Origin of the sequence: Domibacillus sp. 8LH (assembly GCF_038806185.1) — a bacterium.
Taxonomy (GTDB): Bacteria; Bacillota; Bacilli; order Bacillales; family Domibacillaceae; genus Domibacillus; species Domibacillus indicus_A.
On the sequence record NZ_JAVJNG010000003.1, the window covers coordinates 113619 to 228961 of the forward strand.

A 115343-nucleotide genomic window follows, 5' to 3' on the forward strand; every position below is an offset into this window, starting at 1 on the left:
CTTGGCGAATGTCCAGCAGCTAAAAGAAAATTATCCGCCTCTTGGCGTACACGGCTATGAGCTGTCCGCAGAAGCTCTTGAACAGCTGCGCACCGAGCTTTCTCCGCTTTCATACACAGAGCTTGAGAAAGTGGATGGTCTTTCAAATGAGCGCGCTGATTTAATTTTGCCGGCTATTGAAGTCTTTTATCAGCTGACTATACATACAAAAGCGAAAAGAATGCTGGTCAGCTCCCGGGGGCTTCGTGATGGAATCATGCTGGAGCGGGCGAAAAACAGCAATTGGGGCACAGCAGAAGATGTAAAACGAAACGGCGTGAAAAGGCTGTTAACTGTTTATGGCCATGATGAAAATCATCACTACCAAATGATGAAGCTGACTCAAAATATGCTTCGCGGTTTTGAACAGGAACAGATTTTAAAGGTCACGAACAAAGAGCGTTTTATGATTGAACAAGCGGCGGCTTTGTTTTATCTCGGTGAATACATATCATCCAATGCAAAAAGCCGGCATACCTTTTATCTTCTGCTTAACTCCATGTTTGACGGCTTTACCCATCGAGAGAAAGCATATATTTCTTTGGTCGCTTCCTTTACAAATAATTCGACACTCAAGCAATATTTAGAGCAGTTCGACGGCTGGTTCACCAAAGAGGACATCCAAAAAATGCGGGAGTACGGTGCCCTGCTTAAGCTTTGTTTTAGCTTAAACAGCTCAAAGCGAAGCATTGTCAGCGATCTAGGTGTGAAAAGAAAACATGAGCATATTGTTATTACGGTTTATTGCGAAGGAAGCGAGCTCGCTGAACGCTACCAAAGCGATAAACAAAAACGCCATTTAGAAAAAGCCTTGCAGACAGACATTCAGATAGAATTTAAACAAATTAAAGAAAACTGAAATGGGGGAGTCCGATGAGCAGGCAGACAGCCATTGATTTAGCAAATCCAAGATACTACAACAATCGAGAATTAAGCTGGCTTAACTTTAACAAACGTGTGTTGGAAGAATCATCGGATTTAAACAATCCTTTGCTGGAACGCATGAAATTTTTGGCGATCTTCAGTTCAAACTTAGATGAATTTTTTATGGTTCGGGTAGCTGGCTTAAAAGATCAAGTAAAAGCAGGCTTTAATAAGCCTGAGAACAAAGCGGGCCTGACCCCCAAGCAGCAGCTGAACCGGATCAGCATTAAAGCGCATGAGCTCGTGGAAACACAAAACAGGATACTAAGAGAGGAAATTCTTCCCGCTCTTAAAGAAGAAGGATTTTTGTTGAAAAAGCCGGCTGAGCTGGTGGATGAACAACAGCGTTTTTTACTTGATTACTTCGACAACGAAGTGTTTCCTGTTTTAACACCGATGGCCATTGACGCTTACCGCCCGTTTCCAATGCTGTTAAATAAATCACTTAATTTAGTTGTGATGCTGCAAAATGATGAACCGGAAGCGGAAATGGACCGCGTAGCCATTGTGCAGGTGCCGGGAGTGCTGGAACGTACAATCGAAGTGCCATCGGAGGAAGGCGGCACATTCGTTTTGCTTGAAGACGTATTAGAATATTTTATTGATCGTGTCTTTCAAGGGTATGTTGTGAAGAATGTGAATACCTTCCGGATTACACGCAATGCAGATATGGAAATTCACGAAGAAGGCGCCCGCGATTTGCTTCTTGAAATTGAAAAAGAATTAAAAAAGCGAAAATGGGGAGCTGCTGTCCGGCTTGAAATTAAATCTCAGGATTTAGATCAGGATGTACTAGACTACCTGCTTGAAGAGCTCGAAATTCATTTTAAAGATGTTTATGAAATAGACGGCCCGATTGATTTAACTTTCTTGTTTCCTTTTACGAAAAAGCTGAGCACGCTTCGTGAAGGGCTGACATATGAAACGTTTATTCCGCAGCTGCCGATCGATTTGTCTTCCCGAGAAAATATTTTTGAAAAAGTATTGCAGCAGGATATTCTTTTTTATCACCCGTACGAATCATTCGAACCGGTAGTGGATTTTATCTCGCAGGCGGCAGATGATCCTACCGTTTTAGCGATTAAAATGACGCTTTACCGGGTCAGCGGCGATTCACCGATTATTGAGTCGCTTAAACGGGCAGCGGAAAAAGGAAAACAAGTTACCGTTCTCGTTGAATTAAAAGCGCGATTCGACGAAGAAAACAATGTTCAATGGGCCAAAGAGCTGGAAAAAGCGGGCTGTCATGTGATCTATGGCATGCACAATTTGAAAACGCATAGTAAAATTACGCTTGTTGTTCGGAAACGAGCAGGCCAAATTGAACGGTTCGTTCATCTCGGCACAGGCAATTACAATGATGCAACAGCAAAGCTTTACACGGACCATGGCTTAATTACATCTAAAAAAGAGTTTGGCGTAGATGCGACGAATTTCTTCAATTATTTAAGCGGGTACATGAACAAACCAAAATATAATCACTTAGTGATCGCTCCATTTGATATTCAAGACGCATTTATAAAACTCATTGATGAGGAAATTGACAATCACAAAAAGTATGGAAACGGCCGGATTATTGCCAAGATGAATTCTTTAACAGATAAACGGTTAATTATGAAGCTGTACGAAGCATCCAACGCAGGGGTGCAAATTGACTGCATCATCCGTGGAATTTGCTGTATGCGCCCGGGGATTCCCGGCGTAAGTGAAAACATACGGGTAATCAGCATTGTGGGCCGCTTTTTAGAGCACAGCCGGATTTACTATTTCCATCATAACGGTGAACGGAATATTTACCTTTCTTCAGCAGATATGATGACACGCAATATGATTAAGCGAGTGGAAATTTTATTCCCGATCTTAGACCATACATTAAAAAACAGGCTGACGGACTTTTTGCATTTGCAGCTGTCGGATACAGCAAAAGCACGTTATCAGGACAATGAAGGAAACTACCATTATGTAGCCAGTGACAAAGATGAGATATATGTTGACAGCCAGCTTGAATGTTTACAGGCTGTTTATCAGCTAAGGGAAGACGAAGAATAAAACAAAAAAGGAAATCCACTTGTATTGCGGATTTCCTTTTTATTATATATTTATGAATGACTATTCATTCACAAGGGAGGAAAACACATGAAAAACCAGACGGTCGTCATAACGGGCGGATCAAGCGGTATGGGAAAATATATGGCCCGGCGTTTTTTTGAGGAAGGAGCCAATGTAGTCATTTGCGGACGAAACGAAGCAAAATTAAGGGCGGCTAAAAATGAAATAAGCGGAGAAAACGACCGGCTTTTAACAGTGGCTATGGATGTACGCTGTCCTGAAGAAGCTGTGCAGCTGATGGAAAAGGCGGATCAGGCGTTTGGCTCGATCCATGTGCTCATTAATAATGCTGCCGGTAATTTTATTTGTCCCACAGAAAAGCTGACGCCAAATGGATGGCAGGCTGTTATAGACATTGTGTTAAACGGAACCTTTTATTGTTCACACGCTGCAGGAAACTATTGGATTACACGAAAAAGCAACGGTTTAATCATTAACATGGCTGCTGCTTATGCATGGAATGCAGGAGCCAAAGTTGCACATTCGGCTGCTGCCAAGGCAGGTGTACTGTCTCTCACACGTACTCTTGCAGTTGAATGGGGCTATCAGTATGGAATACGTGTTAATGCGATCGCTCCCGGTCCAATTGAGCGGACAGGAGGGGCTGAAAAACTATGGGAGTCATCAGAAGCAGCCCGGCGGACGCTGAACAGCGTACCGCTGGGCCGGCTTGGGACGCCCGAGGAAGTCGCTTCTCTTGCCCTTTTTTTGTGTTCGAAAGACGCTGCTTATATAAATGGCGAATGTATTACAATAGATGGCGGACAGTGGTTAAATCGCTTTCCTTTTTAAAAGCGGCGATAGGGCTGCTTTTTTTTGGAATCGCTTCCTTGTTTGTTGACAACATGTATATACAGGTGGTAAAGTCTTATTAAGATGTATATACAAGATTAGGAGGGCTGTAACAATGGGTGCATATTCAAAACAAGCGGAGCAGATTGTAGAGGCAGTCGGCGGACGTGATAATATTAGTGCAGTTACACATTGTGTAACACGGCTGCGTTTTGCGTTAAAAGATGACAGCAAAGTCGATACAGCAAAACTCGAACAAATTGATGTAGTCAAAGGATCTTTCGCAGCCAACGGACAGTATCAGGTTGTTATTGGCCAGGGTACCGTCAACAAAGTGTATCAGGATTTAGTTGACCAAACCGGTATTGGAGAATCTTCTAAAGATGATGTAAAAAGAGCATCAGAATCCAATTTAAATCCGCTGCAGCGGGCGATTAAAACATTGGCTGATATTTTTATACCCATTTTACCGGCCATTGTAACAGCCGGCTTGCTGCTTGGACTGAATAATATTTTAACCGGTCCCGGCATTTTCTTTGAGGAATCGTTAATCGAGCGTTATCCTCAGTGGGCGGACATTGCAAACGTTATCAACTTGATTGCGAATACAGCGTTTACCTTCCTGCCTGCCTTGATCGGATGGTCAGCCGTGAAGCGGTTTGGCGGCAGTCCACTTTTAGGGATTGTGCTGGGATTAATTCTCGTTCATCCCGATTTATTGAACGCCTGGGCATACGGTGAAGCAGAAAAAGCAGGAGAAATTCCAACCTGGAATATTTTGGGGCTGACGGTTGAAAAAATCGGCTACCAGGGACAGGTCCTGCCTGTTTTATTTGCCTCCTATTTACTGGCAAAAATTGAAGTTTTCTTAACAAAAAGAGTTCCTGAAGGCATTCAGCTGCTCGTTGTAGCACCGGTTGCTCTTCTTATTACCGGATTTGCCGCTTTTATTTTAATCGGTCCGGTTATGTTTATCGTTGGAAATGCCATCACAGATGCGGTTATTTATATTTTTGACACCGTACCGCTTTTAGGCGGTTTAATTTACGGCGGCCTGTACAGCGTGCTTGTTATCACAGGAATGCACCACACCTTCTTAGCTGTTGATTTGCAGCTGGTCGGCTCTCAGCTTGGCGGCACGTTTTTATGGCCGATGCTTGCTCTTTCTAACATTGCACAGGGTGCTGCTGCTTTAGCGATTGGGCTTTCAGCAAAGGAAGACCGTTTAAAAGGTCTTTCTTACACATCAGCACTGTCTGCGTTTCTCGGTGTAACAGAGCCGGCTATATTCGGGGTAAATCTCCGCTTCCGGTATGCTTTTATCGCTGCTATGATCAGCTCCGCCATTGCCGGTATGTTTATCTCGGTAAATGGTGTTCTCGCTAGTACGATTGGCGTCGGAGGCATTCCAGGCTTTCTCGTTATCAGTAAAGGAATGACATCCTTTTTGATCGGCATGGTCATTGTAATCGTTCTGCCAATCATTCTCACATTTATTTTTTCACGATTTGCGAAACAAAAATAAAGGGCGCTTTTGCCCTTTTTTCTATTAGGAGGCTTACGTTATGAATGAACAATGGTGGAAACAAAGTGTTGTATATCAAATTTATCCGAAAAGCTTTAATGATACGAACGGCAGCGGAGTCGGCGACTTGCGGGGCATTATTGAAAAGCTGGATTATTTAAAAGACCTCGGGGTGGATGTGCTGTGGCTGACACCCATTTATGCGTCTCCACAAAAAGACAACGGCTATGACATTAGCGATTATTATGCGGTAAACCCGGAATACGGAACAATGGCTGACGTGGAAGAGCTGCTCGAGCAAGCCCATAATCGGGAGATCAAAATTGTCATGGACCTCGTTGTTAACCACACTTCTACCGAGCATAACTGGTTTCAGCAGTCGAGAGAAGCTGACGGCCGCTTCCGGGACTATTATATTTGGAAAGACGGAGTAAACGGAGGTCCGCCAAACAACTGGAAGTCAAAATTTGGCGGATCAGCATGGGCTTATGATGAAAAGCGCGGCCAGTATTATCTGCATTTATTTGATCGTACGCAGGCCGATTTAAATTGGGAAAACGAACAAGTTCGCCGTGATCTATATGAAATGATGCATTTTTGGCTTCAAAAAGGGATCGACGGCTTCCGTCTTGATGTCATTAATCTTATTTCCAAAGATCAATCTTTCCCAGATGATTTCGAAGGAGACGGGCGGCGCTTTTACACAGATGGCCCGCGGGTTCACGAGTTTTTACGTGAGATGAATGATAACGTGTTTTCTCAATATGATCTGTTAACGGTAGGTGAAATGTCTTCTACAACCATTGAACACTGCATTCGTTATTCTCATCCGGATTCGCATGAATTGGCGATGACCTTTAATTTCCATCATTTAAAAGCGGATTATCCTGGAGGAGAAAAATGGACAGCCGCTCCGTTTGATTTTTTGTGGCTGAAAGGGATTATGTCAGACTGGCAGCAGGAAATGGATAAAGGCGGAGGCTGGAATGCCTTGTTCTGGTGTAACCATGACCAGCCGCGTATTGTAAGCCGGTATGGAAATGACGGAGAATACCGGGTGAAGTCAGCGAAGATGCTGGCAAACGCCATTCATTTTATGAAAGGAACCCCTTATATTTACCAAGGCGAAGAAATTGGAATGACAAATCCTCATTTTGAACGGATTGAGCAGTATCGTGATGTGGAGTCTTTGAATATGTACAATGAAATGCACGCCCAGGGAATGGCAGAAGAAGACATCATGACGATTATAAAGCAAAAATCACGTGATAACAGCCGGACGCCTGTTCAGTGGAACAGCGGAAAAAATGCCGGCTTCACAAGCGGCACTCCATGGATTGAAACGGCTGAAAACTATAAAGAAATTAATGTGGAAGCCGCACAACAAGACCAAGACTCTATTTTTTATCATTACAAAACACTGATTGAGCTCCGGAAAAAGGAAAAGGTGATGCGTGAAGGAAGCTACCGGCTGCTTATGAGCGACCACCCTGAGCTGTTTGTATATATGAGAGAATACAAGGGAGAAGCATGGATCGTCATCAATAATTTTTATGGCCGCCCCGTGCCATTCGTTGTACCTGAAGAATTGAAAGGCAAGCGTTCATCGCTTGTTCTGTCAAATGAGAAAGAAGCTCCTGCGCATCTCTCAAACCGGACATTAACGCCTTATGAAAGCACCGTGTACCGTCTGTTTAACTAATCCATTTTATGTTATAGTGGAGGGAATGACAGTATGCAGGTGAACCAAGATGAAAATCAATAAATACAAGTATATTTATGAAGAGCTGGTTGAGAAAATAAAAACGGGTGTTTTTCAGCCGGGTGAGCTTATTCCGTCAGAGAATGACCTGGCCGCCAGCTATGAAACATCCAGGGAAACGATTCGAAAAGCGCTGACACTTCTTTCGCAAAATGGTTTTATTCAAAAGCTGCGCGGCAAAGGCTCCGTCGTTCTTGACACGAGCCGTGCAAGCTTTCCGTTTTCGGGGCTTGTCAGCTTTAAAGAGCTGGCAGAAGGGCTTAACGCAGCCATTCATACAGATGTAGAAGAGCTTGCATTAATTCGTCCTGAGCCATATTTGCAGCATCAGCTTCAATGCAGTCCAAAGGAAGAGATATGGAAAGTGACCCGGACGCGTGTTTTTGATGGGGAACGTGTTATTTTGGACAAGGATTTTTTATTGAAAAAGCATGTTCCCTCTCTGACAGAAGAGATATGCGGACAATCGATTTATGCTTACATTGAAGAAGAACTCGGTTTAACGATCAGTTTTGCTAAAAAGGAAATAACCGTTGAGCCCTGCACAGAAGAAGACACTGCCCTTCTTGACATGAATGGTTGTTCACATATTGCTGTGGTGCGCAACTACGTTTATTTAGATAATGCGAGCCTTTTTCAGTATACGGAGTCAAGACACCGGCCGGATAAATTTCGATTCGTCGATTTTGCCCGCCGGCATATGATGTAGCCTGGCGCGTTTCTGTGCCGGGCTTCTTTGAATTAACAGCATAATAAACAAAAGTCATGTATAATAATAAACGATTGGACGGAATGGGGGGTTTTCATGGATGCATTGGAAATTATGAGTCATCTGGATCGTGTTGTACCATATTACCAGCCGATCTTCAGCGCTGATGAACATAAAATTATTGGGTATGAAGTGTTAGGCCGTTACATAGAAGGAGAGACGGTCCATAGTCTCGGACACTTTTTCCATGATGAAGATACACCGGATGACTACCGTTGTGAAGTAGAAGATGTCATTATACGAAAAGCACTCGATGCTTTTTTGAAAGCCGGCAGAACCGAAATGCTGTTTGTAAACCGGCGGGCAGCCGGACTGCTTGAGGATTACGGCGAATCTTTTCTGGCTATTTTAGACGAATATACCGAAAAAGGATTAAGGTATGAGCAGATTGTGCTGGAGATCTCGGAAGCGGATTACAGCAAATCGCTTGATAATGTTCTTCGCTACTATAAAACACTCGGGATTCGGCTTGCCGTTGATCATATAGGGGAAGTGGACGTGGACGGAGATATTCGCCGTTTTGCCGGCTCATCACCTGATATTTTAAAAATAAGCCTGCAGGCCCTTCGAAAAGACGCCAGTGACCAGACCTATAAAAATATCGTTTATTCCCTTTCAATGTTTGCCCGTAAAATTGGTGCCTCGCTCCTGTTTGAAACCGTGGAAGCAGAGTATCAGCTTCAGTATGCCTGGAAAAACGGCGGGCGTTATTATCAAGGCTTTTACTTATCGGAGCCTACGCCCGATTTTGCCCAGCCTGACGGGCAAAAAGAAATGCTAAGGGAAAAATGCAGCCGGTTTATTACGTATGAAAAACAGGCGCTCAGCAGCGTATATGCGCTGGCGGACCAGCTGGAAAGCGGACTGAGTGCTATCATTTCCAGATCGAAATCAGCCCCGAAAGAAAAGCTCCTCGAAGATATCGCCAGGGAGTTTAATGAAATGTGTTTCCGGTTATATATATGTGATGAGAACGGTTTTGAATTAACACCAAACTACTTTAAAAGGGATGGCCAATGGATTTTTCAGCCGGAATATTTAAACAAGAATTGGAGCTGGCGCCCTTATTTTCTTGAAAACATTGTCCGGATGAATAAAAACGGCGGCGGTTTAATCTCTGATTTGTATAATGATCTTGAAACAGGAGAAACCATCCGAACATTTTCCTACCCGGTGAATGAGCACGAATATTTATTTTTTGATATTCCATATGCTTATTTATACGACCAGGATGGATTGCTCTATTAACGTATGAAGCTGGAGGAATCCGGGCACAATGGAAGTATCCTGGCATAAAAGGGGATGCTTATGGAAGCTTGGATTCTATTATCAGCTGCTGTTCTGCTTGGCGGCCTGCTTTGGACTGCCAGATTGATGAAACGGTCCGGCGCTTTTGGCATTCGGGATACAGCCAATTCTAAGCCGGTTCGCCAGCATCCATATGGGTTGAATCCGGTCATTTGGCTATTTATCGCGATGTTTGTCATATTTCTTGGAATTATTGCAATTGTATGGCTGCAGGGGCGCTGATTTTGGCGTCTTTTTTATTTGTAGATTGTGAAAAAAGAGGGCAAAAATATTGGATTAAAGCAGGGATGTATGGTATATTTCTTGTGCTTACTAAATGGTTAACGAAAGAAAGGGGTCGACAATATATGTCACAATTAGTTGGAATCGTACAGCGCCTTAAATCACTGCAGGAAGGCGGAGAGCAGGGAGAAGTACAGCAGCGCTTGTTTGAATTAAACGGTAAAACACTCTGCCAGGTAAAATATTTCCCAAATAAAGACACGTTCGAACTTGAAGTGTATGATAAGGACGGAAAAGGAAGTAAGTATCCTTTTGATGATATTGATATGACAGCAATCGAAATTTTTGAACTTCTTCAAGAAGCGAAGCAGGAAGCACAAGGGTAACAGCAGGCGGCCAGGGCCGGATCTTTTTGAAGAAGAACGGCTCGTTTCTCTAGTAGAGGCTACAGGCATTTTGCTATAATGGAAGGTAAGTAAAGCGCTTACAAAACAGAAAGGAAGAACACCGATGATCTCCTTCAGAAACAAAGACGTTCTGCAGACAAATATTATGGATTACATTATTCCGGGAGAGAAAGTGGCATTTGTCCAGCGGGGAAACAGTCTGGAGCATGCATTGCTGATTCTGACGAAAAGTGGTTACACGGCTATTCCGGTTTTGGATACCAAATACCGTCTTGAAGGGCTGATTAGCATTCCTATGATTACGGAAGCGCTTCTCGGTCTTGAACGTATTGAGTTTGAGCGACTTGATGAGCTGAAAGTGGAGGATGTGATGGCCGTTGATAAACCGAGATTAACGGTTCATGATCACTTCCGAAAAGCGCTTGGACAGCTTATTAATCATCCTTTTTTATGTGTAACTGATGAAGAAGGTCATTTTGAGGGTATATTAACGAGACGGGTCATTTTAAAGCAGCTGAATTATTATGTTGATGGATTAAATTAAAGATCCGCCAGGCGGCGGATCTTTTTTATTGAATTTGGGGTGAAAGGGTTGAAACCAAAACAAACAAAGCGTCCTCTCGTTTTGGCGGCGGTGATGCTGGCCATGTTTATGGGAGCGATCGAAGCAACAATTGTTTCAACGGCTATGCCGGATATTGTAGCGGAGCTTGGTGGTTTTTCGCTGTATAGCTGGGTGTTCTCTGCTTATTTGCTTATGAACGCAGCGACTGTTTTAATTTATGGAAAGCTATCGGATATCTTTGGCCGGCGGCCGGTTTTATTTGCGGGTATGACGATTTTTTTGGCCGGTTCTATTCTTTGCGGACTGGCCGGCTCAATGGAGCAGATGATTCTTTTTCGCTTTATTCAAGGAGTGGGGGCCGGTGCAGTAATGCCCATTGCCACGACCATTGTCGGCGATATTTATTCCAAGGAAGAGCGGGCACATATTCAAGGCTATCTGTCGAGTGTGTGGGGCATTTCGGCCGTTTCCGGGCCGGCCCTTGGCGGCCTGCTTGTAGAATATGTATCGTGGCGCTGGGTATTTTGGATTAACATACCTCTTGGTGTTGTTTCGATGATCATGCTTGGCCTTTTCCTGCATGAGAAAGTAGAAAAGAAAAAGCCGGATATCGACTATATCGGAACGGTGCTTTTTTTAGTAGGAATTTCAACGTTTATGTACTGGTTGGTTGAAGCAGGCAACACAGCTCATACAGGTCCGCTGCTGGTGCTTGGAGCCGTTTCATTTTGTCTTTTTGCTTTGCACGAACGGCGTACGCCGTCTCCTATTGTGCCTTTTCATTTATGGAAGGTGCGTCCAATCTTAATTGCCAACCTTGTATCGTTAACGACCGGTATTATGCTCATCGGCATTTCATCTTTTTTGCCGACTTATGTACAGGGTGTGATGGGGAAAAGTGCTACGATCGCCGGGTTCACGCTGACCGCTATGTCAATCGGCTGGCCGATTGCCTCCTCTTTATCCGGCCGCCTTCTTCATTCCATTGGCTACCGTGCTACAACTCTAATTGGCGGGGCAGCACTGTTAGCCGGCGGCTTAATGTTTATGTTCATGACACCGGATTTAGGCCCCTGGTGGGCAGCCGCTTCTTCTTTCGTCACAGGAGTGGGAATGGGTTTGACCTCGACTGCTTTTATTATTTCGATACAAAACGCGGTCGATTGGCATGAAAGAGGAGCTGCGACGGCAGCCAATATGTTTATGAGAAATATCGGCAATGCTATAGGGGCAGCGCTGCTTGGCGGTGTACTAAACAGCCAGTTGTCCGCTTATTTGGCAGGCAAAAGCGGAGCAGATAATCTGAGCGTTAACTCCGTGAATGAGCTCCTCGGCGGAGAAGGAGATATACCGGCTTCCGCCCGCGCTATTTTAGGAGAAGGGCTGACTTCTTCCCTGCACGCGGTTTATTTTGTCGTTTTCCTATTTGCGGTCCTTTCATTTATTCTGCTTTTGTTTTTAAAGAAAGGAGAGTGACGGGATGTCTGTTTCAGAATTTCGCCTGCTGACCGTTCTTGCAGAGGAAATGAATATGAGAAAAGCAGCAGAGCGGCTTTTTGTTTCTCAGCCGGCTCTTTCCCAGCGCCTGCAGACAGTCGAAAAAGAGTGGGGGGTTAAAATTTTTAACCGTTCTACAAAAGGGCTTTCTTTAACGCCGGCAGGTGAGAGGATTGTGGAATACGCAAAAGAAACCCTGGAGAAAAGAGAGCGTCTCCTGGAAGAGCTGCAGCTGCTTGAGCCGCAGGTACATGGAACATTGAAAATCGCCTGCGCTACCATCGTCGGTCAAAACTGGCTGCCAAAAGTACTAAAGCTGTACGTAGAACGCTATCCCAACGCCAAAATTCAGCTGATTACCGGCTGGAGCAGCGAAATTGTCAAAGCGCTTTATGAAGGGGATGTACATGTTGGCATTATACGTGGAACGCCGGAATGGAAAGGGCGAAAAATTCACTTGTTTGAAGATCCGCTTTATTTAGTCGATAAAGATATTCAGAATGTGGAAGATGTGCTTTCCACCGACAAACCGTTTATTCAATTCAAAAGTGACTCAAGCTACTATCAGGAAATACAAGAATGGTGGCACAGTCGTTTTCAAATGGCGCCAAAGCGCTCAATTGTGGTAGACCAAATCGAAACATGCCGGCAGATGGCGTTTAATGGACTTGGGTACGCGATTTTGCCAGCTATTACATTAGCGAATCATGAACACGATCTTTTTCAAATTCCGCTTCTTGACCGTGAAGGGGCACCGATTCAGCGCGATACGTGGCTTCTTGGCTATGATGCCGCTTTCGAACTTCGTCAAGTGCAGGCATTTGTCGAAACAGTGGAGCTTTTTATGGCACAATCAGAAGAAAATCGCTTGTGAAAGTGGCGCTGCTTTGATACAGTAATAGCAGAAAAAACAGATTGACCAGGAGGAATACATACTTATGAAAATGATGGATGCACACGAAATTATTGCTTTTATCGGAAACAGCAAAAAATCAACACCGGTAAAAGTGTACGTAAACGGAGACGTAGAAGGCATTAACTTTGGCGAATCAGCAAAAGTATTTGGCGAAGGCAAATCTGTTGTTGTGTTCGGTGAATGGGCAGAAGTGTCTGAGGCACTTGAGCAAAATAAGGATAAAATCACTGATTACGTAGTGGAAAATGACCGCCGCAACTCTGCGATTCCGCTTTTAGATATGAAAAACATTAAAGCACGTATTGAGCCGGGTGTTGTGATCCGCGATCAAGTTGAAATCGGCGACAATGCCGTTATTATGATGGGTGCTTCTATTAATATTGGAGCAGTAGTTGGCGAAGGAACGATGATCGACATGAATGCGGTTCTTGGCGGGCGTGCGACAACGGGTAAAAACTGCCATGTTGGTGCAGGCGCTGTGTTAGCGGGTGTGATTGAGCCGCCTTCTGCTTCACCGGTTATTTTAGAAGACAACGTTTTAATCGGGGCAAATGCGGTTGTGCTTGAAGGCTGCCGTATTGGCGAAGGTTCTGTCGTGGCTGCAGGCGCGATCGTTACAGAAGATATCCCGCCTTACTCTGTTGCAGTTGGAGCACCAGCACGCGTGATTAAACAGATCGATGATAAAACAAAATCAAAAACAGAAATCATGCAGGAACTCCGCAAACTATAAAAGCGGTAATCATAAGGACGCGTGGGCAGCTGCTCGCGCGTTCTTTTTCTAAAAAGGGGGAAAAGAAATGAGCCAATTTACAGCTATTCGACGTGATTTGCACCAAATTCCAGAGCTCGGATTTCAAGAATTCAAAACGCAGGCTTATTTGCTGGAGTATTTAAAATCACTTCCGCAGGAGCGGATGGAAATTCAAACATGGCGGACAGGCATTCTTGTAAAAATAAACGGGTCTAACCCATCTAAAACAATCGGATGGCGGTCAGATATCGATGGCCTGCCTATTACCGAGCAGACCGGCCTTTCATTTGCTTCAACACACGAAGGGCGTATGCACGCATGCGGCCATGATCTGCATATGAGCATTGCACTTGGCGTGGTTACTCATTTTGCTTCTCATCCGATTGATGACGATTTAGTTTTCATTTTTCAGCCGGCAGAAGAAGGACCAGGAGGAGCCGAGCCGATGATGGAATCGAAAGAGTTCCGCGCATGGCTGCCGGATGAAATTTATGCACTTCATATTGCGCCGGAGCATCCGGCGGGCACAATTTCCACGAAGCCAGGCCTTTTATTTGCGAATACGTCAGAGCTGTTTATTGATATTCGCGGCAAAGGCGGCCATGCTGCTTACCCGCACGAAACAAAGGATATGGTTGTAGCGGCCTCTTACTTTGTTACACAGCTCCAGTCTATCGTTTCCCGAAACGTTGACCCGCTTGATAGTGCTGTGGTGACGGTAGGGAAAATGACGGCCGGCACTGTGCAAAACGTGATCGCCGACCATGCAAGGCTGGAAGGCACCATCCGCACGCTTTCACCAGAAGCAATGGTAAAAGCAAAGGCACGGGTTCAGTCTCTTTTAAAAGGGATAGAAACGGCGTTTGACTGCGAAACAGAAATCGACTGCGGCAGCGGCTATTATCAAGTGTATAATGATCCGGAAGTGACGGGCCGCTTTATTCAATTTGCAATGCAGCAGCCAGATATCCAATTCGTGCAGGCACGAGAAGCCATGACAGGAGAAGACTTTGGCTTTATGCTGAAAGAAATTCCAGGTCTTATGTTTTGGCTTGGTGTCGGATCGGAGTATGGCCTTCATCACGCAAAATTAAACCCGGATGAGACGGCGATCCAAACGGCAATCTCATTTATCAGCGGTTACTTTGAGCAGCTGGGCAGCCGCTGAGCATTTTTAAAGGACCAACCATCTTACAAAGCGCTCCATTTAAGTGAGCCGGCTTTGCCCTCCAAACTGAAAACGAAACCACAAAAACCCCTTTAATCTGTAATGCTCACCAGGGCTTGATACACCGTTAGGCCCTGATGTGTCTATACTATTAGAAAAGGGGTGTGGACGGATGAAATTAAAAGAGCAAATGCCAGAGCTTAATGGTGCAACAAAGTGGCTGAACGGGAAAGTGTCTACAAGTGAGTTAATTGGCGAAAAGCCAACCCTCATTCATTTTTGGTCGGTAAGCTGTCACTTATGCAAAGAAGCCATGCCAAACATCAACAAATTCCGTGATGGTTACAAGGATACATTAAATGTTCTGGCTGTACACATGCCTCTTTCGGAGGATGATCTGGACTTGGAAGAGATTAAAGCGGCAGCAGCAGAACATGGAATCACACAGCCGATTTTTGTTGACAGTGAACATACACTTACAGAAGCATTTAACAATCAATATGTTCCTGCTTATTATGTTTTCGATAAAGAAGGCCGGCTGCGTCACTTTCAAGCAGGAGGAAGCGGGCTGAAAATGCTTGAGAAGCGTTTAAATCGTGTTCTCGGTGAAACGTCCAAAACAAAATAAAGCAGGTGACCGGCGCCAGCCGGTTTTTCTTTGTTTCTTTTCGTAAGAAAGAGTGAGTGTATGGCGAGGGCAGGAAAATAAGAAAGGAAGCAATTAAAGGCCTTTCGTGGTAAACTGTCAGAGCAAAACCTTTTATTTAACGTTGACAGCGGGGGAAGAATCATGAAAAAGGAATTTGTTGTTATTGGACTCGGTCGATTCGGAAGCAGCATTTGCCGGGAGCTGAGTGAACAAGGAATGGAAGTAATGGCGATCGATAAAGACGAGGATCGTGTAAATGAGTTTACTTCGATTGCTTCTCATGCTGTTGTCGCAGATACGACAGATGAATCGGTTTTAAAAAGCCTAGGCATTCGAAATTTTGATCATGTGATTGTCGCTATTGGAGATGATATTCAGTCCAGTATTTTAACGACGCTGATGTTAAAAGAAGTGGGCGTTAAAAAAGTTACGGCCAAGGCACAAAATGATTATCATGAAAAAGTGCTGATTAAGATCGGCGCAGACCAGGTTGTCCACCCGGAACGTGATATGGGACGGCGGATTGCCAATAATATCGTCTCAAACAACGTATTAGATTATTTAGAGCTTTCCGATGAGCATTCCATCGCCGAAATTATTGCCAATGAATCGCTTGCCGGCAATACATTGATTGACCTTGATATTCGGGCTCTTTACGGGATTAATATCGTAGCAATTAAACGGGGAAAAGAAATTATCGTGTCGCCACAGGCGAATGAGCCTATTCATTTAGGCGACATTTTAATTATTATCGGTGCGGATAGAGACATTGACCGATTCCAGAGAAAAATGAATCACTGAAAAAAACCCTCCACTCAAAGTGGAGGGTTTTTTGGCGAAACAAGCACAAAACGGAGGATGTGTGCCTGATCTTCAAATGAGATGCGGCGGATCCTGCTTTTTCGTCCAGGAGCACCGTGATCATGCAGAAACAAATAAACACGCCCCTGCTGGATTTCATATCCTGTCAGCACGACCCAATGATACGCAAACAAAGGCTTGGCAAAAAAGCGGAGGGTGAAATACTTGTCAAATTTTGCGGCAACGGGCCGGCCGTGATCGAGCTCGTGAATCACTTCATCAATCCGGTTTGAGGAACTAACACGCCAGTCGTTGCCGAGTAGTTTTTTTAATCTCCGAACCATTAAAAAGCGGGATAAACCTATTTTTGTAGCACCAAGCTTTTTATATAAATCGTTTGCTGTACACGAATATCCCCAATAATCTAAAATAACCGAAACTGTGACGGGTCCGCAGGCGGATGAACGATAGTTCTTTTTAATATTTTCTGCATACTGGGACTGGCTCTTTACCTGAATGATAGCAGACACCTCCGAAAAAACGCGCTCCTAAAAGCAGGAGCGCGTTTTCTTTTGTTACACTTCCATAATGATCGGCAGGATCATCGGGCGGCGTTTTGTCCGCTCGTAAAGGAAAGGTGAAAGAGTATCGGTAATTTCATTTTTAATATCAGACCATTGAGTGGTGCTGTTATTGAGAAGCTGCTTTACATGGCGATTCAGCATCGATTGTGCTTCGTAAATAAGATCGCCCGACTCACGCATATACACAAATCCGCGCGAAATAATATCAGGGCCTGCTTCGATTTTATTTTTTTCTTTGTTGATGCTTACGACTACAATCACAAGGCCTTCTTCTGAAAGAATGCGGCGGTCACGAAGCACGATGTTGCCGATGTCGCCAATGCCGCTTCCGTCAATATAAACGGAGCCGGATTGAATGCGTCCAGCCACGTGCGCTTCGTCCTTTGACAGGGCCAATACGTCGCCGTTATCCATAATAAAGCAGTTTTCCGGCGGAACACCGCAGTCGATCGCGTGCTGGCAGTGCATTTTCTGCATCCGGTATTCACCGTGAATCGGCATGAAAAATTTAGGCTTAATCAAGCGAAGCATCAATTTCTGCTCTTCCTGGCTTCCGTGCCCGGATGTATGGATCTCATTTAATGGGCCGTGAATAACGTCTGCTCCTGCCCGGGACAAAGCATCAATAATTCGATTGACACTTACATTGTTGCCGGGAATCGGCGAGGAAGAAAAAACGACCGTATCATTCGGCTGAATTTGAATTTGACGGTGAGATCCGTTGGCGATGCGTGACAGTGCCGCCATAGGTTCACCCTGACTGCCTGTGCACAAAATTGTTACTTTGTTCGCCGGTAATTTATTTAACTGGTGAGTGTCGACAAACGTGTCTTTCGGACAGCGGATATAGCCGAGCTGTTGTCCGATATTAATCGCATTTTCCATGCTGCGCCCAAACACACCGACTTTTCGGCCGTCTTCAACAGCTGCATCAACGACCTGCTGGAGGCGGTGGATGTTCGAAGCAAAAGTAGCGAAAATAATGCGTCCCTGTACTTTTCGAAACACATTATGAATGCTTTCCCCAACTTTCCGTTCAGACATCGTGAAATTAGGCACTTCACTGTTTGTACTATCAGACAGGAGGCAAAGAACGCCTTCCTTGCCGATTTCCGCCATCTTCGTTAAGTTGGCCGGCTCTCCTACAGGAGTGAAGTCAAATTTAAAGTCACCTGTGTGCACGATATTGCCTTGCGGTGTTTTGACTACAACACCATAAGAGTCTGGAATACTATGGGTTGTCCGGAAAAAGGATACGGATGTTTTCCGGAACTTGATAATGTCATCCTCGCCGATTTCATGAAGACGGGCGCGGCGCAAAAGGCCGTGTTCATCTAGTTTATTGCGCAGAAGACCAAGTGCAAGCTTCCCGCCGTACACCGGTACATTTACGACCCGGAGCAGGTAAGGGATACCGCCGATGTGGTCTTCGTGGCCGTGTGTAACAAACAAGCCTTTAATTTTATCGGCATTTTTTTGAAGATAGGAATAATCTGGAATCACATAATCGATTCCAAGAAGCTCATCTTCAGGGAACTTAATCCCTGCATCAATTAAAATAATTTCGTCCTGAAATTGGACGGCATAAGTGTTTTTGCCGATTTCGCCCAAACCGCCGAGGGCGAAAACTGCAGTTTGATCATTTTTTACAAATTTCATGCTTTACAGCTGCTCCACTTTAAAGTCGAGAGACTTTTTCTCATACTCAAGGTGGTTGTCAGTTACCTTTTGAACAAACTCAATATTATATGGGCGGCTTTTTAATGCGTGGCGTACTTCACGTTCTGTTTGCGCTTCCGCATATAAGGTTTTTGTTTTTTCCCGAACGGGCACTTCAGAACGGTCTTCCTGGTAATACACTTTGAAAATCATGATTTTCTCTCCTTTATTCCGGTTTAATATATACAAACCGCCATAAAAGCGGTTCTTCTCGTTTTTAATGCTGCGTCTTATTAAGTGGTCTTGGTTTTTATTATATAGAAAGAACGATGTTTTGACACGAAAGAACATCTTTTTGTTTCATACATAAAGACAGCCCTTCGTAACGGAAGGGCTTAACCATTCTAAATTATGCGATTGATTTTCTTCTAAGCAGATCTTTCCACTGTTTTGCGAGCTTTTTTTTCAGCTTCTTCAACATTGTGGATCACTCCTCACTGCCATTTTATCATATGGCTGTCGGAATGAAAAGAGATCGACATATTCTATTAGACTGCTCAGCGTTCGATTGCCTGTGCGTTCTCTTCAATCTGAAAAGGCGCTTTTTCATTGATATAATCATAAAACATAACGCCGTTTAAGTGATCTATTTCATGCTGCATACAAATAGCAGGAAGTCCCTTTAAACGCAGCTTTACTTCTTCCCCTTCCAATGTAACCGCTTTTACTGTCACTCTTGCATAGCGGTGTACATAACCCGGAACGTTACGATCAACGGATAAGCACCCTTCACCGCTTGTTAAATAAGCTTTTTCAACAGAATGGCTGACAATTTTCGGGTTAAACAGCGCATAGCTGAGCTGGTTTCCATTCTCATCATTTACATGGACAGCAATCATCCGTTTTGAAACACCAATTTGCGGTGCAGCCAAACCAATACCGGGGCGCAGCCCGTATTTTTCGGCTATTTCGGGATCCTGGCTGTTTTTTACGTATTCAATCAGTGAAGCGAGAATAGCTTTGTCTTCTTCAGAAGCAGGAAGCGACACTTCTTTCGCTTTTTCCCGAAGAACCGGATCGCCTTCCCGCACGATGTCATTCATTTTAATCATATGGTTTCATTCCTTTTTCGCTTTTAGTGTATTTATCTTATCAAAAACTGTGCAAAATGTTAATGAAGCGATTTTTTGTTTTACGCTTTGGAAACCGGGAATAGGGGAAAGGGGTAAAAAATGTAATGTATAACAGCTTAAAAAAGCGCTTTCTTTTTATAGTACAGATTAAACAGAAACACTAGTACAGAGCGCGTGAAAGCAGTGGTTTAAAGGATAATTATAAAAATTCTTTTTGAATTGACGTATGAACACGGTTATTATACACTATTAACCGAAGCTTTTAATTGTATTAGTGATTTATAAAAAATAACTGGTACAGGTCATTATAAATGAAAACAGCCGCATGACAAATAAAGAAAGGAAAGGTGACAACCATGAGTCCAAAGAAAACTCAGTTCGATCCGCAAAAAACGCTTGAGTCGATTGAAACGCAATTTGAAATGGTTCAAGTTTTGAATGAAGAAGGAAAAATTGTAAACGAAAGTGCAGCACCAAAGCTTTCAGATGAAGAACTTCAAGAATTGATGACACGTATGGTATACACACGCGTACTTGACCAGCGTTCTATTTCATTAAACCGTCAAGGACGTCTTGGCTTCTACGCACCAACAGCTGGACAAGAAGCATCGCAAATTGCTTCCCAGTATGCTCTTGAAAAAGAAGATTGGATTTTGCCAGGATACCGTGATGTTCCGCAAATCGTATGGCATGGCCTTCCATTATGGAAAGCATTCTTGTTCTCGCGCGGTCACTACGTAGGCAACCAGGCACCTGAAGGCGTAAATGTTTTGTCTCCACAAATCATTATCGGTGCACAATACGTGCAAAACGCCGGCGTGGCTCTAGGACTTAAAAAACGCGGTAAAAAAGCAGTAGCTGTTACATATACAGGCGACGGCGGATCATCACAAGGTGATTTCTACGAAGGAATCAACTTTGCCGGTGCATTCAATGCTCCAGCGATCTTTATCGTTCAAAATAACCAATTCGCGATTTCAACTCCGCGTGAAAAACAAACAGCAGCGAAAACAATCGCTCAAAAAGGGATTGCAGCAGGTATTCCATCTGTTCTTGTTGATGGTATGGATCCACTTGCGGTGTATGCAGCTGTTAAAGATGCGCGTGAGCGTGCAATCAACGGCGAAGGTCCAACATTGATCGAAACACTTTGCTACCGTTACGGTCCACATACAATGGCCGGTGATGACCCGACTCGCTACCGTACATCTGACCTTGATACAGAGTGGGAGAAAAAAGATCCACTTGTTCGCTTCCGCAAATACTTAGAAGCAAAAGGTCTATGGAACGAAGAAAAAGAAACAGAAGTAATTGAACGCGCGAAAGAAGAAATCAAAGACGCGATCAAAAAAGCGGATGAAACGCCAAAACAAAAAGTAACAGACCTTATGAAAAATATGTATGAAGAAATGCCAGCAAACTTAAAAGAACAATATGCAATCTACACTGAAAAGGAGTCGAAGTAAGCCATGGCACAAATGACAATGATTCAAGCGATTACGGATGCCTTGCGCGTAGAGCTTAAAAATGACGAAAACGTCCTTGTTTTCGGCGAAGACGTCGGCGTTAACGGCGGCGTATTCCGTGCAACAGAAGGCCTTCAAAAAGAATTCGGGGAAGATCGCGTTTTCGATACGCCGCTTGCAGAATCTGGAATCGGTGGTTTAGCTGTCGGTCTTGCTTTAGAAGGGTTCCGCCCAGTACCAGAGCTTCAGTTTTTCGGATTTGTTTACGAAGTAATGGATTCTATCAACGGACAACTTGCACGTATGCGTTACCGTTCAGGCGGAACTTATTCTGCTCCTGTAACGTTCCGTTCTCCATTTGGCGGCGGCGTTCACACACCAGAACTTCATGCGGACAGCTTAGAAGGATTGGTAGCACAGCAGCCTGGTTTAAAAGTAGTTATTCCTTCTACTCCTTACGAAGCAAAAGGACTTTTGATCTCTGCTATCCGTGACAACGATCCGGTTATTTTCTTAGAGCACATGAAATTGTACCGTTCATTCCGTGAAGAGGTGCCAGAAGAAGAATACACAATTCCTCTTGGAAAAGCAGCAGTAAAACGTGAAGGTACAGACCTTTCAATCATTACGTACGGCGCAATGGTTCATGAATCTCTTAAAGCAGCAGAAGCGCTTGAAAAAGAAGGACATTCTGTTGAAGTAATCGATCTTCGTACGATCCAGCCGCTTGATATCGAAACAATCATCGCTTCAGTTGAGAAAACAGGACGCGCTATCGTTGTTCAAGAAGCGCAAAAACAAGGCGGTATTGCAGCGAACGTTGTAGCAGAAATCAACGATCGTGCAATTTTAAGCCTGGAAGCTCCTGTTCTGCGCGTAGCAGCACCGGATACTGTATTCCCATTCTCACAAGCCGAGGGTGTATGGCTTCCAAACCATAAAGATGTTATCGAAACAGCGAAAAAAGTTCTTCAATTTTAATCATACTTAATTCATGAAAAGGAGGCAGTGCCTCCTTTTCAAAATTCAATTATTAGGAGGCTGAATGCATTGGCATTTGAATTTAAATTACCAGACATCGGTGAAGGTATTCACGAAGGTGAAATCGTCAAGTGGTTTGTAAAGCCAGGTGACAAAGTAGCGGAAGATGACGTACTTTGCGAAGTACAAAACGATAAAGCAGTTGTTGAAATCCCATCACCAGTTGCAGGTACAGTAGAAGAAGTACTAGTTGAAGAGGGCACTACAGCAATCGTTGGCGATACATTAATCAAATTTGACGCTCCCGGATACGAAGATTTGAAATTCAAAGGCGACGATCACGGCGACGAAGGCGAAGCAAAAACAGAAGCGCAAGTTCAGTCTTCTTTAGAAGGCGGTCAAAACATTGATAAAGCACCTGTTGAAGAAGCGCCGAAAGAGTCTACAGGTCCTATTCACACAGGCCCGGCTCAAACACAGGAAGAAGTAGACCCGAACCGCCGCATCATTGCAATGCCATCTGTACGTAAATACGCACGTGAGAAAAATGTAAACATCGCTCAAGTAGCAGGCAGCGGTAAAAACGGCCGTATTGTGAAAGAAGATATTGATGCATTTGTGAACGGCGGTGCGAACACTTCTGCACAAGCTGAAGCAGCTGTACAACAAGAAGCTCCAGCAGCGAAAGAAGAGTCAAAACCAGCAGCGGCAGCAGCGATTCCAGAAGGCGAGTTCCCAGAAACACGCGAAAAAATGAGCGGCATCCGCAAAGCAATTGCCAAAGCGATGGTCAACTCAAAACATACAGCACCACACGTTACTCTAATGGACGAAATAGAAGTAACCGAGTTGTGGGCACACCGCAAAAAGTTCAAAGATATTGCGGCGGAAAAAGGCGTGAAATTAACGTTCCTTCCATACGTTGTAAAAGCTTTGACAAGTGCGCTTCGTGAATTCCCTGCGCTTAACACATCCATCGATGATACAACAAGCGAAATTGTTCATAAGCACTATTACAACATCGGTATCGCAGCTGATACTGAAAAAGGCTTGATGGTACCAGTTGTGAAAAATGCAGACCGTAAATCAATGTTTGCGATCTCTAACGAAATCAATGAACTTGCTGTAAAAGCACGTGACGGCAAATTGGCTCCTGCAGAAATGAAAGGCGCATCTTGCACAATCACCAATATCGGTTCTGCCGGCGGACAATGGTTTACACCAGTTATCAACCATCCAGAAGTAGCAATTTTGGGTATTGGACGCATTGCTGAAAAACCAATTGTAAAAAATGGTGAAATTGTAGCGGCACCTGTGTTAGCATTATCATTGAGCTTTGATCATCGTATGATTGACGGAGCGACTGCACAAAATGCGTTGAATCACATTAAACGGTTGTTAAACAACCCAGAACTTTTACTAATGGAGGCGTAAGAGATGGTAGTAGGAGATTTCCCAATTGAAACAGACACTATAGTAATTGGTTCAGGCCCTGGCGGTTATGTAGCGGCAATCCGCGCAGCACAGCTTGGACAAAAAGTAACGATCGTTGAAAAAGAAAATCTTGGAGGCGTCTGCTTAAACGTAGGCTGTATTCCTTCTAAAGCTCTTTTAACAGCAGCTCACCGTTTCGAGCAGGCGAAACACTCTGACGATATCGGTATCATTGCTGAAGCTGTTTCTGTAAACTTCGACAAAGTACAAGAGTGGAAAGCTGGCGTCGTGAACAAGCTTACAGGCGGCGTTGAAGGCCTTCTAAAAGGGAACAAAGTGGAAATCGTTCGCGGTGAAGCTTATTTCAACGATGCGAACACGCTTCGTGTTATGGGTGAAGATTCTGCACAAACGTATACATTTAAAAATGCGATCATTGCTACTGGATCACGCCCAATTGAAATTCCAAACTTTAAATTTTCAAACCGCGTTATTGATTCAACAGGCGCATTATCACTAAAAGAAATCCCTAAAAAAATGGTTGTTGTCGGCGGCGGCTACATCGGCTCTGAGCTTTCAACAGCATATGCGGATTTTGGAACAGAAGTAACAATCCTTGAAGGCGCTCCTGAAATTCTTGGCGGCTTTGAAAAACAAATGTCTGCTATCGTTAAACGCAACATGAAGAAAAAAGGCATCGAAATCGTAACGAGTGCGATGGCTAAATCAGCTGTAGAAACAGAAAACGGCGTAAAAGTAACATACGAAGCAGGCGGAAAAGAAGAAACAATTGAAGCGGATTACGTACTTGTTACAGTAGGCCGTCGTCCGAACACGGATGAAATGGGTCTTGAAGGCGTTGGCGTGAAAGTAGCAGAGCGCGGCTTGGTAGAAGTTGACAAACAGTGCCGTACAAGTGTAGAAAACATTTACGCAATTGGTGATATCATTTCGGGACCTCCTTTAGCCCACAAAGCATCTTACGAAGGTAAGATTGCTGCTGAGGCGATTGCAGGAGAAAAATCTGAAGTGGATTACCTTGCGATTCCAGCGGTTTGCTTTACAGAGCCAGAACTTGCAACAGTTGGATACAGTGAAGCACAAGCAAAAGAAGAAAACATTGAAATCGTATCTGCGAAATTCCCATTTGCAGCGAATGGCCGTGCGCTTGCGCTTAACAGCACAGACGGCTTCGTAAAAGTGGTATCACGCAAAGAAGACGGACTGATCATCGGCGCGCAAATCGCTGGTTCAGGCGCTTCTGACATGGTAGCGGAGCTTGGTCTTGCGATTGAAGCAGGTATGACACTTGAAGATGTAGCGATGACAATCCATGCTCACCCTACGCTTGCCGAAATGACAATGGAAGCAGCAGAAGTAGCACTTGGAACACCAATTCACATCGTAAAATAATCGAATGATTACATTGAAACCCCTGGTTTCCTTATTTTAGGAAACCGGGGGTTTTTTGTCCCGTTTTTAAATATGTTATACAATTAGAGCTTGAAATTTAAAATGTGTTATATTATTATTAACTCAAGAAACATAAATCGCTTTCAAAAACAAAAACAGGAGGTTATAAAACATGGGAACAATCATCTGCAAGTCTTGCCAAGCAACAATTGAGCATTTCGAAGAAGAAAAGGTGACAGTTTTATACTCTCATTGTGGCTGTGATCATGAAACTGAAAGTGACGACTGAACGGATAGCTAAAATGAGCCGCGCCAAGTGGATATAAATTTAATAAACATAAATCGCTTTCAAAAACAAAAACAGGGGGTTATAAAACATGGGAACAATCATCTGCAAGTCATGCAATGCAACAATTGAGCACTTTGAAGAAGAAAAGGTGACAGTTTTATACTCTCATTGTGGCTGTGATCATGAAACAGAGAGTGATGACTGAACGGATATATAAAGAGCCGCTCCAACTGGAGCGGCTCTTTTTTTAATAAATCGGCTTGCGTTCGCGGATCACACGTAATGTTTTTAATTCTTCATCTTCAGGGCCTTGAACAGGAAGTCCGGCTGCTACGTTTTCTTTTACATAACGCAGGTTTTCTTCTGTAATGATTTCACCCGGAATAAAAATTGGGATACCCGGCGGGTAAACCATCATAAATTCTGCCATAATCCGGCCTGCTGATTCATCAAGTGGGACGGTTTCTGTCTCGGCATAAAAAGCTTCGCGAGGAGACAGTGCTAACAGGGGGATATCCGGCAGCATTACATGCGCATATCTAGACTGAACAGTGCCTTTAAAGGAAGCTGCCATTTCAGTTAAAGCTTTCACAAGCAGTTCACAATCTTCTTTCGTATCCCCTGGTGTAATAATGCAGAGAATGTTGTATAAATCACTGAGCTCTACCTCGATGTTATAACGGTCCCGGAGCCATTTTTCTGCATCATGGCCGCTTATACCAAGGTTCTTAACAGAAACAATCAGTTTGGTCGGGTCATAATCATACGTGGCTTTTGAGCCTAGAATTTCTTCACCTACACAATACAGGTGATCAATTTCATTTATTTTTTTTCGTGTTTCCTGCGCGTGTTTCAGGGTCTGCTCAATAATTTGATGCCCGTTGATCGCAAGGTGTCTCCGTGCGGTGTCAAGGGAAGCAAGCAGGATATAAGACGTAGATGTCGTTGTCAGCATGCTCAAAATCGTCTGTACACGATTTACGGATACAAGTCCTTCGCGTACATTTAAGATAGAGCTCTGGGTCATAGAACCGCCCAGCTTATGCACACTCGTGGCCGCCATATCGGCTCCTGCCTGCATAGCCGAAATCGGAAGGTCTTCATGAAAATGGATATGAACGCCGTGTGCTTCGTCGACAAGAACGGGAACGTTGAATGAATGGGCAATATCAACGATTTGTTTTAAATCGCCCGCAATGCCGAAGTACGTCGGGTTAATCACGAGCAGGCCTTTTGCATCCGGATGCTCTGTTAATGCCCGAGTAACAGACTCGGTTGTAATACCATGCGAAATTCCTAAATCTTTATCAATTTCAGGATGAATAAAGATCGGAACTGCACCAGAAAATACAATCGCGGTCATAATGGATTTATGGACATTACGCGGTACAATGATTTTTTCACCAGGTCCGCAAACCGCCATAATCATCGTCATAATAGCTCCACTTGTTCCTTGAACAGAGAAAAACGTATGGTCAGCACCAAATGCCTTGGCAGCCAGCTGCTGGGCTTCTTTAATGATACCGTGCGGCTGATGGAGGTCATCAAGGGGTGCAATATTAATTAAATCAATGGAAAGCGCATTTTCTCCGATAAATTCTTTGAAGACGGGGTCCATTCCGCTTCCTTTTTTATGACCTGGAATATGAAATTGAACTGGGTTCCGTTCGGCGTGGCGAAGAAGCCCGTCAAATAATGGTGTTTCATGTTGTGACAACGCCATTTCCACCTCTTTTCTAATCATTCGCTAAAGCAAAAGAATTATAGCACTTTGCATGGTCCTTGCAAAGAAATTTTTCTTCCCAAGCAAGGAGATGACTTGTACAAAAGCGAATAAATAAAGGGAGGTGAGAAAAATGGAATATTCGTACCCGTTTTCAACGGACTGGTCAACGGAAGAAGTGATTGATGTCGTTTCCTTTTTCGAAGCCATTGAGCAGGCTTATGAAAAAGGAATTGCCAAAGAAACGTTAATGGAGCGGTATCGCCGCTTTAAAGAAATTGTGCCAGGAAAAGCAGAAGAAAAGCGCATTTGCAATGAGTTTGAAGAAGTAAGCGGCTATTCTTCCTACCGGGCTGTTCAAAAAATGAAGCAGGCTCCTGAACAAACAAAAATACGCATGTAAATACAGCAGCCCATTTCGGCAGAGGAAATGGGCTGCTGTTTATTTATAAGCAAGCTGATAAATAGGAAGAAGTGTTTCAAACGTTTCTTTAATAAGGGTATAAAGTGCTTTTCCATCCTGCAGCACAGGGTCATCCGCTTGAATGTGGCGGCCAATTAAAAGCTCCGCTTTTTTTACATCCCGGAACCGCTCGAGAGCATGTTCAACGTCCAGCTCTTCCCATGTTTGAGCGTCTTTTTTCAAATGATCGAGAGACACCACATAGTCAGCCGGTATCGTATTATGGAGCATCTGCTGATGAGTTAAGAAGGCTTGGGCAATTTCTTTTTTACGCGGCAGCTCGTAAATAAAAGCAAGCCAAATAAAAACATGATCGTCAAACAAGCCGACTTGAAAATGGGGGTGCTGCTTATATCCACGCTTGTTGTCTGCGACAGCAAGCCATGTATCGTTTGGCGGATTCACTTTACGTCGCGCGTGGCGTGCAATGTGCAAAAACATTTCCTGTCCGAGCAGTGCTGCCAAATCATCGGCCAGGGTGCTGCCGAGCTGATTGAATTTCGGCTGGATCCGTTCCTGTATGGCAGTCATTCTTTCTGTAAGACCATTTATTTGGAAGGTCTGAAAATCTTCTTCTGTAAAACCGGTAAAATTCATGGAGTGTAATCCTTTCCTGCAAATCATTTTTCATTCTTATGTTACCATATCGTGAGAAGTTGGAAAAACTTGATAAGCCTTTTTATTTCGTGTAAGGTGATAAAAAACGGAATAGAAGTGAGACGGGGGCTGTATCATGGCGAATTGGACAAAAATAGACCAAATGGTAAAGCGGTGGATTCAGGAAGCCGGCACAAATATACGAGCATCCTTTACTGATTCGCTCACCATTCAGGCAAAGTCAAATCCGAATGATTTAGTGACAAATGTAGACCAGGAAACAGAGCGATTTTTTATAGAGAATATCCGCTCCCACTTTCCAGATCATCGTATTTTAGGGGAAGAAGGCCAGGGAGATCAAATCAAATCGCTTGATGGTGTGATATGGATGATCGACCCAATTGACGGTACGATGAATTTTGTTCACCAGCAGCGTAATTTCGCCATCTCTATCGGTATTTATGAGGACGGTATCGGCCGGCTTGGATACATATATGACATTGTTCATGACGAGCTTTATCATGCCAGAAAAGGACATGGGGCCTGGATGAACGATACACCGCTTCAAAAACTCGAACAAGTACCGGTTGAAACGGCTATATTAGGGATTAGTGCCACATGGCTGATTAACAATCGGCATTTTGATCAAAACAAACTCATCCAGCTGGCGAAAGATGTGCGCGGAGTAAGATCATACGGATCAGCAGCGCTGGAACTTGCTTATGTAGCTTCAGGGCGTTTAAGCGCCTATATTACAATGCGGAATGCGCCGTGGGATTTTGCCGGCGGTAAAATGATTGTCGAAGAAGCAGGCGGCATTGTGAGCACGATTAGCGGAGAAGAAATTGATATGCTTTCCATCAATCCGGTTTTTGCGGCAGCGCCAGGTCTTTATGAAGACATTTTAAAGAAATATTTGAGCTAAGAAAAAAGGAACAGCGCTTTGTGCGGCTGTTCCTTTTTATTGTAAGCAGTCCGTTATATGTAGGGCTTTACTCGTCCCGGCACCAGGCATTGTTACCTTGTACCTTTTTATAATTTGCCTGCCCGGCGCATTTTCGCTTTGTACGAAAATCCAAATCCCATAACAGCGAGAAGCAGGATAATAGAGAGCGCGCCGCCTAAAATACTTCCTTCACCGATGGCAATACCGATGCCAATCATGCATGCAGCAGCTAAAACAGCAAATCCTAAAAACGGCCATTGAATAGTAGGCAAAGTGCAGACCTCCTTTTTGTCTATTGTAGTACAACGAGATCTTTTTTTGCAATGCCGCTTTTTCCAAATAGGCATCGTGGTTATGATGTGGTATAATAGTTCAGTTAATGGAAACCGAACAAAACGAAGTTTCTAGAAAAGGCAGGAGGAAATAGGTTGAAAACAAGAAACGATTTACGGAACATCGCGATTATCGCCCACGTTGACCACGGAAAAACAACGCTGGTCGATCAGTTATTGAAGCAGTCAGGTATTTTTCGTTCAAATGAGCATGTAGAAGAGCGCGCGATGGATTCAAACGACCTTGAACGCGAACGCGGTATTACAATTCTCGCTAAAAATACTGCGATTCAATATAAAGATACAAAAATCAACATTTTGGATACACCAGGACACGCTGACTTCGGCGGCGAAGTAGAGCGGATTATGAAAATGGTTGACGGTGTTTTACTTGTTGTCGATGCGTATGAAGGCTGCATGCCTCAGACACGCTTCGTATTGAAAAAAGCACTAGAGCAAAATTTGCGTCCGATTGTTGTTGTTAACAAAATTGACCGTGATTTTGCTCGTCCGGCAGAAGTAGTAGATGAAGTACTTGAGCTTTTCATTGAGCTTGATGCAAACGATGAGCAGCTTGAATTCCCGGTTATTTATGCGTCTGGTATTAACGGAACTGCAAGTACAGATCCAGAAAAACAAGATGAAAACATGGAAGCACTATACGAAGCGATTATCGAACATATCCCGGCACCGGTTGATAACAGTGACGAGCCGCTTCAATTCCAAGTAGCTCTTCTTGATTACAATGACTATTTAGGCCGTATCGGAATCGGCCGTGTTTTCCGCGGCGAAATGTCTGTTGGGCAGTCTGTAGCGTTAATGAAGCTTGACGGTAAAGTAAAACAGTTCCGTGTAACAAAAATGTTTGGCTTCCTTGGATTAAAACGGGTTGAAATTGAAACGGCAAAAGCCGGTGATCTTGTAGCCGTTTCCGGCATGGAAGATATTAACGTTGGTGAAACAGTTACACCGATGGAGCATCAGGAAGCACTTCCGGTACTTCGCATTGATGAGCCAACATTGCAAATGAACTTCCTTGTAAACAACAGCCCATTCGCTGGCCGCGAAGGAAAATTTGTTACATCAAGAAAGATCGAAGAACGTCTTCATGCACAGCTTGAAACAGATGTCAGCCTTCGTGTTGAAAATACCGCTTCTCCAGATGAGTGGATCGTATCAGGGCGTGGCGAGCTTCACTTATCTATTTTAATTGAAAACCTTCGCCGTGAAGGATTCGAGCTTCAAGTATCGAAGCCGCAGGTTATCGTTCGCGAAATTGATGGAGTTCAATGTGAACCGGTTGAACGCGTTCAAATTGATGTGCCGGAAGAATACACCGGCTCTATCATCGAATCAATGGGTGAGCGTAAAGGTGAAATGCTCGACATGATCAACAACGGAAACGGCCAGGTCCGCTTGATTTTCATGGTGCCTGCACGTGGATTGATCGGATACACAACAGAGTTTTTAACCATGACACGCGGTTACGGCATTATCAACCACACGTTTGACAGCTATCAGCCAATGCAAAAAGGACGCATCGGCGGCCGCCGTCAGGGCGTTCTTGTATCGCAGGAAACTGGAAAAGCATCAACATACGGCATCATGGGTGTGGAAGACCGCGGAACGATTTTTGTCGAAGCGGGTACAGAAATTTATGCCGGTATGATCGTGGGCGAACATACACGTGACAATGATTTAACGGTAAATATCGCAAAAACAAAACAGGCAACCAATGTCCGTTCTGCAAACAAAGATCAAACCGCTACAATGAAAAAGCCACGCATTATGTCTCTTGAAGAAGCGCTTGAGTACTTGAATGATGATGAATACTGCGAATTAACGCCGGAATCGATCCGTCTTCGCAAAAAAATCCTAGATAAAAACGAACGTGAGCGCGCAGCGAAAAAGAATAAGCAGGACTAAGCATTAAGCATAGGGATAGGGAGGAATGAGTGTGGAAGGATTGGAACATGTCGGCCCGCTTCTCCGGGCTCTTATTGAATCATTTGGTGTTCAAACAGCGATCTATATTTACTGGGCTGTTTTAATTGCTCTCTCCATTCTCGTTTATAATCTCGGATTTGCAAAAAAACTAAAAATGTGGCAAAACGCCATCGTTTATGTTTCCCTTGCGGCCGGATCCCTGCTGCTTTTAATCCTGTCTTACCAGCTGCCGGTTGTTGAAAGCCTGATTGTAGCTGCCCTTGTATTAGGGACGTATAAATTCAGGCTGAGAAAGCATCAAAAACAAGAAAGAACCGCACGCTGAATAAAGCGGGAGGCCTTATGCCTCCCGCTTTATTTTTTGCCCGTATAGACCAAGGACAAGGGCATATAAAGCATGTCCTGCTGCCCACCAGCCAAAAAGCCTGTCCATCGTACGGAGCAGCAACGGGCTTGTGAGAAAGCATAGATAAAGGGTAGTACAGAAAAACAGTCGGCAGCACAAGAACAAAAGCAGTTGTAAAAGGCCGCTTCGTTTTTGAAAGCAGTCCCCCAAAAAAACAGCTGTAATCGAAAAAGAAAGGAGTAAGTGAAAGAAAAATTCCATCCATTCCGGCCGCACGACTCGGTTAAGAAGAGGAATGAAATCAACGTTCAGCAGTAAGGTATACACTTTCTTTCCTGTAAGCCATTCGGCTGCTTTTAAAAAAAGCCGAGCACTATTCCTCCTGCAGTGCCAGCCAGCAGAAGGCTTCTTATGAAAGCCACTCTTTTTCTTTCCCAGAACGATAAACAAAAAACTGCCCTGTACGAATTCGCTGCTCGGTTTTTTCCGCAATACGTGCCCGGCATGCTTCACACATATAGGTATGAATGGGCCGGTTGCGCAGCTTTTTAGCAGAAGGTAATTGATCGTCAATTGATTCAATTTTGTCACACATTATGCATTTTACTCTCATAGAGGCACCTCCGTTTTACAAGTAGTATAACATGGGAGAGGGCAGCATATAGAAATGCAGATAGAATATCGGTATAATAGGAGAAAAGTCAGAAGGAGCGGTGGCGTTGGCAAATCGAAACGAACCATATTTAATACCGGAATTGTTCGAAGCACTTCAATCGGAACGCCTTTCATTTTTTTCGACAGTAGATGCGGAAACAGGGGCCCCTTTTATGAATGCGATTTCCTGGGTGTATGCTTTAAATGATACAACGCTGCGTATAGCGGTAGACAGCCGTTCAAAAATCATCCATAATATTCATAAAAATCCACTGGTTTCCCTGGCTGTTTTTGCCTCCGAATCGGCTTATACAATCAGTGGTAGTGCAAAAATCCTATCTTCTTATTTAGAGGGAGTACCGTTAAAAACATCCGTTATCGAAGTGTCTATTAAAGAAGTGCGGGATGTTATGTTTTATGGATCGAGAATTACAGTAGAACCTGTTTCCGAAAAAACATACGATTTACAGGCAGCCGAAAAGCTGGACGGGCAAATTATGGCAGCTTTAAAACAGGAAACGATTCAATAACGTTATTTTGGCTATATAAGGAGTTCGAACATTTTGAGATTAGTCGCTGTGTCATCCATCCAAGAAAATGTCTTTCTTGCTGAAAATGTTTTAAACAGCAAAGGACAAATACTGCTGAAGGCAGGTGCTGAGCTCACACCGCCTATCGTGAAGCGGCTGTACTCGCTTGGTATTTCATACGTATACATTGAAGATGCACGTACGGATGACATCTATATTCGCCCGGTTTTAACAGAAGGGACAAGAAGAGAAGCTTTCTGTGTTATGTCGGAAGCGTTTAATCAAGTGAAAAAAGATCTATCGGCAGACTCACCGAAATTTGGCTTTCACAAAATGGAAAAAAGGTTTGTTTCTGTTGTCCGCGATATTATCAGGCAGATCAGAAGCCGAAAAGAAGCGATTGATTTATTGACCCACTTATATGCCCATGATGATTATATTTTTACTCATTCACTAAACGTGACCATTTACACACTGGCGCTCAGTATGAAACTGAAAAATTTAACACCAAAACAAACAGAAGAAATCGGCTTAGGGGCAATGCTGCACGATGTAGGAAAAATGCTGATTCCGTTAGCCATTTTAAAAAAGCCTTCAAAGCTGACAAGTGACGAATTTACTATTATGAAATCTCATACAGAATTAGGCTTTGAGCTGCTTCGGAAAGAACACGGGCTGCCGCTGACTGCAGCCCATTGTGCGCTTCAGCACCATGAGCGCTTAAACGGTTCTGGCTATCCGCGCGGCTTAAAGGGAAATGAAATTCATATTTTTGGGAAAATGATTGGGATTGCCGATGTATACGACGCGGTAACCTCAAATCGAATTTATCGCAAAGCGATGCTGCCGCATGAAGGAATGGAAATTTTATATGCAGGGTCGGGAACCGAGTTTGAAACGGAGTATATTGAAAAATTCCGTAAAGCGATTGTGATGTATCCAACAGGTTTAACCGTATGGCTTACAGACGGCCGGAAGGGTATTGTGTGCGAGCAGAATGAGCATGTCAGCGACCGGCCTGTTTTGCTTATTTTAGAAGAAGACGGACACAATTTAAAAGTACCTTATAAAGTGAATCTAGCAGTTGAAACAACCGTTTTTATAAAAGAAACGGATACAACATTGTCTGGTACATAAAAAATCCATCTGCCCGAAGGCAGATGGATTTTTACTGAACAGAAATAGCCGTTACATTTTTGATCGGACAGTCACGGTTTGATCCATCTTTCAGTAAGACATAAACGGGGCCGTCTTCCCGCAGTGGTTTTCCTTTAAAGGAAAACTGCATAATGAGCGAGTCCGCTTCTGGAAGGGGAAATGAAAAAGAACCGTCCTTTGTTTCAATTACAATTTGGGAGGCGCTGTCTGACGGCACCGCATTTTTTAAAAAGGGTGAAAGCGGCACGCCGAATGTGCTGGTGAGCACCTTTTCTTTTTCATATTTTTTTTCGGATTTAATCGTCGGCGGAAAAACCGCACCTTCCCGAATTTCTTTTTCCCAAAATTTCGATGTGCTTTTTATGTATTCTTGCTCTGTGTCCCGTTCAGGCTGAGGTGATGAGGAAAAAAAGTCGTCTAAATCAATGCGGCGGTCGTCGAAAATCCACACACCAGGGTCAAGGGTGAGCGGAAACGAGACGTTTCCTTTGATGGGAATGATTTGCTCCATCGAATCATATCTCCTTTATGTAAGTGAACTATGTTTCCTCATAAGTATAGCGTGAAAATTTTGTGTTGTCAGTCTGCCTGTTAAAATTCCTTGCAAATTCCCTGTATTAACGATAAAATCTTTTAATATACAGTGATTCCATTCTTGGAACAGGGGGAGAAATTATGGCATCTGAAATGAAAATAGACCATCGGGAAAAGGCCTACTCTCTGTTGCAGGCGGATGCGGAAAAAATTTTGCGTCTCATCAAAGTGCAAATGGACAATTTAACGATGCCGCAATGTCCTTTATACGAGGAAGTGCTTGACACTCAAATGTTCGGCTTATCCCGTGAAATAGACTTCGCTATACGTCTCGGACTGGTGGATGAAGCAGACGGCAAACAGCTGATTGACTCACTTGAGCAAGAACTTTCAGCATTGCATGAAGCATCCGTTGACCGGTAAACAGACAGAAAACTCAAACAGCTGTTTGAGTTTTTTTAACTTAACGAGTATCGCTTATCGGTAAGCGCATGAATGGAAGGTTTGTATGTGGAAAAGAAATTTAAAATCATATGATTATCCGTTGGCGGCCGTGTTTTGTATTTTATGTTTATTTGGGCTGATGATGATTTTTAGTGCAAGTTCAGTAATGGCCGTTCAGCGGTGGGGACTTGAAAGTGGTTATTTTTATGATAAGCAGAAGATACATATTCTTATGGCTTTTATCGCTTTTGGCGTTGTATCCTTTTTTCCATACCAGCGTTTAAGAGCGAAGCGGTTTCAGCAATGGATGCTGGCAGGCATGTTTGGAATGCTGCTTTTACTGTTTGCATTTGGACATGTATCAAACAATGCCCAAAGCTGGTTTCAAATAGGGGCGCGTTCGATTCAGCCGTCAGAGTTTGCTAAATTGGTTGTCATCCTTTATATGGCTGCCATATTTTCAAAAAAACAAAAAAATATTAACTCGCTTAACAACAGTATTGCGCCGCCAGTTATTATGCTTTTTAGCATTTGTTTCCTTGTAGCGCTTCAGCCTGACTTCGGAACGGCTGCGATCATTTTTGCGATCGGGTTGACAATCGTCTTAACATCCGGTATAAAAATGAAAAAGCTTGTTAAGTTTATGCTATTGATTGGTATTTTTGCCCTGTTTTTGTCGCCGCTGTTTTTTTGGCAAAAAGATGAAATTTTGTCTGAAGAGCGAATGGGGCGTCTAACAAGTTATTTAGATCCTTTTAAATACGAGCAGGGCGACGGCTATCATCTAGTAAATTCCTATCTTGCGATTGGCTCGGGCGGACTGACCGGTCGGGGACTTGGCCAAAGTGTACAAAAGCTTGGCTATTTACCGGAGCCGCATACAGATTTTATCATGGCGATTATCGCTGAAGAACTTGGAATCTTGGGAGTCATTTTTGCAATAGGCGGCATTTTATTTATTGTGTTACACGGCCTTCGTATTGCCGTGAAGAGTCCCGATTCGTTTGGTTCAATGCTTGCAGTCGGCGTTTCTTCGATGATTGGGATACAGGCATTTATCAATCTCGGCGGCATGTCAGGGGTCATCCCTATTACGGGGGTTCCGTTGCCATTTATCAGTTATGGCGGATCTTCTTTACTGCTGCTCTCAATTTCACTTGGTATTTTGGCTAACATATCAATGCAGTCAAAATACGAAAAAAACTATAAATCTTAAAAATAAAAAGGTTCAAAGATTTGAACCTTTTTATATATAATTTTATCAACAGATCAGGGGAGAGATGAAGATGAAAAAAATCAGCAAAGTGCTGGTGGCAAACAGGGGAGAAATTGCCATCCGCGTATTCCGCGCATGCACAGAACTACATATCCGGACAGTAGCTGTTTACTCGAAGGAAGATTCAGGTTCATATCATCGCTATAAAGCCGACGAAGCGTACTTGGTAGGAGAAGGAAAAAAACCAATTGATGCTTACCTTGATATCGAGGGGATTATTGAAATTGCCAAGCAGGCAGAGGTTGATGCCATTCATCCCGGCTACGGATTTTTATCTGAAAATATTGAATTTGCGAAACGTTGTGAAGAGGAAGGTATTACCTTTATCGGACCGAAATCCGCTCATCTTGATATGTTTGGCGATAAAGTAAAAGCACGTACACAGGCGATTAAAGCAGAGATCCCGGTTATTCCAGGCACTGATGGACCGGTTGGCAACTTAGATGAAGTCATTGAATTCGGGAAAAATTACGGCTTCCCTATTATCATCAAAGCGGCTCTTGGCGGCGGCGGCCGCGGCATGCGGATTGTTCAAAACCTCGGAGAAGTGCGTGATGCATACGACCGTGCGAAGTCTGAAGCCAAAGCAGCCTTTGGCAACGATGAAGTGTATGTAGAAAAATTTGTTCAAAATCCAAAGCACATTGAAGTTCAGATTATCGGCGACCACGAAGGAAATGTCGTTCACTTGTATGAACGTGACTGTTCGGTTCAGCGCCGCCACCAAAAAGTAGTGGAGGTTGCACCAGCCGTTTCGATTTCGGAAGACCTGCGTGACCGTATCTGTGAAGCCGCTGTGAAGCTGATGAAAAATGTGGACTATTTAAACGCGGGCACAGTGGAATTCTTAACCGCAGGCGAAGATTTTTACTTTATTGAAGTGAATCCGCGCGTCCAGGTTGAACATACGATTACCGAGCTGATTACAGGAATCGATATTGTACAGACACAGATCCTTGTGGCAGAAGGCCATGGACTGCACAGCGACAAAGTCGGCATTCCTGAGCAGAAAGACATTCGTACAATGGGATATGCGATCCAGTCACGCGTCACAACAGAAGACCCGGAAAACGGCTTTATGCCGGATACAGGCCGGATCATGGCTTACCGTTCCGGCGGCGGCTACGGTGTCCGCCTGGATGCCGGTAACAGCTTCCAGGGAGCTGTGATCACGCCATACTATGATTCACTGCTTGTAAAAGTATCCACGTTTGCGATGACTTTTGAACAAGCTGCATCTAAAATGCTGCGGAACCTGCAGGAATTCCGGATCCGCGGGATTAAAACGAACATTCCGTTTTTGGAAAACGTTATGCGCCATGAAGATTTTATTTCAGGCAACTATGATACGTCTTTTATTGACAAATCACCTGAGCTGTTTGTATTCCCGAAACGAAAAGACCGCGGAACAAAAATGCTCAATTATATCGGCACCGTCACAGTGAATGGATTCCCAGGTGTGGAGCAGAAGAAAAAGCCTGTGTTTGACACGCCGCGCATTCCGAAAGTTAAACTGTCCGAAAAACCGGCACACGGAACGAAGCAGATCCTGGACGAGCAGGGAGCAGACGGCCTTGTAAACTGGGTAAAAGAACAAAAAGAAGTACTCTTAACGGATACGACAATGCGCGATGCCCATCAGTCACTGCTTGCAACACGCGTCCGCACAACGGATCTGACTCATATCGCACCGGCAACGGCCCGCCTTCTTCCAGAGTTGTTCTCGATGGAAATGTGGGGAGGAGCGACATTTGATGTGGCGTACCGCTTCTTGAAAGAAGATCCGTGGAAGCGTCTTGAAACGCTTCGTAAGCAGGTACCGAATATTCTATTCCAGATGCTGCTTCGCGCATCGAACGCGGTCGGCTACAAAAACTATCCGGACAACGTCATTCAAGAGTTTGTCCAGCAGTCTGCCGAGTCCGGCATTGACGTATTCCGTATTTTCGACAGCTTAAACTGGGTGAAAGGCATGGAGGTTGCCATCGATGCAGTCCGCCAGTCCGGTAAAATGGCCGAAGCGGCGATTTGTTACACAGGGGACATCGATGATCCATCCCGTGCGAAATACAATGTAGAATACTACAAAAACATGGCGAAAGAGCTGGAAGCACAGGGTGCACATATTCTGGGCATTAAAGATATGGCCGGCCTTTTGAAGCCGCAGGCTGCCTACCGCCTGATTTCTGAATTGAAAGAAGCGGTTGATATTCCGGTTCACCTGCATACGCACGACACGAGCGGCAACGGTGTGCTGATGTACACGAAAGCGATTGAAGCGGGTGTGGATATCGTTGATACGGCTCTCAGCACAATGGCGGGGCTTACCTCACAGCCAAGCGCCAACACGCTTCACTATGCACTCGAAGGAACAGATCGCGCTCCGTCTGTCAGCATCGATGCGCTTGAAAAAGTCTCTTACTACTGGGAAGATGTCCGCAAGTTTTATGCGCCGTTTGAAAGCGGCATGCTGGCACCGCATACGGAAATTTACGAGCATGAAATGCCAGGCGGCCAGTATTCGAACCTTCAGCAGCAGGCGAAAGGCGTCGGCCTTGGCGACCGCTGGGATGAAGTAAAAGATATGTACCGCCGCGTGAACCTTATGTTTGGTGATATTGTCAAGGTAACGCCGTCTTCTAAAGTAGTCGGGGATATGGCCCTCTTTATGGTGCAGAACGACCTGACGGAAGAAGAAGTGCTGCTTCGCGGCGACAAAATTGATTTCCCTGACTCTGTGATTGAACTGTTTGAAGGCTATCTTGGCCAGCCGGTTGGCGGCTTCCCAGAGCAGCTGCAGAAAGTCATCTTAAAAGGAAAATCACCGATCACCGTACGTCCGGGTGAACTTCTGGAAGACGTTGATTTCGATGCCCTTCGCAAAGAGCTGGAGCAGGAAATCGGGGAAGAACCAACGGATCATGATGTGATTGCGTATGCTCTGTATCCAAAAGTGTTTACGGATTATGCAAAAGTAAAAGCACAGTATGGCGATATTTCGGTTCTCGATACACCAACGTTCCTGTACGGCATGCGTCTCGGTGAAGAAAAAGGAATCGAGATTGAAACAGGAAAAACACTCATTGTGAAACTCGTTTCGATTGGCCACCCGCAGGTCGATGGAACACGCATTTTAAGCTTTGAGCTCAATGGCCAGCCGCGTGATGTGGTCATTAAAGATGAAAGCATCAAATCAGCGGTCAATGCGAAAGTGAAAGCTGATCCGAAAAATGAGGGTCATATTGCGGCCACAATGCCGGGTACGGTCATTAAGGTCATCCTTGAAAAAGGCGATAAAGTGAAGCGCGGGGATCATCTCATGATTACCGAAGCGATGAAAATGGAGACAACGGTACAGGCACCATTTGATGGAACTGTTAAAGCTGTCCATGTACAAAACGGCGAAGCTATTTCTACGGGCGATCTCCTGGTAGAACTTGAAAAATAAAATGAAAAACAAAAAGCACCGCTCTCAAAAGAGGCGGTGCTTTTTTGTTAAGCATTGATTCTGCTTCGGGAGACGAGCAGAATAAAGTAACACAACAGTCCAAACAAGCAGGATACAAATAAAGCGTGGGCGAGAGCGATATACAGATTTAAGCGAGTCCAAATAATAAACGCGCCTGCAATTGCCTGCAGTGAAACAAGAATGAAGGCAATCAGCCATCCGTAATACAAAACACGCTGGTGCTTATAGTATTTAAGGGCAAGGTAAGCGATATAAGCAATCCAGATGAAAATCAAGCCGGCTGCCGCCCGATGACTCATTTGAATCCACTGGTACAAATTTGAAGGCAGTATTTCATCATTTCCGCACAGCGGCCAAGACCCGCATACCATGCTGGATTTTGTATGACGGACGAGCGCCCCCGTATATACAACGATATAGCTGTACAGGGTAACGCCGACAGTATGCCATTTCATTCGGCTGTCAATCACGATGGAGGAAGCATCAAATCGCTGATCCACTTCAAAAATAAGCAGGGTCAGCAATAAAACGGCGGAAAACGAAATAAGAGAGATGCCAAAATGAAGAGCGAGCACAAAGTCGTTTTGCCCCCACAAAACAGCCGCCGCTCCAATTAATGCCTGGACAAGCAGAAACAAAAAAGCCAGAGCAGAGAGGAATTTTGTTTCTCGCTTATGGCCGATACAGCGCCAGGAAAAAACAGACAGCGCTAAAACAAGAAGTCCGGCTGCACCAGAAACAGCACGATGGGAAAGCTCAATAATGGTTTCTGCCTGAATGTTTTCGGGAATAACCTGTCCATGGCAAAGCGGCCAGTCGTTACCACAGCCAAGCCCGGAATCCGTTTTTGTTACAAGTGCACCGCCAATTAAAACTGCAAGCATAACCAATGTGGTCACAACTCCAAGCCATTTAAGCCAGCCGTTCAACATGCTCACCTTCTTCTCTCTATCTATCTATCTATATCTAACCTTTTATACACGGGAAAGAAAGCCGTTTCATTTTTGTCGATTCCCATATTTATTCTATTATCTTACAAAAAAGAATCACTGGAAACAAATCGTTTTTACGAGACACAAATTCGACATAAATCGTTCATCAGCTGTTCACATAAAAACGGTGAATATGATTTAATATGGAAGAGAGCGTCTATTCGCTTGAAATGTTTTTAAATTGTGTAGAAAAGCGCAGCTATATCCTTTATAGTAAGATTAAGATAGTGTGTTTAAAGAAAGGGGGGAATAGTGTTTTGCGCAGTACAACATTAGATAAAACAAGTGTGCCGGAAACAACGGCTGTAAAAGATTTTATGGCCTTGATTAAGATCGGCATCGTTAACTCCAATTTAATAACTGTTTTTACAGGTATGTGGCTGGCTTTTATTTTAAACGATATCCGGTTTTTAGCCAACCTTGATACCATTGCTTTAACACTCATTGGTTCCGCCCTTATCATCGCGGGCTCAGCAAGTTTGAACAACTATATTGACCGGGACATCGATCCTTTAATGGAGCGCACAAAAACAAGGCCGACAGTTACCGGAAAAATCAGCTATCCAAAAGTACTAACCATAGGACTTGCGCTTGTCATTGTCGGATCAGCGCTTTTATTTATGACGACCTTTACAGCAGGGGTGATCGGAGTCATTGGGATCATTAGCTACGTAGTGATTTACACAATGTGGTCAAAGCGCCGTCATGTAAGCAATACAATCGTTGGCAGCATCTCAGGTGCTGTTCCGCCTCTTATCGGTTGGGCTGCTGTGGACCCAACACTGGATATGCTGGCTTGGATGCTGTTTTTAATTATGTTTATCTGGCAGCCGCCGCACTTTTACGCATTGGCGATGAAGCGTGCTGATGAATATGGAAGAGCAGGAATTCCGATGCTTCCTACTGTAAAAGGATTTGCCGTTACAAAGCGTCATATGTTTGTTTGGACGCTGCTTCTTTTGCCACTGCCGTTTTTCATGACAGAACTTGGCATGGCGTTTATCGTTCTGGCTACCTTGCTAAACGTGGGCTGGGTTGCCCTGGCAGCAACAGGCTTTAAAGCAAAAGATGATTTGAAATGGGCCAGATATATGTTTATTTATTCATTGCAGTATTTAACCATTATTTTCGTTGCGATGGTTATCGTTACCGTTATTTAAACAGGGGAATTCTTCTTTTAAGAAATCCATATATATGCACTGTTTTAGTAAACATTTCAAACGAAAGAGGGGTTGTAATACGCTATGAAAAAGAAGCTGACAAACTGGCGTCTTTTTACGTTTACCAGCCTGACGGCGCTCTTTCTGTCCGGCTGCGGCGAACCATTTCTTTCAACGTTGACTCCTGCTGGTGAAGCAGGCCAAACCGCCTATGATCTCATGTTGCTCAGCACATGGATCATGGTCGGCGTGGTCATCGTTGTCTCTGTTTTATTTGCCATTGCGGTTTTGAAGTTCCGCCGCAAAAAAGATGACCCGGCTATTCCAAAGCAAGTGGAAGGAAGCCATGTACTCGAAATGATATGGACGATTATTCCGATCATTTTACTGATTATTTTAGCAATTCCAACAGTTTTGGCTACATTTGATTTAGCTGACACAAAAGCAATGGATAAGAAAAAGGAAGACGGTACAACAGATGCCATGGTTGTAAACGTACGGGCCAATTTGTATTGGTGGGAATTTGAATATCCGAACCAAAAAATTATTACAAGCCAGGAGCTCGTTGTTCCGACGGATCAAAAGGTGTACTTTAACGTAAAAGCATCCGATGTAAAACACTCTTTTTGGATTCCGGCGGCCGGCGGGAAAATAGACACAAATGTAGAGAACGTCAATCAAATCTGGCTTGAGTTTGATGGTGAAAAGGCAGAAGAAGCAGACAATCTATTTTACGGGAAATGTGCAGAGCTTTGCGGTCCTTCCCATGCTTTAATGGACTTTAAAGTGCATGCGCTTCCAAAACAGGAATTTGACCAGTGGGTAACAGCGATGCAGGCAATCGACGCGAAAGCAGCAGAAGCAAAACCAGAGGATCCAGCTGCAGCTGCAGGGCAGGAAATATTCAATCAAAAGTGTTTGAGCTGTCATGCTGTTACAACGGCTGATGCACGTCCCGAGGCAGCCCGTACCGCGCCAAACCTTGCAGGATTTGGAGAACGTGAAAGAATAGCAGGTATTCTTGAGCATAACGAAGAAGAATTGAAGAATTGGATTTCAAATCCGGAAGAGTACAAACCAGGCAATAAAATGACAGGCACGTATGGAGAATTGTCTGATCAGGAAGCAGATCAGCTTGCTGCGTACTTGATGAGCCTTAAAGTAGAATAAATATAGAATCAGGGTAAAGGAGGTAAAACCGTTGAGTAGCATTGCACATACACAAAAACGGGGATTTACCAGCACAGTTTGGGAATACTTAACGACAGTGGACCACAAGAAAATCGCTATTTTATATTTGCTTGCCGGCGGCTTTTTCTTTATTGTCGGCGGTATTGAAGCGATGATGATCCGCATTCAGCTGGCTGTGCCGAATAATGACTTTGTCAGTGCCGGTTTGTTTAATGAAATTATTACCATGCACGGTACTACCATGATTTTCCTGGCTGCTATGCCGCTTTTATTCGCTTTTATGAACGCTGTGATGCCGCTTCAAATCGGCGCGCGCGATGTGGCTTTCCCTTTTGTAAATGCACTTGGTTTTTGGCTGTTTTTTTTCGGCGGCCTGTTTTTAAATCTTTCCTGGTTCCTGGGCGGAGCACCTGATGCAGGCTGGACGTCCTACGCCTCACTTTCACTTGCTTCCGAAGGGCATGGCATTGACTTTTATGCTCTTGGGCTTCAAATTTCCGGTTTCGGCACACTGATGGGCGGCATTAACTTTTTAGTAACGATTATCAACATGCGTGCACCGGGAATGACGTATATGAGAATGCCGCTTTTTACATGGACAACATTTGTAGCGTCCGCTCTGATTTTGTTTGCATTTCCTCCGCTTACCGTTGGATTGTTTATGCTCATTTTTGACCGGATGTTTGGCTCGGGATTTTTTGATGTAGCAATGGGCGGGAACACCATTATCTGGGAGCACTTTTTCTGGATTTTCGGCCACCCGGAAGTATACATTCTTGTCCTGCCGGCGTTTGGCCTTTTCTCGGAAATATTCCCGACTTTTGCGAGAAAGCGCTTATTTGGCTACTCATCTATGGTGTTTGCTACGGTGCTGATCGGTTTCCTTGGATTTATGGTGTGGGCACACCACATGTTTACAACCGGGCTTGGTCCTGTTGCCAATGCGATTTTCGCCGTTGCTACAATGGCTATTGCCGTTCCGACGGGCATTAAGATTTTCAACTGGATTTTAACGATTTGGGGAGGAAGCATTAAATTCACTGTGCCGATGCTGTACGCAGTTGCGTTTATTCCTTCTTTCGTGATGGGCGGCGTAACAGGAGTGATGCAGGCTGCTGCGCCAGCTGACTACCAGTTCCATGACAGCTACTTTATTGTTGCGCATTTCCACTATGTAATTGTAGGGGGAATCGTTCTCGGACTGCTTGGAGGCGCCCACTTTTATTGGCCGCTTATGTTTGGTACGATGCTTAGCGAAAAGCTGGGCAAAATTACGTTTGTGCTGTTTTTAGTCGGCTTCCATTTAACCTTCTTTATTCAGCATTTTCTTGGATTGATGGGAATGCCGCGCCGTGTATGGACATTCCTTGAAGGGCAGGGACTTGAGACAGGGAACTTAATCAGTTCGATCGGTGCTGGTTTGATGGCTCTTGGCATTCTTGTCCTGCTTGTGAATATTGTCATTACGCAGAAAAACAATATACAGGTAGGCAGAGACCCATGGAAAGATGGCCGTACACTTGAATGGGCGATTCCATCTCCGACTCCTTTCTATAATTTCAAGCAGCTTCCGCTCGTTCGCGGACTGGATGCTTTTTGGATCGAAAAGATGGAAGGAAAAACAGATATGACACCAGCTGAACCAATTGGTGACATTCACATGCCAAACAATTCGTTTGTGCCGTTTGTGATTTCCCTTGGGCTGTTTATCGCTGCATTTGGCGCTATGTATCATGCTGATGAAGGTAAGGACTGGGCCATTCCTGTGCTGATTATCGGTATGCTGATCACATTTGGCGCGATGCTGTACCGCTCCGTTAAAGATGATCATGGCTACCATATTCATAAAGAAGACTTGCTGGATGAGGCAGAAGGAGGAACACGGTAATGGCAGCTGAACAAAAATTCACTCCGCAGACGTGGCCCGAATCGCCTGAGCAGGCAACGCTTGAAGGGAAAAATAAATTTCTTGGCTTTTGGTTTTTCCTGGGAGGCGAGACCGTTTTATTTGCTTCGTTATTTGCAACGTATTTAGCCCTGAAAGATAGTGTACCAAGCGATACGCATGCCAAAGCAAGTGACCTGTTTGAATTGCCGCTCGTTTTTTTAATGACAATGCTGCTTTTAACCAGCTCTTTAACCTCGGTTTTTGCGATCTATCATATGAAAAACTACAGCTTTAAAAAAATGCAGCAATGGCTGTTTATAACCGTTGTGCTCGGCTTGGGCTTTCTTGCATGTGAAATTTACGAATTTTATCATTACTATCATGAGTTTGAACACAAATTTACAAGCAGCGCATTTGGATCTGCTTTTTATACGCTTGTTGGTTTTCACGGAGGACACGTCGTCTTCGGTCTTTCCTGGATTATTGCGTTGATGGTTCGAAATGCAAAACGCGGTCTTAATCTGTACAATGCACCTAAATTTTATTTAGCAAGTCTTTACTGGCATTTTATCGATGTAGTATGGGTGTTTATCTTTACGGTTGTATACTTAATGGGAATGGTGGGATAGCGAATGGCGAATTTACACCCAAAGTCAGGAGATCCTAAAGTTACGTATGAATATCGCCGTAAAAAGAATGCAGAAGAAATGAGAATGCAGGTTATTACGTTTACGATGATGATCTTTTTTACCGTCATTGCTTTTGCTGCAGTGGGAGCGGGTTTTTCTAAATGGTTTGTTGTTCCATTCGTATTGCTTCTAGCGATCGTACAGGTCATCTTTCAGCTGTACTATTTTATGCATATGAGTCACAAAGGCCATGAAGCGCCGCAGTTATTTATGTACTCAGGCATCGTGGTAGCATTTGTGACGATTCTTGCTTTTTTAACGATTATTTGGCTCTGAGAAAAAAGTGCTCCCCGACATTGCCGGGGAGCACTTTTTTCTGTCAAGAACTTGTCATTTGCTGTCGTTGTCAAGTATGTGGGCGGACGATATAATAAGAGAAGCAGTGAAATACAAATGAGGTGGGAAAAATGCCGATCCGTATATTTGGTTTTTCCGCTCTTTGGAGCCCCTATTTTCTGGCTGTACTATTGGTTATAACCATGCTGTTCTTTTGGGTGACAACGAAAGGGCGCCGTCATTTTCAAAACAGTGAACCGCTCACAAAGCGCCAGGCGCTGCTGTTTGTAAGTGCGGTGATCATTTTGTATACGATCAAAGGCTCGCCGCTTGATCTGCTTGGGCATATTATGATGACCTACCATATGCTGCAAATGGCGGTCCTTTATCTTGTCGTGCCGCCTCTTTTTATTAAAGCGATTCCTTGGTGGATATGGCGGCCTGTTATGACTCTTCCTGTAGTAAAACCGCTTTTTTCATTTTCGTCGCGGCCGCTGCTTGCGCTTATTTTATTTAACGGTTTGTTTTCTTTTTACCACATTCCGCTCATTTTTGATTTTGTTAAGATGAACGAGGTATTTCACAGTTTATATACGGTTATGTTGTTTTTCTTTGCAGTTTGCATGTGGTGGCCTCTTGTGAATGAGCAGCCGGGAGAAAAAGGGCTGGATGGATTAAAAAAAGTCGGCTACATTTTTGCGAATGGCATATTGCTTACGCCTGCCTGCGCGCTGATTATTTTTGCATCCGCACCGCTTTATGCCACTTACTCTGATGGAACCGCATGGCTTAAAGCGATGGAGCTTTGTGTGCCTTCCTCCACGTTATCGAACTTGCAGTTAAGCGGACCGGAACTATTTTCTAACATGGCGGTTGTTGAAGACCAAAAAACCGGCGGCATTGTCATGAAAGTTGTACAGGAAATTGTATTTGGTGTTGTTCTGGCCCAGGTCTTTTTTGAATGGGTGAGAAAGGAAGAAAAAGAGGCGGACAAACTAACAGAGGCCGCACTTGCCCGGCACAATAAAACAATGTAATCTATTAAAAGAAATGGTCTGCCATTTCTTTTGTTTTACATAATGGAAGTGAGGAAGAAAAATGTCATTACCAATTTTGCCGACGATCAGTACGTTTTTTATCGTTTTAAGCGCTGTTTTCGTAGCGATCGGCTGGGCACAAATCAAACAGAGAAAAATAGAGAAACATAAAAAAACGATGCTTTTAGCAGGGCTTTTTGCTCTTACGTTTTTCACCATTTACGTAAGCCGCACGCTGTTTATTGGCAATACGGCATTTGGCGGTCCAGACAACATTAAAATTTATTATACGATTTTTTTGGTTTTTCATATTTTTCTGGCCACAACAGGAGCTGTTTTTGGCATCGTCTCTATTGCCAGCGGCTTGAAAAGTAAATGGGTCCTTCATCGGAAAATAGGGCCTGTCACGAGTGTTATTTGGTTTTTCACCGCGATTACGGGTGTAGCGGTATACTTGCTTTTGTATGTTTTTTACACAGGCGGTCCAACTACATCTATGTTTAAAGCCATTTTAGGCGGTCATTAAAAAAGCTTTCCTCTTTGAACAGAGGAAAGCTTTTTTTATACATAATAAAGGATTTCTCCTTTTATATCGGTCAGCAGCTTTTCACAGGTTTGAACAAGAGACTCTGGAAAATATTCATTGTCCCCATATTCTACCCCGTGTGGATAATAGTGTTTGCCGAGAAGCGGCGCCATTAACTCGATCAGGGCATCTTCAGCTCCCACGTCTCCTTTTGCGGCAAAACCAAAGATACGTAAATAATATATACCTTCTTTTAATTCAAATTTGCGGTCATAGGTGACACGTTCATAATCCCACTGTCCTGCCAGAACCATCCCGTGCTGTTCCATGATATGAGTCAGCTGGTTCAAGTCAATTTGCATGCCTTCCAAGCCTGTATTCTCAAATTTCATACACATACCCCTTTCCGCTATATCATCCATTTATTTCTTCTTTTTATCATAGTCGAAAATGCGCTTTCACGCAATGGAGTTGGGGAGTGAAAGTGAACAAAATGCAATGCAGGCAAGGAAAGTTTTTGAAACATAGAAAGGGAATGATATACTGATGAAAGAAAGAGAAGGACTGGATAGGGAGATGATCGTCTGCGAGCTGTTTTTAAGATTTTGGTCATTTTTTTAATTATCATGCTGATAGGCATTTATGCTGACAAAGCAATAGATGAAAAGGGCGAGGGGCCGCCTTCACTGCCTCCCGTAAACAGCGGAAAGGTTGATCCCCGCCTGCCGGCAGATGTAGAACCGGCGCCGAAAGAAGGCGTGGGGACCCTGATCGGTGCATCACAGGAAGTGCTCATCAACAAATACGGGGAGCCGGTTCGGAGAGAGCCATCTGCCTATGGCTATACATGGTGGGTATATAAAACGTCTGAAAGCTATATGCTTGCGGGAGTCCAAAACAGCCAGGTTGTCACGATTTTTGCAAAGGGAGAGATGAATACGTCTCCTTTCTTACTCGGCCGCTCTGCCAGCGAAGTTTTCCGTTCCCGGTATCCAGAAGCTGAAATTGTAGCCCATGCAAATGACAGCTATTATCGCTTTGAATTGTCGGAAGAAGAGCTGAATATCAGGCCGCTTATTCCAATTGGCGATTTTTACGCCCAGCTTTATATTGATCAGCAGACTGGCATTTTATCAGGTATCCGATTTATGACAGCGGACGTTTTGCTAAAAATGAAGCCTTATGAGCTTGTGTATGAAGGGGTATTGCCGGAAGTTCCTTCACCGGGCAGGTCGGCATGGGTTCATATTGAGCGCGGAAGTGAAGCACAGCTGGCTGATATAAGTCATTTCATCAGAGACAAAGAAGGCGTGCCGGCGCTTGTTTGGGCGCCTGAATTAAACAGCGCAGCCAAGTCACACAGCCAGGACATGTTTGAAGCTGACTATTTTGGGCATCAATCACCTCGATTTGGAGATTTAAAGCAGCGTTTAACAAAAGCAGGTTTGTCTTTTGATCAAGCGGATGAAATGATTAATGCCAATTATCCGGACGCACCCGCTGCGATGGAAGCATGGCTCAATTCACCGGATGAGCGGGAATTGTTGTTGAGCGATACGTTTACTTCATTTGGTACCGGTGCCTACCGAACGCATTTTACACAAATTTTAACCGGAAAGTAACGATATGTGGTAGAATAAGCCGATGGAGGTGCACATATGATTGCAACAACAATAGAACTTATTAACATTGCCGATGCAGCAGACGCACTTGGAGATATGATTCTTCAATCAGAGCAAGCCGTGCAGTACCGTGAATGTTACCAGAAACTTTATACGGAAGAATCCGTTAAACATAAAATTTTCGCTTTCAGCCGTCTGAAAGAGCAATATGAAGAAGTACAGCGTTTTGGGCGATATCATCCGGACTATAAGCGCATTATGATGGAAACACGTACAGCCAAACGAGAAATGGATATGGATGAGCATGTTGCAGCCTTTAGACGGGCGGAAACGGAACTGCAGCAGCTGCTCGATGAAGTGAGCGTGCTTGTTGCCCGGTCTGTATCAGAGCAGGTAAAGGTGCCAGGAGCCGGCTCTATATTTTCGAGCGGATGTGGAAGCTGTGGAAGCGGCGGTTCTTGTGGCTGTTCGGCATAAAAAGTAAAAAAGCGGGGGATGGACATGCTGACAGAAAGGCAGGCATTGATTGTGTGGCTTCATTCATTGAAGCCAGCCAAATCATTACGCAAATACGGTAATATTCATTACGTCTCAAAAAAAATGAAGTATGCGGTTCTTTATTGCAACCATGCAGAAGCGCGGGAACTGGCGGAAAAGCTGACAGGATTTTCTTTTGTTAAGAAAGTTGATTTTTCCGAAAAGCCGTTTTTAAAGGTGGACTACGAAAACTCCCGTCCCGATAAAGCAAAAGAATACGATTATAAAATTGGTGTATAAAAAAAGCTTGTTTTTAAACAGGCTTGAGATTGTAGACAAAGTAAGAAAGCAGGCTGGTTAAAAACGTCTGGCTTTCTAGGAACGCCGCTGGCTGGGAAGCGGAGTGACCTTTTCGGGTTATGAGCATTCACTGCCGGCAAGTGACGCTGAAAGCGGGCGTTTGTCAACAGCCTGAAGCCTGTCTTTAGACAGGCTTTTTTTATTTGGTTAAGTTACCAGGATGGGAAGGATAGAAGCGCCCCATACTGGTAAGGCAAGGCGGACAAAAAAGAGGGAGTGATTGAATCATGTTAAGCAGCAATCGCAATCGGCTGTTGGTCCCTGGAGTCCAGCAAGCTATTGACCAATTGAAGCACGAAATCGCCTCTGAATTTGGTGTTCAGCCCGGGGCCGATGCCCCGTCGCGTGTCAACGGTGAAATCACGAAACGCCTCGTGCAAATGGCGAAACAGCAATTGTCTCGCCGCTAGGAAACACGGTGAAACTAAAAAGCAAAAGGCAGGGAATCCAAGGAGACGGGGTCCTCTGCCTTTTGTCGTCATTAACAATATTCATCTTTAACCTAACCTTTTATTTAAAGCGGACGAAGATAATGGTTAAGGCGTAAAATGCCGATTAAATACTGGTAGTACAACGTTTTTTCGGCAAACTGGGAGGAAGGCTTGACTTCTAGCTCAATGAGCGGCTTACCCGCTGAAGCTGCAGCCTGCTGAAACAAGCGAAACCGTTCATTTTCTTTTTGATAAGGATTGGGAATGCCTTCCCGGCATACATAAATCGGCTGAAAACTGCCTGTCTCCGTTGGATGTAGAATAACAGCACATGACGTACCGCCGGCAGAGTGCAGGGCAACAAATTGCGAAATCCGGCCGACTGCGCGCTCCGCAATATCAAGAAGCTCATATAAATCTGAATATCCTTCACCAAGTTCAATAAATCGTTGAATCATCTATATACCTCCATTCATCTCCCTTATTATAAGCAATGTTCACTTGATTTTGACAAATTTCATCGTCAGCGAAAAATTTTTTTGATATGATAGGGATAGGTCATAGTTCTTAAGGAGTGTGGATTATGCATGAATAAAGTCCCTGTGTTTCTTTTGCTTTTAACAGCGGTCGCCGGCGTATTGTTAACAGTTCAATGGATTGGCTATGAGAAACGATCAAGCGCTTCCCAGAAAGTAATCGCAAACCAGACGATTGAAATAGATGTTAAAGAAAGCGGCTTTACGATCAAGCAGACGCTCGCTTCCGTATCGGAAGGCACGAATTTAACAATGAGGCTGCCTGCCGATGCAGAAGAAGTATCCTGTTCAAAAGGAGATACGTGCATAACGAGCAGTCAGTCGGGAACCATTACGGTAAAAGGTGAAAATGTCTCGATTCAATACACGATTCCGGCTTCGCTTTCTCCACGTTCTTTTTTATTGAACAATTGGCAGGCAGCGTTTGAAGAAATGACATCAGCCAAAACCACGCTGCTTATAACGGATCATACAAAAAGAGGGGGACAATGGATATCCTCTATTGAGCAAAAAGCCGCCAAGCAGCTTTCAGAAATTGATTTTTATTCCTTTGAAGGGGAAGCAGAGAGGCCACCGCTTTTCTGGCAAAAAGAGCGTTTAAAAGAAACCCAATTTTCAGGAGGGACCATTTTTGCACGATACACCGTGCAGCTTCCGTCAGGATTAATGGACATGCCATTTTCTACAGAAGACCTTCCAAGGCAGACCGTTGTGATCTCTTCTGATATTAAACCGCAGCAGCTTGACGGGTTGCTGTTTATCCGGCAGCAAAGTGATTTAAACACCATCCACACAAATGCGGTGTATGCGTATGTTAAAAAACACTTTATTTTTCCGGCAGATGAACAATGGATGACGTCATTCCTTGCTGTGTCTTTATATAACGCAAAACCGATGTATATGAAAGCCGCCGAGATGAAGGAGCAAGTTACGGCCGTACTGACTGAACAAGAAGAAAAGAAATGGGAAGAAGCACTTTTGCAGCTTAAAGGCAAAGAAGTAAATGCCGTTAAGCTTGACCAGGTGCTGTCAGCAGTAAAAGGTGAGCAGACAAACTTTTTTAAAGAAAACAAAAGCAGCCGCCCTCCGTCTCTGCCTCTTGTTTTTTTTGATGGACGGCTTGTTACAGTAGAGGATCAGCCAGTATCTTTTCATGTTAAAACAAAAAATGGCCTGCTGTATATTCCGCTTGAAGACGCAGCTAAAGCTCTCGGATTTTCTGTTCAAAAAGTATCGCCGCAGCAGTGGAGGATGAAAAAAGGAGTGGACGTATACCGGTTCGATGCAGCCCGAAACCAGGTATATGTAAATAACCATCCGCATCTTTTGTATGAACATGCTCTTGACCAAATCGACGGTATAACGTATATAGATAAAATTTGGTTTCAAAAAGTGTTTCTCTTTGAAGTAAAAGAATCCAATGAAGCCATTGAGCTGACATCTTATGGACTGTAGAAACCTCGCGCCAAAGGCGGGGTTTCTTTTTCACCCTATAGATTTCATTTATACGTTTATGATACCATGAATGAAGAAAAACGAATGGCAGGTTAAAATATGAGAATCATTTCAGGTGAAAAAAAGGGGCTGCCTTTAAAAGCTGTGCCGGGAAAAGACACGCGCCCTACGACAGATAAAGTAAAGGAGTCCATTTTCAATATGGTCGGTCCTTATTTTGAAGGCGGCACTGGATTAGATTTATTTGCAGGCTCAGGAGGGCTCGGAATTGAAGCGCTCAGCCGGGGAATGGATCGAATGATTTTTGTTGATCGCGATATGAAAGCGATTCAAACGGTAAAAGAAAATATACGGAACGCTGGATTTACAGAGTGCTCAGAAGTATATCGAAATGAAGCGGAGCGGGCATTAAAAGCCATTGTAAAGCGCGAATTAGTATTCGATGGTATTTTTCTTGATCCGCCTTATAAAAAGCAAAAGCTTGAAGCCGTGCTGCTGTTTATTGCGGAGCATAATCTGCTTGCACCACATGGATTTGTGATGTGTGAGCACGGATCAGATGTACGCCTTCCTGAACAGGTCGGCCCGTTTTCTTGCACACGCGCCGAAACGTACGGAATGATTTCTGTTTCCATTTACAAAGCGGCAGATGAGGAGGAAAGATCATGACAAGTATTGCAGTTTGCCCAGGAAGCTTTGATCCGATTACCAACGGGCACCTGGATATTATTCAGCGCGGGGCGAAAGTATTCGACAAAGTGTATGTCGTCATTTTAAGTAATTCATCTAAACAACCGCTGTTTTCGGCGGAGGAGCGGGCAGAGTTAATCCGCCAGGTTACGGCACATATTCCAAATGTGGAAGTGGATCATTATCAGGGCCTGCTCGTTGATTACGCAAAACAGGTAAAAGCAAAAGCTATACTGCGTGGACTGCGGGCAGTATCTGACTTTGAATATGAAATGCAGATTACGTCCATGAACCGCGTATTAAACGATGAGCTTGAAACGTTTTTTATGATGACCAATAGTCAGTATTCGTTTCTCAGCTCAAGCATTGTCAAGGAAGTGGCGAAATATGGGGCGGATATTTCAGAGCTTGTCCCGAGGGAAGTGGAAGAAGCTTTAATAAAAAAACGTCTTGCTGATTCCGTTTCAAAATAAAAAAGCCGGGCCGAAAGATTAAACTCTTTTGGTCCGGCTTTTTGAATAGCGGATTCCCAGCAAAAGAGAAGCGACACCCAGAACAACTACTGTGATCAGCATGCCATGCTCTGGCGCAAACGATAGAGCCGCCTTCGGAAAAGAAACAGGCCATGATAACAAACAAAAAGTAATGACTGCTGCATATACACTATGAAGAATACGGCCGGCGAAAAAAGGGCCGAAACGGATATCCGTTTCACTAATAATTGCCGCTACCTGCGCGTGAACGCTTAAGCCGCTAAAGCCAAGAATAGCACTGATCATCAGCAGGCTTACGGGTAAAGGAATCGATTCGGAAGAGGAAAGCTGCACACCAGACGTGAGTTCGAAAAAACCAGCAAAAAGCGCTTTAAAGACAGGCATGCTTGTTTCATTGGAGCCAAGAAGAGAAAATAAAAAAGCGGCCACTCCATACTTATGCAGCAAAGTGGTTAAGACAGAAAAAAAGAGAATAAAGCCGCCAACCAGTACAAGTGTTTTGACAGAAGACAGTACTGCATCCGCGAGCAAGGTGCCAAAAACCCGTCCATCTTTTTCGCGTGCTTCTTTAAATGCCTGAAGAGGCCCGGCTGTTTTTATTTTTTTTCTCTCTATTTTTTCTTCTTTTCCATAAAAACGCATTGTAAGCCCGACTAAAAAAGCACCGCTGTAATGAGCTGAGGCAAGCAGCAGGCCGGTCTCCGGACTTTTTAAAAAACCGCTGGCCACCGCACTTAAAATAAATAATGGGTTAGAGGAATGGGCCATCGCAACGAGCCGTTCTGCTTCTGTACGGGTAATCGACTGCTCCGTGCGAAGCTGTGCAGCCATTCTTGCGCCGGCCGGAAATCCTGAAGCAAGTGACAGCATCCAAGTCACACCGGCTGGACCGGGAATGCGGAAAAAAAAACGCATCAAACCGCTTAGGATGGAGCCGAAAAAAGCAATCACGCCAAGACCTGTCATTAACTCTGTTAAAATGAGAAAAGGAAGAAGGGATGGAAAAACAGTTTTCCACCATATATCCATACCGTAGACTGCTGCCTTCAAGCCGGCTTGAGGTGAAAATAAAAGAGCGGCAGCCAGCAGCGTGATGGAGCAGGCGGCAGCATAAGTTTTCCACATAAAAAGCCCCCTGATTAGAATATAAAGCACGCCTTCTTAAAATTTTGTACAATAAAAGAGCCTGTACAAAAGGATATGTAAAGGCAGAAAGAATAGACTAATGAAACAATTCATACCAGTTATAGAGCTGGATGATTTCTGCATGGAAGGAAGAACAAATGTGAAAAATAAAAGAACAGGGCTCTTATATGCGATTCTGCTGCTGATTATTGTGGCAGCCTTTATCCCGCTGCCATTTTACATTACAAGACCGGGAGAAGCGCACACGCTTAATCCAATTGTTGATGTAGATGAAGGAGACGACAATGATACAAGCACATTGATGCTGACCACGATACAGATGGGGCCTGCTAACATTTATTCATACGCGTGGGCATTTCTTCGGGATTATGAGGAAATTCTCCCGAAAGAAACGGTTCGCTATTCACACGAATCAGAGAACGAATTTAACGTGAGGCAGGTTCATTTAATGGATACCTCACAGCAAAATGCTGTAGCGGTTGCTTTTAAGGAAGCGGGCAAACCGCACAGCTGGATATACAAAGGTATTTATGTGTTAAGTGTATTTCCTGATATGCCTGCGGAAGGAGTGCTTGAAGCAGGCGACCGCATCACATCTATTGATGGCCGTTCTGTTACATCGTCTAAACAAATGACGGATTATGTGCAGGCGAAAAAGCCAGGCAGCCGAATTACAGTCGCATTTATACGCGATAAAAAAAAATATGAAAAAACCGTTCAGCTCAGAGCATTCGCAGAGCTGGGCGGCAAGTCCGGTCTTGGCATCAGCCTGGCCGATGATCGAGCGCTCAAAAGCGATCCAAAGGTAACGCTGAAAGCAGATGACATTGGCGGTCCTTCTGCCGGTCTTATGTTTTCACTTGAAATTTACGACCAGCTGGTAGAAGAGGATTTGGCGGCTGGGTTAAAGGTAGCTGGAACGGGAACAATTGCCCCAGACGGCACAGTTGGCCGGATTGGAGGCATTGCTCAAAAAGTCGTAGCGGCCGACCAGGCAGGGGCGCAGTTTTTCTTTGCGCCGGATGATAAGCTGCCGGCGGGCCGTACAGATGTCAAAACCAATTATGAGGAAGCCAAAAAAGCTGCAGAGGATATTGGAACAAGCATGGTTATTGTACCGGTTCAAACTTTTTCGGACGCAGTGGACTATTTAAGAAACCTGTCTGTGTCAAAGTAAAATTGGCGGCATGGAATATTCTCGTTCTAAAAGAGAACGCACGTAGCTTTCACTCGCGTTGGGGGCGGAAGCGAACACACGGGATGCTTTTATATCCAGCGCAAGCAGGCTGCCGGCAGCAGCTGTGCGGGAAAGCAGCGGCACTTCCATTTCTTTTTTAACGGACCGGATATATGCACGCCCACTTTCGGTCATACCAAGCAGCCGGACAAAAGAAGTCTGCTGAGCCTTCCGCATGCTTGCTTTATCGGTGTCAGTTAAAATGTGGGTCATCATTCGCTGAAGGCGGGTCCACGTGTAACGCTTCGTTTTAACCTGTTCCATAAAGCCGGCAAAGGAGCTGCTTTGCCGTGCTGCTTCTGTGAGTCTTGGCCCGATGCCTTCCTCTACTTCATAAATGGAAGCAAGACGGCCAGGTTCAATGGACAGCAAGCGGTAGCGAAGCAGAGGCCAGTAAGATTCCCATGAATGCAGTGGACGGTTTTGCATGGCTTCAGCACTCAGCGAAGGCATGACATCATGAATCGGTTCTTCTGTAGTAAAGAGGCGCTGCCGAATCGCTGTCGCACTTGCAATCGGCCCTGTTGATTCAGTATCATGGAATCCTGCTCCTTTTCGCTGAATCGTCAGCGGCTGCATAGGCGTGGTCAGCCCGAGATTGGCTTTTACATAATGAAAGCCTAAAATGTTATTTGGCTTTGACAAATCAAGCGGCAGTGCATTTTCTCCGAACACTTCGTTTCTTGCTTTTGTCTGGGCGGCGGGGTAGCTCATTCCTTCTTTCATAAGGGAGCGGACGCAGGTATCAAGGTCTATGCTGTTTTTTTTCAGTTGTTCTGCGGTGTGGAGGAAAGGATCCATACCGCCATTTTCACTGCCGAAGCAAAAAAAGCGGCACTTTAAATGGGAAAGAATCTCAATGGCGCCCTGTGCAAATATTTCAGCCCGCTGCGTTGAAAAAGCGTATGGAAGTTCAACGACAATATCCACACCGTGCTGCAGGGCTACCTTTGTGCGGGTCCACTTATCAACAATGGCCGGCTCTCCGCGCTGTAAAAATGAGCCGCTCATCACTGCGATAATGGTGTCTGCATTTGACAAACGCCTCGTTTCATTTATATGGTAGAGATGTCCATTATGAAATGGATTGTATTCAACAACAATGCCGGCTGCGTTCATGTGAAACGTCCTTTCTTCAGGAGAATGTTCTTTCATTTTCAAAGATGGTGAATAAAAAGTCAAACCGGTATTTCACTGTAAAGAAAATATATTGACATTCAATCGGGAGAGGGCTATAATTACTTTTGTTGCCTTGAGGTGATTAAATGAAATGGTCAATAATTCAACTGCAAAAATACCGCGACCGCGGTCTTGAAATTGATGAAACAGTTGACGTAACAGACTTAACAACACTCGATAATGACATACGCCGCATTTCGCCTGTCCATGTAACAGGCAGAGCTGATATTCGTCATGATCAAATTGTTTTTCATGTAAAAGCAACGGGTGAAATGATTGTCCCTTGTTCTCGGACACTTGTAGACGTGCCTTACTCGTTTGAAATTCCGCTGACAGAACGGTTTTTATTAAAGCCGGAGGAAGGCGAATCATATGAGACAGAAGATGTTCACTTTCCGGAGGGAAATGTAATAGATCTCCGGCCGATTTTAAAAGAAGCGATCATTTTAGAGGTACCAATGCAGATTTTCAGTGAAGAAGCGGATGAGCATGTTGTTCAGTCTGGGAAAGATTGGGCGTTTTTTGAAGAAGAAGAAGAGCTTCCCGAAAAAAAGAAGCCGGCTGTTGATCCAAGATTAGCAGGACTTCAAAACTTCTTTTCGTCCGATGATGAGTAATTGAGAAGTACAGCTATTCTGGCTTCATATAGTTTTTATTCCGTTAAGGAGGTGTATATCACATGGCAGTACCTTTTAGAAGAACTTCTACTACACGCAAAAACAAACGCCGTACGCACTTCAAACTTCAAGTGCCAGGTATGGTAGCTTGCCCGAACTGCGGTGAGATGAAACTTGCGCACCGCGTATGCAAAGAGTGCGGAACATATAAAGGTAAAGAAGTTGTTAGCAAATAACATCTTTTACATCTTTCAAAAAAAGCGAAGAGGCCATGGCTCTTCGCTTTTTTTGTCATTAGAGTATGGATAAAGGAGAACAGATTGTGCGTGAGTTCAGCTTGTTTTCTGAGCGTTTTTCTTTTCAGGAAGCCAAATAAGGCGTGTGCTGTTTTCGGATACCGGCTTAAAATCTACTTTCTCCCAAAAAGACTGTGACTTTACGCGCGGTTTTGTCATGATAGGGAGTTCAAACGACTTGGCAAACTGGACAAGCAATGCCCCAAGTCCCTTCTTTTGAAAAGCCGGCAGTACTTCAAGTTTCCGAATTTCTACATACTGATCGTTTCCGGGTACAAGATTTGATGTATCCCGTCGGATGTACAGGCACATACGGGCAGCAAGCCGGTCCCCGTAATAAATGCCGTAAAAAGGCGAATCGGTATTGTCTTCGACCATGGAAGTTTGTAGTTCCTCAATCATCGAAAGTTCTTCAAGTCCATATTCTTTGAAGGATTTAAACTCTTCCATCGTTTTGAAATTCATTTTCAGATTCTCAACTGCTAAGCCCATTTCCTCAATCTCCTTTGCAAACTCTCTCTTGATTTGTCTACTTTATTATATAATAAAGTAAATAAAAAAGTAGCGATCCTGTTATCGCTTACAAACCGGGAGAGATACATGAACATTCATATTATTGGAGCGGGGGCCCTTGGGCTGTTTTTTGCTGCAGAGTGGAGCAGCCGCCACCGCATAACTATTCAAACGAGAACAAGCGTACAACGGAAACGCCTTGAAGAGGAAGGCATTCGTGTCATTGAGCAGGGGCAGTCACATATTTATCCGGTTCAAACAGCCGCTGTTGCGCCTCCGGAAACGGATTTAATCGTTGCAGCGGTGAAGCAGTACCATTTGCCGGAGATCCTTCAGCACCTTCCAAAAGCATCATCTTTGCTGTTTATCCAAAATGGTTTAACCCATCTTAAGCTGATTCAGCAGCTTCCTTTTTCAAATATTTATGCCGGCTCTGTCACGCATGGGGCAGCCAAAATAGACGAGCGTACGGTGCAGGTGAACGGGCGCGGCCAAACAAAAATGGCCTGTGTAAAAGGGGGAGAGGAAGCGGTTGTCCGCGAACTGGAGACGCCTGTTTTTGCTTTTCAATGGGAAGAAAGTGCATACGAAATGCTGGTTGATAAAATGGCCGCAAATGCAGTGATTAATCCGTTAACTGCCCTTTTATATGTGAAAAACGGAGAGCTGGCTGAAAATAGCGAATATGCTGCAGCGGCAGAAAAATTGTGTGCAGAAATTGCGGCCGTTTTTCCTTTTAAAACGAAGGAATCCGTTACGCAGTCTGTTTTCGATGTGTGCCGCCAGACAGCCGCTAATGAATCCTCGATGCTTCGAGACATAAAAGCAAGGCGGAAAACGGAATTAGACGCAATCGTAGGAGCTCTTTTGGAAGAAGCAGCACAAAGGGGCGTTGAGACCCCCGCTTTTTCGCTCTTATACCATCTTATAAAAGGAAAAGAAGCCGAATTGGGCAGATAAGGGAAAAGAATTGGAGCTGTGCAGGCACATTGTTTTCCCTTTCAATCCGACAGGTGGTATACTCGAACAAGAAAATTTGTCCGAAAGAAAGGAAGTACATCCATGGAACAAAAACGCATTTCTGTTCCCGCTTTGACCCCATTTGCCAGGGAATATATAAGCGGCTCAAAGCAGGCAGGCGGCTTTTTTGACTACGATCCATTTTCGCAGCAGTCTTTTCAGCAGCGGTCAGAAGAGGTGCGGACACGAATGTTTAAGCGAAAAGAGCTGGCTGGCATCATTCGGAATTATATGGCGCCGCATCATGTGACAGCGCAAACAGAGCACTCTCTTCAGAAGCTTGAAGACTCTGAATCGGTTGTCGTGATCGGCGGCCAGCAGGCTGGACTTTTAACAGGTCCGCTTTATTCTATACATAAAATCATTTCGATTCTGCACCTGGCGAGAGAGCAGGAAGAGCAGCTGGATATTCCGGTTGTCCCCGTTTTTTGGATTGCCGGCGAGGATCATGATCTGCTGGAAATCAACCATGTGTTTTTAGAAAAAAACGGGAATATGCAAAAAATAGGATACCCAGAGCGGTTTGTGAAAAAACAGGCCGCATCAAGCACGGTCTACGATCAAGAGCAAATGCTCGGCTGGGTGGCCTCTGTTTTTGCTTGTTTAAAAGAAACACACTATACGAATCAGCTTCTTCATGATGTGAAAAAAGCGGTGAAGGCAAGCCGCACATTTACCGATTTTTTTGCTTTTTTAACCGGATCCTTTTTTGCCAAGCACGGCCTGCTGCTGATTGATGCGGCAGACCCGGAGCTTCGAAAGCTTGAAGCGCCATTTTTTAAGAGACTGATTGTGGAAAGCGGCCCGATTGCAGAAGCGGTGCACTCCACGCAGCAGGAGCTTGAACAAGCCGGCTTTACGCCCGCAATTGAAACGAGCGGCCAGCCGGCGAATCTATTCCTGATTGAAGAAGGAGAGCGCTACCTGCTTGAAAGGGAAGGCGGGCTGTTTATCAGCAAAAGCGGGAGGTCGTACACAGAAGATGATTTACTGCAGCTTCTGGAAACGTCGCCGGAATCCTTTAGTAACAATGTTGTGACGCGGCCGCTCATGCAGGAATGGCTGTTTCCTACACTTGCTTTTATCGCCGGTCCAGGCGAGATTGCTTATTGGGCGGAGTTAAAAGGAGCTTTTGAATATATCGGGCTTACGATGCCGCTTATTATGCCAAGGTTAAATATTACGATTGTAGACCGGACAGTGGCGGAGATTGTTTCAGAGATTGGAACACCGATTGAAACGGCGGTGCAGCAAGGCGTGCAAAATGAAAAATCTGCTTATATGGACTCTATTCGTGATCACCACCTTGATGAGCTTGTTGCCCATATGAAGCAGGATTTGATGGCGAGCTATGAGAAAATTGAAGCGCGTGCGGCCGAGCTTCATAATGGCCTTGTACCGATTGTTGAAAAAAACAAGCAGTATCATGAACGGCAAATTGAGCTGCTGCTTCAAAAAAGCGACGCTGTTTTGAAGCAGACACACGACGCGGCTTTACGCCGGTTTGACCGTGTACAAGCCGCTCTGCGCCCGGATGGACTGCAGGAAAGAGTATGGAACGTATATCCATTTTTAAATGTGTACGGTCCTTCTTTTATTGATGACTTGTTGAATCAGCCATATAAACACGATGGCGGCCATTATCTTCTATATGTATAAATGAAAAGTCTGCTCTTAGGGCAGGCTTTTTTGTGTAAACGAAATGAAAAGATCTGCAACATGAAATTGGTGGTGCAAAGTGGGGGGATGTGGTAAAGTTAGTGTAGAAAGTGGGGAAGCATTATGTTCATGGGTGAATACCGTCATTCGGTCGATGAAAAAGGCAGATTGATTATCCCCGCAAAATTCCGTGGTGAAGCCGGCCAAACTTTTGTGGTCACACGCGGATTGGACAAGTGCTTGTTTTTATATCCCCTGGACGAGTGGAAAGTACTCGAGAAAAAACTCGCCGCTTTGCCTTTAACAAGGAAGGATTCACGTGCGTTCGCCCGTTTTTTCTTTTCGGGAGCAAACGACTGTACCCTTGACCGGCAGGGCAGAATCAATATCCCCGGCCCGCTTCTGCAATATGCCTCACTTCAAAAAGAATGTGTGATTGTTGGAGTGTCAAACCGGATGGAAATCTGGTGTGCCGCAGCATGGGATGAGTATGTGGAAACATCGGCGGATTCGTTCGCAGACATAGCGGAAAATTTAACTGATTTCGATTTATAATGCTGATTGGACTGATAAGAAAATGGAATTTAATCATACGACTGTCCTACTTCATGAAACAGTCGACGGGCTGAATATCCGCCCGGACGGAATTTATGTAGATTGTACACTCGGCGGAGCCGGACACAGTGAATATTTGCTGTCAAAGCTCGGGCCAAACGGAAAACTATATGCATTTGATCAAGATGAAACCGCGATTGAACATGCGAAAAAACGGCTTGCTCCGTTTCTTGAGCGTGTTGAATTTATAAAAAGCAACTTTGAACATGTGAAGGAAGAGCTTCACAAACGAAATGTTACAGGAATCGACGGCATTTTGTACGACTTGGGTGTTTCATCACCTCAGCTTGATACACCGGAGCGCGGTTTCAGCTATCATCATGATGCACCTCTTGATATGAGAATGGACAAAAGTGCTGCACTGACTGCTTATCACGTTGTGAATGAATGGTCTTTTGAAGAGCTTGTCCGCATTTTCTTCAGATATGGAGAAGAAAAGTTTTCCAAGCAGATTGCCCGGAAAATTGAAGCTGCGCGGGAAGTTCAGCCGATTGAAACGACAGGCCAGCTGACGGAACTGATCAAAGAAGGAATTCCGGCTCCGGCAAGAAGAAAAGGCGGCCATCCGGCCAAACGTATTTTCCAGGCCATTCGAATTGCGGTAAATGATGAACTGGGTGTGTTTGAACGGTCACTTCACGATGCGATCGATTTATTGAATGTCGATGGGCGTATTAGTGTCATCACCTTCCACTCGCTTGAAGACCGTATTTGCAAAACGGTTTTCAAGGAAGCGTCTGCAGGGCCGGAGCTGCCGCCCGGCTTACCTGTAATCCCGGAAGAATATGAACCTGTTTTAAAGCTGGTAACAAGAAAACCGATTGTCCCGACTGAAAAAGAGCTGACAGAAAACAATCGGGCACGTTCAGCCAAACTGCGTATTGCAGAAAAAAGAAAACAAACCAATTAGGGGGGGATCGAAATGAACAACACAGCGAGAAAGCCGATTGTGGAACAGCCTAAGAAGGCTTCTGTTAAACAGCGGAAGATCAGCAGGTCATTTTTTACTCCTGGAGAAAAGGTACTGTTTCTTGTTTTTGTATTAACAGTTTGCTTTATGAGTGCAAAGCTTATCTCTACACAGGCAGCGATCTATGAAACAAACAAACAAATTCAGGATATCGAAGTGAAAATCCAGGAGCAGGAAAAAGTAAATCATGATCTTGAGGTCCAGATCAGCGAAGAAAGCACGTATGAAAAAATTTGGGAACGTGCCAAAGCGATGGGACTGGATTTAAGCAAAAATATTAAGGTTGTTGAGCCGAAATGATGGAAAATAGAAACAATCGGAAAATAGGAGTTGCGATCCTGTACGTCGGGTTCGCCCTCCTCTTTTTTATCTTATTTTCACGGGTATTTTACATTCAGGCGACCGGAACAGCAGACGGACATAAACTTAAAAACGAAGCGCTTGAAAAATACATGCGTACAGATGTTCTTGAAGCGAGCCGGGGAACGATTTATGATACAAATGGAGAAGTAATCGCAGAAGATACTACCTCATTTACAATGGCAGCGATTTTAGATGATTCTGTAACAACGAATCCAGAATCTCCAAATCATGTAGTAGATCCAGAGAAAACAGCAAAGGTGCTGGCGAAATATATTGATATGGATGAGGAAGATATACTGGCACGTTTGAAAAAAGAAGGAGCATTCCAAGTGGAGTTTGGCACGGCAGGGCGCGGGCTGACGAACAGCGTGAAGCGAAAAATTGAAGCCGAAAAGCTGCCCGGTATTACGTTTACCCGGCAGGCGAAACGGTTTTATCCGAATGGAAAATTTGCTTCTCATTTAATTGGCTTTACACAGCAAATTGAACAAGAGGATGAAAACGGGAATGTCACATTCGAAACAAAAGGCCAGATGGGCATTGAAAAATCCTATGAAAAATATTTGCAGGGCAAAAATGGGAAAATCCGTTATACGAGCGACTTATGGGGTTACCTGCTTCCTGAAAAACAAGAAATGGTCACTGAGCCGCAAAACGGCGATGATATGTATTTAACCATTGACTCTAAAATCCAGACGTTTATGGAAGACGCATTAAGTGAAGTAGAAGCGCAATACAATCCATCCAAAGCGTTTGCCATCGTAGCCGAAGCTAAAACAGGCAAAATTTTGGCAATGAGCCAGCGTCCTACTTTTCATCCGGGCACGCGGGAAGGGCTTGATGTAAACTGGATGAACGACCTCGTTGAATATTCATATGAGCCCGGATCTACGATGAAGATTTTTACGCTGGCAGCGGCGATTGAGGAAGGCACGTTTGAAGCCGATGCTCTTTACAAGTCAGGAAGATATAAAGTAAAAGGCGGAGGCAGTATTGGAGATCATAACGGCGGGGCCGGCTGGGGCAATATTACATATAAAGAAGGCATTCAGCGCTCTTCCAATGTAGCGATTGCGAATATGCTGGAACAAATGTCGCCGGGTGTTTTCAGGCAGTATCTTGAAGACTTCCATTTCGGGCGTAAAACAGGTATAGAACTGCCTAACGAAGCGGCAGGCAGTATTTTGTATAATTACCCGCTTGAACAAGTGACAACAGCATTTGGCCAAGGATCAACGGTAAATGCGATGCAAATGCTCCAGGCAGCGACGGCGATTGCTAACGGCGGAAAAATGATGAAGCCGTATATTATTGATAAAATTGTGGATGACACGACCGGCAAAACAATTGTCGATACAAAACCGAAAGTGGTTGGTGAGCCTATTTCTAAAGAAACGGCAGCCGAAACACTAGACATTCTGGAAACAGTCGTAACAGCAGAACATGGCACTGGCAAGCCGTATCACATTGAAGGATACGATGTGGCCGGGAAAACAGGAACCGCGCAGCTTGTCGGAGAAGATGGGCGCTACTTAACAGGATCAAACAATTACTTGTTTTCTTTTATGGGCATGGCCCCAAAAGAAGATCCGGAGCTCATTGTATATGTAGCAGTTGCGCAGCCGCAGCTGGATGGAGAGTCCGGGTCGGTCCCTGTTTCAAAGATTTTCAATCCTGTTATGCGAAACAGTCTTCAATATTTAAATATCAAGCCGGATAAAACGATTATTTCTCAAACGGTAACGTTAAAAGATTTTACCGGCAAGAAAACATCAGAAGCACGTAAGGCGTACGAAGACGCCGGAATGGATCCGGTCGTGATCGGTACAGGCAGTAAAATTGAAAAGCAAGTACCAGCGGCCGGCGAAAAGCTGTTGCAGGGAGAAAAAGCCATCTTGCTGACATCTGAGAAGTGGACGATGCCAAATATGAAAGGCTGGGCCATGCGTGATGTGATGAAAGTAGCTGAGAGTATGGGGCTTAAAGTAAGCTATTCAGGGTCCGGCTATGTAGTATCTCAAAATATTGAACCAAACAAAGCCGTAAAAGAAGGCCAGAAGCTTATTATTAAGCTTGAAGAGCCTGGCAGTGCGGAAGAAGCTAACCAAAAAGCAAATGAAGACTCGGATCAATCCCGATAAAGGGAGCAGTCTCGCTTTTTAGTGCCAGTCACTAAATCGCCGGGACGGCTCTTTTTTTTTGTCAATTTTCCTCAAATGAAGCATATGATCATGAAGAAAAGGAGTGTGGACAATGCGGGTGCGAATGTTTTGGATCCTTCTTTTGTCTTTTTTGGCTTTTTCGGCATTGGTCATCCGCACCGGCTATATCCAGCTTGTTAATGGGGGTGAGCTGACAGATAAAGCAGAAGAACTGTGGGGAAGAAGCATCCCTGCTGAGCCGGAGCGCGGTCTGATCCTGGACCGAAATGGAAAAGTATTAGTAGGGAATAAAAATGCGCCGACGGTTTATGTGATCCCAGCTCAAATTGACGACCCGAAACAAACGGCCAAGAAGCTGGCCGCCGTTCTCGGGGAGAAAGAATCGGTTTTGTATGAACGAATGACAAAACGTTCTTCAATTGAACGTCTTTCTTCCAAAGGCAGGCATTTATCCGCTGAAACCGCGCAGGCGGTAAGGGATCTTCAATTAAAGGGAGTCTGGCTTGGGGAAGACTCGATCCGGGATTACGTAATGAAGGACAGGCTTGCCCATATTATTGGATTTACGGGAGCTGACAACCAGGGGCTTGCCGGGATCGAAGCCTATTATGATAAAAAGCTTTCTGGCAAACCAGGTTCGATCCAAATGTATACGGATGCGAAAGGAAACCAAATGCCGGGGCTTACCAATCATTATGAGGAACCGGTAAATGGAATGGATTTAAGTTTAACGATTGATGCGGATATTCAAGCTGTAATGGAAAGAGAGCTGGATCAGGCTGAAAAAACGTACAAGCCGGATGCAGCTATGAGTATCGCGATGGATCCGAACACAGGGGCTATTTTGGCGATGTCTTCACGCCCGTCTTATGACCCGGCCCGCTTTAGCGAATATGATCCAGATGTATATAATCGAAATCTTCCTGTATGGAGCACATTTGAGCCGGGATCAACGTTTAAGATCATTACACTGGCAGCTGCTTTAGAAGAAGAGAAAGTAGATCTTGATAAGGATCACTTTAATGACCCCGGCTACGTGGAAGTGGATGGTGCGCGGCTGCGCTGCTGGAAGCGGGAAGGGCACGGCCATCAGACTTTCCTTGAAGTCGTGCAGAATTCTTGTAACCCGGGTTTTGTAGAGCTCGGTTCACGTCTTGGTGAAAAAAAGCTTTTTTCTTACATTCGCAAATTTGGATTTGGCGAAAAAACAGGCATTGACTTGTATGGAGAAGGAACTGGAATCCTTTTTACAGAGGAATCGGCCGGTCCGGTAGAAGCGGCAACGGCAGCTTTCGGGCAAGGTGTAGCCGTTACACCTATCCAGCAGGTGACAGCAGTGTCCGCGGCGATAAACGGCGGCATATTGTATGAGCCGTATGTAGCCAGGAGCTGGACAAACCCGGAGACAGGCAAAACGGAAGAGGTTCGTAAGCCGAAAAAGGTACGCCGGGTCATTAGTGAAGAAACATCGAAAGAAGTGCGGCGCGCCCTTGAAAACGTAGTAGCCAAAGGAACCGGACGAAACGCTTTCGTAGACGGATACCGGGTTGGCGGGAAAACAGGTACCGCCCAGAAAGCGAAAGACGGCCGTTATCTTGAAAACAACCATATTGTTTCTTTTATCGGAATGGCGCCCGCAAACGATCCGAAAGTGGTCATTTACACGGCTATTGACAACCCAAAAGGCACGGTTCAGTTTGGTGGTACAGTCGCCGCCCCGATTGTCGGGAAAATGATGCAGGATGTTCTTCCGCTGTTAAACGTTGAAAAACAAACGAATCAGATCGAAAAAGAAAAAGCCTGGAATGACCCGGATTTCATTCAAATGCCTAATTTGATTGGCCTGTCAAAAGAGAAATTAAAAGAACAGCTGATCAATGTTGAAATTGTAGCTGAAGGAGCGGGCGATAAGGTCGTATACCAGTCTCCGAAACAAGGAGTAAAAGTAGAGAGAGGAAGCAAAGTACGCGTTTTATTAAAATAAAAGAGCCTATGCCGCCAAATTTGATCGAAACAGGCTGAAAAGCATTCGCATCGGCGGCTTTTTTTCGTTACAATAGAAATCGCGGGAAATTGTACATAGTGTTTGCAGAAAAGAAAGGATTGAAAAAACGTGGATTTATCAACTGTGCTCCGAGCACTTCCATTTTATCAGCAAGATAAGGATGGAAATCCGGCGATTACGTCGATGGAAAACGATCACCGCCTCGTTCAAGAGGGATCAATATTTATTTGTATAAAAGGATTTACCTTTGATGGCCATAACGCTGCGGAAGAAGCAGTGAGAAAAGGGGCAGCTGCCATTGTAGCAGAACGGCCTGTGGACGTATCTGTTCCAGTTATTTATGTGCCGGATACAAAACGGGCAATGGCGCTTTTAGCGGCTCATTTTTACGGTTACCCGACAGATTCCTTCCATCTAATTGGGATTACAGGAACAAACGGAAAAACAACTACGAGCCATTTAATTGACCATATTTTGCGGGCTCACGGAGAGACGACTGGTTTAATCGGAACGATGTATATGAAGATTGGCGACCAGACTATTGAAACGAAAAACACGACACCAGAGAGCCTTACGCTCCAAAAAACATTTTCAAATATGAAAGAAGCAGGTGTAACGGCTGCGGTTATGGAAGTATCTTCTCATGCACTCCAAGAAGGGAGGACAAACGGCACTGCTTTTAATGTGGCAGTTTTCACCAACCTAACGCAGGATCATCTCGATTTTCATAAAACAATGGATGAATACCGGACAGCGAAAGGGCTGTTGTTTGCCCGCCTTGGAAATGTAATGCATTCCGACCGTCCGTCTTTTGCGGTGTTAAATGCCGATGATGCAGCTTCCGCTGTTTACCGTTCGATGACGGCGGCGCATGTTGTTACCTATGGCATTGACCATCCAGCAGACATTCGTGCGAAGGATATTCGGCTCACCTCAGGAGGAACAGCTTTTACCATCACGTATCCGGACGGAGAGCTGCAAGTTCAGTCAAAATTAGCAGGCCGCTTCAATGTATACAATATGCTTGCTGCGTTTGCGGCCGGCTTCGTCTCAAACATCAAGCCGGAAACCATTCAAACAGCGCTTGAGCAGGTGGAAGGAGTAGCAGGCCGTTTTGAAGTGGTGCCAAATGACCGTGATATTTCGGTGATTGTTGATTACGCGCATACACCGGACAGCTTAATTAATGTTCTTCAAACGGTTCGGCCATTAACAAAAGGGCGGGTAATTGCCATTGCCGGATGCGGCGGTGACCGTGACAAAACAAAGCGCCCGCTTATGGCACAGGCGGCTTGCAAGTATGCAGATGAAGCGATCTTCACATCGGATAACCCCCGCAGCGAAGACCCGAAAGCCATTTTAAAAGATATGGAAGCAGGTGTGCCGCAGGAGCGCTATACGGTGATTGAGGATCGAAAAGAAGCCATTTTTGAAGCGATTCGTACGGCGAAGCCTGGCGACGCGGTTGTGATTGCAGGAAAAGGCCATGAAACGTATCAGCTTATTGGAAAAGATATTTTTCATTTTGATGATCGGGAGATTGCGAAAGAAGCACTTCTTCAGAAGGACGGTGGACAGGCATGAATGAGTGGCAGATAGCGTTAATTATTGCGGTTTCGTTTTTAATTACGGTTCTTATTGCCCCGTTATTTATTCCTTTTTTAAGGAGACTGAAGTTCGGGCAGAGTATTCGTGAAGAAGGACCGAAGTCTCACCAGCAAAAATCAGGCACTCCGACAATGGGCGGAATCGTCTTTTTGCTATCTATTATTGTGACGACGTTGTTTTTTGCCCAATTATTTGATTCAATCGGTACAGAAACAACCTTGCTTTTACTTGTAACCATTGGATTTGGACTTCTTGGGTTTTTAGATGATTTTATTAAAGTCGTGATGAAGCGCAACCTTGGTCTGACATCCTTGCAAAAATTAATCGGCCAAATTATTATTTCTATTATCTTTTATGTGATTTATGCGCAGCAAGGATTATCAACGGAGCTTTCATTTGGTTTTTTCTCCGTTGACCTGGGCATTTTATATGCGCTGTTTGTACTTTTCTGGCTGGTCGGCTTTTCAAACGCAGTGAACTTAACCGACGGACTTGATGGCCTCGTATCGGGTACGGCAGCTGTTGCATTTGGAGCATATGCGGTCATTGCCTGGAGCCAGGGGCTTGATGAAACAGCCATTTTCGCTTTTTCAGTTGTTGGGGCCATCATCGGTTTTCTTGTGTTTAACGCTTATCCGGCTCATGTATTTATGGGAGACACAGGATCGCTTGCGCTGGGCGGTGCGATCGCGGTTCTATCTATTTTAACGAAGTTTGAGTTTTTGCTGCTTCTTATTGGGATTGTATTTGTAGCAGAAACACTATCGGTTATTTTGCAGGTTTGGTCATTTAAAACTAGAGGGAAACGAATTTTTAGAATGAGTCCGCTGCACCATCACTTTGAACTAGGCGGCTGGTCTGAGTGGCGCGTAGTGGTCACTTTTTGGTCCGTCGGTGTGATTGCAGCAGCGGTCGGTCTATGGATTGGAGTATGGAACATATGAAGCAGATCAATCAATTTAACGGAAAAAAAGTACTTGTATTAGGTTTAGCAAAAAGCGGGCTCGCAGCGGCCCGTTTGCTGAAAAAACTAGGCGCTGATATCACAGTCAATGATGGAAAGCCGCTTGAAGAAAATGAAGCTGCCCGCTCACTTTCGGCAGAAGGAATTAAAGTGATCTGCGGAAGCCATCCGGTAGAACTGCTGGATGAAGGGTTCGAGCTGGTCGTGAAAAACCCGGGTATTCCCTACTCAAATCCGATCATATCCAAGGCGGTCTTAGACGGACTGCCGGTGATTACGGAAGTAGAGCTTGCCGGACTGATTTCTGAAGCGCCGTTTATTGGCATCACCGGCACTAACGGCAAAACAACAACGACGACACTGATCGATGAAATGATGAAAAAAGGCGGCAAAAGTACTGTGCTTGCCGGTAATATCGGCAAGGTAGCATCTGAGGTCGTACAGCAAGCCAAGCCGGAAGACCATGTGGTGATTGAGCTTTCCTCTTTTCAGTTAATGGGAATTCAGGAATTTCGTCCTCACATTGCGATTATCACGAATATTTATGATGCCCACTTAGACTATCATGGATCACGGGAAGAGTACGTTGGAGCAAAGATGAAAATCACGCAAAACCAGACTGACGAAGACTTTTTAATTATTAACGCGGATCAAGAAGCTCTTCTGTCTTTGGCTGGGGCGAGTATGGCGAATGTAATTCCATTTTCCGTGCACCAGAAAGTAGAAAATGGGGTTTATATCGAGAATGGAATGGTGTATTTTCAAGAAGAAGCGATTATGCCGACAGCAGATATCGCATTGCCGGGCAGCCATAACCTTGAAAATATTTTGGCGGCCATTGCGGCAGTTAAACTATCAGGTGTAGCAAATGAAGCGATTATCCATGTTCTTAAGACGTTTTCGGGTGTGAGACACCGGACCCAGTTTGTACGCGAATGGAACGGCCGGAAGTTTTACAATGACTCTAAAGCAACCAATACGCTTGCGACAAAAAGTGCCCTCACAGCCTTTCAAGCTCCTATCATTCTGCTCGCGGGAGGGCTCGATCGGGGCAACGGCTTTGATGACCTGCTTCCATACCTGCACGATGTCAAAGCAGTTGTGACGTTTGGAGAAACAGCAGAAAAATGGAGAGAAACGGCGGAAAAAGCCGGCATTACCTGTATTGAAAAAGCGGAATATATGACTGATGCGGTACAAAAAGCAGCTGCACTGTCAAAAGCAGGAGATGTTGTTTTATTGTCTCCAGCTTGTGCAAGCTGGGATCAATATAAAACCTTTGAAGAACGCGGAGACATATTTATCGACTGTGTGAATACGTTATAAGAAAGAGCCGGGGCCTTGATGGCTCCGGTTTTTTAATGGGCATGAGAGGGGTGGCTGCTGTTTCTACTCGTGGAACGGACAAACTGTTTTTGCTGCTTGTCTTGTTGTTAACAGGAAGCGGCCTTCTGATGGTCGCAAGCGCTGGAGAAGTATGGGGGCAATTTAACTATGGGAATTCTTTTTATTTTGTAGAAAGACAAGCCGTATTTGCTGCAGCCGGGATCGTGGTGATGACGGTATTCTCACGCTTTGATTATAGGATTTTCAAGACCTATTCAAAGCATGCGCTTATCGTCGCATTTTTGCTGCTGATCGCTGTACTAATTCCGGGGATTGGGATGGTGCGCAACGGGTCACAAAGCTGGATTGGCGTAGGCTCTTTGTCCTTCCAGCCCTCTGAGTGGATGAAAATGGCTCTTGTTTTTTTTCTGGCATCCATCCTGTCTGAACGAAAGAAAACCATTCACTTGTTTTGGAAAGGGCTCTTTTTTCCGCTTTCTGTTATCGGGGCTGCTTTTGGCTTAATTATGCTGCAACCGGATCTTGGAACAGCGGCCGTTATGGGGGGAACTGCTTTTCTTTTGCTGTTCAGTGCGGGAGCACCGATTCGCTTTTTTATTACGATCGGTGTCACAGCAGTGATTGGATTGGTTGGACTAATTGCATCGGCACCCTATCGAATGAAGCGTATTACGGCTTATTTGGATCCATGGTCGGATCCGCTTGGAAGTGGGTTTCAAATTATTCAGTCTCTTTATGCAGTTGGGCCGGGAGGGCTTTTTGGGCATGGCTACGGAGAAAGCCGGCAGAAATATTACTATCTTCCTGAACCGCAGACTGATTTTATTTTTGCCATATGGTCAGAAGAAACGGGTTTTCTTGGTGCTGTATGGATTATTCTTTTATTTTTCCTGCTTATTTGGCGCGGAGTATATATAGCCATGCGGATTGACGATCCATTTGGCATGCTGCTCGTTTTCGGCTTGACGGCTATGATTAGCCTTCAGTCTTTTATTAACCTTGGGGTCGTAGTAGGACTCCTTCCAGTAACAGGGGTAACCCTGCCGTTTTTAAGCTACGGAGGCTCTTCTTTAACTATGACACTGGCATTGGCGGGAATTGTTTTAAGTGCAAGCCGTCATATGCGGTAGTATTGAAGGAAATTTACGGGTTTTTCAAGATAATATTTGATTCTCGTGACACATTGATTTAAGATGAAAATGCATTGGACAGCTGTTTGAACAACTGTTTAAACAACAAAAGCTGCCAGATGAATTATTGAGGTGACAGAATTGAAAATAGTAGTCAGCGGCGGAGGAACGGGCGGACATATTTACCCGGCACTCGCACTTATTCGGATGATTAAAAAGAAACACCCGGACACATCGTTCCTATACATCGGAACAGAAAAAGGACTAGAATCCAAGCTTGTTGTACGGGAAGGGATTCCCTTTCAATCAATCGACATTACTGGATTCCGCCGGGCAGTTTCATTTGAAAACGTGAAAACGGTTATGCGCTTTTTAAAAGGCGTTAACGACTGTAAAAAAATGCTAAAAGAATTTCAGCCGGATGTTGTGATTGGTACAGGCGGCTACGTATGCGGACCAGTCGTGTATGCAGCTGCGAAAATGGGCATCCCATCAATTGTCCATGAACAGAACAGCGTGCCGGGACTGACAAATAAATTTCTAAGCAAGTATGTGGATAAAGTGGCGGTTTGTTTTGATGCAGCAAAAACACACTTTCCGGCAGAAAAAACCGTTCTTACCGGCAATCCTAGAGCTTCCGAAGTGATCGAAGCGAGCGGGGCGGGTGTGCTGCAAAAGTACGGGTTTACACCTGAACGAAAAACCGTTCTTATTTTTGGGGGAAGCCGCGGCGCCCGTCCTATTAATGATGCGGTAATCGAGGCATTGAACAACTTGGCGGACCGCAGCTACCAAGTGCTGTATGTCACAGGTGATGTTCATTATGAACGCGTTTCGACGGAGCTACAGACTGCAGGGAAGCCTGATAATGTTGCGGTTGAGCCGTTTATTCATAACATGCCTGATGTGCTGGCTGCTTGTGATCTGGTAGTAGCAAGAGCAGGGGCCACTACCCTTGCAGAGCTGACAGCGCTCGGTATTCCGTCCATTTTAATTCCAAGTCCATACGTAACAAACAATCATCAAGAGAAAAATGCACGCTCTCTAACGGACCAGGACGCAGCAGTGTTGCTGCTTGAAAAAGATTTAACGGGCGCGTTGCTCGTGAAAGAGTTGGATGCTATCCTGATGAATGAGCCGCGGCTCGGCAAAATGAAAGAACAAGCAAAACGTTTGGGCATTCCGGATGCGGCAGATCGTTTATATAATGTAATGGTGGAATTAACAGAAAGAACCAGCCGTTCATCTTGAACACATGGCAGTCAGCCGCGTTAAAAGAAACCATGCGCGGCTGGTTTGCAACATGGGCAGAGGTGTGAACATGACAAAGGAAAAAATCATTTCAATTGAGGATCGCATTCCAAAGCTGAAACAAATCAGAAAAAAGAAAGCGAACCGCCGGCTGCTGTTTTTACTATCTTTGTTTTTCGCGCTTATTCTTCTTGTTGTGTATCTGCAGTCTCCCTTAAGCAAAGTGGCAGACATTCACGTGCAGGGAAACAGTCTTGTGACAAAGCAGGAAGTAATTGAGAAAAGCGGGCTTGTAAAAGGAAGCAGCATTTGGGCAGCCGGGAAGGGGAGGGCAGAAGAAGCTCTTTTAAAAGACGACCGCATTAAAAAAGCGGAGGTTACAATTGGGTTCCCAAATGATTTAATGATTTCAGTGGAAGAGCATAATGAAATTGCTTACGCTGCTCAAAAAGGCGGGCTGTACCCTGTTCTTCAAAATGGAAAAATTTTAAGCCAGCCTCTGAGCGGTGCACCATTACAGCTTCCGATTTTGTATGACTTCAAAGAAGGAAAGGCACTCGATTTGTTTACAAAAGCAGCCCAAACACTTCCGGATGAAGTGTATAATACAATTTCTGAGGTGTACTATGATCCAAAGAAAAATAACTCGCTTCATATAAAAGCGTTTATGACAGATGGGTTTGAAGTGTCTGCCACTCTCTCCACATTTGCTGAGAAAATGGTTTACTATCCTTCCATTTCTACGCAGCTTAATCCCGATGTAAAAGGTGTAATCGACATCGAAGTTGGTTCGTATTTTAAAGCCTATGATCCAGCTCAGCAGCAGGAACTAGCGGAAGAAGCCGAAGAGGAAGCAGCAGGAGAAACAAGAGAGGAAACAACAGAGGAAACAACACAAGAAGCAGAGACACCATAAAGTTTTCTTAAAACTGAATAACTTAGCCTTTTCGAGCTTCTTATCTTAGTGTAGACTTGTATGAGAGAGTTTAAGAAAAACATCAAAAATACTAAACTTTAAAAGGGAAACACGCTGAATATGACGAATTACGTTCTTAAACATGTATTCGTAGAGTAAATGTGCGAATGGTTGTTCGGTTATTCACGCTTTTATGGTAAAGGAGGTGCCGCAGCATGAATAATAATGAAATTTTAGTAAGTCTCGACATCGGTACATCCGCGATTAAAGTGATTATTGGCGAAATGGTTAATGATTCCTTAAATATAATTGGTGTCGGAAATGTAAAATCAAAAGGCATTCGAAAAGGAGCGGTCGTCGATATTGACGATACCGTTTATTCGATTAAAAAAGCGATTGAGCAGGCGGAGCGTATGGTAGGCCTAGAGATTGGCTCCGTGATTGTTGGTATTGCTGCCAACCACGCCATTTTGCATCCGTGCAATGGCGTTGTAGCTGTTTCAAGCGAAAATCGGGAGATTACAAGTGAAGACGTGATCCGGGTCAAAGATGCGGCACAAGTGATGTCTATTCCACCCGACCGGGAAATTGTTAATGTAATTGCCAAACAATTTATTGTAGATGGCTTTGATGAAATTAATGATCCCCGCGGTATGCTCGGTGTACGTCTTGAAATGGAAGGGATCATCGTAACAGGTTCAAGAACATTTTTACATAACACGCTGCGCTGTGTAGAGCGTGCGGGTCTTGAGATTAATGAAATTGTTCTGCAGCCGCTTGCGAGTGGAGAAATCGCTTTATCCATGGATGAGAAAAATCTAGGCACTGTACTAGTCGACATCGGTGGCGGCTCCACGACAATTTCTTACTTTAGGGATGGCTATATTCAGCAGACCTCTGTCCTGCCTGTTGGCGGCGATCATATTACGAAAGATTTATCCATTGGTCTGCGTACGTCAACAGAGGAAGCCGAAGGAATTAAAATGAAGCATGGACATGCTTTTTATGATTTAGCTTCTGAAGAAGAAGTGTTCAGTGTTCCGGTGATTGGCAGTGACCAGCATGATCAATTTAATCAGCTTGAAATTTCAGAAATTATCGAGGCAAGACTGGAAGAATTGTTTATGATGGTTGTGGAAGAACTTCGCCAGTCGGGTATTCATGATATTCCAGGTGGATTTGTTTTAACCGGCGGATCATCCGCAATGAATGGCATTCTTGATTTGGCACAGGATGTATTTCAAAATCGTGTACGCGTTGCGATTCCTGATTATATCGGTGTACGTGAGCCACAATTTACAACGTCTGTAGGCCTGATCAAGTATGCATATAAAAATGCCCGGTTAACGGGACGGAAACTAAGTGAATCCAATCAAGCGGCTCCGGCGGCGAAAGAAGTTAGAAGAGAGCGCCAGGAAGTCAAGCAGGAACCGAAGCCTGTGAAAAAAGAGCAGCCGCATGACGGAGAAGAAAAAGGCGTCAAAGGAAAAATGAAAAGACTTTTCGGGTACTTCTTTGAAGAATAGAAAAAGAACGCATTAAATAGGAGGATTTGCCATGCTGGAATTCGATACAAGTTTAGATTCGTTGGCAACGATTAAAGTTATCGGCGTAGGCGGTGGCGGTAACAATGCCGTCAACCGAATGATTGAGCACGGAGTGCAGGGAGTAGACTTTATTGCCGTCAATACGGATGCGCAAGCTCTTAATTTGTCAAAAGCAGAAGTGAAAATGCAAATCGGCAACAAGCTGACGCGCGGACTAGGTGCCGGTGCTAACCCTGAGGTTGGAAAAAAAGCAGCCGAAGAAAGCAAAGAGCAAATTGAAGAAGCGCTTAAAGGCGCTGACATGGTGTTCGTAACAGCTGGTATGGGCGGAGGCACAGGAACAGGTGCGGCTCCGGTTATTGCGCAAATTGCAAAAGATCTTGGCGCCCTGACAGTAGGGGTTGTGACACGTCCATTTACATTCGAAGGCCGTAAGCGTGCTACGCAGGCAGCTGGTGGAATCGAATCAATGAAAGCGGCAGTAGATACATTAATCGTCATTCCAAATGACCGCCTGCTTGAAATTGTCGACAAAAGCACACCAATGCTTGAAGCATTCCGTGAAGCAGACAATGTTCTTCGCCAAGGGGTACAGGGTATCTCTGACTTGATCGCAACACCGGGTTTAATCAACTTAGACTTTGCCGATGTAAAAACTATTATGTCGAACAAAGGTTCTGCTTTGATGGGAATCGGGGTTGCTTCGGGTGAAAACCGCGCAGTGGAAGCGGCGAAAAAAGCCATTTCCAGTCCATTGCTTGAAAAAGCCATTGACGGTGCGCAAGGTGTGCTAATGAACATTACCGGCGGCACAAACTTAAGTCTTTATGAAGTACAGGAAGCAGCTGATATTGTATCTTCAGCTTCAGACCAAGACGTAAATATGATCTTCGGTTCTGTAATTAACGAAAACTTAAAAGAAGAAATTGTCGTTACGGTTATTGCGACTGGTTTTAAAGAGGTGCCAGGTGAAGCAGGCCAGCAGGTTCGTCCAGGTCTTGGCCAAGTAAAGCCACAGCCTTCGCAGCCAGCTTCACAACAACAGCAGCCAAAATCGCGTGAATTGAAGCGTGAAGATGCGCCGGCGCCGGAGCAGCCAATGCGTCAGCATCAACAGCCTTCATCGGATGATACGTTGGATATTCCTACATTTTTACGTAACCGCAATAGAAGAAGATAAAAAGCAGACCCGCCACTTATGTGGCGGGTTTTTTTGTGCATGCTAGTTCTTACAGGCAAAAGGCGCACCACACTATGCAAAGGGCGTAACAGACTTTTTCCATGCCCGAATTAGACATGATTCGGAAAAACTACTGTAAAAATTCACTTACATTCCGACATACATCCACTACTGAATCCGGTACACTAATGCACATAGGACAGGCAGCCGGAAAAAAGGAGGGATCAATTGGCCGGTTACGCAGAAGGGATTATTTTTTTTAATTTTGCTGCGGATGCACTGCTTCTTTTCGTAACAGGAAAGCTGAGCGGGCGTACATTCAGGGTGCCCCGGCTGCTTGCGGCTTCGTTAGCTGGAACTATCCCCGTATGTATCTATTTAGCAGCAGGCCCGACCGGACTTTTGCATAAATCGCTGACGGTCATTATGCCTGTATTCATGATTCGTATTGCGTTTCAAACAACCGGCATAAAAAGCCTTGTTTCTATGGTTCTTACCTTTTACTTTACTGTTTTTTTAACAGGCGGCATTTTATTCGGATTTCAATCCATGTACAGGCAATATGCCGATGCGGGAAAATGGTCTCTCATATTCTTTTTTATTGTATCAGTGGCCATTTCTTTTTACTTTATTCAACGCCGTTTATTAGGTTTAAATGCTTCAAGGCGGGTAATCAGTCAGACAGTTCCCGTTTCTTTTACACTTTGCGGAATTAATTGGTCAGGGCACGGATTGATTGATACGGGCAATGCGCTGTGTGATCCTATTTCAAAAAAAGAAGTGGCAGTCTGCCAGATTCAGCCCTCTGAGGAGTGGCCCGAAGCGCTTTTTAAAGAAGACATCAGTGATCTGCTCCATCTTCCGGACACTTGGACTGAAAAACTCGTTTGGGTACCATCTAAATCTATTCATGCTGAAAGCAGGCTGCTTGCCTCCTTTCGTACAGACAGCTTTACCATATGGATAAATGGAAAAAAACAAGAAACGAACAGGGCGCTTGTCACGTTTACGGACAAGATGTTATCGGATGACGAAGCATTTGCGTGCATTCTGCATCCGAATATGGTTCGGGAATGAATCGAAAGGTGAGTGGACAATATGCGGCAGGTAAAAACGAAATGGATGTACGTAATGTATAATATGATTCAAAAAGCCGGGCTTAAATCCAAGGCGATTTACTATATCGGCGGCAGTGAAGCGCTTCCACCGCCACTTACACGCGATGAAGAGGCACATCTTTTAACGAAGCTGCCTTCTGGAGACAAAGCGGTGCGCGCTATGCTGATTGAGCGAAATCTGCGCCTTGTTGTGTATATTGCCCGGAAATTTGAAAACACTGGCATTCATATTGAAGATCTCATCAGCATCGGAGCGATCGGGCTTATCAAAGCCGTAAACACTTTTGATCCCGAAAAGAAAATCAAGCTTGCGACGTATGCGTCCCGTTGTATTGAAAATGAGATCTTAATGTACCTTCGCCGCAATAATAAAATCCGTTCGGAAATCTCATTTGACGAACCGCTTAACATCGATTGGGACGGGAACGAACTGCTTTTATCCGACGTGCTGGGGACCGAAAGTGATATTATCACGAAAGGCATTGAAGAAGAAGTGGACAAACACCTTGTAGCAGAAGCGCTTGAAGATTTAGAAGGCCGTGAAAAACAAATTATCGAAATGCGGTTTGGACTGAATGGGCAGGAAGAAAGAACGCAAAAAGATGTGGCGGATTTGCTTGGAATCTCACAGTCTTATATTTCACGGTTGGAGAAAAAAATTATCGGAAGACTAAAAAAGGAACTCAATAAACTGCGCTGAATAATTTCTTTCGGGCCGGCAATACTGTTTTGAGAAGCAGACATCATGAGGAGGAACAGTGATGGCCCGAAATAAAGTTGTTCTGTGCGGCGTCGACACATCGACGCTTCCTGTGTTAACAAATCCTGAAATGAAAGTGCTGTTTGTAAAATACCAAAATGGGGATAAAGAAGCCCGCGAAGAACTGGTTACCGGAAATTTACGCCTCGTTTTAAGTGTAATTCAACGATTCAACCACCGTAATGAACAAGCCGATGACTTGTTTCAAGTAGGCTGCATCGGTTTGATGAAATCCATTGATAATTTTGATTTAAGCCACAATGTCCGCTTTTCCACTTATGCGGTTCCCATGATTATCGGTGAAATCCGCCGGTATCTGCGGGATAATAATCCTATTCGAGTATCACGCTCTTTGCGTGACATTGCGTACAAAGCATTGCAGGCAAGAGAAAGGCTGACAGCCGAACGGTCTGTTGAGCCGGCAGCGGAAGACATTGCACGTGAAATCAATGTGCCAAAAGAAGAAATGGTTTTTGCTCTTGATGCGATTCAAGATCCCGTTTCATTGTTTGAACCCGTTTTCCAGGACGGAGGCGACCCTATTTACATGATGGATCAAATCAGCGACGGAAAAGACAGGGAAAAAGAATGGGTAGATACAATGACGGTGACCGATGAGTTGAGTAAATTATCAGACCGGGAACGAATGATTATTGAAAAACGCTTTTTTACCGGACGTACTCAAATGGAAGTAGCAGATGAAATCGGTATTTCTCAAGCACAGGTATCCCGGCTCGAAAAAGGGGCCATCAAACAAATGAAAAAGAAAATAAATGGTTAATCAGAAAAACAGAAGAGAAGATCTTCTGTTTTTTCTTTGGTTTGGCGCATACATTGATACAAAGGAGGGGCTGTTATGCGAATTTCAGAATTCCAGCTCAAGGATATCGTCAATGTTACAAACGGAAAAAAGCTTGGCCGACTGGCTGATATTGAGTTAAATAATGCAACGGGTGCTATATCCGCTCTTATCATTGAACAAAGCGGAAAAAAATTTGGTTTATTCGGCAGGGAAGAAGAATTGGTGATTCCCTGGATGCATATTGTGAAAATCGGCGGTGACGTTATTTTAGTCCGCCATAGTGACACCGAACCGAAAGAGGAAGAACGGTGACGAAAAAGAGGGCATGTGGTACACTAAAAGAAAATGAGCGGGAGCATGCCATGACAGAACCTTTTAAAAAATCGAATGACGGTTTATTTCATCTGGAAAAGTGGGAGCTGGAAGAACCAGGTCTTGTGGCTGGATTTACGTCGAAAGCTGGCGGAACCGGCCGCTATAATGGCTTGAACATGGCTTTTCATGTGCAAGAGGAAGCTTCTTTTGTTCAGGAAAACCGAAAAAATACAGCTAAATTAATTGATTTTCCGACAGCTGGCTGGGTTGGGTGTGAACAAACACATGAGGTGCACATTGCTCATGTGTCAAAGAGGGATGCCGGCAGGGGCGCACTTGATTACGAAACGGCCCTGGCGGCCACTGATGGACTGTACAGCGAGGATGCCGGTGTGCTCCTTACTCTTTGTTATGCGGATTGTGTACCTCTTTTTTTTCTTGACCGGGCAGCGAAGCGCATTGGTACGGCCCACGCCGGCTGGAAGGGTGCAGTTGGCGGAATAGGGCCGAAGATGCTTGAGAAATGGAAGCAGCAAGGCAGCCGCCTGCAGGATATTGAAGCAGCCATTGGCCCTTCTATTTGTGGATCATGCTACAAAGTGGGAGCGGCAGTGGCAGAAGAAGTACAGAAATGGTATCGTCCGGGAGAAAAGCTGCCGCTCTCTCCCGTGCCGGATGAAGCAGATGCGTATTTTTTCTCCCTGCAGGATTTTAACAAAGACCTTTTAATCAAAGCAGGACTCCCGCCGGAAAATGTTTATGTAACATCCTTATGTTCAAGCTGCTCTCCGGACTTTTTTTCTCATCGGCGTGACCGGGGGAGTACCGGCAGAATGATGGGTTATATCGGCTGGAAGGAAGGGAAACATGAAAGTTAGTGAAAATGTAAAAAGTATTAAACAGCGGATTGAAGAAGCGGCCCGCCGGTCAGGCCGGCAGGCGGAAGATGTGCAGATTATCGCCGTCACAAAATACGTGACAACGGCTCGCGCCCAGGAAGCAGTAGAAGCGGGTATTACACATCTTGGTGAAAACCGGGCCGAAGGGCTAAATGAAAAGTATGAAAGTATTGAAGATCGTGCCGTATGGCATTTTATCGGGTCTCTGCAGACAAGAAAAGTAAAGTCAATTATTCACCAGGCTGATTTTATTCATTCACTTGACCGGGCATCGCTCGCTAAAGAAATAAACAGCCGTGCTGAAAAACCTGTCCAATGTTTTGTGCAGGTAAATGTATCAGGTGAAGAGTCAAAGCACGGGCTGGCACCGGATGAAGTCGTTCCATTTATTCAATCGCTTCATATCTACGAAAAAATTCGCGTGTGCGGCTTGATGACAATGGCTCCGCTGACAGAAGACCGTGATGTTCTGCGGTCCTGCTTTCGGAAGCTTGCTTTATGCAAAGAAGAAGTGGCAGCATTAAACCTTCCCTATGCCCCGTGCCAGGAGCTATCGATGGGCATGAGCAATGATTTTGAAATAGCTGTAGAAGAAGGAGCTACAATGATTCGTATTGGCACGGCGCTTGTTGGAGAGTAAAAAGAAAGCGGAGGTGGAATGATGGGCGTGAAGTCGAAGTTTAAGTCATTTTTCCTGCTGGATGAAGAAGATTACGATATGGTGGAAGAAGAAGTGTATGAAGAAGAGCCGCCTCCAGCGGCAGCGCCTCGCAAAAAAAATGTTGTGAGTTTAAAAAGTGCGCAAAAGCCATCAAAAGTCGTTATGGCAGAACCACGTGTGTATGCAGAAGCGCAAGAGATTGCCGATCATCTAAAAGCAAAAAAAGCAGTTGTTGTAAACCTGCAGCGCATTCAAACAGATCAGGCGCGCAGAATTGTTGATTTTCTAAGCGGAACGGTATACGCCATCGGCGGCGAAATTCAGCAAATTGGGGAAAAAATCTTTTTCTGTGCGCCGGAAAACGTGGAGATTTCAGGAAATATTACACAGTTTGGGCAGCAGGATCAAGAAAAAACGGGGTGGCAATAGAAGAGATGGATGTTGTACTTTATTATTTGATCCGGGCAATTGATCTATATTCCTGGGCACTCATTATTTATATTTTAATGTCTTGGTTTCCCGATGCACGTAATACATCAATTGGGCGCTTTTTAACAAGAATTTGTGAACCGTACCTGGACCCATTCCGCCGTATTATTCCGCCGCTTGGCATGATTGATATCTCGCCAATCGTTGCTTTTATTACGCTGAACCTAGCAACGCGTGGACTTCATCAGCTGATGATCTGGGTATAACATGAGTGATATTTATCAGCATTTCAGGCCGGAAGAGCAGGAATTCATTGATAAAACCGTAAAGTGGAAGCAGCAAGTGGCGGATATGTATGCGCCTAAACTAACCGGCTTTTTAGACCCCCGGCAGCGGCAGATTCTTCGGTCAGTTGTCGGATCAGGGGAGGAAGTGCTCGTTTCGTTTTTCGGAGGCTACCCGAACGCAGAACGAAAAAGAGCGCTTATTCATCCTTCTTATTTCGAACCGAAGGAAACAGATTTTGATGTTAATCTTTTTGATATTGAATACCCGCATAAATTTGCTTCTATCAGCCACCCCCATATTTTGGGGAGTATGATGGGGCTTGGCTTAAAGCGGGAGAAATTTGGCGATATTTTAAACGAGCAGGAATGCTTTCAGGTAATTGTGGCAAAAGAACTTGTCGATTACCTGCACAGCCATTTTGACCATGTTGGCAAAGTACCTGTTTCGTTGAAAGAAAAGCCATTTTCAGAAGCTCTTTACACAGCTGAAGAGTGGCGCGAGCAAGCGGTTACGGTTTCGTCACTGCGCCTTGATGTGATCATCAGCGCGCTGCCGTCGATGTCACGCCAAAAGGCACAGCAGCTTATTAAAGGCGGTGCCGTGAAAGTAAACTGGCGGGCTGTAGACCAGCCTTCCTTTGAATGTGCAACCGGGGATATGCTGTCTATTCGTGGAACAGGACGTGTGAAAATTTTATCCCTTGATGGACAAACCAAAAAAGAAAAATGGCGAATGACCTTGGGCATTTTGAAATAAATTTGTGAAAATGCCGAGATTTTCCCACAAGCGCTCGAAAAACCTTTATAATGAAAATCAATGATCATGTAATGCTTTGGAGGTGGCTGTATGCCCTTAACGCCGTTGGACATACATAAAAAAGAATTTGGCCGTTCATTTCGTGGGTATGATGAAGATGAAGTGAACGACTTTCTAAATCAAATTATTAAAGATTACGAGTTGATTATTCGCGAGAAAAAAGAATTAGAAGCGCAGCTGGCCGGCCAAACGGAACGGCTTAGTTATTTTGCCAATATTGAAGAAACATTAAATAAATCCATCGTTATTGCGCAGGAAACGGCAGAGGATGTAAAACGAAATGCTTTAAAAGAGTCTAAACTTTTGATTCGTGAAGCAGAAAAAAATGCCGACCGCATTGTCGAGGAGTCTTTATCAAAAGCCCGTCGCATCGCTGTTGAAATTGAAGAATTAAAAAAGCAGTCTAAAGTATTCCGTACGCGCTTTAAAATGCTGATGGAAGCTCAGTTAGACTTATTAAACAATGATGACTGGGATACACTTCTTGAATTTGAAGTAGATACGGAAGAAGTTGAGCGCTTCAGCGACGAAGAGAGATAAGCTTGACGAATGAATCGTTCATTTTTATAATGTAACCATCTGAATAAATTGTAAAACGCGATGAAAGGGACAGTAGAGCGCAGATAGTCGGCTATAAGCGAACCAGGGACGGTGAAAGCCTGGTGCCGATATGCAGCTCCAAAATCACCCTTGAGCATTTTTCGTGAACATTGGAGTAGCGGAAAACGATCAATCCACGTTACGGGTTTTGAGCGGGCAGCCATTGGCTGTCAATCAGGGTGGTACCGCGGAAACCTTTCCGTCCCTTTTGAGGGATGTGAAAGGTTTTTTTATTTTCATTTAAAAAAGGAGATTATGGAATGAATTATAAAGATACGTTATTAATGCCGAAAACAGACTTTCCGATGCGCGGCAATCTGCCAAAGCGCGAGCCGGTCATGCAGAGCACATGGAATGAAGAAAACATCTATCAACAGGTGTTGGATCGCACAAAGGACCGGCCGATGTTTGTCCTGCACGATGGTCCTCCATATGCAAATGGTGATATTCATATTGGGCACGCGCTGAATAAAATCTTAAAAGACTTCATTGTCCGCTTTAAATCGATGAGCGGTTTTTATGCACCGTATATTCCAGGCTGGGATACTCACGGTCTTCCAATTGAGCAGGCACTAACAAATTCCGGTGTAAATCGGAAAGAGCTGACGGTAGCCGAGTTCCGTCAGCTTTGTGAAGAGTATGCCTACAAGCAAGTCGACAGCCAGCGGGAGCAGTTTAAGCGTCTTGGCGTCCGCGGTGACTGGGAAAATCCTTATATTACATTAAAGCCTGAGTATGAAGCAGCCCAAATTAAAGTGTTTGGCGAAATGGCGAAAAAAGGGTTTATCTATAAAGGGTTAAAACCTGTTTATTGGTCTCCGTCTTCTGAGTCTGCTCTTGCAGAAGCAGAAATTGAGTACCAGGATAAAAGATCAGCTTCTATTTATGTTTCTTTCGAAGTGAAAAAAGGAAACGGTGTGCTTGAAGAAGGCACAAAAATTATCATTTGGACCACGACTCCATGGACGATTCCGGCAAACCTTGGTATCTCCGTTCATCCGGAACTGAATTATGCCGTTGTCAGTGCAGCGGGCGAGAAGTTCGTTGTGGCTGAAGCACTCCTAGAAGAAGTAGCATCAAAAATCGGCTGGGAATCCTATACGACTGACAAGCTGGTAAAAGGGGAACAGCTTGACCGTATCATCGCCGCACATCCGCTTTACGGACGGGATTCTCTTGTAATGCTTGGTGAGCATGTAACAACGGATTCCGGTACAGGAGCGGTTCATACAGCACCAGGACACGGGGAAGATGACTTTATCGTTGGGAAGAAATATGGCCTTGATGTTCTTTGCCCGGTAAACGACCGCGGTGTGATGACAGAGGAAGCTCCAGGATTTGAAGGACTGTTTTATGACAATGCCAACAAGGCGATCACTGAAAAATTGACAGAAGCCGGCGCACTGTTGAAAATGGAGTTTATTACCCACTCGTATCCGCATGACTGGCGGACGAAAAAGCCGGTTATTTTCCGCGCGACAGCTCAATGGTTTGCGTCGATCGACAAGTTCCGCCCGGAATTGCTCCAAGCTGTAAAAGAAACGAAATGGGTGCCGGCATGGGGCGAAACACGCTTGTTTAATATGATCCGTGACCGTGGTGACTGGTGTATTTCCCGCCAGCGGGCATGGGGAGTGCCAATCCCAGTATTTTATGCGGAAAACGGTGAAGCAATTATTACTGATGAAACGATTTCGCATGTTTCGGATTTATTCCGCCAGCACGGATCAAATATTTGGTTTAAGCGGACAGCAAAGGAGCTGCTTCCGGAAGGATTTACGCATCCTGGCAGCCCGAACGGAGAATTTACGAAAGAAAACGATATTATGGATGTTTGGTTCGATTCCGGCTCTTCACATGAAGCTGTTTTAGAGCAGCGCGAGGATGCCCAGCGCCCGGCTGATCTTTACCTGGAAGGTTCTGACCAGTATCGCGGCTGGTTTAACTCTTCTTTGATCACGGCAGTAGCTGTAACGGGAAGTGCTCCATACAAAGGCGTGCTAAGCCACGGATTTGCACTTGACGGTGAAGGCCGCAAGATGAGTAAGTCACTTGGCAACACGGTTGTTCCAGCCAAAGTAATGGAGCAGCTTGGTGCTGATATTCTTCGTCTTTGGGTATCATCGGTTGATTTTCAAGCGGATGTGCGTGTATCAGATGCGATTTTAAAACAAGTGGCCGAAGTTTACCGCAAAATACGTAACACGTTCCGCTTCCTTTTAGGAAACCTGGATGGCTTTAAGCCGAGTGAGCATGCGGTAGCATATGAAAACCTGCGTGAAGTTGACCAGTTTATGCTGGTGAAATTAAACGAATTAATCAAAGCGGTACGCGGCCATTACGAAAACTATGAATTCGCGGCTATTTACCATGCGATCAACAATTTCTGTACAGTTGATTTAAGCTCCTTCTACCTTGACTTTACAAAAGATGTTTTATATATCGAAGCGGAGAATCATGCCGACCGCCGTGCTATTCAAACGGTTCTCTTTGAAACGTTAACAGCACTTGCAAAATTGGTATCGCCAATCCTTCCGCATACAGCGGACGAAGTATGGGTGGAAGTGCCGGAAGCTGAAGAGAAATACGTACAGCTGACAGATATGCCGGAGTACAAAGAACTTCCGGACGCTGAGGCTTTAACGCAAAAATGGACAGCGTTTATGGCGGTTCGTGACGATGTGCTCAAAGCGCTTGAAGAAGCCCGCAACGAAAAAGTCATTGGGAAATCATTAACAGCCCATGTGAAGTTGTTTGCTGGAGCGGAAACAACAGCATTGCTTGCGTCTATCGAAGAAGACTTGAAGCAGCTGTTTATCGTTTCTGGATTTGAAATTGCTGGAACAGACGCTGAAGCACCTGAACATGCGGTTCAGCTTGAAACAGCCTCTGTTGTAGTAGAAAAAGCGTCTGGTGAAACATGCGAACGCTGCTGGACTGTAACGGACGAAGTAGGAAAGGATGCTGAGCATCCGACGCTTTGCCCACGCTGTGCGTCTGTTGTAAAAGAGCATTATTCAGAAGTGAACTAAAACAAACGAAAAAGAGGTTAGCTAAGAAAACCGCTAACCTCTTTTCAGCGTTGGAGGTAAAATATGTATTACTACGTATTGTCGCTGCTCATCATTCTGCTTGACCAATGGACAAAGTGGCTTATTGTGAAATCAATGGAAATAGGGGAAAGTGTGCCGGTTATGGACAATTTGTTTCATATTACTTCGCACCGAAACAGGGGAGCAGCATGGGGAATGCTTGAAGGTCAATTTTGGCTGTTTTATCTGATTACAGCTATTGTAGTGGTTGGCATCATTTACTTTATGCAAAAAGAAGCAAAGGGAAAACCATTAATGAAAATCTCCCTAGCTGTTTTACTCGGGGGAGCATTAGGCAATTTTATTGACCGGCTGTTCCGCGGGGAAGTGGTTGATTTTGTGCAGACGTTTATTTTCGGCTATCGGTTTCCCATTTTTAATATTGCCGATGCGGCGTTAACGATCGGTGTTATTTTGCTGTTTGCTGCCATGCTAATAGAAGATCGAAAAGGAAAGAAGGCATAATATGAAATCATTACAGTTTACAGTAAGTGAAGAAGAAAACGGGAGCCGGATTGATAAACTCGCCGCAGCTCAAGAGGAGCAGTATTCCCGTTCGCAGGTGCAGGAGTGGCTTAAGGAAGGGCGCGTTCTAGTCAATGGTCAGCCGGTCAAAGCGAACTACAAAGCGGCAGTAGGAGACGAAGTGACCATTGACATTCCAGACCCTGAAGAACTGAATATTGAAGCAGAAGATCTGAAGCTGGACATTTACTACGAGGATGAAGACGTCATTGTGGTCAACAAGCCGCGCGGCATGGTTGTGCATCCGGCCCCCGGGCATACGACGGGAACGCTTGTGAATGGTTTAATGTACCATTGCAAAGACTTATCCGGTATAAACGGTGTGATGCGTCCGGGTATTGTCCACCGGATTGACAAAGATACATCTGGTCTTCTCATGGTCGCTAAAAATGATATGGCACATGAAAAATTAGTGAATCAGCTTGTCGAAAAGTCGGTGACACGTAAGTACCAGGCGATCGTGCATGGTATTATTTCTCATGATTATGGCACTATCGATGCCCCGATTGGCCGGGATACGAAAGACCGGCAAAAAATGGGCATTGTAAATCATGGTAAAGTAGCTGTGACGCATTTTCAGGTGCTTGAGCGTTTCCGGGACTTTACGCTGGTGGAATGTGAGCTCGAAACAGGGCGTACCCACCAGATCCGTGTTCATATGAAGTATATCGGTTTCCCGCTTGCCGGAGATCCAAAATACGGACCGCGAAAAACACTTGACATTGACGGCCAGGCACTTCATGCAGGCGTATTGGGCTTTGTTCACCCGCGTACGAATGAATATATGGAGTTTGAAGCACCGGCACCTAAAGAGTTTACAGATTTAGTTGATGACTTACGGAAAAAGATTTGACTTTTGTCGAATTTATCGATACAATGAACTCAGTTGAATAAGAACCTTTAAGAACAGTCCCGTGAGGCTGGGAAGGAATCGGATATGAAATGGTATGAGTATGCCATTTTCAAGGAACCACTATGCCTTCTCGCCCACACCGGGTGAGGAGGCTTTTTTCATGGAAAAAGCGGTTGTACTTGATCAGCAGGCGATTCGCCGGGCATTAACAAGAATCGCACACGAAATTATCGAAAGAAATAAAGGCATTGAAAATTGTGTGCTTATTGGCATTAAAACACGGGGCATTTACCTGGCACAGCGGCTTGCCGAGCGCATTTTTCAAATTGAAGGACAGCGCATCCCTGTCGGAGAGCTTGATATTACGCTGTATCGGGACGATTTAACAGTAAAAACAAAAAACGATGATCCTGAAGTAAAAGGATCCGACATACCGGTTGATTTAAACGGCAAAACGGTGATTCTTGTAGATGATGTTTTGTATACGGGCCGCACTGTCCGGGCTGCAATGGATGCCATCATGGACATTGGACGCCCTTCCCACATTCAAATGGCGGCACTTATTGACAGAGGGCACCGTGAACTGCCGATCCGGGCCGACTATATCGGGAAAAACATTCCATCAGCGAAAACTGAGCGGATTGTGGTCACACTTGAAGAAGTGGATGAAGAAGATCGTATAAGTATTTATGAATAAAGAATGAATGTTTAGTAATGGCCCTGTGAGGCTGGATGAACATTGACAACCTTTTAAAAATGCACGAGAGGCATTTAAGGGTGAAATCGGTCTGCGCCTATGCGCAGAACAGCTTCGTTATGCTGTAAAACGAAAAAACACCCTGAAACCAGGGTGTTTTTTTTATGAAAACGGAGGTAAAAATCGATGCTGAGAAATTTAGTTTCAATTAGGGATTTGCATAAAGATGAAATTTTGTTAATATTAATGCAGGCGCAGAAATTTGCGGAAGGCGAAGTTTGGACACCGCATGAAAAACAATATGTCGCGAATTTGTTTTTTGAAGCAAGCACGCGGACAAAAACAAGTTTTGAAATGGCAGAGAGAAAACTCGGCTTGGATGTGATCCCGTTTGATGTTGGGAGTTCAAGTGTTTTAAAGGGAGAAACATTATACGACACAGTTCGCACACTCGAAGCCATTGGCGTTAACGCAGTGGTGGTCCGTCACGAAGCAGATGCTTACTACGACGAACTGGTTGGCCATATCGATATTCCGGTCATTAACGCAGGAGACGGATGCGGCCAGCATCCAACTCAATGCCTGCTTGACCTTCTAACCATTCAGCAGGAGTTTGGTACGTTCGAGGGCTTGAAAATCGGCATTGTCGGCGATATCCGGCACAGCCGGGTAGCCCGCTCCAACGCAGAGGCACTGAGACGACTTGGTGCAGATGTGAAATTTTCAGGTCCTCCTGAATGGTTTGAAGAGGATTTCCTCCAGTCAGGAGGGTTCGTTGAAATCGACGAATTAGTTGAGCAGGTGGACGCTTTAATGCTGCTGCGTATCCAGCACGAACGGCATCAGGTCGCTTCGTCGATGACAAAAGAAGAGTATCATATCCGTTACGGTTTAACAGAGGAACGGGAGAGCCGGATGAAGCCGGGAAGCATTATTATGCACCCTGCTCCGGTAAATCGGGATGCAGAAATTGCTGACAGCTTAGTTGAATGCGAACGGTCCCGCATCTTTAAACAAATGGAAAACGGTGTATATGTCCGCATGGCGGTTTTAAAAGAAGTGCTTGAGGGGAGATTGGCAAATGAACTGGTTAATTAAAAATGGACAAGTCTTAACAGAAAACGGTGAATTAACCGGAGCAGATGTCCGCATTCAAGATGGGAAAATTACTGAAATCGGCGCTGGCCTCGCAGAAAACGGCGAAGAAACAATCGATGCGGGCGGCAAACTCATTGCACCCGGCCTGATTGATTTGCACGTGCATCTGCGTGAGCCAGGCGGCGAGCACAAAGAAACAATTGAAACTGGAACGAAAGCAGCCGCTAAAGGCGGATTTACAACGATCGCGGCTATGCCAAATACCCGGCCGGTACCAGATACAGAAGCAAATCTTCAAAAAGTGAATACACTTATTGAGGAAAATGCACAAATTCGTGTGTTGCCGTATGCATCTATTACAATCCGCCAAGCGGGCAAAGAGCTTGTTGACTTTAAAGCGCTCAAGGAAAATCAGGCATTTGCTTTTACAGATGACGGAGTCGGCATTCAAGAGGCAGGCATGATGCATGCTGCAATGAAGCAGGCAGCTGCTCTTGATATGGCAGTTGTAGCACATTGTGAAGACAACAGCTTAATTTACGGGGGCGCTGTTCACGACGGTGAATATGCTAAACGTGAAGGCGTGCCGGGCATTCCATCCATTTGCGAAGCCGTTCAAATTGCAAGGGACGTGTTGCTTGCAGAAAACACAGGCTGTCACTATCACGTCTGCCACGTCAGCACAAAAGAATCAGTCCGTACGATTCGCGATGCAAAAAGAGCGGGCATTCGGGTCACTGGCGAAGTATCACCGCACCATCTTGTACTCACGGATATGGATATCCCCGGACAGGATCCGAACTTTAAAATGAACCCGCCGCTTCGCGGAGCGGAAGATAGAAAGGCTCTTATTGAAGGGCTGCTTGACGGAACGCTTGATTTTATCGCAACAGACCATGCACCGCATACAGCAGAAGAAAAAGCAGCAGGCATTCTCAAAGCACCATTCGGCATTACAGGATTCGAAACAGCTTTTCCGCTTCTGTACACCGAGCTAGTGAAAAAAGGTGTGATTACATTGAAGCAGCTTGTAGACTGGATGACGGTGAAACCGGCTGAAGTCTTTAATCTGCCGTATGGCCGCCTCGAAGAAGGTGCCAACGCTGATCTTACCATTATTGATCTTGATAGCGAAAAAGAAGTAGATCCAAAGACGTTTTTATCAAAAGGTAAAAACACACCATTTGCAGGCCGCGTACTTTCAGGGTGGCCGGCCGCAACGTTTTTTGAAGGAAATCTTGTATGGCAGGAAGGAACGATCAACGAATGAAAAAACAGCTTATTTTAGAAGATGGTACAGTATTTGCTGGTGAAGGATTCGGCAGTGAAAAAGACGTAACGGGCGAAGTGGTTTTTACAACAGGTATGACAGGTTACCAGGAAACCTTGTCCGACCCATCTTACTGCGGACAAATTGTCACATTCACTTATCCGCTTATTGGTAACTACGGTATTAATCGTGACGACTTTGAAACAATTCAGCCGGCTGTAAAAGCACTCGTTGTGAAGGAAGCAGCAGATTTTCCTTCAAACTTCAGAACTGAATTTTCAATCGATGAATATTTAAAAATGAAAGATATTCCGGCTATTTCCGGTATTGATACACGCAAATTAACGCGAATTATCCGCCAGCACGGTGCTCTTAAAGGAGCGATTGTTTCTGCGGATGTAAATCCTGAGGATGTGATTCCACGACTTCAGGCAACAGTACTGTCAAACGATCAGGTTGCACAGGTTTCTACAAAGTCCGCTTATCCAAGTCCAGGACGCGGTTTCCGGGTTGTCGTAATCGACTTTGGTATGAAGCATGGGATTTTACGTGAATTAAACAACCGTAACTGCGACGTAACGGTTGTACCGCATGATACAACAGCAAAAGAAATTATGCAGTTTAAACCAGATGGTATCATGCTGACAAACGGACCGGGAAACCCGAAAGATGTGCCGCATGCCATCGAAACGATTCGTGAGCTTATCGGTCAGGTGCCGATTTTCGGTATCTGCCTTGGCCACCAGCTGTTTGCTCTTGCTTCCGGTGCCGATACATTCAAGCTGAAATTCGGCCACCGCGGTTCGAATCATCCAGTTAAGGATCTTGAAACAGGACGTACAGCGATCACTTCTCAAAACCACGGGTTTGCTGTAAGCGAAGAATCAATTGCGAATACGGATTTGAAAGTAACACATGTTGCACTTAATGATGGAACAGTTGAAGGGCTGGCTCATAAGAAGTACCCTGCTTTCACTGTGCAATATCACCCAGAAGCTTCACCAGGACCAGAAGATGACAATATTTTATTTGACCGCTTTGTTGACTTAATGAAAACAAACGCTGCAAAGGAGACACAACATGCCTAAACGTACAGACATCCAAAGTATACTTGTGATTGGCTCCGGCCCGATCGTAATTGGCCAGGCGGCAGAATTTGATTATGCAGGGACACAAGCATGTCTCGCTTTAAAAGAAGAAGGATACCGGGTTATTCTCGTAAACTCAAACCCAGCAACGATCATGACGGATACGGAAATTGCGGATGCAGTTTACATTGAACCGATCACGCTTGAGTTTGTCCGCCGCATTATTCAAAAAGAACGTCCGGACGCGATTTTGCCAACGCTTGGCGGCCAGACAGGATTGAATATGGCAGTCGAGCTTTCCAATGCCGGCGTGCTGGATGAGTACAACGTAAAAGTACTTGGTACGAAGCTTTCAGCGATTGAGCAGGCGGAAGACCGCGACTTGTTCCGTTCATTAATGAATGAATTAAACGAGCCGGTGCCGGAAAGTGAAATTATCCACACTTTAGATGAAGCGTATGCTTTTGTTGAGCAAATTGGCTATCCAGTTATCGTACGTCCTGCTTATACACTGGGCGGTACGGGCGGCGGAATTTGCGAAAACGAAGAAGAACTGGTTGAAACCGTAACAAACGGCTTGAAACAAAGCCCGGTTACACAGTGTCTTCTAGAAAAAAGCATTGCCGGCTTCAAAGAAATCGAATATGAAGTGATGCGCGATTCAAATGACAATGCGATCGTTGTTTGTAACATGGAAAACATTGACCCGGTTGGAGTTCATACAGGGGATTCGATTGTTGTAGCGCCGAGCCAGACGTTGACAGACCGTGAATATCAAATGCTCCGCAACACGTCTTTAAAAATTATTCGCGCGCTTGGAATTGAAGGCGGCTGTAACGTTCAGCTTGCACTTGACCCATACAGCTTCCAATATTACATCATTGAAGTAAACCCGCGTGTAAGCCGTTCATCTGCGCTTGCATCAAAAGCAACAGGCTACCCGATTGCAAAATTGGCAGCAAAAATTGCTGTCGGCTTAACACTGGATGAAATGATGAACCCGGTTACGGGCAAAACGTACGCTTGCTTTGAGCCGGCTCTGGACTATGTTGTTTCTAAGATCCCGCGCTGGCCGTTTGATAAATTTGAGAACGCAAACCGTACATTAGGTACGCAAATGAAAGCAACGGGCGAGGTTATGGCAATTGGCCGTACATTTGAAGAGTCAATGCTGAAAGCAGTCCGCTCACTGGAAAGCGGCGTATACCATCTGTCGCTCGATGAGCTGGCTGATAAAGACGACGCGTTTCTTGAAAAACGGATTCGCAAAGCAGGAGACGAGCGCTTGTTCTATCTGGGTGAAGCACTTCGCCGCGGCATCACAATCCAAACGATTCATGAGTGGAGCCAAATTGACTTGTTCTTCCTGAAGAAGTTTGAAAACATCGTCAAATACGAAAAAGAAGTTGAAAACAATCCATTTAACCATGAGGTTGTGAAACGAGCGAAACAGCTTGGATTTGCCGATAAAACCATTGCAAAAGCATGGAGCGTTTCTGAAAAAGAAGTGTACGACTGGCGTAAAGAAAACGGCATTGTCCCTGTTTTCAAAACCGTTGATACATGCGCGGCAGAATTTGAATCAGAAACACCATATTACTATGGCACATATGAAGAAGAAAACGAATCGATTGTGACAGACCGCAAGTCCGTTGTCGTACTTGGTTCTGGTCCAATCCGTATCGGACAGGGTGTTGAGTTTGACTACGCAACGGTACACTCTGTATGGGCGCTGAAAGAAGCAGGTTATGAAGCGATTATTATTAACAACAACCCTGAGACGGTTTCAACAGACTTTAGTATCTCTGACAAGCTTTACTTCGAGCCGTTAACAATCGAAGATGTCATGCACATTATCGATCTGGAAAAACCAGAAGGCGTTGTTGTACAGTTCGGCGGCCAAACGGCGATTAACTTAGCCGGCCAGCTAGTAGAACACGGCGTAAAAATTCTCGGCACAAGCCTTGAAGATGTAGACCGCGCAGAAAACCGTGATAAGTTCGAGCAGGCTCTGCAGGAGCTTGATGTTCCGCAGCCGCTTGGCAGAACAGCTTTCTCAGTAGATGCAGCCGTTGAGATTGCCAACAGTATCGGTTACCCAGTTCTTGTTCGTCCGTCATACGTGCTCGGCGGCCGTGCAATGGAAATTGTTTATAAAGAAGCAGAATTGCTTCAATACATGCAAAATGCTGTAAAAGTCAACCCAGAGCATCCAGTTTTGATTGACCGTTATCTAACGGGTAAAGAAATTGAAGTAGATGCGATCTCTGACGGCACAGATGTAGTCATTCCAGGAATTATGGAGCACATCGAGCGTGCAGGTGTCCATTCTGGTGACTCGATTGCCGTATATCCGCCACAAAAGCTGACAGATGATCAAAAAGCAAAAATTATCGAGTATACAACAAAGCTTGCCAAAGGCTTAAACATTATCGGCTTGCTCAACATTCAATATGTTATTTCAAAAGGTGAAGTATTTGTAATCGAGGTAAATCCTCGTTCAAGCCGGACGGTACCATTCTTGAGCAAAATTACGAATGTACCGATGGCGAACCTTGCAACAAAAGCGATCATGGGACAGTCATTAAAAGACATGGGCTACGAATCAGGCCTTGTTCCAGAAAAAACAGGTGTTTACGTAAAAGTTCCAGTGTTCTCATTCGCGAAACTTCGCCGTGTAGATACAACGCTTGGCCCTGAAATGAAATCAACAGGTGAAGTAATGGGGAAAGATGCAACGGTTGAAAAAGCACTTTACAAAGGGCTTGTGGCATCCGGTATGAAGATTCCAACTAAAGGAGCTGTTCTCCTGACAGTTGCAGATAAAGATAAAGAAGAAGCGCTGGCAATCGCAAAACGCTTCCACAATATTGGCTTCCAGCTGCTGGCTACACATGGCACAGCCAAGATGATCAGCGAAACAGGCGTACCAGTACAAACCGTGGCCAAAATCGGCGCGAAAGGTCCAGATATGCTGGATGTGATTCGCGGAGGCGAAGCGCAGTTTATTATCAATACTCTTACAAAAGGCAAGCAGCCGGCGCGTGACGGCTTCCGTATCCGTCGTGAATCAGTAGAAAACGGTATTCCATGCTTAACGTCACTTGATACAGCAACCGCGATTTTAGAAGTGCTTGAATCAATGATCTTTAATGCAGAAGCAATGCCAAAACCGGCATTGGAGGCGGTCCATTCATGATTCAAAAAGAGCTGATGACGGTTGTTTCCCAATCGGAAATCGCTAAAAATATTTTTGAAATGACATTAAAAGGGGCGCTGGTTGATCAAATCGACCAGCCGGGCAAATTTGTCCATTTAAAAGCGAGCGAAGAAATGATGCCCCTTCTTCGCCGCCCAATCAGCATTGCGCGTGTTGAACACGATAAGCAGGAATTTACGATGATTTACCGGGCGGAAGGTGCAGGAACCACTGCACTTTCCCGCAAGCAATCCGGTGACCAGGTGGACGTTCTCGGTCCACTTGGCCACGGTTTCCCGGTTGAAGCAGTAGCTCCTGGAGAAACTGCCCTGTTAATCGGCGGCGGTATCGGTGTTCCACCGCTTTATGAACTATCACGCCGCTTAAATGAAAAAGGCGTAAAGGCCATTCATGTTCTTGGCTTTCAAAACAAGGAAGCTGCGTTTTATACAGAACAGTTTGCCGAGCTGGGTGAAACATATGTCGCAACAGTAGACGGCTCACTTGGTGAACAGGGATTTGTAACGGATATTGTAAACAAACACGGACTGCGGGGAGACGTATTTTACTCCTGCGGTCCAACAGTTATGTTAAAAGCGGTTGAAAAACTTCATGCCGCGCCGCGCGGTTTTATTTCTCTTGAGGAGCGGATGGGCTGCGGAATTGGTGCCTGCTTTGCCTGCGTATGTCATCCGGCAGCGGATGAAACAGGAACGGCGTACTTGAAAATCTGCAGCGACGGTCCAGTATTTAAAGCCGGGGAGGTGGCATTGTGAGCCGATTAGCACTAGATCTTCCAGGTTTGTCACTTAAAAATCCCGTTATGCCGGCATCCGGCTGCTTCGGGTTTGGCCGCGAATTCAGCCAGCTGTTTGATTTAAGCACACTTGGGGCCATCATGATCAAAGCAACAACAGAAGCACCGCGTTATGGAAATGCAACACCTCGTGTAGCAGAAACACCGGGCGGTATGCTGAATGCGATCGGGCTTCAAAACCCTGGATTGGAAAAAGTAATCGCCAATGAACTCGAGTGGCTCAAACAGTTTGACGTGCCGATTATTGCCAATGTAGCCGGCTCGCAAACAGAGGATTACGTTCAAGTAGCCAAAGAGATTTCTAAAGTAGACAACGTTCATGCATTGGAACTCAATATTTCCTGCCCGAATGTTAAAACAGGCGGAATTGCTTTTGGAACCGTACCAGAAACAGCAAAAGAGTTAACGAAACGAGTAAAAGAAGTGTCTGAGGTGCCTGTATATGTAAAGCTGTCGCCTAATGTCACCAATATTGTCGAGATGGCAAAAGCGGTAGAAGACGGCGGCGCAGACGGCATTACAATGATCAACACATTAATTGGCATGCGTATCGACTTGAAAACAGGACGGCCGATTTTATCGAACCGGACAGGCGGTTTGTCAGGTCCAGCCGTAAAACCGGTAGCGATTCGTATGGTGTATGAAGTAAGCCAGCAGACGAATCTGCCAATCATCGGCATGGGCGGTATTTCAAACGTTGAAGATGTGATTGAGTTTTTCTTAGCGGGTGCAGATGCCGTGGCAGTTGGCACAGCAAACTTTGTAAATCCATTTGTCTGCCCGGAATTAATTGCCGAGCTGGATCAGTACTTGGAAGCCCATAATGTAGATCATATTAGTGAATTAAAAGGACGGAGCTGGAAATAATGGAAAAAGAACCGATTATTGCACTCGATTTCCCGACTTGGCAGGAAACCGAGCAATTTCTTGTGCCCTTTTGCGGAGAGCAGCTTTACGTAAAAGTAGGGATGGAGCTTTACTTGCAAAATGGGCCGTTCATTATTGAACAGCTGAAACAAATGAATCACCGTATTTTTCTCGATTTAAAACTTCATGATATTCCTAACACAGTAGGACAAGCCATGAAAGGCCTGGCGGCGCTTGGGGTCGATATGATTAATGTCCATGCAGCCGGCGGAGTTGAAATGATGAAGCGTGCCCGCGAAGGCCTGGATGCAGGTGCTAAAGGCAGCCGGCCTGTGCTGCTTGCGGTTACGCAGCTGACTTCGACATCGGAAGAAGCGATGCAGCAGGATCAATTAATCAAGGTTCCGCTCGGGGAGTCTGTCCGCCATTATGCTCAAAAAGCGCAGGAAGCCGGCTGTGATGGAGTGGTTTGCTCTGTTTTAGAAGCAGCGGCTATTCGCGAAGCGTGCGGGGAAGCATTCTACAAAGTAACACCTGGCATTCGCTTAAAAGACGGGCAGGCAGACGATCAAAAGCGTATTGCGGATCCGGCTGAAGCGCGTAAAATCGGTTCAACGATGATTGTAGTAGGGCGCCCGATTACAAAAGCAGCCGACCCGGTTGCAGCCTATCAATATGTGAAAGCACTCTGGGGAGGACAAGCATAAAATGAAAAAGCAAATTGCAGAAGAATTACTCGAAATCCGTGCGGTTTTTTTACAGCCAAATGATCCGTTTACATGGTCATCCGGCATGAAATCACCCATTTACTGCGATAATCGCTTAACATTATCGTATCCGAAAACGCGCCAAAAGATCGCTGCTGGACTGGCAGAACTGATCCAAAAAGAATATCCGGAAGCAGAAATCATTGCCGGCACTGCAACAGCAGGCATTCCGCATGCTGCCTGGGTTTCAGATGTATTAAATTTGCCAATGTGCTATGTGCGCTCAAAAGCAAAAGAGCATGGCAAAGGCAACCAGATTGAAGGAAAAGCGGAGCCCGGCTCAAAAGTAGTCGTCATTGAAGATTTGATTTCAACAGGCGGCAGCGCGATCACTGCAGCAGAGGCTCTTCGTGCAGCAGGATGTGACGTTTTAGGCGTAGCAGCCATCTTTACATATGGACTGCCAAAAGGAGATGCACGCCTGGCGGAAGCAGAACTTAAAGCTGTTGCGCTAAGTGATTATGATGCACTGATTGAAGTTGCTGCTGAAAAGAATTACGTAAAAACAGAAGACATCGAAACGCTGAAAAAATGGAAACAGGCGCCCGATGCATGGGGCATCAACTAATTTCCAGGCGGCCGTGATCAATCACGGCCGCTTTTTTGTTTGGAAAAATATGATACAATCGTGTCAATTTTATCGGCGGAAGGAATCGATGTGGCAGAATACAAGGTAAAATTAATAAATCCCTCTTCTCATTTAAAAGAAGAATACCGCTCGTTTTATGAAGAATGGGAAACAAGCGGTGAAAAGATGATACCGTTGGTGATTGAACGGGATCCATCCCGTTTTGAAGAAATACTTCAGTTTCTGCGGGACAATGAAAAGGGCATCCGTATTCCAGCCGGCTGGGTGCCTGATTCCACATACTGGCTGATTGATTAAAGGAAGCGAGTCCTTGGCGTTGTCAATATCCACCATGCTTTAACACCTTTTTTGCGAAACAGCGGCGGGCACGTCGGTTACGGTATCCGGCCTTCTGAACGAAGAAGGGGCTATGCGGCTTCCTTGCTTGGACTGTCACCTCAAAAAGCAAGAGAGCTCGGTATCGAGCGGGTTTTGGTTGTTTGTGACGAAGAGAATATCGGGTCTTCTAAAACCATTGTAAAAAATGGCGGTACCGCCGATGGGGACTTTATAGAGGAAGATGGAACCGTCGTCAAACGATTTTGGATCGACACATAAAAAGAAAGTGAGCGGGTCCGCTCACTTTCTCATTTTCATAACTTTGCCTTCATCCGGGGTAACATACACCGTATGCTGATTATCGTAAATCACAAATCCGGGCCTTGCACCGGACGGCTTTTTCACGTGGCGGACTTTTGTGTAGTCAACTGGAACAGAAGAAGAGTCTTTTGCTTTGCTGTAGTAGGCAGCAATCATGGCAGCTTCTAAAATTGTTTCCTCCGACGGAGCGTCTGAACGGATCACAATATGCGATCCCGGAATGTCTTTTGTATGAAGCCAGATATCATCCCGGCGTGCTGCTTTATTCGTTAAATAATCATTTTGCCGGTTGTTTTTACCCGCGTAAATAAGCGTTCCGTCTGTGGCCATATATTCTTCAATGACCGGCTTGTCCACTTTCTTTTTCTTCTTGATATGCCGCGCTTTTAAGTAGCCTTCTTCAGCGAGCTCCTCGCGAATTTCTTCAATATCCCGTGGTGAAGCTGATTCAAGCTGCTGAAGGAGGGCTTCAAAATATTGAATTTCCTCATTTGTTTTTTCGATCTGCTCCTGCACCGCTACAACCGCATGTTTTGCTTTTTGATAACGCGAAAAGTACTTTTGCGCATTGTCAGCCGGACTTTTTTGAGGATCAAGCTGGATTGTTACCGTTGCCCCATTTTCATCATAATAATTCACAACGTCAATTTCTGTCATGCCTTTTTTCACTGCATATAAATGGGCTGTTAACAGCTCGCCCATGCGCTGATACTCACCGGCATTTTCCGCTTCTTGAAGAGTACGCTCCAGCTTCCCGATTTTGGTGCGGTTTTTCTGCAGCTCATTTCCGATCAAACGCTCGAGGTCGTTTGCCTGCTGGCGTACACGGTCACGCTCCGCTTTACCGAAATAGTACCGGTCTAAGAGCGAAGAAGCCGTTTCAAAGAATATACGCTCTCCCTTTAGGTGAGAAAGATCCATCATGTAGAAAAATGATTTGTCGCCGTTTTCAATCATCACAGGGGAATACGCAGCTTTTTTTATAGGATCTATCAGGTCAAGGAACGCAGCTGGCACTGTTTCACGGTTGGCAAGGCCGGCGCGGGCGACAATTTCATTGCTGATAAGCGGAGAAAAGCCTTCAAACGCTGAAACGAGCTGTTTGGCAATTTTCCCTGCATTAAAATCTACAGCACGCTGAATGGTTTCCTTATCAGCAGCCAGCGGATTTTGCTTGTTTTGTGCAGGCGGTTCTACGTATGCTGCTCCGGGCAGAATGGTCCGGTAGCTGTTCATAGAAGATGGAACATGCTTGATGCTGTCAATGATCGTTCCTTTTTCCTTGTCAACAAGAAGAATATTGCTGTGACGGCCCATAATTTCCACGTACAACTGCTTGTAGGAAATATCTCCGATTTCATTTTTTCCTTTAAACTCAAAACAAATCGTCCGGTCAAGGCCAAACTGGCGGATGTCTTCTAAAATAGCACCATCTAAATGCTTGCGCAGCATTACACAGAAAAGCGGCGGCTCAGATGGATTTTCCTGAACGGTTTCCGTCAGCTGTACCCGTGCATAAGACGGATGGGCAGATAAAAGCAGGCGGTTATTTTTGCCTCTCGCCCGAATGATCATAATGGTTTCGTTTTTAAATGGCTGGTGAATTTTGTTGACTCGGCCGCCTGTCAAGGCTTCCTTTAATTCTTCTACCATTGCTTTTGTAAATAGTCCATCGAATGCCATGATTCATACTCCCTTTTTGAACGAACATATTTATTCATCTTACCATGGGATGGGGCCTTTCGTAAATTTGAGGACATTTCTTTTGTAACCGTTCAAACTGCTGTATACTTATTTTGACAAACTTATACAGAAAAGAGGCATATTATGACCGAGCTGGTCGCAGTAGTTATGATTTTTTCAATCCCTCTTGCTGCCATTTTTACATCTTATAAAAGAAGCCAAATGAAATTGAAATACAAAATGATTAAAGAACAAGTGCAACTGGAAAAACTAAAGCAGGAAAACTTTCTATTGGAAACAGAAAAAATGAAAACCGAGCTCCGGCTTTCAACTCCCTTTGAAGAAAAAGAAGAGGTTCTTGCATTTATCGAGCAGGAAAAGCAACATTTATGATATAATAATTCGAGTGTGCAAAAACGGACGAAACGTGACAAAGGGGATCAAGATTGATGCAATTAATCAATATTGGATTTGGCAGTGTCGTCTCGGCAGAGCGGATTGTAGCGATTGTCAGCCCGGAGTCGGCACCGATGAAGCGGCTCGTTCAAGAGTCGCGTGAAAAAGGAAATCTCGTCGATGCCACATTTGGCCGCCGGACACGTGCGGTCATTTTAACAGACAGCCATCATGTTATTTTGTCTGCTGTTCAGCCGGAAACGGTGGCGAATCGTGCGGCGCTAAAAGATGAGGATGCTGAGGAAGGATTGTGAAGTAAGTGAAAGAAAAAGGTTTGCTGATCGTATTGTCCGGACCGTCCGGCGTGGGCAAAGGAACGGTGCGTAAAGCGATTTTTTCAAGAAAAGATGTAAAGTTCGAGTATTCCATTTCCATGACAACGCGCAAACCGCGCGAAGGAGAAGTGGACGGCGTTGATTACTTTTTTAAATCCCGCGAGGAATTTGAGCAGCTGATCAAGGAAGGGAAACTGCTTGAATACGCAGAATTTGTCGGCAACTATTATGGAACGCCGGTTGATTACGTTCGGGAAACGCTCGACGCAGGGAAGGATATTTTCCTTGAAATTGAAGTAGAGGGTGCAAGACAGGTACGTGAAAAGTTTCCGGAAGGACTGTTTATTTTCTTAGCGCCGCCGAGTCTTTCGGAGCTGCACAGCCGGATTGTCGGCCGCGGCACGGAGACGGATGAAGTGATCCGGGGCCGTATGGAGCAGGCACGCAAAGAAATTGATATGATGGACTTGTATGACTACGTCGTTGAAAATGATGAAGTAGAGCGGGCATGCTCGCGCATTCAGTCTATCGTTGAAGCAGAGCACTGCCGGCGTGAGCGTGTACAGCACCGCTATCAAATTATGCTTGAACTGGAAGGGGAACAATAATGCTATATCCATCTATTGATAACTTACTAACAAAAATCGATTCTAAATATTCATTGGTCAGCGTAGCTGCAAAGCGCGCCCGTTCAATGCAGGAAAACAAAGGAAAAGGCGCGCTTGGAGCGTATCGGTCGTACAAGTTTGTTGGAAAAGCGCTTGAAGAGATTTATGCGGATGAGCTTGTCATGAAAAAGAAAGACGAGAACAAAACGTACTCAGACGAAGTGTAAATAAGGAAAACGGAAAAGGGCGGCGAATACCGGCCTTTTCTTTTTGTATGCTATCATATTGGCATAAAGAGTTGACTGGAACGGAGGGAAAGGGAATGAACGGAAAAAACATTTTGCTTTGCGTCAGCGGCGGCATAGCAGTTTACAAAGCGGCGGCACTAACGAGCAAGCTGAAACAGGCGGGTGCTCATGTCAAAGTAGTCATGACCGAATCCGCCCAGAAGTTCGTAGCGCCGGTCACTTTTCAGGCGCTGTCTGGTGAACCGGTATATACCGATACATTCGATGAAAAAGACCCCGCTAAAATTGCTCATATTGATATTGCAGACTGGGCAGACCTTGTGATTGTGGCACCGGCAACAGCAAACATCATTGCCAAAATGGCTCACGGGATGGCAGATGACATGGTATCAACTGTTCTCCTGGCCGGTACAGCGCCAAGATGGATTGCACCCGCCATGAATGTAAATATGTATGCGCACCCTGCTGTACAAAAAAACATGGAAACACTGCGGTCGTTCGGCTGCCGGTTTATCGAACCCGGTGAAGGCTACCTTGCCTGCGGATATACGGGGAAAGGGCGGATGGAAGAGCCTGAGAGGATTGCGGAACTTGCTGCTCAATTTTTTGCTAAAGATGAACAAAAGATTCTTCAAGGAAAACGAGTTGTCGTAACGGCAGGGCCCACACGTGAAGCGATCGATCCAGTGCGCTTTTTCACCAATAAATCAACAGGCAAAATGGGATATGCAGTGGCGGAAGCAGCACGGGAACTTGGGGCAGATGTTACGTTAATTTCAGGACCTGTAGCGATCAAGCCTCCTGGTGGTGTAACCGTCCGACAGGTAGAAAGTGCAGAAGAAATGTTTCAGGAAGTGATGCACGTTTATCCTGATGCGGATATTGTTGTGAAAACGGCTGCTGTTGCAGACTACCGCCCTGCTTTTGTGCTTGACAATAAAATGAAAAAGCAGGACGGTGCGCTTACAATTGAGCTTGAGCGGACGAAGGATATTTTAAAAACACTTGGCGAACAAAAAGAACACCAATTTTTAATTGGTTTTGCGGCTGAAACAAATGATGTAGAGACGTACGCAAAGAGGAAGCTTGAATCAAAAAACGCAGATATGATTGTGGCAAACAATGTCAAGCAGGAGGGAGCCGGCTTCGGCGGTGATACGAATATTATCTCGATCTTCCACCGTGACGGCACACACCAGGACTTTGAGAAAATGACTAAAAAAGAAGCAGCATTCCGTATTCTGCAGGAAGCAGCCGGGCGGATGGGTGAGGAAAAATGAATATCGCTTCTGTCGTCGTGGACGTTGCGGTCCGCCAGACGGACCGCCCGTTTGACTACGAAATTCCTTCCAGATGGGAAGGGATGATTCAGCCGGGTATGCGGGTGATCGTCCCATTTGGCCCGCGCCATGTGCAGGGGTTTGTGCTGGATGTAAAAGAAGAGCCGGAAAGCCGTAAGCTAAAGCCGATTGTAGAACCAATGGATCTTGTTCCGGTATTAAATAAAGAATTGCTTTCACTCGCCGACTGGCTGACAGCCGAATCGCTATGCTTTAAAATTTCAGCGCTGCAGGCGATGCTTCCGGCTGCAATGAAAGCCAAATATGCAAAGCATATCCGCATAACCGGTCACAGCGCGCTGAGCAGAGAAGCCCTTTCTCTTTTTGGAGACCGTGAAGAAATTACATGGGAAGAAGCGTCCGAGGCAGGTGCGCTTGCCCAAATACGCAGGGAAGTAAAAAAAGGATCGCTTGATGTAATTTATTCTGTGAAAAGCAAAGGGCGAAAAAAGACGATTCGTATGGTTCAATGTCCGCTATCTGAGGAAGGGCTGGCCCGAACCCTTCAGTCTATGCCGAAAAATGCTATAAAACAATCGGAAGCTCTCCAGCTTTTTCAAGGAACAGAAGGAAAATGGATACCGCTCAAGGAAACAGGTATTTCATCTGCTGTTGCAAAAGCGCTCATCGAAAAAGGGCTGCTTTTAGAGAAGCAGGAAGAAACATACCGTGACCCTTTAGCCGGCCGGACATTTGAACCAGATCAGCCGCTTGACTTGACACCCACTCAAAGAGCGGCGATTGAGCCTGTTATTGAGAATATAAAAGAAAACAAAGCAGAAACCTTTCTGCTTCATGGTGTAACCGGAAGCGGGAAAACAGAAATTTATCTGCAATCCATCAGCGAAGTCATTCAAAAAGGACAGGAAGCGATTGTGCTCGTTCCGGAAATTTCATTGACGCCTCAAATGACGGACCGGTTTAAACAGCGGTTTGGCGATGACGTGGCGGTGCTTCACAGCGGACTGTCTACGGGCGAGAAATATGACGAATGGCGGAAAATCAGCCGCAAGGAAGTAAAAGTGGTTGTGGGCGCCCGCTCCGCTGTTTTTGCTCCGTTCGAAAACATCGGGCTAATCATTATTGATGAAGAACATGAAACAAGCTACAAGCAGGAAGAAAATCCCCGTTACCATGCGCGTGATGTGGCTATTTGGCGGTCCGGTTACTATCAATGTCCGGTTATTTTAGGAAGCGCAACTCCTTCTTTGGAATCCTTTGCCCGGGCAAAAAAAGGGGTCTACAAGCTGTTGACGCTGTCCGAACGTGTCAATGACCGCCCGCTGCCTTCCGTCGATATTGTCGATATGCGTGAAGAGCTGCGGGAAGGAAACCGGTCTATGTTTTCTAGAAACTTATTTGAAAAAATAAAAGACCGCCTTCAAAAAGGAGAACAAACTGTCCTGTTTTTAAATAAGCGTGGATATTCTTCTTTTATTATGTGCCGCGACTGCGGGTTCGTGCCGGAATGTCCTAACTGTGATGTGTCAATGACGTATCACCGTCACCGCCATCAGCTGAAATGCCATTATTGCGGCCATGAGGAGCTGTCGCCTGACGTATGCCCGGAATGCGGCAGTGAACATATCCGTCATTTCGGCACAGGTACACAAAAGGTAGAAGAAGAGCTTTTAAAACTGCTGCCGGAAGCGCGGATTATTCGAATGGATGTAGATACAACCGGTACAAAGGGAGCCCATGAACGGCTGCTGAGACGCTTTGCTGACAAGGAAGCTGATATATTGCTCGGCACGCAGATGATTGCCAAAGGACTTGATTTTCCGGATATTACGCTCGTCGGTGTTTTAAGCGCGGATACAATGCTGCATTTGCCGGATTTTCGTGCATCAGAAAAAACATTTCAGCTTTTAACGCAAGTAAGCGGACGGGCCGGCCGGCATACATTGCCGGGTGAAGTGGTGATTCAAACTTATACGCCGGAGCATTACAGCATTCAGCTTGCTGCTGATCAGCATTACGAAGCGTTTTACGAGCAGGAGATGCAAGTGAGAAAAGCGGGAGGCTATCCTCCATTTTATTTTCTTGCGCTTATTACAGTCAGCCATGAAGAAGCGATTACCGCATCGAGCGAGGCCGGCAAAATCGCTGCCAATATTAAGCCGGAGCTCTCTCCAGCGGCGGTTGTGCTTGGCCCTGTCGCTTCACCGATCTCACGGATCAACAATAGATATCGGTGGCAATGTTTGATAAAATACAAACGTGAACCAAAGCTTGGCACCGTGTTGAAGCAGGTGCTTGAGCATTATGCAAAACAAGGAAAATCAAATGGGCTTATTGTATCTATTGATATTCACCCATATGTATTGATGTAGAAAAGAGGAACGCAATGACGATTTTATCCATTGTTGAACATCCAGCCGACATTTTAGAAACAAAATGCCAGCCGGTTAAACAATTTGACAGTAAATTAAAGCGCCTGGTGCGTGATATGCAGGAAACCATGATTCAGGCGGACGGCGTCGGCCTCGCTGCCCCGCAAATCGGGAAAGATATGCGCCTTGCCATTGTGGATATTGAAGACGAGCATGGCTTAATTGTCTTAATCAATCCTGAGCTGCTTTCTTCAGAGGGCAGCCAGACAGATATCGAAGGATGTTTGAGCTTTCCTGATCTATACGGGGAAGTAACCCGCCCCAATCGAATTAAAATCAAAGCTCAAAACGTCAAAGGCCAGTTTTACACGTTTGAAGCAAGCGGATTTCTGGCACGGGCTATTTTGCACGAAATGGATCACTTAGACGGCGTGTTATTTACATCTAAAGTGGAAAAATATATTCCGGCTGAGGAATTGAAAGGAGCGGATGAAGAATGACCACAATCGTTTTTATGGGAACCCCGGATTTTTCCGTGCCGGTGCTTGAGCAGATCATCAAAGACGGCTACGAAATCCTCGCTGTGGTCACACAGCCCGATCGACCTGTAGGCCGGAAAAAAGTGTTAACGCCGCCGCCGGTTAAAGCAGCAGCTCTAGAGCATGGGCTTCCGGTTTTGCAGCCTGAAAAGCTGTCGAAGTCGGCCGAGCTCGATGAAATTATCGCCTTAAAGCCGGATTTAGTCGTTACGGCAGCATACGGGCAGCTTTTGCCGAATGCCCTTCTTGAGGCGCCAAAATACGGGTGCATTAATGTTCATGCCTCTCTTTTGCCGGAGCTTCGGGGCGGTGCTCCGATTCACTATTCGATCCTGCAGGGAAAAAAAGAAACAGGCATCACCATTATGTATATGGCTGAAAAACTGGATGCAGGGGACATTATTTCACAGGCGGCTGTGACCATTGAGGAAGATGACAACACAGGCACCCTGCACGACAAACTAAGTGCAGTTGGTGCGGACTTGCTGTCTAAAACCATCCCGGCTATCATTGAAGGCACTTCTTCGCGGACACCCCAGGACGGGGCAAAAGCAACATTTGCGCCTAATATTCGCCGTCAGGATGAAAAAATTGACTGGAGCCGCCCGGGAGAAGAACTGTACAATCAGGTAAGAGGGCTTTGCCCTTGGCCGGTTGCGTATACCATTCTTAATGAGGCAGTCGTGAAAGTATGGAAAAGTGAAAAAATGGCGGGCAAAAGTGGCGCACCCGGCACCGTACTTGCTCTTGAAGAGGACGGTATTGTCGTTGCGACCGGTTCAGAAACAGCGCTTAAAATAACAGAATTGCAGCCGGCAGGAAAAAAACGGATGAGTGCACGCGATTACCTGCGTGGTTCAGGATCATTCCTTCAAGCCGGTGCTGTATTTGGAGACTAATATGAAATCATTGAATGTGCGCGAAATTGCGCTCGACTTAATTGATACGGTAGAAAAAAGCGGTTCTTACAGCAATTTGATGCTGAATACGGCAATCGAAAAAAATAACTTGTCGGGCCGGGACGCAGCGCTGCTGACGGAAATCACTTATGGCACCATTCAGCGGAAAATGACGCTTGACTTCTATCTCGCACCTTTTTTGAAAAAAAAGCCTGAGCGCTGGGTGCATAATTTGCTTCGTTTATCTCTTTATCAAATGGTCTATCTTGATAAAGTACCGGAAAGAGCGGTTATTCATGAAGCAGTTGAGATTGCGAAAAAAAGGGGCCATAAAGGCATTTCCAGCATGGTCAACGGTGTGCTTCGTTCTATCCAGCGAGAAGGTGTTCCGGATACGGCTTCTATTCAAGATGACGCAGAACGCATTTCGATTGAAACAAGCCATCCACTCTGGCTTGTGAAAAGATGGATCAAGGCATATGGGAAAGAAAAAACAGAAGCGATGTGCCGGCACAACTTAACAGCACCAGAACAGACCGTTCGTGTAAATAGTATGAAGATGACACGTGATGAAGCCATCCAGGCCCTGGCAGAAGAAGGGTTTGAAGCAGAACCTTCTGACGTCTCTCCATATGCAGTCAGAATTTTAAGAGGAAATGCAGCACGTTCAAATCTTTTTAAAAGCGGGGCTATTTCCATTCAAGACGAAAGTTCAATGCTCGTCGCCCCTGTTTTAGGCGTGAAGCCCGGCCAGCGTGTTTTAGATATGTGTTCAGCACCGGGCGGAAAAACCGCACATCTTGCTGAACAAATGAATGGAGAAGGCCGGATTGATGCGCTGGATATTCACGCGCACAAGCTGAAACTTGTTGCTCAGAATGCCGAGCGGCTGGCGCTCTCGAACATCCATGTTCAAAAGCAGGATGCCCGCAAAGCAGGAGAACTGTTTGCAGAAGAAACTTTTGATGCGATTTTAGTGGATGCTCCTTGTTCAGGGCTTGGCGTTATTCGCCGGAAACCGGATTTGAAATATGCGAAAACGGAACAGGATCTCGATAACCTGCAGCGTATTCAGCTGGCGATTTTAAATGCCGCTGTGCCGCTTTTAAAAGAGGACGGTGTCCTCGTTTACAGTACATGTACGGTCGATAGGGAGGAAAATGAAGGAACGGTGAATGCCTTTTTGGAGGCTCATCCCGAATTCGAGCCTGCCCCTCTTGAGCACATCTCTATAGAGAAAGAAGCGAATATGGTTCAAGTGTTTCCAGACGATTTTGGCGGCGATGGATTTTTTATAAGTAAATTTAGAAAGAAGGAAAATAAATAAATGACAACAGCGAGAAAAAAGCAGACGGAACCGCAGAAGCTATCCATTTATTCACTGGAACTTCATGAGCTTAAAGAGTGGCTTTCAGCAAACGGGGAAAAGCCATTTCGGGCTGATCAAATTTTTGACTGGCTGTATGTAAAACGGGCGAAAACCGTGGATGATATGACTAACTTATCGAAAGAGCTGCGCACAAAGCTCGATGAGGCATTTGTGTTTACGGTGCTGAAAACAGCCATTCAGCAGGAGTCCGCTGACGGTACGATTAAATTTTTATTTGAACTGCATGACGGGTATTCGATTGAAACCGTGCTAATGCGCCATGAATATGGCAACTCCATTTGTGTAACGACACAGGTCGGCTGCCGAATCGGCTGTACGTTCTGTGCATCAACACTTGGCGGTTTAAAGCGGAACCTTGAAGCCGGTGAAATTGTGGCGCAGGTTGTGAAAGTACAGCAGGCACTCGATGAAGTAGGGGAACGGGTAAGCTCTGTCGTCATTATGGGTATCGGGGAGCCGTTCGACAATTACGAGGAAATGATGTCATTTTTACACATTATCAACCACGAAAAAGGCTTGAACATTGGAGCGCGGCACATTACCGTGTCAACGAGCGGGATTGTACCGAAAATCTACAAATTTGCTGATGAAAAAACACAAATTAACTTCGCGGTATCTCTTCATGCGCCAAATGATGAACTGCGCACAAAGCTTATGCCGATTAACCGTGCTTACAAGCTGAAGGACTTGATGGACGCGATTCGTTACTATACAGAAAAAACGGGCCGCCGTATCACATTTGAGTACGGACTGTTCGGCGGTGAGAATGATTCAGTGGCTCATGCAGAGGAGCTTGCTGCTTTGATCAAAGGAATTAAGTGTCACGTAAACTTAATCCCAGTGAACTACGTGCCTGAGCGGGATTATGTTCGCACACCGCGCAACAAGATTTTTGAGTTTGAAAAAACATTGAAAAACAATGGTGTAAACGTAACGATTCGACGTGAGCAAGGAACGGATATTGATGCAGCATGCGGCCAGCTTCGGGCGAAAGAGCGTGCCAGCGAAACGAGGTGACAAGATGAATGCTGTGTTTGAAACAGACCGCGGACGAGTGCGCTCGCACAATGAAGACAGCGGGGGCGTTTTTCATCATAACGGCAGCTTGTGCCTGGCCGTTGTAGCAGACGGAATGGGCGGGCACAATGCGGGAGATACCGCAAGCCGGATGACCATCAGCATGTTTGAACAGCATTGGAACGAAACAGCATTGAATATTCAATCGCCGGATGAGGCCTTAAACTGGATGAAGGCGATTATCCCAGTGATCAATAAAGAAATTTTATTTCATGCCCATACCCATCCAGAATGCAGCGGTATGGGAACGACACTGGTAGCGGCTCTTTGCACAGACCGGTTTTGCGCGATTGCGAGCATTGGAGACAGCCGGTGTTACCTACAGAGTGAGGACGGCTTTTCACAAGTCACGGAAGATCATTCACTTGTGAACGAACTCGTTAAATCAGGTGAAATTACCAAGGAAGCAGCAGAGAGCCATCCGAAAAAAAATGTACTAACACGAGCTCTCGGAACAGACGAAAAGCTGTCTGTTGATTACAGAACGATCATGTTTGAAGAAGGAGATTTGCTCCTTCTTTGCTCCGATGGTTTATCAAACAAAGTGTCAGCTCTTGAAATGAGCCATATTCTGCAATCACCAGATCCGCTTCATGAAAAAGCAAATACTCTGATTCGTCTGGCCAATGAAAACGGCGGAGAAGACAATATTACAGTCGCAATTCTCGAGCATTGTGCCGAACGCGAAAGCGGGTGACGGCGATGTTAATTGGCAGAAGCTTAAGCGGGCGCTATAAAATCGTCCGGGCGATTGGCGGCGGCGGAATGGCGCATGTATACCTGGCTCGTGATATGATTTTAGACCGGGATGTGGCTATTAAAGTCCTGCGGTTTGATTTTGCCGGAGAAGATGAATTTTTGCGTCGATTTCAGCGTGAGGCCCAGGCAGCGTCAAGCCTGGCTCATCCGAATATAGTCAGTATTTACGATGTTGGGGAAGAAGATAATATTCACTTTATCGTAATGGAATATGTGGACGGAATGACGCTGAAAGAATACATTCAGCAATTTTCTCCCGTTCCGTACGAAACCGTTATTAATATTATGAGGCAAATGACTGCGGCCGTTGCATTTGCCCATCAGCATTCCATTATTCACCGTGATGTAAAACCACACAACATGCTTATTGATCGGGATGGAATTGTAAAAATGACCGACTTTGGTATTGCAATGGCGATGAGTGCAACTTCTATTACGCAGACAAATGCGGTTCTTGGGTCTGTTCATTATATTTCCCCCGAGCAGGCAAGAGGGGGAATGGCGACAAAAAAGTCTGATATTTACGCACTTGGGATTGTCATGTACGAGCTGTTAACGGGAAAGCTCCCGTTTTCGGGTGAATCGGCTGTCTCCATTGCTTTAAAGCATCTGCAGGCAGAGACTCCATCTATTAAACAACTTTATCCGGGAGTTCCGCAAAGCATTGAAAATATCGTCCTTCATGCAACGGCAAAAGATCCTTTTCACCGCTATGTGAGTGCAGAAGAAATGGAACACGATTTGTCTACTGCTTTAGAGCCTTACCGCATGCATGAGGAAAAATTTAAAATTCCGGATGATAATGATGAAGTCACAAAAGCGATTCCGATTATTTCATCGAAGCCGCCGGAGAGAATCCAGCCGTCTGTACCGCCTGTAGAAATCAAGCAGCAAACAGATAGTGGCACAAATACTAAGCCGCAAAAAAAGAAAAGAAAGTGGCCATGGTTTCTGCTCGTGCTCCTTATTCTGGGTGCCCTCAGTGCTGCAGCCTGGTTTATGCTGATGGTGCCGAAGCAGATAGCAGTGCCGGATACAAACGGAAGCAGTCCGGAAGCAGCTGCTGCTACTTTAATTAATGCTGGTTTTGTCGTAGGTGACTCCGATGAGGAATTTAGTGCAGATATTGAAGAAGGAAAAGTGATTCGAACGGTGCCAAAAGCGGGAACAACAGTAGAAGAAGGCAGTGAGATTGACTTGTTTGTCTCGGCAGGCAAAGAAAAAAAAGCAATGGAAGATTACAGCGGGAAAACATTGGAAGAAACACGGGAATTGCTCGAGGAAGCCGGCTTTCGTAATGTTGAAACTGAGTTGAAATATGACGATAGTGAAGCAGGAACGGTGCTGGAGCAAAGACCAGATGCGGATGAACTCGTGATTCCGGAAGAAACAGACGTTGAATTAACGGTGAGCGCAGGCCTTGCCAATGTCGTGCTGACAGATCTTTCGGACTATACGAAAAAAAGCCTGGAAGACTATGCGGATGCAAATGGCATTATCATTGATATTTCCGGAGAAGAATACTCGGATTCTGTTGCGGCCGGTCAGGTGATCAGGCAGTCGCCGCAGGCCGGAAGTGAAGTGGCGCCGGGCAGTACAGTTAAAGTCACACTTTCAAAAGGACCGGAGGAAATTCCGCCGGCAGAAGTATCAACAGAAGTGGTGATTCCATACGTGCCTGAGGTGGAAGGAGAACCTCAAGAGGTTCAGATTTATGTAGAAGATGCTACACATAGTATGACAGAACCATATGAAAAGTTTTTAATTACAGAAGAAACGAAGCGAACACTGCAGTTTGTGATTGAGAAAGATCAAAAAGCAGGATATAAAGTGGTGCGGGATCAGGTCGTCATTATGGATGAAACGATTCCTTACCCGGAAAAAACACAATCTGAATAAGGTGGTGCTACATGCCAGAAGGCAAAATTATTAAAGCGTTAAGCGGTTTTTACTATGTGCTCGATGGAGAAAATATTATTCAATGCCGGGGCCGGGGGGTATTCCGGAAGAGAAATATTACACCGCTTGTCGGCGATTATGTAGAATATGAAGCAGAAAATGAAAAAGAAGGCTACGTTCTAACCGTTAAAGAGCGAAAAAATGATTTGGTTCGTCCGCCTGTTGCGAACATTGACCAGGCGGTCCTTGTTTTTTCAGTGATGGAACCTGCTTTCAGCACAGTGCTTCTAGACCGTTTTTTAGTTTTAATTGAATCAAAGAATATTGAACCGGTTATCTGCCTGACCAAAATGGATTTAGCTGAAGACCAGAAAATGCTCGATCAATACGTGGCCGATTATCGCAGGATTGGCTACACCGTTGTGGAAACTTCTTCAGAAACAATGGATGGCCTTCACTTGCTGGAAGGCCACTTAACAGAAAAAACATCGGTATTCGCCGGACAGTCAGGCGTTGGAAAGTCTTCACTGTTAAATGCGATCCGGCCGGATCTTGCCTTGAAAACAGATGAGATCTCCAGTTCACTGGGACGGGGCAAGCATACAACACGGCATGTGGAGCTCATTCCAGCGGCAGGCGGACTAGTCGCCGATACGCCGGGTTTTAGTTCGTTGGATTTTGAAGGAATAGAGCTGGATGAATTATCCGCGTGTTTTCCAGAAATGGCAGACCGGAGCTCCGATTGTAAATTTAGAGGCTGCCTGCATTTAAATGAGCCGAAATGCGCGGTAAAAGAAGCAGTAGCAGAAGGAGAAATCCCGAATTATCGCTATGAGCATTATTTGCAATTTATAGAGGAAATTAAAGAGAGAAAGCCGAGGTACTGACGTTATGATCAAGATTGCCCCATCTATTTTATCCGCTGACTTTGCGCGGCTTGGTGAAGAAATAAAAGACGTAGAAGCGGGTGGAGCTGACTATATTCACGTAGATGTGATGGATGGACATTTCGTGCCGAATATCACGATCGGCCCGCTGATTGTAGAAGCGATCCGGCCGGTAACCGCATTACCTCTTGATGTTCATTTGATGATCAGCAACCCTGATCAGTACATTGAGACGTTTGCGAAAGCCGGAGCTGATATTATTACGGTTCATGCTGAAGCATGTCCGCATCTGCATCGGACCATTCAGCTTATCCGCTCCTTTGGCATTAAAGCGGGAGTAGTGTTAAACCCTTCTACACCGGTCGATGTACTCGAATATGTGATCGGTGATATTGATATGGTTTTACTTATGACTGTAAATCCTGGGTTCGGAGGGCAGTCTTTCATTGAGGCCGTTGTACCGAAAATCCGCCGTGTTCGTGACATGATCACAAAAGCGGGTGTGTCGGTTGATATTGAAATAGACGGCGGTGTCAATACGGAAACGGCCCGGATTTGTACAGAGGCCGGAGCAAATGTGCTTGTTGCCGGTTCAGCGATCTATAATGAAAAGGACCGGGGTGCGGCCATCCGGGCGATCCGGGCTGCCGCGGAAAAAGCGTGATTATCCGGATCGTTGCCGGCGGTCCTGATACGGAACTGCCTGTGTTAAAAAGGGATCCCGCCTTGAGGGAGCAATGGATTGGTGTAGACCGTGGCGCTCTTTATTTACTTGACCGTGGGATTACGCCGGACAAGGCCTTTGGCGACTTTGATTCCATAACGGAAGAAGAATGGCGCCGTGTGGCGGCAGAAGTCCCGGATCATGTGCAGTTTCCAGCGGAAAAAAATGAAACTGACCTTGAAATTGCCCTCAATGACGCAGCAAAGCAAAACCCGGAGCTGATTTTTTTATATGGCGTAACAGGCGGCCGTCTTGATCACTTTTTCGGGGCGGTTACGCTGCTCTTAAAAAGGGAGCTTCCCTGTCCGGTTATGATCGTAGACTGTCAAAATGAACTAGCTGTTTATTCACCCGGAGAAGGAGTTATTCCTCAAAGGGAAGGATGGCCGTACGTTTCTTTTTTTGCGCTGAATGAAAGCGTGAAAGGGCTGACGCTGTCCGGCTTTAAATATCCACTGGACAATTACACGGTTCAGCCGGGTTCCTCAAGATGTGTAAGTAATGAAATCCTTGAAAAAAAGGGGGTCTTTTCGTTCCGTTCAGGCATATTAATGGTTATTAGAAGCCGTGACGGGAGGAGAAGCTAGTGAAATTTTACACATTGAAACTGCCAAAGTTTGTCGGGGGCATGATTCGGATGTTTATGTCGGCAGGGAAAAAGAAAAAATAAAAAAGCACCGGTGCCGTTTGGCGCAGGTGCTTTTTTATGAAAGGAAAAATTAAACGCGCTCAACTTTTCCAGATTTAAGTGCGCGGGCAGATACCCAAACACGTTTTGGTTTACCGTCAACAAGGATACGAACTTTTTGAAGGTTAGCGCCCCACGTACGTTTGCTTGAATTCATCGCGTGTGAGCGGTTGTTTCCAGTACGTGCTTTGCGGCCGGAAATAACACATTTTTTT

118 protein-coding genes, 1 pseudogene and 1 other annotated feature (2 of these 120 cut by a window edge) are annotated in these 115343 nt (G+C 45.0%); of the genes and pseudogenes, 102 read left to right on the forward strand and 17 right to left on the reverse strand.

Going from position 1 to position 115343, the window contains the following annotated elements:
- The 16 genes from RG959_RS07040 to RG959_RS07115 form a co-directional block, all read left to right on the forward strand.
- A protein-coding gene (locus tag RG959_RS07040) for a Ppx/GppA phosphatase family protein (RefSeq protein ID WP_342796686.1) crosses the window boundary here: on the forward strand, positions 1–898 show its 3' portion. The gene continues 635 nt to the left of window position 1, outside the view; only the last 898 of its 1533 coding nucleotides appear in the window; its start codon lies off the left edge, out of view; its stop codon occupies positions 896–898.
- A 14-nt stretch (positions 899–912) separates the two neighbouring features.
- Complete coding sequence (locus RG959_RS07045) at positions 913–3012, forward strand: RNA degradosome polyphosphate kinase (RefSeq protein ID WP_342796526.1); 2100 nt, start codon at positions 913–915, stop codon at positions 3010–3012.
- Between the two features lie 87 nt (positions 3013–3099).
- Positions 3100–3864: a 2,4-dienoyl-CoA reductase gene (gene fadH, locus RG959_RS07050; protein ID WP_342796527.1), complete on the forward strand. Its 765-nt coding sequence runs from the start codon at positions 3100–3102 to the stop codon at positions 3862–3864.
- Between the two features lie 115 nt (positions 3865–3979).
- On the forward strand, positions 3980–5389 hold the full coding sequence (treP, locus tag RG959_RS07055) for a PTS system trehalose-specific EIIBC component (RefSeq protein ID WP_342796528.1): 1410 nt from the start codon (positions 3980–3982) through the stop codon (positions 5387–5389).
- A 40-nt stretch (positions 5390–5429) separates the two neighbouring features.
- Positions 5430–7091 (forward strand): alpha,alpha-phosphotrehalase, encoded by a 1662-nt coding sequence (treC, locus tag RG959_RS07060; protein WP_342796529.1) that lies wholly within the window; start codon positions 5430–5432, stop codon positions 7089–7091.
- Positions 7092–7140: 49 nt separating this feature from the next.
- Positions 7141–7860, forward strand: a complete 720-nt coding sequence (gene treR, locus RG959_RS07065) for a trehalose operon repressor (protein ID WP_342796530.1) — start codon at positions 7141–7143, stop codon at positions 7858–7860.
- 96 nt (positions 7861–7956) lie between these two features.
- A complete protein-coding gene (locus RG959_RS07070; RefSeq protein ID WP_342796531.1) occupies positions 7957–9168 on the forward strand; it encodes an EAL domain-containing protein in 1212 nt (403 codons plus the stop codon).
- Positions 9169–9228: 60 nt separating this feature from the next.
- Positions 9229–9450: a hypothetical protein gene (locus RG959_RS07075; RefSeq protein ID WP_342796532.1), complete on the forward strand. Its 222-nt coding sequence runs from the start codon at positions 9229–9231 to the stop codon at positions 9448–9450.
- A 125-nt stretch (positions 9451–9575) separates the two neighbouring features.
- Positions 9576–9836 carry a YkuJ family protein gene (locus RG959_RS07080; RefSeq protein ID WP_046179710.1) on the forward strand — a complete coding sequence of 87 codons (261 nt, stop codon included), beginning with the start codon at positions 9576–9578 and terminating at the stop codon, positions 9834–9836.
- Positions 9837–9960: 124 nt separating this feature from the next.
- Positions 9961–10401, forward strand: a complete 441-nt coding sequence (gene cbpB / locus RG959_RS07085; RefSeq protein ID WP_342796533.1) for a cyclic-di-AMP-binding protein CbpB — start codon at positions 9961–9963, stop codon at positions 10399–10401.
- 93 nt (positions 10402–10494) lie between these two features.
- Complete coding sequence (locus tag RG959_RS07090) at positions 10495–11898, forward strand: MDR family MFS transporter (RefSeq protein WP_483298857.1); 1404 nt, start codon at positions 10495–10497, stop codon at positions 11896–11898.
- A 4-nt stretch (positions 11899–11902) separates the two neighbouring features.
- On the forward strand, positions 11903–12793 hold the full coding sequence (locus RG959_RS07095; RefSeq protein WP_342796535.1) for a transcriptional regulator CcpC: 891 nt from the start codon (positions 11903–11905) through the stop codon (positions 12791–12793).
- A gap of 64 nt (positions 12794–12857) precedes the next feature.
- Positions 12858–13568 (forward strand): 2,3,4,5-tetrahydropyridine-2,6-dicarboxylate N-acetyltransferase, encoded by a 711-nt coding sequence (dapD, locus tag RG959_RS07100; RefSeq protein WP_242232181.1) that lies wholly within the window; start codon positions 12858–12860, stop codon positions 13566–13568.
- 67 nt (positions 13569–13635) lie between these two features.
- Positions 13636–14757, forward strand: coding sequence for an N-acetyldiaminopimelate deacetylase (locus RG959_RS07105; RefSeq protein WP_342796536.1), 1122 nt, complete (start codon positions 13636–13638; stop codon positions 14755–14757).
- A gap of 172 nt (positions 14758–14929) precedes the next feature.
- Positions 14930–15385, forward strand: coding sequence for a TlpA disulfide reductase family protein (locus tag RG959_RS07110; protein ID WP_342796537.1), 456 nt, complete (start codon positions 14930–14932; stop codon positions 15383–15385).
- Positions 15386–15547: 162 nt separating this feature from the next.
- Positions 15548–16207, forward strand: a complete 660-nt coding sequence (locus tag RG959_RS07115) for a potassium channel family protein (protein WP_242232178.1) — start codon at positions 15548–15550, stop codon at positions 16205–16207.
- A gap of 14 nt (positions 16208–16221) precedes the next feature.
- Here RG959_RS07115 and RG959_RS07120 read toward each other — a convergent pair whose 3' ends face one another.
- The 4 genes from RG959_RS07120 to def (RG959_RS07135) form a co-directional block, all read right to left on the reverse strand.
- Positions 16222–16737, reverse strand: a complete 516-nt coding sequence (locus tag RG959_RS07120) for a C39 family peptidase (protein ID WP_342796538.1) — start codon at positions 16735–16737, stop codon at positions 16222–16224.
- 45 nt (positions 16738–16782) lie between these two features.
- Positions 16783–18450: a ribonuclease J1 gene (rnjA, locus tag RG959_RS07125; protein ID WP_242232176.1), complete on the reverse strand. Its 1668-nt coding sequence runs from the start codon at positions 18448–18450 to the stop codon at positions 16783–16785.
- A gap of 3 nt (positions 18451–18453) precedes the next feature.
- Positions 18454–18663, reverse strand: coding sequence for a DNA-dependent RNA polymerase subunit epsilon (locus RG959_RS07130; protein WP_342796539.1), 210 nt, complete (start codon positions 18661–18663; stop codon positions 18454–18456).
- Between the two features lie 344 nt (positions 18664–19007).
- Positions 19008–19562 (reverse strand): peptide deformylase, encoded by a 555-nt coding sequence (gene def, locus RG959_RS07135; protein ID WP_342796540.1) that lies wholly within the window; start codon positions 19560–19562, stop codon positions 19008–19010.
- A 377-nt stretch (positions 19563–19939) separates the two neighbouring features.
- On the opposite strand from def (RG959_RS07135), the gene pdhA reads away from it, so the two are divergent.
- The 6 genes from pdhA (at position 19940) to RG959_RS07165 (ending at position 25371) form a co-directional block, all read left to right on the forward strand.
- Complete coding sequence (pdhA, locus tag RG959_RS07140) at positions 19940–21049, forward strand: pyruvate dehydrogenase (acetyl-transferring) E1 component subunit alpha (RefSeq protein WP_242232173.1); 1110 nt, start codon at positions 19940–19942, stop codon at positions 21047–21049.
- 3 nt (positions 21050–21052) lie between these two features.
- Positions 21053–22030: an alpha-ketoacid dehydrogenase subunit beta gene (locus RG959_RS07145; RefSeq protein WP_251270367.1), complete on the forward strand. Its 978-nt coding sequence runs from the start codon at positions 21053–21055 to the stop codon at positions 22028–22030.
- A gap of 69 nt (positions 22031–22099) precedes the next feature.
- Positions 22100–23464 carry a dihydrolipoamide acetyltransferase family protein gene (locus tag RG959_RS07150; protein WP_342796541.1) on the forward strand — a complete coding sequence of 455 codons (1365 nt, stop codon included), beginning with the start codon at positions 22100–22102 and terminating at the stop codon, positions 23462–23464.
- Positions 23465–23467: 3 nt separating this feature from the next.
- The gene (gene lpdA, locus RG959_RS07155) at positions 23468–24877 is read left to right on the forward strand and encodes a dihydrolipoyl dehydrogenase (RefSeq protein WP_315692675.1); all 1410 of its coding nucleotides are present in this window, start codon (positions 23468–23470) and stop codon (positions 24875–24877) included.
- 172 nt (positions 24878–25049) lie between these two features.
- Positions 25050–25166, forward strand: a complete 117-nt coding sequence (locus RG959_RS07160) for a GapA-binding peptide SR1P (protein ID WP_242232169.1) — start codon at positions 25050–25052, stop codon at positions 25164–25166.
- Between the two features lie 88 nt (positions 25167–25254).
- Entirely contained in the window at positions 25255–25371 is a 117-nt protein-coding gene (locus tag RG959_RS07165) for a GapA-binding peptide SR1P (protein ID WP_342796542.1), read from the forward strand.
- Positions 25372–25413: 42 nt separating this feature from the next.
- Here RG959_RS07165 and RG959_RS07170 read toward each other — a convergent pair whose 3' ends face one another.
- A complete protein-coding gene (locus RG959_RS07170; RefSeq protein ID WP_342796543.1) occupies positions 25414–26883 on the reverse strand; it encodes an aminotransferase class I/II-fold pyridoxal phosphate-dependent enzyme in 1470 nt (489 codons plus the stop codon).
- 139 nt (positions 26884–27022) lie between these two features.
- Between RG959_RS07170 and RG959_RS07175 the strand changes: the two genes are divergently transcribed.
- On the forward strand, positions 27023–27292 hold the full coding sequence (locus RG959_RS07175; RefSeq protein WP_242232166.1) for a UPF0223 family protein: 270 nt from the start codon (positions 27023–27025) through the stop codon (positions 27290–27292).
- A gap of 39 nt (positions 27293–27331) precedes the next feature.
- On the opposite strand, the gene RG959_RS07180 is transcribed toward RG959_RS07175, so the two are convergent.
- Positions 27332–27949, reverse strand: a complete 618-nt coding sequence (locus RG959_RS07180; RefSeq protein WP_342796544.1) for a YktB family protein — start codon at positions 27947–27949, stop codon at positions 27332–27334.
- Positions 27950–28082: 133 nt separating this feature from the next.
- Between RG959_RS07180 and RG959_RS07185 the strand changes: the two genes are divergently transcribed.
- The gene (locus RG959_RS07185; RefSeq protein ID WP_342796687.1) at positions 28083–28874 is read left to right on the forward strand and encodes an inositol monophosphatase family protein; all 792 of its coding nucleotides are present in this window, start codon (positions 28083–28085) and stop codon (positions 28872–28874) included.
- Between the two features lie 107 nt (positions 28875–28981).
- Here the strand turns inward: RG959_RS07185 and RG959_RS07190 are convergent, their stop codons facing one another.
- The gene (locus RG959_RS07190) at positions 28982–29167 is read right to left on the reverse strand and encodes a DUF5325 family protein (protein ID WP_242232163.1); all 186 of its coding nucleotides are present in this window, start codon (positions 29165–29167) and stop codon (positions 28982–28984) included.
- Between the two features lie 156 nt (positions 29168–29323).
- On the opposite strand from RG959_RS07190, the gene typA reads away from it, so the two are divergent.
- Both typA and RG959_RS07200 read left to right on the forward strand, forming a co-directional pair.
- Entirely contained in the window at positions 29324–31153 is a 1830-nt protein-coding gene (gene typA / locus RG959_RS07195) for a translational GTPase TypA (RefSeq protein WP_242232162.1), read from the forward strand.
- 31 nt (positions 31154–31184) lie between these two features.
- Positions 31185–31499, forward strand: a complete 315-nt coding sequence (locus tag RG959_RS07200; protein WP_315692661.1) for a YlaH-like family protein — start codon at positions 31185–31187, stop codon at positions 31497–31499.
- A 430-nt stretch (positions 31500–31929) separates the two neighbouring features.
- On the opposite strand, the gene RG959_RS07205 is transcribed toward RG959_RS07200, so the two are convergent.
- Positions 31930–32133, reverse strand: coding sequence for a YlaI family protein (locus RG959_RS07205; protein ID WP_242232159.1), 204 nt, complete (start codon positions 32131–32133; stop codon positions 31930–31932).
- A gap of 106 nt (positions 32134–32239) precedes the next feature.
- Here RG959_RS07205 and RG959_RS07210 point away from each other — a divergent pair, with 106 nt between their 5' ends.
- Together RG959_RS07210 and RG959_RS07215 are read left to right on the forward strand one after the other, a co-directional pair.
- A complete protein-coding gene (locus RG959_RS07210; protein ID WP_342796546.1) occupies positions 32240–32704 on the forward strand; it encodes a pyridoxamine 5'-phosphate oxidase family protein in 465 nt (154 codons plus the stop codon).
- Between the two features lie 33 nt (positions 32705–32737).
- Positions 32738–33841 carry an HD-GYP domain-containing protein gene (locus tag RG959_RS07215; RefSeq protein ID WP_342796547.1) on the forward strand — a complete coding sequence of 368 codons (1104 nt, stop codon included), beginning with the start codon at positions 32738–32740 and terminating at the stop codon, positions 33839–33841.
- A 31-nt stretch (positions 33842–33872) separates the two neighbouring features.
- Here RG959_RS07215 and RG959_RS07220 read toward each other — a convergent pair whose 3' ends face one another.
- A complete protein-coding gene (locus RG959_RS07220; protein WP_342796548.1) occupies positions 33873–34373 on the reverse strand; it encodes a peptidyl-prolyl cis-trans isomerase in 501 nt (166 codons plus the stop codon).
- Positions 34374–34537: 164 nt separating this feature from the next.
- Between RG959_RS07220 and RG959_RS07225 the strand changes: the two genes are divergently transcribed.
- From RG959_RS07225 to pyc, 3 genes are all read left to right on the forward strand, one after another.
- Positions 34538–34819, forward strand: coding sequence for an Fpa/YlaN family protein (locus tag RG959_RS07225; RefSeq protein ID WP_050181559.1), 282 nt, complete (start codon positions 34538–34540; stop codon positions 34817–34819).
- A gap of 85 nt (positions 34820–34904) precedes the next feature.
- A complete protein-coding gene (locus tag RG959_RS07230) occupies positions 34905–36056 on the forward strand; it encodes an FtsW/RodA/SpoVE family cell cycle protein (RefSeq protein WP_342796549.1) in 1152 nt (383 codons plus the stop codon).
- Between the two features lie 70 nt (positions 36057–36126).
- A complete protein-coding gene (gene pyc / locus RG959_RS07235; protein WP_342796550.1) occupies positions 36127–39564 on the forward strand; it encodes a pyruvate carboxylase in 3438 nt (1145 codons plus the stop codon).
- Between the two features lie 47 nt (positions 39565–39611).
- Here the strand turns inward: pyc and RG959_RS07240 are convergent, their stop codons facing one another.
- On the reverse strand, positions 39612–40517 hold the full coding sequence (locus RG959_RS07240) for a COX15/CtaA family protein (RefSeq protein WP_410492989.1): 906 nt from the start codon (positions 40515–40517) through the stop codon (positions 39612–39614).
- A 377-nt stretch (positions 40518–40894) separates the two neighbouring features.
- Here RG959_RS07240 and cyoE point away from each other — a divergent pair, with 377 nt between their 5' ends.
- The 7 genes from cyoE (at position 40895) to RG959_RS07275 (ending at position 47344) form a co-directional block, all read left to right on the forward strand.
- A complete protein-coding gene (cyoE, locus tag RG959_RS07245; protein WP_342796688.1) occupies positions 40895–41737 on the forward strand; it encodes a heme o synthase in 843 nt (280 codons plus the stop codon).
- 84 nt (positions 41738–41821) lie between these two features.
- On the forward strand, positions 41822–42907 hold the full coding sequence (gene coxB, locus RG959_RS07250) for a cytochrome c oxidase subunit II (protein ID WP_342796551.1): 1086 nt from the start codon (positions 41822–41824) through the stop codon (positions 42905–42907).
- Between the two features lie 31 nt (positions 42908–42938).
- Positions 42939–44816 carry a cbb3-type cytochrome c oxidase subunit I gene (locus RG959_RS07255; RefSeq protein ID WP_242232152.1) on the forward strand — a complete coding sequence of 626 codons (1878 nt, stop codon included), beginning with the start codon at positions 42939–42941 and terminating at the stop codon, positions 44814–44816.
- Entirely contained in the window at positions 44816–45445 is a 630-nt protein-coding gene (locus RG959_RS07260; protein ID WP_242232151.1) for a cytochrome (ubi)quinol oxidase subunit III, read from the forward strand. Before RG959_RS07255 ends, RG959_RS07260 begins: the two co-directional genes overlap by 1 nt.
- A gap of 3 nt (positions 45446–45448) precedes the next feature.
- Positions 45449–45781 carry a cytochrome c oxidase subunit IVB gene (ctaF, locus tag RG959_RS07265; RefSeq protein WP_342796552.1) on the forward strand — a complete coding sequence of 111 codons (333 nt, stop codon included), beginning with the start codon at positions 45449–45451 and terminating at the stop codon, positions 45779–45781.
- A gap of 131 nt (positions 45782–45912) precedes the next feature.
- Positions 45913–46818, forward strand: a complete 906-nt coding sequence (ctaG, locus tag RG959_RS07270; RefSeq protein WP_251270352.1) for a cytochrome c oxidase assembly factor CtaG — start codon at positions 45913–45915, stop codon at positions 46816–46818.
- 61 nt (positions 46819–46879) lie between these two features.
- Complete coding sequence (locus RG959_RS07275; RefSeq protein ID WP_309087004.1) at positions 46880–47344, forward strand: DUF420 domain-containing protein; 465 nt, start codon at positions 46880–46882, stop codon at positions 47342–47344.
- Between the two features lie 35 nt (positions 47345–47379).
- Here RG959_RS07275 and RG959_RS07280 read toward each other — a convergent pair whose 3' ends face one another.
- Positions 47380–47736 carry a YugN family protein gene (locus RG959_RS07280; RefSeq protein WP_251270350.1) on the reverse strand — a complete coding sequence of 119 codons (357 nt, stop codon included), beginning with the start codon at positions 47734–47736 and terminating at the stop codon, positions 47380–47382.
- A gap of 213 nt (positions 47737–47949) precedes the next feature.
- Here RG959_RS07280 and RG959_RS07285 point away from each other — a divergent pair, with 213 nt between their 5' ends.
- The 4 genes from RG959_RS07285 to RG959_RS07300 all read left to right on the forward strand — a co-directional run bounded on the left by RG959_RS07285 (position 47950) and on the right by RG959_RS07300 (position 50213).
- Positions 47950–48966 (forward strand): CAP domain-containing protein, encoded by a 1017-nt coding sequence (locus tag RG959_RS07285; RefSeq protein WP_342796553.1) that lies wholly within the window; start codon positions 47950–47952, stop codon positions 48964–48966.
- Positions 48967–49002: 36 nt separating this feature from the next.
- Positions 49003–49443 (forward strand): YlbF/YmcA family competence regulator, encoded by a 441-nt coding sequence (locus RG959_RS07290; RefSeq protein WP_342796554.1) that lies wholly within the window; start codon positions 49003–49005, stop codon positions 49441–49443.
- Positions 49444–49467: 24 nt separating this feature from the next.
- Entirely contained in the window at positions 49468–49743 is a 276-nt protein-coding gene (locus tag RG959_RS07295) for a YlbG family protein (protein ID WP_342796555.1), read from the forward strand.
- A gap of 287 nt (positions 49744–50030) precedes the next feature.
- On the forward strand, positions 50031–50213 hold the full coding sequence (locus RG959_RS07300; protein ID WP_342796556.1) for an alpha/beta-type small acid-soluble spore protein: 183 nt from the start codon (positions 50031–50033) through the stop codon (positions 50211–50213).
- A 104-nt stretch (positions 50214–50317) separates the two neighbouring features.
- On the opposite strand, the gene RG959_RS07305 is transcribed toward RG959_RS07300, so the two are convergent.
- The gene (locus tag RG959_RS07305) at positions 50318–50692 is read right to left on the reverse strand and encodes a DUF7147 family protein (RefSeq protein WP_342796557.1); all 375 of its coding nucleotides are present in this window, start codon (positions 50690–50692) and stop codon (positions 50318–50320) included.
- Positions 50693–50821: 129 nt separating this feature from the next.
- On the opposite strand from RG959_RS07305, the gene RG959_RS07310 reads away from it, so the two are divergent.
- The 3 genes from RG959_RS07310 (at position 50822) to coaD (ending at position 53388) form a co-directional block, all read left to right on the forward strand.
- Positions 50822–52225, forward strand: a complete 1404-nt coding sequence (locus RG959_RS07310) for a stalk domain-containing protein (RefSeq protein ID WP_342796558.1) — start codon at positions 50822–50824, stop codon at positions 52223–52225.
- Positions 52226–52324: 99 nt separating this feature from the next.
- On the forward strand, positions 52325–52894 hold the full coding sequence (gene rsmD, locus RG959_RS07315) for a 16S rRNA (guanine(966)-N(2))-methyltransferase RsmD (RefSeq protein ID WP_342796559.1): 570 nt from the start codon (positions 52325–52327) through the stop codon (positions 52892–52894).
- A complete protein-coding gene (gene coaD, locus RG959_RS07320; protein ID WP_242232140.1) occupies positions 52891–53388 on the forward strand; it encodes a pantetheine-phosphate adenylyltransferase in 498 nt (165 codons plus the stop codon). Before rsmD ends, coaD begins: the two co-directional genes overlap by 4 nt.
- An 18-nt stretch (positions 53389–53406) precedes the next feature.
- Here the strand turns inward: coaD and ylbJ are convergent, their stop codons facing one another.
- The gene (gene ylbJ, locus RG959_RS07325; protein ID WP_342796560.1) at positions 53407–54534 is read right to left on the reverse strand and encodes a sporulation integral membrane protein YlbJ; all 1128 of its coding nucleotides are present in this window, start codon (positions 54532–54534) and stop codon (positions 53407–53409) included.
- A gap of 142 nt (positions 54535–54676) precedes the next feature.
- On the opposite strand from ylbJ, the gene RG959_RS07330 reads away from it, so the two are divergent.
- The gene (locus RG959_RS07330) at positions 54677–55732 is read left to right on the forward strand and encodes a SepM family pheromone-processing serine protease (RefSeq protein WP_483298858.1); all 1056 of its coding nucleotides are present in this window, start codon (positions 54677–54679) and stop codon (positions 55730–55732) included.
- Here RG959_RS07330 and RG959_RS07335 read toward each other — a convergent pair.
- Complete coding sequence (locus RG959_RS07335) at positions 55724–56911, reverse strand: nucleotidyltransferase (RefSeq protein WP_342796562.1); 1188 nt, start codon at positions 56909–56911, stop codon at positions 55724–55726. The genes RG959_RS07330 and RG959_RS07335 overlap by 9 nt on opposite strands.
- A gap of 146 nt (positions 56912–57057) precedes the next feature.
- On the opposite strand from RG959_RS07335, the gene RG959_RS07340 reads away from it, so the two are divergent.
- Together RG959_RS07340 and rpmF are read left to right on the forward strand one after the other, a co-directional pair.
- Complete coding sequence (locus RG959_RS07340; protein ID WP_242232136.1) at positions 57058–57588, forward strand: YceD family protein; 531 nt, start codon at positions 57058–57060, stop codon at positions 57586–57588.
- A 62-nt stretch (positions 57589–57650) separates the two neighbouring features.
- Positions 57651–57824 (forward strand): 50S ribosomal protein L32, encoded by a 174-nt coding sequence (gene rpmF / locus RG959_RS07345; RefSeq protein WP_046175141.1) that lies wholly within the window; start codon positions 57651–57653, stop codon positions 57822–57824.
- A 96-nt stretch (positions 57825–57920) separates the two neighbouring features.
- On the opposite strand, the gene RG959_RS07350 is transcribed toward rpmF, so the two are convergent.
- Positions 57921–58376 (reverse strand): GNAT family N-acetyltransferase, encoded by a 456-nt coding sequence (locus tag RG959_RS07350; protein WP_342796563.1) that lies wholly within the window; start codon positions 58374–58376, stop codon positions 57921–57923.
- A 108-nt stretch (positions 58377–58484) separates the two neighbouring features.
- Here RG959_RS07350 and RG959_RS07355 point away from each other — a divergent pair, with 108 nt between their 5' ends.
- From RG959_RS07355 to RG959_RS07540, 38 genes and pseudogenes are all read left to right on the forward strand, one after another.
- A complete protein-coding gene (locus RG959_RS07355; protein ID WP_342796564.1) occupies positions 58485–59357 on the forward strand; it encodes a 2-dehydropantoate 2-reductase in 873 nt (290 codons plus the stop codon).
- Between the two features lie 102 nt (positions 59358–59459).
- Entirely contained in the window at positions 59460–61076 is a 1617-nt protein-coding gene (bshC, locus tag RG959_RS07360) for a bacillithiol biosynthesis cysteine-adding enzyme BshC (RefSeq protein WP_342796565.1), read from the forward strand.
- A 123-nt stretch (positions 61077–61199) separates the two neighbouring features.
- Positions 61200–61631 (forward strand): division/cell wall cluster transcriptional repressor MraZ, encoded by a 432-nt coding sequence (gene mraZ / locus RG959_RS07365; RefSeq protein ID WP_342796566.1) that lies wholly within the window; start codon positions 61200–61202, stop codon positions 61629–61631.
- A gap of 22 nt (positions 61632–61653) precedes the next feature.
- Positions 61654–62601, forward strand: a complete 948-nt coding sequence (rsmH, locus tag RG959_RS07370; protein WP_242232131.1) for a 16S rRNA (cytosine(1402)-N(4))-methyltransferase RsmH — start codon at positions 61654–61656, stop codon at positions 62599–62601.
- Between the two features lie 12 nt (positions 62602–62613).
- A complete protein-coding gene (gene ftsL, locus RG959_RS07375) occupies positions 62614–62961 on the forward strand; it encodes a cell division protein FtsL (RefSeq protein ID WP_309087019.1) in 348 nt (115 codons plus the stop codon).
- On the forward strand, positions 62958–65165 hold the full coding sequence (locus tag RG959_RS07380; protein ID WP_342796567.1) for a penicillin-binding protein: 2208 nt from the start codon (positions 62958–62960) through the stop codon (positions 65163–65165). The genes ftsL and RG959_RS07380 overlap by 4 nt, the downstream gene beginning before the upstream one ends.
- Before the next feature lie 112 nt (positions 65166–65277).
- Positions 65278–67170, forward strand: a complete 1893-nt coding sequence (locus RG959_RS07385; RefSeq protein WP_342796568.1) for a stage V sporulation protein D — start codon at positions 65278–65280, stop codon at positions 67168–67170.
- Between the two features lie 129 nt (positions 67171–67299).
- Positions 67300–68775, forward strand: a complete 1476-nt coding sequence (locus RG959_RS07390; protein ID WP_342796569.1) for a UDP-N-acetylmuramoyl-L-alanyl-D-glutamate--2,6-diaminopimelate ligase — start codon at positions 67300–67302, stop codon at positions 68773–68775.
- Positions 68772–69743, forward strand: coding sequence for a phospho-N-acetylmuramoyl-pentapeptide-transferase (mraY, locus tag RG959_RS07395; RefSeq protein WP_251270331.1), 972 nt, complete (start codon positions 68772–68774; stop codon positions 69741–69743). The genes RG959_RS07390 and mraY overlap by 4 nt, the downstream gene beginning before the upstream one ends.
- The gene (gene murD, locus RG959_RS07400) at positions 69740–71089 is read left to right on the forward strand and encodes a UDP-N-acetylmuramoyl-L-alanine--D-glutamate ligase (protein WP_342796570.1); all 1350 of its coding nucleotides are present in this window, start codon (positions 69740–69742) and stop codon (positions 71087–71089) included. Before mraY ends, murD begins: the two co-directional genes overlap by 4 nt.
- 41 nt (positions 71090–71130) lie before the next feature.
- Entirely contained in the window at positions 71131–72240 is a 1110-nt protein-coding gene (ftsW, locus tag RG959_RS07405; RefSeq protein ID WP_342796689.1) for a putative lipid II flippase FtsW, read from the forward strand.
- A 141-nt stretch (positions 72241–72381) separates the two neighbouring features.
- Positions 72382–73491, forward strand: a complete 1110-nt coding sequence (gene murG, locus RG959_RS07410) for an undecaprenyldiphospho-muramoylpentapeptide beta-N-acetylglucosaminyltransferase (RefSeq protein WP_342796571.1) — start codon at positions 72382–72384, stop codon at positions 73489–73491.
- A 70-nt stretch (positions 73492–73561) separates the two neighbouring features.
- The gene (locus RG959_RS07415) at positions 73562–74407 is read left to right on the forward strand and encodes a cell division protein FtsQ/DivIB (protein WP_342796572.1); all 846 of its coding nucleotides are present in this window, start codon (positions 73562–73564) and stop codon (positions 74405–74407) included.
- Positions 74408–74622: 215 nt separating this feature from the next.
- Entirely contained in the window at positions 74623–75933 is a 1311-nt protein-coding gene (gene ftsA, locus RG959_RS07420; protein ID WP_342796573.1) for a cell division protein FtsA, read from the forward strand.
- 31 nt (positions 75934–75964) lie between these two features.
- Positions 75965–77134: a cell division protein FtsZ gene (ftsZ, locus tag RG959_RS07425; RefSeq protein ID WP_342796574.1), complete on the forward strand. Its 1170-nt coding sequence runs from the start codon at positions 75965–75967 to the stop codon at positions 77132–77134.
- Positions 77135–77362: 228 nt separating this feature from the next.
- Entirely contained in the window at positions 77363–78211 is an 849-nt protein-coding gene (locus tag RG959_RS07430) for a sigma-E processing peptidase SpoIIGA (protein ID WP_342796575.1), read from the forward strand.
- Positions 78212–78232: 21 nt separating this feature from the next.
- Entirely contained in the window at positions 78233–78952 is a 720-nt protein-coding gene (gene sigE, locus RG959_RS07435) for an RNA polymerase sporulation sigma factor SigE (RefSeq protein ID WP_242232120.1), read from the forward strand.
- 61 nt (positions 78953–79013) lie between these two features.
- Positions 79014–79793, forward strand: coding sequence for an RNA polymerase sporulation sigma factor SigG (sigG, locus tag RG959_RS07440; RefSeq protein WP_242232119.1), 780 nt, complete (start codon positions 79014–79016; stop codon positions 79791–79793).
- A gap of 75 nt (positions 79794–79868) precedes the next feature.
- Complete coding sequence (locus RG959_RS07445) at positions 79869–80126, forward strand: YlmC/YmxH family sporulation protein (RefSeq protein WP_242232118.1); 258 nt, start codon at positions 79869–79871, stop codon at positions 80124–80126.
- Positions 80123–81007, forward strand: a complete 885-nt coding sequence (pgeF, locus tag RG959_RS07450; RefSeq protein WP_342796576.1) for a peptidoglycan editing factor PgeF — start codon at positions 80123–80125, stop codon at positions 81005–81007. Before RG959_RS07445 ends, pgeF begins: the two co-directional genes overlap by 4 nt.
- Positions 80997–81668: a YggS family pyridoxal phosphate-dependent enzyme gene (locus RG959_RS07455; protein WP_342796577.1), complete on the forward strand. Its 672-nt coding sequence runs from the start codon at positions 80997–80999 to the stop codon at positions 81666–81668. Before pgeF ends, RG959_RS07455 begins: the two co-directional genes overlap by 11 nt.
- Positions 81669–81689: 21 nt before the next feature.
- Positions 81690–82118 carry a cell division protein SepF gene (locus tag RG959_RS07460; RefSeq protein WP_251270322.1) on the forward strand — a complete coding sequence of 143 codons (429 nt, stop codon included), beginning with the start codon at positions 81690–81692 and terminating at the stop codon, positions 82116–82118.
- 5 nt (positions 82119–82123) lie between these two features.
- Positions 82124–82384: a YggT family protein gene (locus tag RG959_RS07465; RefSeq protein ID WP_242232114.1), complete on the forward strand. Its 261-nt coding sequence runs from the start codon at positions 82124–82126 to the stop codon at positions 82382–82384.
- A 1-nt stretch (position 82385) separates the two neighbouring features.
- Positions 82386–83162 (forward strand): YlmH family RNA-binding protein, encoded by a 777-nt coding sequence (locus RG959_RS07470; protein WP_342796578.1) that lies wholly within the window; start codon positions 82386–82388, stop codon positions 83160–83162.
- Between the two features lie 90 nt (positions 83163–83252).
- Positions 83253–83762: a DivIVA domain-containing protein gene (locus RG959_RS07475; RefSeq protein WP_242232112.1), complete on the forward strand. Its 510-nt coding sequence runs from the start codon at positions 83253–83255 to the stop codon at positions 83760–83762.
- 51 nt (positions 83763–83813) lie between these two features.
- Positions 83814–84032 (forward strand) — a binding site (T-box leader).
- A 50-nt stretch (positions 84033–84082) separates the two neighbouring features.
- The gene (gene ileS / locus RG959_RS07480; RefSeq protein ID WP_342796579.1) at positions 84083–86854 is read left to right on the forward strand and encodes an isoleucine--tRNA ligase; all 2772 of its coding nucleotides are present in this window, start codon (positions 84083–84085) and stop codon (positions 86852–86854) included.
- Positions 86855–86917: 63 nt separating this feature from the next.
- Positions 86918–87379 carry a signal peptidase II gene (gene lspA / locus RG959_RS07485; protein ID WP_242232110.1) on the forward strand — a complete coding sequence of 154 codons (462 nt, stop codon included), beginning with the start codon at positions 86918–86920 and terminating at the stop codon, positions 87377–87379.
- Position 87380: 1 nt separating this feature from the next.
- Positions 87381–88292: an RluA family pseudouridine synthase gene (locus tag RG959_RS07490; protein ID WP_342796580.1), complete on the forward strand. Its 912-nt coding sequence runs from the start codon at positions 87381–87383 to the stop codon at positions 88290–88292.
- A gap of 160 nt (positions 88293–88452) precedes the next feature.
- Positions 88453–88989, forward strand: a complete 537-nt coding sequence (gene pyrR, locus RG959_RS07495) for a bifunctional pyr operon transcriptional regulator/uracil phosphoribosyltransferase PyrR (protein ID WP_251270319.1) — start codon at positions 88453–88455, stop codon at positions 88987–88989.
- Between the two features lie 189 nt (positions 88990–89178).
- Positions 89179–90087, forward strand: coding sequence for an aspartate carbamoyltransferase catalytic subunit (locus RG959_RS07500; protein ID WP_242232454.1), 909 nt, complete (start codon positions 89179–89181; stop codon positions 90085–90087).
- On the forward strand, positions 90071–91357 hold the full coding sequence (locus RG959_RS07505) for a dihydroorotase (protein WP_342796581.1): 1287 nt from the start codon (positions 90071–90073) through the stop codon (positions 91355–91357). The genes RG959_RS07500 and RG959_RS07505 overlap by 17 nt, the downstream gene beginning before the upstream one ends.
- Positions 91354–92445, forward strand: coding sequence for a carbamoyl phosphate synthase small subunit (locus RG959_RS07510; protein WP_242232106.1), 1092 nt, complete (start codon positions 91354–91356; stop codon positions 92443–92445). The genes RG959_RS07505 and RG959_RS07510 overlap by 4 nt, the downstream gene beginning before the upstream one ends.
- Positions 92438–95644, forward strand: a complete 3207-nt coding sequence (carB, locus tag RG959_RS07515; RefSeq protein ID WP_342796582.1) for a carbamoyl-phosphate synthase large subunit — start codon at positions 92438–92440, stop codon at positions 95642–95644. Before RG959_RS07510 ends, carB begins: the two co-directional genes overlap by 8 nt.
- Complete coding sequence (locus tag RG959_RS07520) at positions 95641–96420, forward strand: dihydroorotate dehydrogenase electron transfer subunit (RefSeq protein WP_342796583.1); 780 nt, start codon at positions 95641–95643, stop codon at positions 96418–96420. The genes carB and RG959_RS07520 overlap by 4 nt, the downstream gene beginning before the upstream one ends.
- Positions 96421–96467: 47 nt before the next feature.
- Complete coding sequence (locus RG959_RS07525) at positions 96468–97328, forward strand: dihydroorotate dehydrogenase (RefSeq protein WP_483298859.1); 861 nt, start codon at positions 96468–96470, stop codon at positions 97326–97328.
- Complete coding sequence (pyrF, locus tag RG959_RS07530) at positions 97328–98035, forward strand: orotidine-5'-phosphate decarboxylase (protein ID WP_342796585.1); 708 nt, start codon at positions 97328–97330, stop codon at positions 98033–98035. The genes RG959_RS07525 and pyrF overlap by 1 nt, the downstream gene beginning before the upstream one ends.
- 1 nt (position 98036) lies before the next feature.
- Positions 98037–98663, forward strand: a complete 627-nt coding sequence (gene pyrE / locus RG959_RS07535; protein ID WP_242232101.1) for an orotate phosphoribosyltransferase — start codon at positions 98037–98039, stop codon at positions 98661–98663.
- A gap of 186 nt (positions 98664–98849) precedes the next feature.
- Positions 98850–99281 (forward strand): annotated as a pseudogene (locus tag RG959_RS07540) (GNAT family N-acetyltransferase).
- Between the two features lie 21 nt (positions 99282–99302).
- Here RG959_RS07540 and RG959_RS07545 read toward each other — a convergent pair.
- Positions 99303–101006, reverse strand: coding sequence for an Rqc2 family fibronectin-binding protein (locus RG959_RS07545; RefSeq protein WP_342796586.1), 1704 nt, complete (start codon positions 101004–101006; stop codon positions 99303–99305).
- A gap of 144 nt (positions 101007–101150) precedes the next feature.
- Between RG959_RS07545 and RG959_RS07550 the strand changes: the two genes are divergently transcribed.
- The 16 genes from RG959_RS07550 to spoVM all read left to right on the forward strand — a co-directional run bounded on the left by RG959_RS07550 (position 101151) and on the right by spoVM (position 115110).
- Positions 101151–101399: a hypothetical protein gene (locus RG959_RS07550; protein WP_342796587.1), complete on the forward strand. Its 249-nt coding sequence runs from the start codon at positions 101151–101153 to the stop codon at positions 101397–101399.
- A 56-nt stretch (positions 101400–101455) separates the two neighbouring features.
- Positions 101456–101716 (forward strand): extracellular matrix/biofilm regulator RemA, encoded by a 261-nt coding sequence (gene remA / locus RG959_RS07555; RefSeq protein WP_050181503.1) that lies wholly within the window; start codon positions 101456–101458, stop codon positions 101714–101716.
- 5 nt (positions 101717–101721) lie between these two features.
- Positions 101722–102345, forward strand: a complete 624-nt coding sequence (gmk, locus tag RG959_RS07560) for a guanylate kinase (protein WP_251270308.1) — start codon at positions 101722–101724, stop codon at positions 102343–102345.
- Entirely contained in the window at positions 102345–102572 is a 228-nt protein-coding gene (gene rpoZ, locus RG959_RS07565) for a DNA-directed RNA polymerase subunit omega (protein WP_251270306.1), read from the forward strand. The genes gmk and rpoZ overlap by 1 nt, the downstream gene beginning before the upstream one ends.
- Before the next feature lie 95 nt (positions 102573–102667).
- A complete protein-coding gene (coaBC, locus tag RG959_RS07570) occupies positions 102668–103873 on the forward strand; it encodes a bifunctional phosphopantothenoylcysteine decarboxylase/phosphopantothenate--cysteine ligase CoaBC (RefSeq protein ID WP_342796588.1) in 1206 nt (401 codons plus the stop codon).
- Complete coding sequence (gene priA / locus RG959_RS07575; protein WP_342796589.1) at positions 103870–106266, forward strand: primosomal protein N'; 2397 nt, start codon at positions 103870–103872, stop codon at positions 106264–106266. The genes coaBC and priA overlap by 4 nt, the downstream gene beginning before the upstream one ends.
- A 14-nt stretch (positions 106267–106280) precedes the next feature.
- Positions 106281–106766 carry a peptide deformylase gene (def, locus tag RG959_RS07580; RefSeq protein WP_342796590.1) on the forward strand — a complete coding sequence of 162 codons (486 nt, stop codon included), beginning with the start codon at positions 106281–106283 and terminating at the stop codon, positions 106764–106766.
- Positions 106763–107704 (forward strand): methionyl-tRNA formyltransferase, encoded by a 942-nt coding sequence (fmt, locus tag RG959_RS07585; protein WP_342796591.1) that lies wholly within the window; start codon positions 106763–106765, stop codon positions 107702–107704. Before def (RG959_RS07580) ends, fmt begins: the two co-directional genes overlap by 4 nt.
- A 1-nt stretch (position 107705) precedes the next feature.
- On the forward strand, positions 107706–109031 hold the full coding sequence (gene rsmB, locus RG959_RS07590) for a 16S rRNA (cytosine(967)-C(5))-methyltransferase RsmB (protein ID WP_342796592.1): 1326 nt from the start codon (positions 107706–107708) through the stop codon (positions 109029–109031).
- Entirely contained in the window at positions 109032–110111 is a 1080-nt protein-coding gene (gene rlmN / locus RG959_RS07595; RefSeq protein ID WP_342796593.1) for a dual-specificity RNA methyltransferase RlmN, read from the forward strand.
- A 4-nt stretch (positions 110112–110115) separates the two neighbouring features.
- Complete coding sequence (locus RG959_RS07600; protein ID WP_342796594.1) at positions 110116–110868, forward strand: Stp1/IreP family PP2C-type Ser/Thr phosphatase; 753 nt, start codon at positions 110116–110118, stop codon at positions 110866–110868.
- A 5-nt stretch (positions 110869–110873) separates the two neighbouring features.
- Entirely contained in the window at positions 110874–112829 is a 1956-nt protein-coding gene (pknB, locus tag RG959_RS07605) for a Stk1 family PASTA domain-containing Ser/Thr kinase (RefSeq protein ID WP_342796595.1), read from the forward strand.
- Between the two features lie 11 nt (positions 112830–112840).
- Positions 112841–113716: a ribosome small subunit-dependent GTPase A gene (gene rsgA, locus RG959_RS07610; RefSeq protein ID WP_342796596.1), complete on the forward strand. Its 876-nt coding sequence runs from the start codon at positions 112841–112843 to the stop codon at positions 113714–113716.
- Between the two features lie 4 nt (positions 113717–113720).
- Positions 113721–114380 carry a ribulose-phosphate 3-epimerase gene (rpe, locus tag RG959_RS07615; protein ID WP_315692567.1) on the forward strand — a complete coding sequence of 220 codons (660 nt, stop codon included), beginning with the start codon at positions 113721–113723 and terminating at the stop codon, positions 114378–114380.
- Positions 114377–115027 (forward strand): thiamine diphosphokinase, encoded by a 651-nt coding sequence (locus RG959_RS07620; protein WP_342796597.1) that lies wholly within the window; start codon positions 114377–114379, stop codon positions 115025–115027. The genes rpe and RG959_RS07620 overlap by 4 nt, the downstream gene beginning before the upstream one ends.
- Positions 115027–115110 (forward strand): stage V sporulation protein SpoVM, encoded by an 84-nt coding sequence (gene spoVM, locus RG959_RS25130; RefSeq protein ID WP_050181490.1) that lies wholly within the window; start codon positions 115027–115029, stop codon positions 115108–115110. The genes RG959_RS07620 and spoVM overlap by 1 nt, the downstream gene beginning before the upstream one ends.
- Positions 115111–115159: 49 nt before the next feature.
- On the opposite strand, the gene rpmB is transcribed toward spoVM, so the two are convergent.
- Positions 115160–115343 carry the 3' portion of a 50S ribosomal protein L28 gene (gene rpmB, locus RG959_RS07625; RefSeq protein WP_045850130.1) on the reverse strand. Its footprint extends 5 nt past the window's final position, so 184 of the gene's 189 nt are visible here — the last part of the coding sequence; the start codon falls outside the window, past its right edge; its stop codon occupies positions 115160–115162.

Excerpts from the sequence above, each read along its gene's own strand:
- RG959_RS07045 (WP_342796526.1), top strand. The coding sequence starts at position 913 with ATGAGCAGGCAGACAGCCATTGATTTAGCAAATCCAAGATACTACAAC.
- fadH (WP_342796527.1), top strand. The coding sequence starts at position 3,100 with ATGAAAAACCAGACGGTCGTCATAACGGGCGGATCAAGCGGTATGGGA.
- treP (WP_342796528.1), top strand. The coding sequence starts at position 3,980 with ATGGGTGCATATTCAAAACAAGCGGAGCAGATTGTAGAGGCAGTCGGC.
- treC (WP_342796529.1), top strand. The coding sequence starts at position 5,430 with ATGAATGAACAATGGTGGAAACAAAGTGTTGTATATCAAATTTATCCG.
- treR (WP_342796530.1), top strand. The coding sequence starts at position 7,141 with ATGAAAATCAATAAATACAAGTATATTTATGAAGAGCTGGTTGAGAAA.
- RG959_RS07070 (WP_342796531.1), top strand. The coding sequence starts at position 7,957 with ATGGATGCATTGGAAATTATGAGTCATCTGGATCGTGTTGTACCATAT.
- RG959_RS07075 (WP_342796532.1), top strand. The coding sequence starts at position 9,229 with ATGGAAGCTTGGATTCTATTATCAGCTGCTGTTCTGCTTGGCGGCCTG.
- RG959_RS07080 (WP_046179710.1), top strand. The coding sequence starts at position 9,576 with ATGTCACAATTAGTTGGAATCGTACAGCGCCTTAAATCACTGCAGGAA.
- cbpB (WP_342796533.1), top strand. The coding sequence starts at position 9,961 with ATGATCTCCTTCAGAAACAAAGACGTTCTGCAGACAAATATTATGGAT.
- RG959_RS07090 (WP_483298857.1), top strand. The coding sequence starts at position 10,495 with ATGCTGGCCATGTTTATGGGAGCGATCGAAGCAACAATTGTTTCAACG.
- RG959_RS07095 (WP_342796535.1), top strand. The coding sequence starts at position 11,903 with ATGTCTGTTTCAGAATTTCGCCTGCTGACCGTTCTTGCAGAGGAAATG.
- dapD (WP_242232181.1), top strand. The coding sequence starts at position 12,858 with ATGAAAATGATGGATGCACACGAAATTATTGCTTTTATCGGAAACAGC.
- RG959_RS07105 (WP_342796536.1), top strand. The coding sequence starts at position 13,636 with ATGAGCCAATTTACAGCTATTCGACGTGATTTGCACCAAATTCCAGAG.
- RG959_RS07110 (WP_342796537.1), top strand. The coding sequence starts at position 14,930 with ATGAAATTAAAAGAGCAAATGCCAGAGCTTAATGGTGCAACAAAGTGG.
- RG959_RS07115 (WP_242232178.1), top strand. The coding sequence starts at position 15,548 with ATGAAAAAGGAATTTGTTGTTATTGGACTCGGTCGATTCGGAAGCAGC.
- rnjA (WP_242232176.1), bottom strand. The coding sequence starts at position 18,450 with ATGAAATTTGTAAAAAATGATCAAACTGCAGTTTTCGCCCTCGGCGGT.
- RG959_RS07130 (WP_342796539.1), bottom strand. The coding sequence starts at position 18,663 with ATGATTTTCAAAGTGTATTACCAGGAAGACCGTTCTGAAGTGCCCGTT.
- def (WP_342796540.1), bottom strand. The coding sequence starts at position 19,562 with ATGATTAAAATGAATGACATCGTGCGGGAAGGCGATCCGGTTCTTCGG.
- pdhA (WP_242232173.1), top strand. The coding sequence starts at position 19,940 with ATGAGTCCAAAGAAAACTCAGTTCGATCCGCAAAAAACGCTTGAGTCG.
- RG959_RS07145 (WP_251270367.1), top strand. The coding sequence starts at position 21,053 with ATGGCACAAATGACAATGATTCAAGCGATTACGGATGCCTTGCGCGTA.
- lpdA (WP_315692675.1), top strand. The coding sequence starts at position 23,468 with ATGGTAGTAGGAGATTTCCCAATTGAAACAGACACTATAGTAATTGGT.
- RG959_RS07160 (WP_242232169.1), top strand. The coding sequence starts at position 25,050 with ATGGGAACAATCATCTGCAAGTCTTGCCAAGCAACAATTGAGCATTTC.
- RG959_RS07165 (WP_342796542.1), top strand. The coding sequence starts at position 25,255 with ATGGGAACAATCATCTGCAAGTCATGCAATGCAACAATTGAGCACTTT.
- RG959_RS07175 (WP_242232166.1), top strand. The coding sequence starts at position 27,023 with ATGGAATATTCGTACCCGTTTTCAACGGACTGGTCAACGGAAGAAGTG.
- RG959_RS07180 (WP_342796544.1), bottom strand. The coding sequence starts at position 27,949 with ATGAATTTTACCGGTTTTACAGAAGAAGATTTTCAGACCTTCCAAATA.
- RG959_RS07205 (WP_242232159.1), bottom strand. The coding sequence starts at position 32,133 with ATGAGAGTAAAATGCATAATGTGTGACAAAATTGAATCAATTGACGAT.
- RG959_RS07220 (WP_342796548.1), bottom strand. The coding sequence starts at position 34,373 with ATGGAGCAAATCATTCCCATCAAAGGAAACGTCTCGTTTCCGCTCACC.
- RG959_RS07225 (WP_050181559.1), top strand. The coding sequence starts at position 34,538 with ATGGCATCTGAAATGAAAATAGACCATCGGGAAAAGGCCTACTCTCTG.
- RG959_RS07230 (WP_342796549.1), top strand. The coding sequence starts at position 34,905 with ATGTGGAAAAGAAATTTAAAATCATATGATTATCCGTTGGCGGCCGTG.
- pyc (WP_342796550.1), top strand. The coding sequence starts at position 36,127 with ATGAAAAAAATCAGCAAAGTGCTGGTGGCAAACAGGGGAGAAATTGCC.
- RG959_RS07240 (WP_410492989.1), bottom strand. The coding sequence starts at position 40,517 with ATGTTGAACGGCTGGCTTAAATGGCTTGGAGTTGTGACCACATTGGTT.
- cyoE (WP_342796688.1), top strand. The coding sequence starts at position 40,895 with ATGGCCTTGATTAAGATCGGCATCGTTAACTCCAATTTAATAACTGTT.
- coxB (WP_342796551.1), top strand. The coding sequence starts at position 41,822 with ATGAAAAAGAAGCTGACAAACTGGCGTCTTTTTACGTTTACCAGCCTG.
- RG959_RS07260 (WP_242232151.1), top strand. The coding sequence starts at position 44,816 with ATGGCAGCTGAACAAAAATTCACTCCGCAGACGTGGCCCGAATCGCCT.
- ctaF (WP_342796552.1), top strand. The coding sequence starts at position 45,449 with ATGGCGAATTTACACCCAAAGTCAGGAGATCCTAAAGTTACGTATGAA.
- ctaG (WP_251270352.1), top strand. The coding sequence starts at position 45,913 with ATGCCGATCCGTATATTTGGTTTTTCCGCTCTTTGGAGCCCCTATTTT.
- RG959_RS07275 (WP_309087004.1), top strand. The coding sequence starts at position 46,880 with ATGTCATTACCAATTTTGCCGACGATCAGTACGTTTTTTATCGTTTTA.
- RG959_RS07280 (WP_251270350.1), bottom strand. The coding sequence starts at position 47,736 with ATGAAATTTGAGAATACAGGCTTGGAAGGCATGCAAATTGACTTGAAC.
- RG959_RS07290 (WP_342796554.1), top strand. The coding sequence starts at position 49,003 with ATGATTGCAACAACAATAGAACTTATTAACATTGCCGATGCAGCAGAC.
- RG959_RS07295 (WP_342796555.1), top strand. The coding sequence starts at position 49,468 with ATGCTGACAGAAAGGCAGGCATTGATTGTGTGGCTTCATTCATTGAAG.
- RG959_RS07300 (WP_342796556.1), top strand. The coding sequence starts at position 50,031 with ATGTTAAGCAGCAATCGCAATCGGCTGTTGGTCCCTGGAGTCCAGCAA.
- RG959_RS07305 (WP_342796557.1), bottom strand. The coding sequence starts at position 50,692 with ATGATTCAACGATTTATTGAACTTGGTGAAGGATATTCAGATTTATAT.
- RG959_RS07310 (WP_342796558.1), top strand. The coding sequence starts at position 50,822 with ATGAATAAAGTCCCTGTGTTTCTTTTGCTTTTAACAGCGGTCGCCGGC.
- rsmD (WP_342796559.1), top strand. The coding sequence starts at position 52,325 with ATGAGAATCATTTCAGGTGAAAAAAAGGGGCTGCCTTTAAAAGCTGTG.
- coaD (WP_242232140.1), top strand. The coding sequence starts at position 52,891 with ATGACAAGTATTGCAGTTTGCCCAGGAAGCTTTGATCCGATTACCAAC.
- ylbJ (WP_342796560.1), bottom strand. The coding sequence starts at position 54,534 with ATGTGGAAAACTTATGCTGCCGCCTGCTCCATCACGCTGCTGGCTGCC.
- RG959_RS07330 (WP_483298858.1), top strand. The coding sequence starts at position 54,677 with ATGGAAGGAAGAACAAATGTGAAAAATAAAAGAACAGGGCTCTTATAT.
- RG959_RS07335 (WP_342796562.1), bottom strand. The coding sequence starts at position 56,911 with ATGAACGCAGCCGGCATTGTTGTTGAATACAATCCATTTCATAATGGA.
- RG959_RS07340 (WP_242232136.1), top strand. The coding sequence starts at position 57,058 with ATGAAATGGTCAATAATTCAACTGCAAAAATACCGCGACCGCGGTCTT.
- rpmF (WP_046175141.1), top strand. The coding sequence starts at position 57,651 with ATGGCAGTACCTTTTAGAAGAACTTCTACTACACGCAAAAACAAACGC.
- RG959_RS07350 (WP_342796563.1), bottom strand. The coding sequence starts at position 58,376 with ATGGGCTTAGCAGTTGAGAATCTGAAAATGAATTTCAAAACGATGGAA.
- RG959_RS07355 (WP_342796564.1), top strand. The coding sequence starts at position 58,485 with ATGAACATTCATATTATTGGAGCGGGGGCCCTTGGGCTGTTTTTTGCT.
- bshC (WP_342796565.1), top strand. The coding sequence starts at position 59,460 with ATGGAACAAAAACGCATTTCTGTTCCCGCTTTGACCCCATTTGCCAGG.
- mraZ (WP_342796566.1), top strand. The coding sequence starts at position 61,200 with ATGTTCATGGGTGAATACCGTCATTCGGTCGATGAAAAAGGCAGATTG.
- rsmH (WP_242232131.1), top strand. The coding sequence starts at position 61,654 with ATGGAATTTAATCATACGACTGTCCTACTTCATGAAACAGTCGACGGG.
- ftsL (WP_309087019.1), top strand. The coding sequence starts at position 62,614 with ATGAACAACACAGCGAGAAAGCCGATTGTGGAACAGCCTAAGAAGGCT.
- RG959_RS07380 (WP_342796567.1), top strand. The coding sequence starts at position 62,958 with ATGATGGAAAATAGAAACAATCGGAAAATAGGAGTTGCGATCCTGTAC.
- RG959_RS07385 (WP_342796568.1), top strand. The coding sequence starts at position 65,278 with ATGCGGGTGCGAATGTTTTGGATCCTTCTTTTGTCTTTTTTGGCTTTT.
- mraY (WP_251270331.1), top strand. The coding sequence starts at position 68,772 with ATGAATGAGTGGCAGATAGCGTTAATTATTGCGGTTTCGTTTTTAATT.
- murD (WP_342796570.1), top strand. The coding sequence starts at position 69,740 with ATGAAGCAGATCAATCAATTTAACGGAAAAAAAGTACTTGTATTAGGT.
- ftsW (WP_342796689.1), top strand. The coding sequence starts at position 71,131 with ATGAGAGGGGTGGCTGCTGTTTCTACTCGTGGAACGGACAAACTGTTT.
- RG959_RS07415 (WP_342796572.1), top strand. The coding sequence starts at position 73,562 with ATGACAAAGGAAAAAATCATTTCAATTGAGGATCGCATTCCAAAGCTG.
- ftsA (WP_342796573.1), top strand. The coding sequence starts at position 74,623 with ATGAATAATAATGAAATTTTAGTAAGTCTCGACATCGGTACATCCGCG.
- ftsZ (WP_342796574.1), top strand. The coding sequence starts at position 75,965 with ATGCTGGAATTCGATACAAGTTTAGATTCGTTGGCAACGATTAAAGTT.
- sigE (WP_242232120.1), top strand. The coding sequence starts at position 78,233 with ATGCGGCAGGTAAAAACGAAATGGATGTACGTAATGTATAATATGATT.
- sigG (WP_242232119.1), top strand. The coding sequence starts at position 79,014 with ATGGCCCGAAATAAAGTTGTTCTGTGCGGCGTCGACACATCGACGCTT.
- RG959_RS07445 (WP_242232118.1), top strand. The coding sequence starts at position 79,869 with ATGCGAATTTCAGAATTCCAGCTCAAGGATATCGTCAATGTTACAAAC.
- RG959_RS07455 (WP_342796577.1), top strand. The coding sequence starts at position 80,997 with ATGAAAGTTAGTGAAAATGTAAAAAGTATTAAACAGCGGATTGAAGAA.
- RG959_RS07460 (WP_251270322.1), top strand. The coding sequence starts at position 81,690 with ATGGGCGTGAAGTCGAAGTTTAAGTCATTTTTCCTGCTGGATGAAGAA.
- RG959_RS07465 (WP_242232114.1), top strand. The coding sequence starts at position 82,124 with ATGGATGTTGTACTTTATTATTTGATCCGGGCAATTGATCTATATTCC.
- RG959_RS07470 (WP_342796578.1), top strand. The coding sequence starts at position 82,386 with ATGAGTGATATTTATCAGCATTTCAGGCCGGAAGAGCAGGAATTCATT.
- RG959_RS07475 (WP_242232112.1), top strand. The coding sequence starts at position 83,253 with ATGCCCTTAACGCCGTTGGACATACATAAAAAAGAATTTGGCCGTTCA.
- ileS (WP_342796579.1), top strand. The coding sequence starts at position 84,083 with ATGAATTATAAAGATACGTTATTAATGCCGAAAACAGACTTTCCGATG.
- lspA (WP_242232110.1), top strand. The coding sequence starts at position 86,918 with ATGTATTACTACGTATTGTCGCTGCTCATCATTCTGCTTGACCAATGG.
- RG959_RS07490 (WP_342796580.1), top strand. The coding sequence starts at position 87,381 with ATGAAATCATTACAGTTTACAGTAAGTGAAGAAGAAAACGGGAGCCGG.
- pyrR (WP_251270319.1), top strand. The coding sequence starts at position 88,453 with ATGGAAAAAGCGGTTGTACTTGATCAGCAGGCGATTCGCCGGGCATTA.
- RG959_RS07505 (WP_342796581.1), top strand. The coding sequence starts at position 90,071 with ATGAACTGGTTAATTAAAAATGGACAAGTCTTAACAGAAAACGGTGAA.
- RG959_RS07510 (WP_242232106.1), top strand. The coding sequence starts at position 91,354 with ATGAAAAAACAGCTTATTTTAGAAGATGGTACAGTATTTGCTGGTGAA.
- carB (WP_342796582.1), top strand. The coding sequence starts at position 92,438 with ATGCCTAAACGTACAGACATCCAAAGTATACTTGTGATTGGCTCCGGC.
- RG959_RS07520 (WP_342796583.1), top strand. The coding sequence starts at position 95,641 with ATGATTCAAAAAGAGCTGATGACGGTTGTTTCCCAATCGGAAATCGCT.
- RG959_RS07525 (WP_483298859.1), top strand. The coding sequence starts at position 96,468 with ATGCCGGCATCCGGCTGCTTCGGGTTTGGCCGCGAATTCAGCCAGCTG.
- pyrF (WP_342796585.1), top strand. The coding sequence starts at position 97,328 with ATGGAAAAAGAACCGATTATTGCACTCGATTTCCCGACTTGGCAGGAA.
- pyrE (WP_242232101.1), top strand. The coding sequence starts at position 98,037 with ATGAAAAAGCAAATTGCAGAAGAATTACTCGAAATCCGTGCGGTTTTT.
- RG959_RS07545 (WP_342796586.1), bottom strand. The coding sequence starts at position 101,006 with ATGGCATTCGATGGACTATTTACAAAAGCAATGGTAGAAGAATTAAAG.
- RG959_RS07550 (WP_342796587.1), top strand. The coding sequence starts at position 101,151 with ATGACCGAGCTGGTCGCAGTAGTTATGATTTTTTCAATCCCTCTTGCT.
- remA (WP_050181503.1), top strand. The coding sequence starts at position 101,456 with ATGCAATTAATCAATATTGGATTTGGCAGTGTCGTCTCGGCAGAGCGG.
- rpoZ (WP_251270306.1), top strand. The coding sequence starts at position 102,345 with ATGCTATATCCATCTATTGATAACTTACTAACAAAAATCGATTCTAAA.
- coaBC (WP_342796588.1), top strand. The coding sequence starts at position 102,668 with ATGAACGGAAAAAACATTTTGCTTTGCGTCAGCGGCGGCATAGCAGTT.
- priA (WP_342796589.1), top strand. The coding sequence starts at position 103,870 with ATGAATATCGCTTCTGTCGTCGTGGACGTTGCGGTCCGCCAGACGGAC.
- def (WP_342796590.1), top strand. The coding sequence starts at position 106,281 with ATGACGATTTTATCCATTGTTGAACATCCAGCCGACATTTTAGAAACA.
- fmt (WP_342796591.1), top strand. The coding sequence starts at position 106,763 with ATGACCACAATCGTTTTTATGGGAACCCCGGATTTTTCCGTGCCGGTG.
- rsmB (WP_342796592.1), top strand. The coding sequence starts at position 107,706 with ATGAAATCATTGAATGTGCGCGAAATTGCGCTCGACTTAATTGATACG.
- rlmN (WP_342796593.1), top strand. The coding sequence starts at position 109,032 with ATGACAACAGCGAGAAAAAAGCAGACGGAACCGCAGAAGCTATCCATT.
- RG959_RS07600 (WP_342796594.1), top strand. The coding sequence starts at position 110,116 with ATGAATGCTGTGTTTGAAACAGACCGCGGACGAGTGCGCTCGCACAAT.
- pknB (WP_342796595.1), top strand. The coding sequence starts at position 110,874 with ATGTTAATTGGCAGAAGCTTAAGCGGGCGCTATAAAATCGTCCGGGCG.
- rsgA (WP_342796596.1), top strand. The coding sequence starts at position 112,841 with ATGCCAGAAGGCAAAATTATTAAAGCGTTAAGCGGTTTTTACTATGTG.
- rpe (WP_315692567.1), top strand. The coding sequence starts at position 113,721 with ATGATCAAGATTGCCCCATCTATTTTATCCGCTGACTTTGCGCGGCTT.